Annotated in this window: 111 protein-coding genes, 5 tRNA genes, 1 rRNA gene, 3 pseudogenes and 1 other annotated feature; of the genes and pseudogenes, 80 read left to right on the forward strand and 40 right to left on the reverse strand. The window is 44.4% G+C overall.

Going from position 1 to position 115343, the window contains the following annotated elements:
* The 3 genes from rrf to AC07VD_RS16380 form a co-directional block, all read left to right on the forward strand.
* A 5S ribosomal RNA gene (rrf, locus tag AC07VD_RS16370) occupies nt 1-75 on the forward strand; the annotation flags it as partial.
* A 769-nt stretch (nt 76-844) separates the two neighbouring features.
* A complete protein-coding gene (locus tag AC07VD_RS16375) occupies nt 845-2281 on the forward strand; it encodes a SulP family inorganic anion transporter (RefSeq protein WP_494721845.1) in 1437 nt (478 codons plus the stop codon).
* Between the two features lie 145 nt (nt 2282-2426).
* Complete coding sequence (locus AC07VD_RS16380; RefSeq protein WP_072557088.1) at nt 2427-3347, forward strand: bile acid:sodium symporter family protein; 921 nt, start codon at nt 2427-2429, stop codon at nt 3345-3347.
* Between the two features lie 9 nt (nt 3348-3356).
* Here AC07VD_RS16380 and AC07VD_RS16385 read toward each other — a convergent pair whose 3' ends face one another.
* The 13 genes from AC07VD_RS16385 to AC07VD_RS16445 form a co-directional block, all read right to left on the reverse strand.
* Nucleotides 3357-4109: an alpha/beta hydrolase gene (locus AC07VD_RS16385; RefSeq protein WP_349612274.1), complete on the reverse strand. Its 753-nt coding sequence runs from the start codon at nt 4107-4109 to the stop codon at nt 3357-3359.
* Entirely contained in the window at nt 4106-5116 is a 1011-nt protein-coding gene (gene feuC / locus AC07VD_RS16390; protein WP_003234980.1) for an iron ABC transporter permease FeuC, read from the reverse strand. Before feuC ends, AC07VD_RS16385 begins: the two co-directional genes overlap by 4 nt.
* Complete coding sequence (locus AC07VD_RS16395; protein WP_217018728.1) at nt 5109-6113, reverse strand: FecCD family ABC transporter permease; 1005 nt, start codon at nt 6111-6113, stop codon at nt 5109-5111. Before AC07VD_RS16395 ends, feuC begins: the two co-directional genes overlap by 8 nt.
* Before the next feature lie 18 nt (nt 6114-6131).
* Nucleotides 6132-7085 (reverse strand): iron ABC transporter substrate-binding protein FeuA, encoded by a 954-nt coding sequence (gene feuA / locus AC07VD_RS16400; RefSeq protein WP_015252974.1) that lies wholly within the window; start codon nt 7083-7085, stop codon nt 6132-6134.
* A gap of 90 nt (nt 7086-7175) precedes the next feature.
* On the reverse strand, nt 7176-8765 hold the full coding sequence (btr, locus tag AC07VD_RS16405; protein WP_494721846.1) for a bacillibactin transport transcriptional regulator Btr: 1590 nt from the start codon (nt 8763-8765) through the stop codon (nt 7176-7178).
* 189 nt (nt 8766-8954) lie between these two features.
* On the reverse strand, nt 8955-10199 hold the full coding sequence (locus tag AC07VD_RS16410; protein ID WP_494721847.1) for an exo-beta-N-acetylmuramidase NamZ family protein: 1245 nt from the start codon (nt 10197-10199) through the stop codon (nt 8955-8957).
* A 13-nt stretch (nt 10200-10212) separates the two neighbouring features.
* Entirely contained in the window at nt 10213-12141 is a 1929-nt protein-coding gene (gene nagZ / locus AC07VD_RS16415; protein ID WP_085187800.1) for a beta-N-acetylhexosaminidase, read from the reverse strand.
* A 27-nt stretch (nt 12142-12168) separates the two neighbouring features.
* Nucleotides 12169-13494, reverse strand: coding sequence for an N-acetylmuramoyl-L-alanine amidase (gene amiE / locus AC07VD_RS16420; RefSeq protein ID WP_494721848.1), 1326 nt, complete (start codon nt 13492-13494; stop codon nt 12169-12171).
* A gap of 56 nt (nt 13495-13550) precedes the next feature.
* Nucleotides 13551-14918 carry a PTS transporter subunit EIIC gene (locus AC07VD_RS16425; protein ID WP_134156043.1) on the reverse strand — a complete coding sequence of 456 codons (1368 nt, stop codon included), beginning with the start codon at nt 14916-14918 and terminating at the stop codon, nt 13551-13553.
* A 25-nt stretch (nt 14919-14943) separates the two neighbouring features.
* A complete protein-coding gene (locus AC07VD_RS16430) occupies nt 14944-15795 on the reverse strand; it encodes a MurR/RpiR family transcriptional regulator (protein ID WP_041335151.1) in 852 nt (283 codons plus the stop codon).
* 16 nt (nt 15796-15811) lie between these two features.
* Nucleotides 15812-16726, reverse strand: a complete 915-nt coding sequence (murQ, locus tag AC07VD_RS16435; protein WP_021481934.1) for an N-acetylmuramic acid 6-phosphate etherase — start codon at nt 16724-16726, stop codon at nt 15812-15814.
* 109 nt (nt 16727-16835) lie between these two features.
* Complete coding sequence (locus AC07VD_RS16440; protein WP_014475628.1) at nt 16836-17318, reverse strand: GNAT family N-acetyltransferase; 483 nt, start codon at nt 17316-17318, stop codon at nt 16836-16838.
* A gap of 13 nt (nt 17319-17331) precedes the next feature.
* Nucleotides 17332-17787 (reverse strand): 2-thiouracil desulfurase family protein, encoded by a 456-nt coding sequence (locus tag AC07VD_RS16445; RefSeq protein WP_003234960.1) that lies wholly within the window; start codon nt 17785-17787, stop codon nt 17332-17334.
* 179 nt (nt 17788-17966) lie between these two features.
* Between AC07VD_RS16445 and AC07VD_RS16450 the strand changes: the two genes are divergently transcribed.
* The 12 genes from AC07VD_RS16450 to AC07VD_RS16505 all read left to right on the forward strand — a co-directional run bounded on the left by AC07VD_RS16450 (nt 17967) and on the right by AC07VD_RS16505 (nt 26031).
* Nucleotides 17967-18041, forward strand: a tRNA-Glu gene (locus tag AC07VD_RS16450).
* Between the two features lie 3 nt (nt 18042-18044).
* Nucleotides 18045-18120, forward strand: a tRNA-Val gene (locus tag AC07VD_RS16455).
* Between the two features lie 4 nt (nt 18121-18124).
* Nucleotides 18125-18197 (forward strand) — tRNA-Thr (locus tag AC07VD_RS16460).
* 22 nt (nt 18198-18219) lie between these two features.
* A tRNA-Tyr gene (locus tag AC07VD_RS16465) sits at nt 18220-18304 on the forward strand.
* 4 nt (nt 18305-18308) lie between these two features.
* Nucleotides 18309-18380: transfer RNA gene (locus tag AC07VD_RS16470), tRNA-Gln, on the forward strand.
* Between the two features lie 230 nt (nt 18381-18610).
* Nucleotides 18611-19174 (forward strand): RNA polymerase sigma factor SigW, encoded by a 564-nt coding sequence (gene sigW / locus AC07VD_RS16475; protein WP_014478649.1) that lies wholly within the window; start codon nt 18611-18613, stop codon nt 19172-19174.
* Between the two features lie 13 nt (nt 19175-19187).
* Entirely contained in the window at nt 19188-19814 is a 627-nt protein-coding gene (gene rsiW / locus AC07VD_RS16480) for an anti-sigma-W factor RsiW (protein WP_003234951.1), read from the forward strand.
* A gap of 160 nt (nt 19815-19974) precedes the next feature.
* Nucleotides 19975-20796, forward strand: coding sequence for a diadenylate cyclase CdaA (gene cdaA / locus AC07VD_RS16485; protein WP_003223651.1), 822 nt, complete (start codon nt 19975-19977; stop codon nt 20794-20796).
* The gene (cdaR, locus tag AC07VD_RS16490) at nt 20789-22243 is read left to right on the forward strand and encodes a CdaA regulatory protein CdaR (RefSeq protein ID WP_024571951.1); all 1455 of its coding nucleotides are present in this window, start codon (nt 20789-20791) and stop codon (nt 22241-22243) included. The genes cdaA and cdaR overlap by 8 nt, the downstream gene beginning before the upstream one ends.
* A gap of 18 nt (nt 22244-22261) precedes the next feature.
* Complete coding sequence (gene glmM, locus AC07VD_RS16495; protein WP_494721849.1) at nt 22262-23608, forward strand: phosphoglucosamine mutase; 1347 nt, start codon at nt 22262-22264, stop codon at nt 23606-23608.
* Nucleotides 23609-24041: 433 nt separating this feature from the next.
* The gene (gene glmS, locus AC07VD_RS16500) at nt 24042-25844 is read left to right on the forward strand and encodes a glutamine--fructose-6-phosphate transaminase (isomerizing) (protein ID WP_015252962.1); all 1803 of its coding nucleotides are present in this window, start codon (nt 24042-24044) and stop codon (nt 25842-25844) included.
* 46 nt (nt 25845-25890) lie between these two features.
* Entirely contained in the window at nt 25891-26031 is a 141-nt protein-coding gene (locus AC07VD_RS16505) for a hypothetical protein (RefSeq protein WP_124060157.1), read from the forward strand.
* Between the two features lie 242 nt (nt 26032-26273).
* On the opposite strand, the gene alkA is transcribed toward AC07VD_RS16505, so the two are convergent.
* Nucleotides 26274-27185 carry a DNA-3-methyladenine glycosidase II gene (gene alkA / locus AC07VD_RS16510; protein WP_124060156.1) on the reverse strand — a complete coding sequence of 304 codons (912 nt, stop codon included), beginning with the start codon at nt 27183-27185 and terminating at the stop codon, nt 26274-26276.
* A 272-nt stretch (nt 27186-27457) separates the two neighbouring features.
* Between alkA and adaA the strand changes: the two genes are divergently transcribed.
* The 10 genes from adaA to AC07VD_RS16560 all read left to right on the forward strand — a co-directional run bounded on the left by adaA (nt 27458) and on the right by AC07VD_RS16560 (nt 37318).
* On the forward strand, nt 27458-28093 hold the full coding sequence (gene adaA / locus AC07VD_RS16515; protein ID WP_124060155.1) for a bifunctional transcriptional activator/DNA repair enzyme AdaA: 636 nt from the start codon (nt 27458-27460) through the stop codon (nt 28091-28093).
* Entirely contained in the window at nt 28080-28619 is a 540-nt protein-coding gene (adaB, locus tag AC07VD_RS16520) for a methylated-DNA--[protein]-cysteine S-methyltransferase (RefSeq protein ID WP_124060154.1), read from the forward strand. The genes adaA and adaB overlap by 14 nt, the downstream gene beginning before the upstream one ends.
* Nucleotides 28620-29137: 518 nt before the next feature.
* The gene (locus tag AC07VD_RS16525; RefSeq protein ID WP_217018708.1) at nt 29138-30655 is read left to right on the forward strand and encodes an NADH dehydrogenase subunit 5; all 1518 of its coding nucleotides are present in this window, start codon (nt 29138-29140) and stop codon (nt 30653-30655) included.
* Between the two features lie 14 nt (nt 30656-30669).
* Nucleotides 30670-33285 carry a DUF2309 domain-containing protein gene (locus AC07VD_RS16530; RefSeq protein ID WP_494721850.1) on the forward strand — a complete coding sequence of 872 codons (2616 nt, stop codon included), beginning with the start codon at nt 30670-30672 and terminating at the stop codon, nt 33283-33285.
* 76 nt (nt 33286-33361) lie between these two features.
* Nucleotides 33362-33889 carry a carbonic anhydrase gene (locus AC07VD_RS16535; protein ID WP_042977370.1) on the forward strand — a complete coding sequence of 176 codons (528 nt, stop codon included), beginning with the start codon at nt 33362-33364 and terminating at the stop codon, nt 33887-33889.
* A 60-nt stretch (nt 33890-33949) separates the two neighbouring features.
* Nucleotides 33950-34240 (forward strand): DUF6407 family protein, encoded by a 291-nt coding sequence (locus AC07VD_RS16540; protein WP_015252954.1) that lies wholly within the window; start codon nt 33950-33952, stop codon nt 34238-34240.
* 57 nt (nt 34241-34297) lie between these two features.
* Complete coding sequence (locus AC07VD_RS16545; RefSeq protein WP_003246482.1) at nt 34298-34672, forward strand: Na-translocating system protein MpsC family protein; 375 nt, start codon at nt 34298-34300, stop codon at nt 34670-34672.
* Between the two features lie 483 nt (nt 34673-35155).
* On the forward strand, nt 35156-35458 hold the full coding sequence (locus AC07VD_RS16550; protein ID WP_003234907.1) for an ArsR/SmtB family transcription factor: 303 nt from the start codon (nt 35156-35158) through the stop codon (nt 35456-35458).
* Nucleotides 35459-35584: 126 nt separating this feature from the next.
* Nucleotides 35585-36757: an MFS transporter gene (locus AC07VD_RS16555; protein WP_015252953.1), complete on the forward strand. Its 1173-nt coding sequence runs from the start codon at nt 35585-35587 to the stop codon at nt 36755-36757.
* A 207-nt stretch (nt 36758-36964) separates the two neighbouring features.
* Nucleotides 36965-37318, forward strand: a complete 354-nt coding sequence (locus AC07VD_RS16560; protein ID WP_095010790.1) for a hypothetical protein — start codon at nt 36965-36967, stop codon at nt 37316-37318.
* Nucleotides 37319-37460: 142 nt separating this feature from the next.
* Here the strand turns inward: AC07VD_RS16560 and AC07VD_RS16565 are convergent.
* Nucleotides 37461-37583: pseudogene (locus AC07VD_RS16565) on the reverse strand (MerR family DNA-binding transcriptional regulator); the annotation flags it as partial.
* A 121-nt stretch (nt 37584-37704) separates the two neighbouring features.
* Between AC07VD_RS16565 and AC07VD_RS16570 the strand changes: the two are divergent.
* The 4 genes and pseudogenes from AC07VD_RS16570 (at nt 37705) to AC07VD_RS16585 (ending at nt 40659) form a co-directional block, all read left to right on the forward strand.
* The gene (locus AC07VD_RS16570; protein ID WP_124060149.1) at nt 37705-38682 is read left to right on the forward strand and encodes an alpha/beta hydrolase; all 978 of its coding nucleotides are present in this window, start codon (nt 37705-37707) and stop codon (nt 38680-38682) included.
* Between the two features lies 1 nt (nt 38683).
* Nucleotides 38684-39355 (forward strand): two-component system response regulator YbdJ, encoded by a 672-nt coding sequence (gene ybdJ, locus AC07VD_RS16575; protein ID WP_124060148.1) that lies wholly within the window; start codon nt 38684-38686, stop codon nt 39353-39355.
* Nucleotides 39352-40338, forward strand: coding sequence for a two-component system sensor histidine kinase YbdK (gene ybdK / locus AC07VD_RS16580; RefSeq protein ID WP_167553953.1), 987 nt, complete (start codon nt 39352-39354; stop codon nt 40336-40338). The genes ybdJ and ybdK overlap by 4 nt, the downstream gene beginning before the upstream one ends.
* 58 nt (nt 40339-40396) lie before the next feature.
* Nucleotides 40397-40659 (forward strand): annotated as a pseudogene (locus AC07VD_RS16585) (hypothetical protein).
* Here AC07VD_RS16585 and AC07VD_RS16590 read toward each other — a convergent pair.
* Both AC07VD_RS16590 and AC07VD_RS16595 read right to left on the reverse strand, forming a co-directional pair.
* Entirely contained in the window at nt 40644-41414 is a 771-nt protein-coding gene (locus tag AC07VD_RS16590; protein WP_124060146.1) for a serine/threonine protein kinase, read from the reverse strand. The pseudogene AC07VD_RS16585 and the gene AC07VD_RS16590 sit on opposite strands and share 16 nt — an antisense overlap.
* Before the next feature lie 85 nt (nt 41415-41499).
* Nucleotides 41500-42357, reverse strand: a complete 858-nt coding sequence (locus tag AC07VD_RS16595) for a hypothetical protein (protein WP_024571601.1) — start codon at nt 42355-42357, stop codon at nt 41500-41502.
* Between the two features lie 131 nt (nt 42358-42488).
* On the opposite strand from AC07VD_RS16595, the gene AC07VD_RS16600 reads away from it, so the two are divergent.
* From AC07VD_RS16600 to AC07VD_RS16615, 4 genes are all read left to right on the forward strand, one after another.
* Complete coding sequence (locus AC07VD_RS16600; RefSeq protein WP_494721851.1) at nt 42489-43673, forward strand: DUF4885 domain-containing protein; 1185 nt, start codon at nt 42489-42491, stop codon at nt 43671-43673.
* 317 nt (nt 43674-43990) lie between these two features.
* A complete protein-coding gene (locus AC07VD_RS16605; protein WP_015252942.1) occupies nt 43991-45379 on the forward strand; it encodes an amino acid permease in 1389 nt (462 codons plus the stop codon).
* A 111-nt stretch (nt 45380-45490) separates the two neighbouring features.
* Entirely contained in the window at nt 45491-45739 is a 249-nt protein-coding gene (gene csgA, locus AC07VD_RS16610) for a sigma-G-dependent sporulation-specific acid-soluble spore protein CsgA (protein WP_024571599.1), read from the forward strand.
* Between the two features lie 16 nt (nt 45740-45755).
* Nucleotides 45756-45947, forward strand: coding sequence for a DUF5370 family protein (locus tag AC07VD_RS16615; protein ID WP_003234886.1), 192 nt, complete (start codon nt 45756-45758; stop codon nt 45945-45947).
* A gap of 26 nt (nt 45948-45973) precedes the next feature.
* Here the strand turns inward: AC07VD_RS16615 and blaOXA are convergent, their stop codons facing one another.
* Nucleotides 45974-46777 carry a class D beta-lactamase gene (blaOXA, locus tag AC07VD_RS16620; RefSeq protein ID WP_494721852.1) on the reverse strand — a complete coding sequence of 268 codons (804 nt, stop codon included), beginning with the start codon at nt 46775-46777 and terminating at the stop codon, nt 45974-45976.
* Nucleotides 46778-46949: 172 nt separating this feature from the next.
* On the opposite strand from blaOXA, the gene cypC reads away from it, so the two are divergent.
* Complete coding sequence (gene cypC, locus AC07VD_RS16625) at nt 46950-48203, forward strand: CYP152 family fatty-acid peroxygenase CypC (protein WP_494721853.1); 1254 nt, start codon at nt 46950-46952, stop codon at nt 48201-48203.
* Between the two features lie 40 nt (nt 48204-48243).
* Here cypC and AC07VD_RS16630 read toward each other — a convergent pair whose 3' ends face one another.
* Complete coding sequence (locus AC07VD_RS16630) at nt 48244-48504, reverse strand: YbyB family protein (RefSeq protein WP_003234883.1); 261 nt, start codon at nt 48502-48504, stop codon at nt 48244-48246.
* Nucleotides 48505-48771: 267 nt separating this feature from the next.
* Between AC07VD_RS16630 and aimA the strand changes: the two genes are divergently transcribed.
* Nucleotides 48772-50391: a glutamate/serine transporter AimA gene (gene aimA, locus AC07VD_RS16635; RefSeq protein WP_003246447.1), complete on the forward strand. Its 1620-nt coding sequence runs from the start codon at nt 48772-48774 to the stop codon at nt 50389-50391.
* A 46-nt stretch (nt 50392-50437) separates the two neighbouring features.
* Here the strand turns inward: aimA and AC07VD_RS16640 are convergent, their stop codons facing one another.
* Nucleotides 50438-51319, reverse strand: coding sequence for a glycerophosphodiester phosphodiesterase (locus tag AC07VD_RS16640; protein WP_024571596.1), 882 nt, complete (start codon nt 51317-51319; stop codon nt 50438-50440).
* Nucleotides 51320-51417: 98 nt separating this feature from the next.
* Nucleotides 51418-52752: a glycerol-3-phosphate transporter gene (glpT, locus tag AC07VD_RS16645; RefSeq protein WP_129092207.1), complete on the reverse strand. Its 1335-nt coding sequence runs from the start codon at nt 52750-52752 to the stop codon at nt 51418-51420.
* A gap of 296 nt (nt 52753-53048) precedes the next feature.
* Here glpT and AC07VD_RS16650 point away from each other — a divergent pair, with 296 nt between their 5' ends.
* The 3 genes from AC07VD_RS16650 to AC07VD_RS16660 all read left to right on the forward strand — a co-directional run bounded on the left by AC07VD_RS16650 (nt 53049) and on the right by AC07VD_RS16660 (nt 55553).
* On the forward strand, nt 53049-53297 hold the full coding sequence (locus tag AC07VD_RS16650; protein WP_015715167.1) for a YbeF family protein: 249 nt from the start codon (nt 53049-53051) through the stop codon (nt 53295-53297).
* A 91-nt stretch (nt 53298-53388) separates the two neighbouring features.
* A complete protein-coding gene (locus tag AC07VD_RS16655) occupies nt 53389-54306 on the forward strand; it encodes a bifunctional helix-turn-helix transcriptional regulator/GNAT family N-acetyltransferase (protein ID WP_024572723.1) in 918 nt (305 codons plus the stop codon).
* Nucleotides 54303-55553 (forward strand): MFS transporter, encoded by a 1251-nt coding sequence (locus AC07VD_RS16660; RefSeq protein ID WP_494721912.1) that lies wholly within the window; start codon nt 54303-54305, stop codon nt 55551-55553. Before AC07VD_RS16655 ends, AC07VD_RS16660 begins: the two co-directional genes overlap by 4 nt.
* A 258-nt stretch (nt 55554-55811) precedes the next feature.
* On the opposite strand, the gene AC07VD_RS16665 is transcribed toward AC07VD_RS16660, so the two are convergent.
* Both AC07VD_RS16665 and AC07VD_RS16670 read right to left on the reverse strand, forming a co-directional pair.
* Nucleotides 55812-56732: a DMT family transporter gene (locus AC07VD_RS16665; RefSeq protein ID WP_348711729.1), complete on the reverse strand. Its 921-nt coding sequence runs from the start codon at nt 56730-56732 to the stop codon at nt 55812-55814.
* Entirely contained in the window at nt 56729-57556 is an 828-nt protein-coding gene (locus AC07VD_RS16670) for an AraC family ligand binding domain-containing protein (protein ID WP_042977349.1), read from the reverse strand. The genes AC07VD_RS16665 and AC07VD_RS16670 overlap by 4 nt, the downstream gene beginning before the upstream one ends.
* A gap of 226 nt (nt 57557-57782) precedes the next feature.
* On the opposite strand from AC07VD_RS16670, the gene purT reads away from it, so the two are divergent.
* The 10 genes from purT to trhO all read left to right on the forward strand — a co-directional run bounded on the left by purT (nt 57783) and on the right by trhO (nt 66432).
* Nucleotides 57783-58937, forward strand: a complete 1155-nt coding sequence (gene purT, locus AC07VD_RS16675; protein ID WP_494721854.1) for a phosphoribosylglycinamide formyltransferase 2 — start codon at nt 57783-57785, stop codon at nt 58935-58937.
* A gap of 143 nt (nt 58938-59080) precedes the next feature.
* Nucleotides 59081-60022, forward strand: a complete 942-nt coding sequence (gene mpr, locus AC07VD_RS16680; protein ID WP_015252930.1) for an extracellular metalloprotease Mpr — start codon at nt 59081-59083, stop codon at nt 60020-60022.
* Complete coding sequence (locus AC07VD_RS16685; protein ID WP_185184499.1) at nt 59985-60383, forward strand: YbfJ family protein; 399 nt, start codon at nt 59985-59987, stop codon at nt 60381-60383. The genes mpr and AC07VD_RS16685 overlap by 38 nt, the downstream gene beginning before the upstream one ends.
* A 170-nt stretch (nt 60384-60553) precedes the next feature.
* Complete coding sequence (cesB, locus tag AC07VD_RS16690; RefSeq protein WP_029945973.1) at nt 60554-61444, forward strand: enantioselective carboxylesterase CesB; 891 nt, start codon at nt 60554-60556, stop codon at nt 61442-61444.
* Nucleotides 61445-61638: 194 nt separating this feature from the next.
* Complete coding sequence (gene pssA / locus AC07VD_RS16695) at nt 61639-62172, forward strand: CDP-diacylglycerol--serine O-phosphatidyltransferase (protein ID WP_014475661.1); 534 nt, start codon at nt 61639-61641, stop codon at nt 62170-62172.
* Nucleotides 62163-62651, forward strand: a complete 489-nt coding sequence (locus AC07VD_RS16700) for a DedA family protein (RefSeq protein WP_003234861.1) — start codon at nt 62163-62165, stop codon at nt 62649-62651. Before pssA ends, AC07VD_RS16700 begins: the two co-directional genes overlap by 10 nt.
* On the forward strand, nt 62644-63435 hold the full coding sequence (locus tag AC07VD_RS16705; protein WP_003234858.1) for a phosphatidylserine decarboxylase: 792 nt from the start codon (nt 62644-62646) through the stop codon (nt 63433-63435). The genes AC07VD_RS16700 and AC07VD_RS16705 overlap by 8 nt, the downstream gene beginning before the upstream one ends.
* Nucleotides 63436-63490: 55 nt before the next feature.
* The gene (locus AC07VD_RS16710; protein ID WP_021481898.1) at nt 63491-63769 is read left to right on the forward strand and encodes a hypothetical protein; all 279 of its coding nucleotides are present in this window, start codon (nt 63491-63493) and stop codon (nt 63767-63769) included.
* A 106-nt stretch (nt 63770-63875) separates the two neighbouring features.
* Nucleotides 63876-65216, forward strand: coding sequence for an erythromycin esterase family protein (locus AC07VD_RS16715; protein WP_086343392.1), 1341 nt, complete (start codon nt 63876-63878; stop codon nt 65214-65216).
* 247 nt (nt 65217-65463) lie between these two features.
* Complete coding sequence (gene trhO / locus AC07VD_RS16720; protein WP_003246287.1) at nt 65464-66432, forward strand: oxygen-dependent tRNA uridine(34) hydroxylase TrhO; 969 nt, start codon at nt 65464-65466, stop codon at nt 66430-66432.
* A 35-nt stretch (nt 66433-66467) separates the two neighbouring features.
* On the opposite strand, the gene gltP is transcribed toward trhO, so the two are convergent.
* From gltP to nagB, 3 genes are all read right to left on the reverse strand, one after another.
* Nucleotides 66468-67712: a glutamate-aspartate/proton symporter GltP gene (gltP, locus tag AC07VD_RS16725; protein WP_003234847.1), complete on the reverse strand. Its 1245-nt coding sequence runs from the start codon at nt 67710-67712 to the stop codon at nt 66468-66470.
* 144 nt (nt 67713-67856) lie between these two features.
* Nucleotides 67857-69752 (reverse strand): glucose-specific PTS transporter subunit IIBC, encoded by a 1896-nt coding sequence (gene ptsG / locus AC07VD_RS16730; RefSeq protein WP_167559183.1) that lies wholly within the window; start codon nt 69750-69752, stop codon nt 67857-67859.
* Between the two features lie 20 nt (nt 69753-69772).
* Nucleotides 69773-70522 carry a glucosamine-6-phosphate deaminase gene (gene nagB, locus AC07VD_RS16735; RefSeq protein WP_217018696.1) on the reverse strand — a complete coding sequence of 250 codons (750 nt, stop codon included), beginning with the start codon at nt 70520-70522 and terminating at the stop codon, nt 69773-69775.
* Nucleotides 70523-70740: 218 nt separating this feature from the next.
* On the opposite strand from nagB, the gene gamR reads away from it, so the two are divergent.
* The 3 genes from gamR (at nt 70741) to AC07VD_RS16750 (ending at nt 73037) form a co-directional block, all read left to right on the forward strand.
* On the forward strand, nt 70741-71448 hold the full coding sequence (gene gamR / locus AC07VD_RS16740; RefSeq protein ID WP_003234841.1) for a transcriptional regulator GamR: 708 nt from the start codon (nt 70741-70743) through the stop codon (nt 71446-71448).
* Between the two features lie 33 nt (nt 71449-71481).
* On the forward strand, nt 71482-71757 hold the full coding sequence (locus AC07VD_RS16745; RefSeq protein WP_129092213.1) for a DUF1648 domain-containing protein: 276 nt from the start codon (nt 71482-71484) through the stop codon (nt 71755-71757).
* Nucleotides 71758-71966: 209 nt separating this feature from the next.
* A complete protein-coding gene (locus AC07VD_RS16750) occupies nt 71967-73037 on the forward strand; it encodes a branched-chain amino acid aminotransferase (protein ID WP_129092214.1) in 1071 nt (356 codons plus the stop codon).
* Nucleotides 73038-73073: 36 nt separating this feature from the next.
* On the opposite strand, the gene mmuP is transcribed toward AC07VD_RS16750, so the two are convergent.
* The 4 genes from mmuP to AC07VD_RS16770 form a co-directional block, all read right to left on the reverse strand.
* On the reverse strand, nt 73074-74486 hold the full coding sequence (gene mmuP, locus AC07VD_RS16755; protein WP_494721855.1) for an S-methylmethionine permease: 1413 nt from the start codon (nt 74484-74486) through the stop codon (nt 73074-73076).
* A 120-nt stretch (nt 74487-74606) separates the two neighbouring features.
* On the reverse strand, nt 74607-75554 hold the full coding sequence (mmuM, locus tag AC07VD_RS16760; RefSeq protein ID WP_494721856.1) for a homocysteine S-methyltransferase: 948 nt from the start codon (nt 75552-75554) through the stop codon (nt 74607-74609).
* Nucleotides 75555-75682: 128 nt separating this feature from the next.
* Complete coding sequence (locus AC07VD_RS16765; RefSeq protein WP_046160011.1) at nt 75683-77119, reverse strand: alanine/glycine:cation symporter family protein; 1437 nt, start codon at nt 77117-77119, stop codon at nt 75683-75685.
* 22 nt (nt 77120-77141) lie between these two features.
* Nucleotides 77142-78125 carry a glutaminase gene (locus AC07VD_RS16770; protein ID WP_014475676.1) on the reverse strand — a complete coding sequence of 328 codons (984 nt, stop codon included), beginning with the start codon at nt 78123-78125 and terminating at the stop codon, nt 77142-77144.
* A gap of 301 nt (nt 78126-78426) precedes the next feature.
* Between AC07VD_RS16770 and glnK the strand changes: the two genes are divergently transcribed.
* The 15 genes from glnK to AC07VD_RS16845 all read left to right on the forward strand — a co-directional run bounded on the left by glnK (nt 78427) and on the right by AC07VD_RS16845 (nt 94667).
* On the forward strand, nt 78427-79659 hold the full coding sequence (gene glnK / locus AC07VD_RS16775; RefSeq protein WP_494721913.1) for a two-component system sensor histidine kinase GlnK: 1233 nt from the start codon (nt 78427-78429) through the stop codon (nt 79657-79659).
* 10 nt (nt 79660-79669) lie between these two features.
* Nucleotides 79670-80614: a glutamine utilization two-component system response regulator GlnL gene (glnL, locus tag AC07VD_RS16780; RefSeq protein ID WP_494721857.1), complete on the forward strand. Its 945-nt coding sequence runs from the start codon at nt 79670-79672 to the stop codon at nt 80612-80614.
* A gap of 227 nt (nt 80615-80841) precedes the next feature.
* A complete protein-coding gene (gene kdgD, locus AC07VD_RS16785; RefSeq protein WP_003246372.1) occupies nt 80842-81768 on the forward strand; it encodes a 5-dehydro-4-deoxyglucarate dehydratase in 927 nt (308 codons plus the stop codon).
* Nucleotides 81769-81797: 29 nt separating this feature from the next.
* Nucleotides 81798-83264, forward strand: coding sequence for an alpha-ketoglutaric semialdehyde dehydrogenase GucD (gene gucD, locus AC07VD_RS16790; protein WP_070548456.1), 1467 nt, complete (start codon nt 81798-81800; stop codon nt 83262-83264).
* Nucleotides 83265-83348: 84 nt separating this feature from the next.
* Nucleotides 83349-84716, forward strand: a complete 1368-nt coding sequence (gene gudP, locus AC07VD_RS16795) for a glucarate transporter GudP (protein WP_014475680.1) — start codon at nt 83349-83351, stop codon at nt 84714-84716.
* A gap of 36 nt (nt 84717-84752) precedes the next feature.
* Nucleotides 84753-86120, forward strand: coding sequence for a glucarate dehydratase (gene gudD, locus AC07VD_RS16800; protein WP_101169873.1), 1368 nt, complete (start codon nt 84753-84755; stop codon nt 86118-86120).
* A 69-nt stretch (nt 86121-86189) separates the two neighbouring features.
* The gene (locus AC07VD_RS16805; protein WP_003234813.1) at nt 86190-86891 is read left to right on the forward strand and encodes a FadR/GntR family transcriptional regulator; all 702 of its coding nucleotides are present in this window, start codon (nt 86190-86192) and stop codon (nt 86889-86891) included.
* A gap of 91 nt (nt 86892-86982) precedes the next feature.
* On the forward strand, nt 86983-88515 hold the full coding sequence (garD, locus tag AC07VD_RS16810) for a galactarate dehydratase (protein WP_327826117.1): 1533 nt from the start codon (nt 86983-86985) through the stop codon (nt 88513-88515).
* 276 nt (nt 88516-88791) lie between these two features.
* Nucleotides 88792-89712 (forward strand): macrolide 2'-phosphotransferase MphK, encoded by a 921-nt coding sequence (gene mphK / locus AC07VD_RS16815; RefSeq protein WP_153255622.1) that lies wholly within the window; start codon nt 88792-88794, stop codon nt 89710-89712.
* A 56-nt stretch (nt 89713-89768) separates the two neighbouring features.
* Nucleotides 89769-90016: a binding site (T-box leader), on the forward strand.
* A 96-nt stretch (nt 90017-90112) separates the two neighbouring features.
* Nucleotides 90113-90274 (forward strand): anti-TRAP regulator, encoded by a 162-nt coding sequence (rtpA, locus tag AC07VD_RS16820; protein WP_003234807.1) that lies wholly within the window; start codon nt 90113-90115, stop codon nt 90272-90274.
* Nucleotides 90275-90294: 20 nt separating this feature from the next.
* The gene (locus tag AC07VD_RS16825) at nt 90295-91233 is read left to right on the forward strand and encodes a DMT family transporter (RefSeq protein WP_086343403.1); all 939 of its coding nucleotides are present in this window, start codon (nt 90295-90297) and stop codon (nt 91231-91233) included.
* A gap of 96 nt (nt 91234-91329) precedes the next feature.
* Entirely contained in the window at nt 91330-92010 is a 681-nt protein-coding gene (gene ycbL, locus AC07VD_RS16830) for a two-component system response regulator YcbL (RefSeq protein WP_080262630.1), read from the forward strand.
* A 1-nt stretch (nt 92011) separates the two neighbouring features.
* Nucleotides 92012-92947, forward strand: coding sequence for a two-component system sensor histidine kinase YcbM (gene ycbM / locus AC07VD_RS16835; protein WP_494721858.1), 936 nt, complete (start codon nt 92012-92014; stop codon nt 92945-92947).
* 91 nt (nt 92948-93038) lie between these two features.
* The gene (locus tag AC07VD_RS16840) at nt 93039-93962 is read left to right on the forward strand and encodes an ABC transporter ATP-binding protein (protein ID WP_485926197.1); all 924 of its coding nucleotides are present in this window, start codon (nt 93039-93041) and stop codon (nt 93960-93962) included.
* 18 nt (nt 93963-93980) lie between these two features.
* Nucleotides 93981-94667, forward strand: coding sequence for an ABC transporter permease (locus tag AC07VD_RS16845; RefSeq protein ID WP_336805625.1), 687 nt, complete (start codon nt 93981-93983; stop codon nt 94665-94667).
* Here the strand turns inward: AC07VD_RS16845 and AC07VD_RS16850 are convergent.
* Nucleotides 94628-94762 carry a hypothetical protein gene (locus AC07VD_RS16850; protein ID WP_121591398.1) on the reverse strand — a complete coding sequence of 45 codons (135 nt, stop codon included), beginning with the start codon at nt 94760-94762 and terminating at the stop codon, nt 94628-94630. The genes AC07VD_RS16845 and AC07VD_RS16850 overlap by 40 nt on opposite strands.
* Entirely contained in the window at nt 94722-95108 is a 387-nt protein-coding gene (locus tag AC07VD_RS16855) for a YndM family protein (protein WP_014478718.1), read from the reverse strand. Before AC07VD_RS16855 ends, AC07VD_RS16850 begins: the two co-directional genes overlap by 41 nt.
* Nucleotides 95109-95421: 313 nt before the next feature.
* On the opposite strand from AC07VD_RS16855, the gene cwlJ reads away from it, so the two are divergent.
* The 6 genes and pseudogenes from cwlJ to tatC all read left to right on the forward strand — a co-directional run bounded on the left by cwlJ (nt 95422) and on the right by tatC (nt 99725).
* On the forward strand, nt 95422-95850 hold the full coding sequence (gene cwlJ, locus AC07VD_RS16860; RefSeq protein ID WP_015715185.1) for a cell wall hydrolase CwlJ: 429 nt from the start codon (nt 95422-95424) through the stop codon (nt 95848-95850).
* A gap of 113 nt (nt 95851-95963) precedes the next feature.
* Nucleotides 95964-96685, forward strand: a pseudogene (locus tag AC07VD_RS16865) (vWA domain-containing protein).
* Nucleotides 96686-96764: 79 nt separating this feature from the next.
* Nucleotides 96765-96941 carry a hypothetical protein gene (locus AC07VD_RS16870; protein ID WP_212082680.1) on the forward strand — a complete coding sequence of 59 codons (177 nt, stop codon included), beginning with the start codon at nt 96765-96767 and terminating at the stop codon, nt 96939-96941.
* Between the two features lie 18 nt (nt 96942-96959).
* The gene (gene phoD / locus AC07VD_RS16875; protein WP_014475691.1) at nt 96960-98711 is read left to right on the forward strand and encodes an alkaline phosphatase PhoD; all 1752 of its coding nucleotides are present in this window, start codon (nt 96960-96962) and stop codon (nt 98709-98711) included.
* Nucleotides 98712-98723: 12 nt separating this feature from the next.
* Nucleotides 98724-98936, forward strand: a complete 213-nt coding sequence (gene tatAD / locus AC07VD_RS16880) for a sec-independent protein translocase protein TatAD (protein ID WP_003223835.1) — start codon at nt 98724-98726, stop codon at nt 98934-98936.
* Between the two features lie 60 nt (nt 98937-98996).
* Nucleotides 98997-99725, forward strand: a complete 729-nt coding sequence (tatC, locus tag AC07VD_RS16885; protein WP_014475692.1) for a twin-arginine translocase subunit TatC — start codon at nt 98997-98999, stop codon at nt 99723-99725.
* Here the strand turns inward: tatC and pcp are convergent.
* Nucleotides 99722-100369: a pyroglutamyl-peptidase I gene (gene pcp / locus AC07VD_RS16890; protein WP_064672046.1), complete on the reverse strand. Its 648-nt coding sequence runs from the start codon at nt 100367-100369 to the stop codon at nt 99722-99724. The two genes, tatC and pcp, sit on opposite strands and share 4 nt — an antisense overlap.
* Nucleotides 100370-100447: 78 nt before the next feature.
* Here pcp and AC07VD_RS16895 point away from each other — a divergent pair, with 78 nt between their 5' ends.
* The gene (locus AC07VD_RS16895; RefSeq protein WP_494721859.1) at nt 100448-101560 is read left to right on the forward strand and encodes an aminotransferase class V-fold PLP-dependent enzyme; all 1113 of its coding nucleotides are present in this window, start codon (nt 100448-100450) and stop codon (nt 101558-101560) included.
* Nucleotides 101561-101602: 42 nt separating this feature from the next.
* Here the strand turns inward: AC07VD_RS16895 and lmr(B) are convergent, their stop codons facing one another.
* Entirely contained in the window at nt 101603-103042 is a 1440-nt protein-coding gene (gene lmr(B) / locus AC07VD_RS16900) for a lincomycin efflux MFS transporter Lmr(B) (protein WP_494721860.1), read from the reverse strand.
* Between the two features lie 38 nt (nt 103043-103080).
* Nucleotides 103081-103647 (reverse strand): transcriptional regulator LmrA, encoded by a 567-nt coding sequence (gene lmrA / locus AC07VD_RS16905; RefSeq protein WP_003234771.1) that lies wholly within the window; start codon nt 103645-103647, stop codon nt 103081-103083.
* 216 nt (nt 103648-103863) lie between these two features.
* Between lmrA and ansZ the strand changes: the two genes are divergently transcribed.
* Entirely contained in the window at nt 103864-104991 is a 1128-nt protein-coding gene (gene ansZ / locus AC07VD_RS16910) for an asparaginase AnsZ (protein WP_494721861.1), read from the forward strand.
* Nucleotides 104992-105152: 161 nt separating this feature from the next.
* Nucleotides 105153-105791, forward strand: a complete 639-nt coding sequence (estA, locus tag AC07VD_RS16915; RefSeq protein ID WP_086343408.1) for a lipase EstA — start codon at nt 105153-105155, stop codon at nt 105789-105791.
* A 37-nt stretch (nt 105792-105828) separates the two neighbouring features.
* Here the strand turns inward: estA and AC07VD_RS16920 are convergent, their stop codons facing one another.
* Nucleotides 105829-106212 (reverse strand): RDD family protein, encoded by a 384-nt coding sequence (locus AC07VD_RS16920; protein ID WP_009966469.1) that lies wholly within the window; start codon nt 106210-106212, stop codon nt 105829-105831.
* 234 nt (nt 106213-106446) lie between these two features.
* On the opposite strand from AC07VD_RS16920, the gene AC07VD_RS16925 reads away from it, so the two are divergent.
* Nucleotides 106447-107523 (forward strand): helix-turn-helix domain-containing protein, encoded by a 1077-nt coding sequence (locus AC07VD_RS16925; RefSeq protein ID WP_494721862.1) that lies wholly within the window; start codon nt 106447-106449, stop codon nt 107521-107523.
* A gap of 39 nt (nt 107524-107562) precedes the next feature.
* Here the strand turns inward: AC07VD_RS16925 and natK are convergent, their stop codons facing one another.
* Together natK and natR are read right to left on the reverse strand one after the other, a co-directional pair.
* Nucleotides 107563-108519, reverse strand: coding sequence for a two-component system sensor histidine kinase NatK (natK, locus tag AC07VD_RS16930; RefSeq protein WP_101169864.1), 957 nt, complete (start codon nt 108517-108519; stop codon nt 107563-107565).
* Between the two features lie 12 nt (nt 108520-108531).
* Nucleotides 108532-109233 (reverse strand): two-component system response regulator NatR, encoded by a 702-nt coding sequence (natR, locus tag AC07VD_RS16935; protein ID WP_003234759.1) that lies wholly within the window; start codon nt 109231-109233, stop codon nt 108532-108534.
* Nucleotides 109234-109376: 143 nt separating this feature from the next.
* On the opposite strand from natR, the gene natA reads away from it, so the two are divergent.
* From natA to AC07VD_RS16950, 3 genes are all read left to right on the forward strand, one after another.
* Nucleotides 109377-110117, forward strand: coding sequence for a sodium ABC transporter ATP-binding protein NatA (natA, locus tag AC07VD_RS16940; RefSeq protein ID WP_042977288.1), 741 nt, complete (start codon nt 109377-109379; stop codon nt 110115-110117).
* Nucleotides 110118-111278: a sodium ABC transporter permease NatB gene (gene natB, locus AC07VD_RS16945; protein WP_426722992.1), complete on the forward strand. Its 1161-nt coding sequence runs from the start codon at nt 110118-110120 to the stop codon at nt 111276-111278. It begins immediately after the preceding gene.
* A 135-nt stretch (nt 111279-111413) separates the two neighbouring features.
* Nucleotides 111414-112346, forward strand: coding sequence for an aldo/keto reductase (locus AC07VD_RS16950; protein ID WP_426722993.1), 933 nt, complete (start codon nt 111414-111416; stop codon nt 112344-112346).
* Between the two features lie 38 nt (nt 112347-112384).
* Here AC07VD_RS16950 and AC07VD_RS16955 read toward each other — a convergent pair whose 3' ends face one another.
* Nucleotides 112385-113449, reverse strand: a complete 1065-nt coding sequence (locus AC07VD_RS16955; protein WP_003234750.1) for a DUF4352 domain-containing protein — start codon at nt 113447-113449, stop codon at nt 112385-112387.
* Between the two features lie 22 nt (nt 113450-113471).
* Nucleotides 113472-113603, reverse strand: a complete 132-nt coding sequence (locus tag AC07VD_RS16960) for a hypothetical protein (RefSeq protein ID WP_003246334.1) — start codon at nt 113601-113603, stop codon at nt 113472-113474.
* Between the two features lie 173 nt (nt 113604-113776).
* Here AC07VD_RS16960 and AC07VD_RS16965 point away from each other — a divergent pair, with 173 nt between their 5' ends.
* Nucleotides 113777-115198: a YcdB/YcdC domain-containing protein gene (locus AC07VD_RS16965; protein WP_494721863.1), complete on the forward strand. Its 1422-nt coding sequence runs from the start codon at nt 113777-113779 to the stop codon at nt 115196-115198.
* Nucleotides 115199-115343: the final 145 nt, after the last annotated feature.

Genomic DNA, 115343 nt, shown 5'->3' on the forward strand with positions numbered 1-115343 from the left:
GAACACGGAAGTTAAGCTCTTCAGCGCCGATGGTAGTCGGGGGTTTCCCCCTGTGAGAGTAGGACGCCGCCAAGCAAGCTTAAACCCAGCTCATTGAGCTGGGTTTTTTATTTTATATCTGTGCTGAGTTGCTTTCGGCAGTATTCATTTTATCAAGCTTCTGCTTTTTAAAGTTTTCTAATACTTTTGAATTCCAATACAATCCCCAGCATGATCAACATGAGAGTCATAAATAATCAAAATGCAGTTTGAACGGGAGACTCATCCAGAATCCATCCGACTGCAATTGGCAGGGTAGTGCCGCCAATCCATTGGCAGCGAGCAGCATGTTTGTCGTTTGTTCTGTTTTTCCATGATAAAATTGATTGGTGACAATAAAATAATGGCGAACATGCCGGCCATAAATAAGTCCTAAGAAAAAACTAAGAATAATCCCTGCAAAAGCTGTTTTATTGATTGCCAAAATACAGAGTTAAATGAGGCCGCTCATATTTATCAGCCTGAGATAATGATGATAGGTTATTTTTTCGGAAACCGGCTCGGGTTGCCAAATGAGAGAAAAGATATTACTGTCATTAAAACGATTCTTGGTTTCATCCGGATATGATAAAATGTCTCAGACTATATTTGAGCCATTTTTTTCTTCAGCAATCATCTTGCGTAATTGATAAAAATTTATTATGATACTCTTTGTATGACAACTCCTTGCCTCAATACAATATACTCAACGTTTCCCCGTTTTCCCCGGTCGTTTTTCTTTTCATTTTCTCCCGTAAAATAAAAAAGCTCTCAATACAATAGATATGGTGCGGATTTATTTTTTACTAAAAAGGAGTCGTTATATTTGAATAATAGTTTTACATTAAAACAGCAATGGTTCGGGAATATCCGAAAAGACATTCTTGCTGGCATTTTAGTTGCGTTAGCGTTAATACCTGAAGCGATTGGCTTTTCTATTATAGCCGGTGTGGATCCGATGGTCGGTCTTTATGCGTCATTTTGTATAGCCATTATTATTTCTATTTTTGGCGGCAGACCTGGCATGATTTCAGCTGCGACAGGCTCAATGGCAGTCGTTATGGTGTCGCTGGTTGCTGATCATGGGCTTCAGTATTTATTTGCGGCTACGATTTTGACAGGCATTATTCAGGTGATTTTAGGTATCAGTAAAATTGCAAGATTAATGAAATTCATCCCGCGTTCTGTGATGATCGGGTTTGTGAATGCGCTGGCGATTCTTATCTTCTCTGCGCAGCTTCCCCAGTTTGAAGGTGCTTCTTGGAGCATGTATGCGATGCTTGCCGGGTCGTTGGTTATTATTTATGTGCTGCCAAGGTTTACGACTGCTGTTCCGTCTCCGCTTGTGGCGATTATTGTGATGACAATTATTGCGGTCACTTTCCATGTGGATGTGCGGACGGTTGGTGATATGGGCAATATTTCTAGTTCGTTGCCTCATTTCTTAATCCCTGATGTTCCGTTTACCTTTGAAACACTGCAAATTATTTTTCCTTATTCAATTGCTTTAGCGTTTGTCGGGTTGCTTGAATCTTTGCTGACAGCACAGATTATTGATGAAATGACGGATACGGACAGTGATAAAAATAAAGAGAGCCGCGGACAGGGAATTGCGAATATCGTGACTGGATTCTTTGGCGGAATGGCAGGCTGCGCTATGATCGGACAATCTGTCATTAATACAAAAGCGGGCGGTCGCGGACGTTTGTCAGCATTTGTTGCCGGTGCTTTTCTGATGTTTTTAATTGCGGTGTTAAGTCATGTCGTGGTGAAAATCCCAATGGCGGCGTTAGTAGCTGTAATGGTTATGGTGTCTGTCGGCACTTTTGATTGGTCTTCTTTAAAAGGTCTCAAAAAAGCGCCGCTCACGGACTCGATTGTCATGGTTGTGACTGTGGTTACGGTTGTTGTGACGGATGACTTATCTAAGGGTGTATTTGTCGGTGTTCTTTTAAGTGCCGTGTTCTTTGTAGCAAAAATCTCGAAGCTGAAAATCGTTTCTCATGCAGAGGATCAAAAGCTTAGAACGTATCAAGTGAAGGGGCAAATCTTTTTTGCGTCAGTGACTGATCTTACGAATGCGTTTATATATCAAGAGGATATTGAGCGGATTGTGATTGACTTAACTGAAGCTCACGTATGGGACGATTCTGGTGCGGCCGCACTTGATAAGATTGTTGCGAAGTTTAAGGAACAAGGCATTGAAGCTGAGTTAAAAGGTTTGAATAAAGCGAGTAAATCTCTAATGAAACAGATGGCATAAAATAGAGAAGCCCAGATGAATGAGATCTGGGCTTTTTTATATAACATACACTTAAGCAGCATTGATATAATAGAGAGAAGAGAAATTTTAAATAGGGGACTTGCATATGATGCTTCAGAAGCTGAACCGTGTATTGGGGAGAGTGATGCCGCTGTTAACGCCGACTAGTGTGGTGTTGGGCGTGCTGCTGTCTCAGTTTTTAAATGGGTATGAATGGGCTGTGCCTTGGATCTTTGCTTTTATTACGTTTGCAGGCAGTTTGAGCGCGAACTTTCAATCTTTGAGACATGCATTGTCTCATCCTCTCCCTATGATTCTTGCACTATTCGTTCTTCATATTTTCATGCCGCTTTTTGCTTGGGGCAGCGGCCATCTTATATTTAAAGGTGATCCTTTGACGATTACCGGTTTAACATTGGCTGTTGTGATTCCTACGGGGATTACAAGCTTGATTTGGGCAGCGATGTACAAAGGGAATGTCGGTTTGACACTTTCGATTATTTTAGTTGATACTGTGCTGTCACCGCTAATCGTACCGCTGAGTCTTTCATTGCTGGCCGGCGCTCAGGTTCACATGGATGTGTGGGGAATGATGAAAGGTCTGATTGTAATGGTCGTGATTCCTTCTTTTTTGGGCATGCTGTTTAATCAGATGTCATCTCCAGAAAGAACTGCGTCTGTGAGCAGTGCGCTGTCGCCTTTTTCAAAGCTTTGCTTGATGGCAGTGATTGCGATTAACAGTTCAGCGATTGCTCCTTATTTCAAATCCATTGATTTGAGATTTGCAGGAATAGCTGTAACGGTATTCTTTATCGCGTTAACAGGCTATGCCGCTGCTTGGCTGATCGGAAAAATGATGAAAAGGCGGCAAGAGGAAATAGTCTCTCTTATATTTACGGGAGGCATGAGGAATATTAGTGCCGGCGCAGTTCTTGCCGTTACGTTCTTCCCGTCTCAGGTTGCCGTTCCTGTTGTGATCGGCATGCTGTTTCAGCAGATATTGGCTGCTTTGTTTGGCTATATGCTGAATCGTTTTGAATTAAAACCAATGTTGCAGAAAGCATAAAAAAACCGCTCATAGGGTTGAGCGGTTTTTTCCGTATAGCCATTCGAGCGCGTTGATGAACTGTTTGCAGAAATACTTGCGGTGGTGCACCGCTCCTTTTTCAATTGAAAGACACAACTGGTCTTCAGTGAAGCCTTTTTCTTTTAGACTTTGATGAACTTGCTTTGTTTTTTTCAGCATATGTCGCTGAATGGATTGTTTTTCACGGCCTTCTTCACTCCCGATAGACATGAAAACACGTGCAGTGCCGGGCTTTAAAGAAGATATATGAATGGTTTCCGCTGCGTTCTCGTACCAGTATGAACCTGATATAGAGCCTATTTTCCCGAACATTGACGGATATTTTAATATGGCGAACATTGAGATGAGGCCGCCTAATGAGGCACCGATCATTCCTCTTGACTGCGGTTCCCTGGTGACGTTCCAGTTTTCTTCGATTAGCGGAATGAACTGGTTCGTTATATCAGACAGATAGTGATATCCCATTCCGCCGAAGTCCGTGAACCGATCACTGAGTGATGCAGCCGGCCATGGGGTGTATTCATCAAGCCGGTTTTCGGGTTCGATACCGATCAGCACGAGTTCAGGGAGCCTGTGCTGTTGAAATGCGCTTTCTAATAATTCGATTTGGTTTTGGAACAAAGAACTGCCATCCTGCACGTAAACAGCAGGAAATCCCCCGCTGTCTGTGCTGTAGGAAGGAGGGAGGTACAGCGTGAACCTCCTGTTGCCGGCTTTGTGTTCTGAAAGAGATCCTTTCAAGCATTCTCCCCCTTTTTTTGCTTGAAAAGCAGATATAAGAAATAAGGAACTCCGAGGATCGCCAAAATGATGCCTGCGGGCACTTCTGCGGGCTGAAAAAACAGTTTTCCGGCAAAGTCTGCGCTTATCACAAGAAGCATCCCGATTAAACCGCTCAGTGGCAGGATATAGCGATGTTCGACGCCAGCCAGTCTCCGTGAGATATGGGGAGCAATTAAGCCGACAAACGCCATACTTCCCGCTACGGAGACACAGGCGCTGATGATTGCTACACAGGCAACGAGCAGGATGGTTTTTTCTTTATTTGATGAAATGCCGAGGCTTCTGACTGTGTCTTCATCAAAACGAATGGTGTCGAGCAGGCGGGATTTGCCGATAAGAATCGGTATAAACAGCAGCATCCATGGGAGAACGGCTGTGATATACGTCCAGTTGGCAGACCAGATGCTTCCGTTTTTCCACACCATGGCCATTTGATAGTCTTGCGGGTCCATTTTTAAAGATAAAAACAAAGACAGGGCGCTGAATCCTGAATTGATCGCAATCCCTACCAGAATAATTCTTCCTGAATCTAAATTGCCTCTGTGCCATGCAAATATGTAAATCAGGATCGCCGCGATGAGCCCGCCTATCAATCCAAAGAGCGGCATTCCCATCGCTGCAGCTATGGATGTCACTTCCTTCTGGCCTTGGAATAAGAGCATAAACGCTACAATGCCAGCTCCTGCCCCTGCGTTGATTCCGAGAATTCCAGGGTCAGCAAGCCCGTTTCTCGTGATGGCCTGGATAACAGCGCCTGCAATGCCAAGACCGAGTCCAATAATAGCAGCCATGACAACCCGCGGCAGTCTTAAATCGAACAACAAAATTTCATACTGCGGATTCGGGTCGATTTGAAAAAGAGTGGAGAGCAGCTCAGCAGGACGAACAGAAAATGATCCGCTCGTTAAGCTGAAATAGCTGACAACAAGAATCAAAGCGATGAACAATGCATATTTTTTAGCCATTTTGCTCCCCTCCTTTTCGTTTAATTAAATAAAGGAAGAAAGGTACGCCGATAATGGATGTTACGACCTCAATCGGTGTTTCAAACGGATAGTTGATAAATCTGCTTGCGAGATCACACAAGGTTAAAAAGATTCCGCCCAAAATACAGGAACACGGAATCAGCCTGCTGTAATCAGAGCCGACGAGAAATCTCGTGATATGCGGAACAACCAACCCGACAAACGCAATTTTTCCGGCCAGCGCTACGGCACTGCCGGTTAAAATGATGACGGAAAGCATCGCCATGATTTTAATGGTTTTTTTCTTTTGCCCCAGGCTTTTAGAAATGTCGTCCCCTAATGATACAGCGGTTACCTTTTTGCTGAGAGAAATGGCCATTATAATGCCAATCAGGAAAAACGGAGCGGCAAGCTTCAGGAAATCTGGACTCATTTGATGAAGTCTGGCACTGTACCAGAAACTGAGATCCTGAGAAATTTGAAAATAAATCGACATGGCCGCTGATAAGCTGCTGAGCAACATGCTTGTGACTGTGCCGATGATGGCGAGCTGCACGGGGGTAAATCCGTTTGGCATCATGGCGGCAAGGCCGAATACTAACACCGCTCCTAACGCTGAGCCGATAAAAGAGTATATCATCATTTCAATCGAAGATGATTGCGGGAGCAGAACCATGCAAAGCGTAATGATAAACGCTGAACCATCTAAAACACCCATAATGGATGGCGAAGCTAAATAATTGCGCGTAATGCCCTGCATAAGCGCTCCAGAAACAGCAAGGGCTGCCCCTATGAGCAGAGCGCCGGCAGCCCTTGGAATCCGGGAATGCCATATAATTTGATGGTCTGTGTTTCCCGGATCGAAATGAATAAGAGATGTAAAAACAATATCTGTGCTAAGATGCTTTGCCCCATAAAGGATTGAAAGTAAAAGTGACAGCGCTATAGCAAATGGAGAAGTAATCAATATGATACGTGTCCACTGTTTTGAATACATACAAAAACCTACTCTGAATTAGTTTTGTGTCAATTTTTCAGCAGCCGCTTTCAGGAAACGGACTTTGCTCCAAGCTGTGCCGCCTTGTGCGAGAGGGTCCACTGAGTTGACATACACATGGTCTTCTTTGACTGCTTTAAGGCTTTTCCAGATTGGATTTTTCTCTAAATCTTTTAAGGCATCAGGTTTGTCTGCATTTTCATCATCAGAAAATTGGACGAAAATATGGTCCGGGTTCATTTCACTTAATTTTTCTAATGAAATCAGCTCTTGCGCTTTTGCAGCTTTTACTTCGTTCGGCGCCTTAAGGCCTAAATCACCGTATAGTGTGGAGTTGAAATACACCTGTTCAGGGTAAATGTAAATGTTGCCTTGTCTGATTCTGATGACAAGCGCTTTTGAATCTTTCGCTTTATCGTTGATTTTTGTTTTTGTTTCTTTTAGATCCTGTTCATAGTCTGCAATAATTTTCTTTGCTTTTTTCTCTTTTCCAGTCAGCTGGGCAAGAAGCATCATGTTTTCCTTCCAGTTTGAAGAGATATGAGAAACTGGGATCGTCGTGCCTGCTGTGCTGATTTTTTGCAGCGTTTTTTCCGGAAACTTTGTTGAAGCAAGGATAACATCTGGCTTCATTTCAAGAATCTTTTCAATATTTGGCTCCATTTTTTCTCCGGTTGGTTCGGCTTTATCAGTGATGTCTTTGAACATATCAGGGAATTTGCCGGAGAATGAAATTGCGCCTTGCGGATGAACGTCAAGCAATTTCGCGTCTTCCATTGATTCAACGCTTCCCGTAATGGCAATTTTGTTTGTCGGTACAGTTACTTCATATGTTTTATCAAGGTATTCAATTTTCTTCTTCTCAGATGCTGTGCCGCTTGCCTTGCTGGCAGTTGATTCATTTTTGCTGCCGCAAGCTGCCGCTGTCAGCGCGAGAAGCAAGATTAATAAGGTAAGAGATATCTTTTTCATCTATAGAGCCTCCTGTTCAATTGATAACTATTATCAATTGGAATTATAGAGAATGAACAGATATAACACCATGGACAAATTCCTGATTTATCATGGACAATCTCCGGATAGTAAAGAAACAGTTTGCTGAACGATGCGTTCGTGCCCGCAAGCTGAGTATTCATTCCATGGATCAAGGGATAGAAGATAAACACGGTTATTCCGTACCGCGCTTAGGTTTTGCCATGCTTCTGTCTGCTGTAATTGCTGGTAGTAAGCTATGGTCTCCGGCTCTTTAAAAAGAAAAAGCATCATACAGTCAGCTTGGTAATTTGCGATATTTTCTAACGAAATCGCTTGTTCTGAAGGTGTGTCAGCCGTTGCTGCCGAGCTGAATCCTAAATCCCCAAAGAAAACTTCGCGGACACTTCGGTTATGTGCCAGATAGAAGTTTTGCTTATGCAGCCTCAAAAAGAGAAAACGCAGCCCTTGAACGTGCTGAAGTGTTTTTTTGGCGGCTGTTGTCTGCTGGTCATAATCCGCTAGCCACTTCTCTGCTTCGGACTCCTCCTTTAAAAATGAGGCAGTTTGCAGAAAGTGGGTTCTCCAGCTTTCTTCTGAAGGAAGGTACATGACTTCTGCGATGCGATTCAGGCGATCTTGTTCTTCTGGAGAAATAGAATCCATGCTGACAATCACATCTGGTTCTGCCTGTGATAACGTGTACAGGTTTTCTTCCCACTTTTCATTAAACCGGTATGCACTGAGCTGGACGGGTATATCTGTCGAATAATGCTGATAGTAGTAAGACGTCCATTTCGGATGCAGAGCGGCCGCAAAAGGTATGTGGTGAAGAGGGATGAGATGGCCCATTGTGCCCCTTCCGTATGCGGCGATTTTCTTTCGGCGTTTTTTCATATAGCTTGTAGGTGAACAGCCTGTATATTTTTTGAAGATTCTGCTGAAATAAAATTCATCTTGATAACCGGTTTGGTGTGCGATTTCTTTCAATTTGCAGTTTGATTTTGCCATGAGCCGTTTTGCCTTTGTGATTCGTGTTTTCGTAATAAATTCTGTTACGCTCTGTCCTGTCCATTTTTTAAAGCTTTCACTGTAGTGTTTGGCACTGATTCCTGCCATTTGCGACAGCTGGGCAAGCGTGATTTTTGTATCGGCATGGGTTTCGATATAGTGTTTTGTTTTTTCGATTGCTGAATGTGTATCCGTTTGATCAGATAAACTTGCAGTAAAGAGGTCATAAATCAGGCTTTGTACTTCAATCACACATTTTAGCTGAGAAAGCTGAGACGATTCATTCCATAGTGCGGCAAGCTCTTGAAGCCGGACTGCAATATTTTCGATATGTGAAACATTCATAAGCTTCAGGTTGGCTAATTCTGATTCTGTGCACGGTGTGTAAATATCTTGGCCGGCTTCCTTGATATAGCTTTGAAGCCTGATCAGACAGGCATCTATATGTCCATCGGCTGCTGGCATAAAGCCAAAGGTCTCGTTAGGCGGACAAACATAAAGTGTCTTTTTTTGCAAAGGATTGGTGTTTGTTCCGATCGAAATATAGCCGTTTCCTTTTAAATGAAAAATCAGCACGAATGAATCGGCTAATTGCTGTTCTGAGAAGAGATCACTTGTCTTTTTTAGATATTCAATTTGTACCGGTTGATAAATCACTGCATTTTGCACGAGTAGACCACCTTTTCAGAAGCTTTCAATTGATAATCATTTTCAATAAAAATTGTACCAAATAAATGAAAGTTTTCCTATATAAAGCGGGTGGGTTTTTAGCATGAAAAAAACCTTACTTATGTGTAAAAGTAAGGGTCTTTCGTTCAGTAAGAATATGTTACACGTGTAACATACGATGCTTACGTTCTAATAAATGAGATATTTTTTTCTTGTTTTGCTGAATTGTTGGAGTGTTTTTTCATAGCTGTTTATGATGTCCTCAACCGAAGTTCCATTTTCAATTTTTGTCCTGATCCAGCCGTTGCCTGCCAGTTTATCGAATGAACCTGTTGACAGGAACTCAAAATCCTCAGGATAGAGATCGTGTATGGTTTTAATGACTGAAAGACCCGTTTTAACGGCTTCAAACTTATCTCTGTCTGTCACATAGAGCTGCACACCGTGGCAAAGCGTTCCTTGATGTTTAGAAAACGTCGGTGTGAAGGATGCTGCCCTAAATGTTACGCCCGGCAAATGGAGGCTGTTTAATGTTTCTTCAAGTTCTGTGCTTTTGATAAAGGGAGCTCCGATCAATTCGAATGGCTTTGTTGTCCCTCGCCCTTCGGATATATTTGTTCCTTCAATCAGCCCGGTTGCAGGATAAACAAATGTGCTTTCCACCGTCGGCATGTTAGGCGAAGGGAGGACGAAAGGCAATCGGGTATCGTCAAAATCCATTTTTCGTTTCCAGTGTTTCATTTTTACCACTATAAGATCGGCATCAATACTAAATTCTTTGTTGAACAGTAAAGCCAATTCGCCTATCGTCATCCCATGCTTCAATGGAATGGGATACAATCCGACAAATGAGGCGTATTCAGGTTCTAAAATTGATCCTTCAATATGATTCCCGCCTTGAGGATTCGGACGGTCCAGCACCATAAATGGAATGCCGTTTTCTTTAGCGGCTTCCATTGCGTATGCCATTGTATAAATGTACGTGTAGAAACGGGTCCCGACATCCTGAATGTCAAACATTAGAATATCGACATTTTTCAGCATTTCTGGAGTCGGTTTTTTCGTTTTTCCGTAGAGGCTGTATACGGGAACCCCAGTTTTTTCGTCAATGTAAGAGCCTACTTCGTCTCCAGCCTGGGCGTCACCTCGGACGCCGTGTTCAGGGCCGAATAAAGCTGTCAGTTTGATATCCGGGTTCTCGTAAAGGATATCGACACTGCTTTTCAGAGATGCGTTTACTCCGGTTGGATTGGTGATCAGTCCGATACGTTTTCCCTTGAGCTGTTTTTTATAGTCTGGCAAGAGCGTGTCTATACCAGTTTGGACTTTAGATTTTTTAGCCGTTTGATTCTTTGAATCGGGTGAAGCAGAGGCAGCGGTTATCGTTCCGAACATCATGAGCCCTGTCAGAAAAGCGAATATTGTTTTTCTCATGTGTCCCTCCTTATTAAAGCGGTTTTCCCGTTTTGATATTTAATCCGTAGCCATATGGATAAAGGGTGTCCCCCGGGTTCGTGACTGATGGGATGTCAACTGGAAGTGTGCCTTTAGGTTTTGCCTGCCCGAAAATCGCCATCACTCCGGCCGGAATATTAGGTTGAAGATAACGGCCATTTGCGTATCCTTTAAAGCCATAGACTGCAATCAGTGCCTTTGCTTCTTCGAAATTGGCTGCATCATAGGGGTTGCGCAGGCTCATTAAGACAAATGGTTTGTTGTGCTGCAGTGCGGCTTTCATGACAGCTCTCGGAAACACGGTGGCCCATTTGCTTGAATCTGATATTGTGTCGTCGATGACACCGTCGTTGACGACAGGGTCATTTTTGACGACATAGGAGCCGGTTATGATATAATCAGCCTTTTTTACTTGTTTTGCATGCTCGGCATTAAATACTTGGTTGGCAAAATTCATTTTGTCGACAGATACGGGTTTGATTTTCTTTCGCTTGATGAGATCGTGAATGGTTTGTTCGATTGAAGCAGTTTGTTCTTCGTAAGGTGCAACAATTAAGATGTGGCTGCCTTTTTTAGGCTTGAACGGCAAAGTGTGCTGTTCATTTTTTAATACGGTCACTGCTTTTTCAGCTATTTTTTTCTCTGCTTTGAGGTGACGCTTGCTTCCTACGATTTTTTGGGCTTTGGCTATTTTTTCGTTTGTACTGTCGTCATTTCGCGCTGGATACATGCCGCGTTTTATTTTCAGGGAAATGATTCTTTCAACTGATTTGTTGATTTGTTGTTCAGGGATATCCCCGTTTTTTACGGCTTCTTTTAAAGCTTGAATGACACGTGCGAATTTCTGTTCTTCTTTCATTGAAGTGACTGAGGCTGGCATTAATGCAATATCGACACCAGCTTTTACGGCCATGACCACAGCCTCTTCCTGTCCGAAATGATCTGCGATTGCCTTCATATTGAGCGCATCGGTAACGATCACACCATTAAAGCCCATTTCCTGACGAAGAAGACCTGTCATCACTTTTTTTGAAAGTGTAGCTGGAACCAGAATGTCCGATCCATCGAGTTTGCTTTTGTAAGTGGTGTCATCAAAGGCGGGAAACTGAACATGGGCTGTCATCACCATATCAGCACCAGCATCAATTGCTTTTTGAAAAGGATAAAGCTCGACCTCACGAAGCCGTTCTTGGCCATGGGAAACGAGCGGCAGTCCATAATGGCTGTCAACGTCCGTGTCTCCATGTCCCGGGAAATGTTTGAGGGCAGACGCGATATCCTGCCGCTGCAACCCTTTCATCGTATATAGACCGAGGCGTGATGTCAGTTCTCGATTGGAGCTGAATGACCGTACGCCGATTACAGGATTATCAGGATTATTGTTAATGTCCACGACAGGGCTGAAATCTGTATTGATGCCTAAGGCAGAGAGCTCTTTCCCGATGATGCTGCCGGTCTGATACGCATTGATTCTGCTTCTGGCTGCGCCCAGTGCCATATTCCCTGGGAAATTAGTGCCCTCCCCTAACCGCGTTACAATGCCGCCTTCCTGATCAATACTCAGCATGAGCGGGATTTTTGGACTTGCCTTTTGGTAATCGTCTGTCAGTTGGACAGTTTGTTTTGTTGTTTTTACATTTTCAGCAAAAAGGATGATGCCTCCGAATTGATATTTCTTGACGAGGCTGGCGACTTCATCATTCATTTCTGTAAGGGCTTGCGGAGAGGACTCGCCTTCCTTTTGCCAATTTCTAAAATCAGGCATCAGCATCTGGCCGAGTTTTTCATCTAACGACATACGATTGACAATCTGATTGGCATCGATTGAACGTTTGGATGCAGAGGCTTCTGTCTGTCTGGCCCCGAAAAAGCATGAAAGAAAGAGAACGGCTGAAAGGATAAGCGGAAAGACAGGTCTCATAGAAACTTCCTCCTATCGTCTAATCATTCACTCCATCGCTTCATAAATCGCGGTTATGACACTTCCATAACTGCCTGTTGCAAATTGATCACCCTCAAAGACGTTTGGATTTTCTTCTGGATCAATAACTGGTGTATGCTTTTTATTTGTTAACAATGCGATGCCTAAATTGTATGCTGGATCAATAATTGTAACTGTCCCTGTCCAGCCGGTATGCCCGTAAGCATTTTCACTGGCATGAGGGCCAAACATCCATTCCATGCTTTTACTTCCGTTCCGCCTCCAGCCAAGAGCGAATGTCGGGTCTGTTGCTGAAGGTGCTGTAAACAGGTCGGCTGTTTTCTGATCAAATAAAGAAATGTTTCGGTATGAACCTTTGTTTAACATGACTTGCAGCAGTATGGCCATATCATCTGCATTTGAGAACAATCCGGCATGCCCAGACACGCCATCCATTGAGTAAAACGCTTTTTCGTCATGCACCTCTCCTTGCAGCGTGTTTGTGCGGATGTTAGGGAATTGAATAACGCCGTCACGTGTATTGCCCATTCGTTCAGTAGCTGCGAAATGTTTCGGTTTAAAGCCCTTTTGCAGCGGATTGTACAAGGTATGCTTCAGCCTGAGCGGTTTGTAGAGCTCTTGCTCCGTGTAGACATCAAGCGGTTTGCCAGTGAGTTTTTCGACAATACACCCAAGTAGCATATATCCAATGTCACTGTATACGTGTTTTGTCCCGGTTTGATAATCGAGCGGAATTTTCGTCAAATATTCAATCGTTTTGTCCCGTTCTTGGGAATAGTACTTGCCGGCTTTTTCCGGCGTGTAAAAGTAAAAGCTTGATGGGAGCCCTGATTGGTGCTGGAGGACATCAATGACACGTATCTTGTCTTTTCCTTTTATGAGGTCACCCGGCTGATCCTTGAAACCCGGCAAATATGCAGAAACTTTTTCATAGACGTCAAGTTTTCCTTGGCTGACTAAGCGCTGCAATGCAAAATTTGTTGCGTACATTTTTGTATTTGAGGCTAAGTCAAACATCGTGCGGGTTTTCATTTTGGCCGGACGGCGCAGCAGTTCTGACCCTTCGTACTTTTTACTGTAGCCGTATGCTGCTTTTTTTATGATGCGTCCATCCTTCACCACCACAAGAACGGCGCCTGGAAATCCTGCTGCAATATCCCGTTCTATCATCTGATCTACCTTCTTTAGCTTCTTCGTCGAGAATTGTGCAGTTTCTGCATTTATGGTTTTCGGCTCAACCAAGTTGTCTGCTGTTTGTGCGAAGGTTTCATTTGGCGCGAATATCGATAGGGTTAAAATGGCACTGAATATGAACAGTGTCTTTGTTTTCACAGGCTAGCCCCTTTCTGTGCTTCTATCCCGTTTACTATCCCTAAAACAGAAACAATTTAATCGAACTGAGAAGCCATTTCATCTTTATATCCGAATGCATAGGTCAATAAAAAACCGGCCGCATAGGAAATAAAGAGCCCAACGATATACAGGATGATTTGCGAAGGCAGGACTAGAAAGGAAAGCGGCAGTCCGGAGACACCAATCGCAATGGTGGCTACTTGAAAATACGCTTGAAAGGCGCCGCCGATTCCAGCTCCTAAACATGCTGTTAAAAACGGACGGCCAAGCGGCAGCGTGACTCCGAAAATAAGCGGTTCACCAATGCCGAGCAGTCCCGATGGAAGCCCGCCGGCGATTGCTTTCCTCAGTGTTGTTTTTTTCGTCTTCACGAAAACGGCAAAGGCCGCGCCTACCTGTCCTGCACCTCCCATAGCCAAAATAGGGAGCAGAGGATCATTGCCAATTGAATTGATCAGTTCCATGTGCACAGGCGTCAAGCCTTGATGCAGTCCGGTTACGACGAGAGGAAGGAAGGTTGCGCCCAGAATAAAGCCTGCAGCGATGCCGCCGATGTCCAGGATGGACAGAAGGCCGGATGTAATGGCATCAGAAATGAATCCGCCTAAAGGCATAAATACGACATACGTTACGATTCCGGTGATTAACAGTGAAACGGTGGGTGTGACAATGATATCGAGTGATTGAGGAATAAAACGGCGAATAAATTGTTCGGTGTAAGCAATGAATATGGCTGCGAAAAGGACGCCGATCAGACCTCCCCTGCCCGGGAGAAGCTCTTCTCCAAATAAACTGATTTTTACGATCTCCGGATTGATAATCAAGATCCCGGCCAAAGCCCCAAGTGCGGGTGTCCCGCCAAATTCTTTCGAAGCGTTAATACCGACGAGAATGCCGAGATAAGTGAACAGCCCTGATCCGATGACTGTCAGGATAACCGCAATTTGTGAGTCTGCAGAGAGCCAGCCTGCTTGAATAATTGCTTTGGTAATCCCAGTAATTAAACCGGAAGCGACTAGAGCGGGAATAAGAGGGATAAAAATGCTGGCAATTTTACGTAAGAAAAGTTTGAAAGGAGTGGCGTTTTTTCGATTGATATCGGCTTTCTTTTTGGCCGCTGCTTCTTTGACATCGGCACCTTCTTCTGCTGACACGAGCTTTGAGAAAGCAGCTGTAACATGATTGACAACTCCTGTGCCGAGGATAATTTGTAAGGTTTCAGCTTCAACGACCCCCAATACGCCGTCAAGCTTTCTTAAAGCCTGAGCATCCGCTTTGCTTTCATCGTAAGGCGTAATGCGCAGGCGTGTCATGCAATGCGTATATGAAGAAATATTGGATTTTCCTCCGCATAACTCAAGGATTTTCTGTGCGAGATGATGGTAGTTATTTTCTTTGCTCATTAAAACCCCTCCCCTTCAAGATGCCTTATTTTTTTCTCATAGATTGGATGGCTGCTCTCGTTTTATCTATATAACCGGTTGTCGTTTCATACTGCTCAGCCGCCATGCCTAAAAACAAAACATCAATTATAAAAAGCTGGGCGAGGCGGGAGGAAGTGGCTGCACTTCGAATCAAGGCTTCATTGGAATGGGCTGTATACAAAGGGACATCAGCCAGTGCGGAGACGGATGTCTGACTGAATTGTGTGAGGCTGATCGTTGTGATGCCTTTTTCCTTGGCCATGGCAAACAGTTCAATGATTTCCTGTGTCTCTCCTGAAAACGAAATGGCGAATACGATGTCGTCTTTATCTGCATTTGCGATTAAAGATGCCACAAGATGAGTGTCTGTAAACGCGGTTGCTTGTTTATGAATGCGAAGCCACTTTTGCTGGGCGTCCTTGGCGACAATGCCGGAAGCCCCGAGGCCGATAAAATGCACGGTATGAGCTTTGAGAAGCAGAGAAACCGCTCGTTCAAGCTCTTTGTAGTCCATCAGGTCTGAAGTATCCTGAATGGCTTGAATGGCATTGCCGGCCGTTTTTTCGGAAATGGAGGGCAGCGGCTCGTGGGGAACAATATCCCGGTAGCCCTGAAACGTAGGCTTTGCCAGATCGCCCGCTACTCTCATTTTTAAATCTTGAAATCCTTTTAAACCGAGTGATTTGCAGAGCCTGATGACGGCAGCGTCACTTGAATTGGCTAAGGCGCTGATTTCGTTGACCGTGCTTTCGATTGCTTTGTGGGGATGGGCTAGGATATAATCTGCAAGTTTGCGCTCGGATGGAGGGAGCTTATGCTTCATTGATTGGATGATCGCTAAACCGCCTGTGGCCATTCTAGTTCTCTCCTTATCATGGATGGTAATGTTCGATTGCTTTGTCAATGAAACCGTTCGCTTCATCGAGTAATGTCTTTGCTTGTTTCTGATCTGTGCTTGTTTTGAGCATGACGATTGCTGTTTTGACGTGATGATCGGCTTGTTCCAGAGTGTATCTGGCTGTGTCGTATGAAGCGTTTGTAAGGCTTTGGATAATGCTGATGGCGCGTTCTTTTAGTTTTTTGTTGCTGACGTTGACGTCTACCATCAAGTTTTCGTAAACCTTGCCGATTTTGACCATTACAGCGGTAGATATCATGTTTAGAATCATTTTATGAGCGGTTGCGGCTTTCATACGTGTTGATCCTGTAATGGCCTCAGGTCCGACGACAACCTCAATGCTGTGATCCGCATCCTTGCTGATGGCGGAATTTTCATTGCAAGTAAGGGCGATGGTGTGTGCTCCGACTTTGCGGGCGTATCTTAGGGCGCCTGCGGCGTACGGTGTGCGGCCGCTTGCTGCGATGGCAATGACGGTGTCATTTGAAGTGAGCTGTATGTTTCTTAAATCTTCAGCTCCTGCTTCTTCACTGTCTTCAATGCCCTCTGCTGCCTGTAAAAAGGCTTTGGGGCCTCCAGCCATGATTCCGATGACCTGATCTGGGCTTACGCTGTAGGTGGGAGGACATTCAACAGCATCCATGACGCCGAGTCTGCCACTTGTGCCGGCGCCTGTATATATGAGCCGGCCTCCATTTTGAAACGATTCATATGCGCAGTCTACAGCTGTTTTGATGTCGGGGAGAACCTCCTGAACGGCTGCAGCGACTTTCATATCTTCGTTGTTGATCATTTTGAGGATGCCGAGAGTGTTTGCTTTGTGGATTTCAACTGTTTGGCTATTGCGTGATTCCGTTGTAAGACGGTGAAGGTTTAATGGTTCTGACATGAGGATGCCCCCTGTTTTAAAATGATATATCTCAATATTCAGTATATTCATCTCTGTTATGATATTTCAACTATGTTTTTAAATTTTTGAAATTTTATTTCACTCAAGACTATAAGAAATGATGAAGGATCAACTGTTCTCCAAGCGGGCCGATTCTTCGCCGTCCTTTATCAAGGAACCCGCTTTTCATATAAAGGTGTTTTGCGCGTATGTTCAGATGATTGACGGCCAAGATGATTTCGTCGCACCATGGAAAATATCCGCTCACAAAAGCGGGAAGCAAAAGCATGGCTTTTTTCGCATAGCCTTTTCCGTGATGCACAGCGTTTAAAGACAGGGAGCTGAGCAGTAAAGCAAATGGATTGTTAGAATAAGAAGCAAGCGTTTCTTTTGATGCATGTAAAATGAAAAAACCGACTGGAAGGTCGTCTTTTAAGATGACAACCGGGTATCGGTCCTGTATGCCCAGAGCCTGAGACAGCACCTCTTTCGGGAGGGAGGTAAAGCGTTTGTCATCGTTGGTGAGCGTGAATGATTGGAGCTCGGGCAAGTGTTCAGGCTTATAGAAGGATAAAGAAATGTCTTGAGTCATGGGGGTGGCCTCCTTACAATATGTCGTTAAGCTCGTTTTCCGAAATGACGCGGTAGCCCGCTTGTTTTAACAGTGCGGCGGTTACTCCGCTGCCGGTGATTTTTTTGCCAGAGAATGTGCCGTTATAGATAAAACCGCTTCCGCAAGATGGACTGTTTTCTTTTAATATGACGGCAGAAGCGTTGATTTCTTTTGCGTAAGCCAATGTTTTCGCGGCGCCTTCCATATATAGTTCTGTGACGTCTTCTCCTGAAGCTGTCACGATTTTCGCTGTTCCATTGAGGACATCCTCGCCGGTGCCTCCTATGATTTCTGCGGGTTCGCGTGGGGTAGAGAAGCCGCCGAGAAGTTCAGGGCAAGCCATGACTGCTTTCTTTTCATCGACGAGTTTTCTGATTTTCTCCGACGCTGCGTGAGAGCCGTTATATCTGCATTCAATGCCTCCAAGGCAAGAACTGACTAGAATCATATTGGTTTCTCCTCTCTTGCTTTGCTTGTCTCTATCATAAAATAAATGGCTTTAGTTGGGAGGCTTTTTCAGTTAAAAAAGGAGTTAAAAAGTTTGAAAATAAAAAATTTAATTTTCCTCTTTACAAACAGGGGGTGACCTGTATATAATAACTTTTGTCAGCTCGACGAGAACACAACGGCCCGTTGGTCAAGCGGTTAAGACACCGCCCTTTCACGGCGGTAACACGGGTTCGAATCCCGTACGGGTCACCATTTGGAGGATTAGCTCAGCTGGGAGAGCATCTGCCTTACAAGCAGAGGGTCGGCGGTTCGAGCCCGTCATCCTCCACCATCTTGCCGGTGTAGCTCAATTGGTAGAGCAACTGACTTGTAATCAGTAGGTTGGGGGTTCAAGTCCTCTTGCCGGCACTGTTTTTTCAAAATTTTATGTGGAGGGGTAGCGAAGTGGCTAAACGCGGCGGACTGTAAATCCGCTCCCTCAGGGTTCGGCAGTTCGAATCTGCCCCCCTCCACCATTATTGGGCTATAGCCAAGCGGTAAGGCAACGGACTTTGACTCCGTCATGCGTTGGTTCGAATCCAGCTAGCCCAGTCACAGACACCTTTGATCAAAAGGTGTCTTTTTTCTTTTCGGAAAAATCATTCCAACTTCTAACTGTTCAGTCTGTATAATAATTTTAAAAATATGTTAAGGTAGTTTATTCACGAATTACCATCTACACCCTGCCAAAAATTTGATAAACTTATTTTATAAAAAAATTGAAACCTTTTGAAACGAAGCTCGTATACATACAGACCGGTGAAGGCAGAGGTTAGATAAATATGGAAATGATGATTAAAAAAAGAATTAAACAAGTCAAAAAAGGCGACCAGAATGCATTTGCGGACATCGTAGATATTTACAAAGATAAAATTTATCAGCTTTGCTACCGTATGCTTGGCAATGTGCATGAGGCGGAGGATATTGCACAGGAAGCTTTCATCAGAGCGTACGTTAATATCGACAGTTTTGATATTAACCGGAAATTTTCAACTTGGCTTTATCGAATCGCGACCAATTTGACCATTGACCGCATTCGCAAAAAGAAGCCGGATTATTACCTCGATGCAGAGGTGGCTGGTACGGAAGGCTTGACCATGTATTCTCAAATCGCCGCAGATGGTGTTTTGCCTGAAGATGCAGTTGTGTCGCTGGAGCTCTCAAACACGATACAGCAGAAAATTTTAAAGCTTCCTGACAAATACAGAACAGTCATCGTATTAAAGTATATTGACGAACTCTCATTAATTGAAATCGGGGAGATTCTAAACATTCCTGTGGGGACTGTGAAAACGCGGATTCACAGAGGCAGAGAGGCTCTTAGAAAACAATTAAGGGATCTTTAAGTGGGGTGATGAAATGAGCTGTCCTGAACAAATTGTGCAGCTTATGCATATGCATCTTGATGGAGATATCCTTCCAAAAGATGAACACGTATTAAATGAACATCTGGAGACATGCGAGAAATGCAGAAAGCATTTTTACGAGATGGAGAAATCCATAGCGCTTGTACGGAGCACATCGCATGTCGAAGCCCCCGCGGATTTTACCGCTAATGTCATGGCAAAATTGCCTAAGGAGAAGAAAAGAGCTTCTGTAAAAAGATGGTTCAGAACCCATCCCGTTATCGCAGCTGCTGCGGTATTCATCATTTTGATGGGCGGGGGTTTTTTTAACAGCTGGCATAATGACCACAATTTCAGCGTGTCCAAGCAGCCGAATCTTGTGGTTCATAACCATACTGTGACCGTACCAGAAGGTGAGACGGTCAAAGGTGATGTCACTGTCAAAAACGGCAAGCTGATTATTAAAGGCAAAATAGACGGGGATGTAACCGTCGTAAACGGCGAAAAGTATATGGCCTCTGCTGGACAAGTCACCGGTCAGATTGAAGAAATCAATCAATTATTCGACTGGACATGGTACAAGATGAAGTCTGCGGGGAAAAGTGTACTCGATGCATTCAATCCGAACGGAGAAGAGTAAAGCGCGTTAGCCGCTTTGCTCTTTTTTTGCGGGCTGAGAGCGCTGGCACATTTCACTTGCTAAATCGAAATGTGGTATAATGGGCTCGCTATGTAAAGTACATATGCGTAACACGTAAAACACAAAATACGAAATGACTGAAATCTTGGAGGACGAGGAAATGGCTTTTGAGGATATCCCTTTTTTGCAGTACCTCGGCAATGCCGTTGATATTCTCCTTGTTTGGTATGTGATATATAAATTGATTATGGTGATACGCGGCACGAAAGCGGTTCAGCTGTTAAAAGGAATTGTAGTCATCGTGCTTGTTCGTATGGCCAGCCAATATTTGGGCCTCAGCACACTTCAATGGCTGATGGACCAAGCGATAACATGGGGATTTTTAGCGATTATTATTATTTTTCAGCCTGAGCTGAGAAGAGCGCTTGAACAGCTAGGCCGCGGCCGCTTTTTTTCGAGGAGCGGCACGCCTGTTGAAGAAGCGCAGCAGAAAACGATTGAGGCCATTACAAAAGCGATCAATTATATGGCGAAACGCCGTATAGGCGCCTTGCTGACCATTGAGCGGGATACTGGAATGGGGGATTATATTGAGACCGGCATACCACTGAATGCCAAAGTCAGCTCTGAGCTGCTGATCAATATTTTTATCCCAAACACCCCGCTTCATGACGGTGCGGTGATTATGAAAAATAATGAAATTGCCGCGGCCGCCTGTTATCTGCCGCTTTCTGAGAGCCCGTTTATTTCAAAAGAACTGGGCACGCGGCACAGAGCGGCTGTCGGTATCAGTGAAGTAACAGACAGTTTGACGATTATTGTGTCTGAAGAGACCGGCGGCGTCAGTGTGGCAAAGAACGGCGACCTTCACAGAGAGCTTACAGAAGAAGCGCTGAAAGAAATGCTTGAAGCCGAGTTTAAGAAAAACACCAGAGACACTTCTTCTAACCGCTGGTATTGGAGGGGCAAGAAAAATGGATAAATTCTTAAACAACCGCTGGGCTGTGAAAATCATTGCTCTGCTTTTCGCGCTCTTGCTTTATGTGGCGGTTAACAGCAACCAAGCACCGACTCCGAAAAAACCGGGTGAATCTTTCTTTCCGACATCAACAACTGATGAAGCAACTCTGACTGATATTCCGGTTAAAGCGTATTATGATGATGAAAATTACGTCGTAACGGGTGTTCCGCAAACGGTTAATGTCACGATAAAAGGCTCGACAAGCGCCGTGAAAAAGGCTCGGCAGACCAAAAACTTTGAAATATATGCTGATATGGAACATTTGAAAACCGGCACACATAAGGTTGAGCTTAAGGCCAAAAACGTGTCGGATGGGCTGACAATCTCAATTAATCCGTCTGTTACGACAGTGACCATTCAGGAACGGACGACCAAAAGTTTTCCCGTAGAAGTGGAGTACTACAACAAAAGCAAGATGAAAAAAGGCTATTCTCCGGAGCAGCCGATTGTCAGTCCGAAAAATGTGCAGATTACCGGATCGAAAAATGTCATCGATAATATTTCTCTTGTAAAAGCTTCAGTGAATTTGGAAAACGCAGATGAAACGATTGAAAAGGAAGCGAAAGTGACTGTCTATGATAAAGACGGAAACGCGCTTCCTGTCGACGTGGAGCCCTCGGTCATCAAGATTACCGTTCCGGTGACAAGCCCGAGTAAAAAAGTGCCCTTTAAAATTGAACGGACAGGAAGCCTTCCTGACGGTGTCAGCATAGCGAATATTGAATCCAGCCCCAGTGAGGTAACGGTTTACGGCTCACAGGATGTGTTGGATTCTCTTGAATTTATTGACGGCGTCAGCTTAGATTTAAGTAAAATTAACAAGGATTCCGATATCGAGGCAGATATTCCGCTTCCTGACGGTGTCAAAAAAATCTCACCGTCAAAGGTGACTTTGCATATAGAAGTCGACAGTGAAGCGGATCAGAAGTTCGAGAATGTCCCTATCAAGACTGTAGGGCTGAGCAGCTCACAAAACATTGAATTTCTTGATCCTGAATCACAAGCGATAGATGTAACGGCTAAAGGCTCTCCCACGAATATAAATAAACTGAAAAAATCAGATATTGAATTGTATGTGAATGTTTCAGATTTAGAGGACGGGGAGCATAGCGTGAAGCTTGAAGTGAACGGGCCACAGAATGTAACTTGGTCCTTGGGGCGGAAAAACGCCAAAATCAAGCTGACGTCTAAGAAAAGCAATACATCAACGAATGATAACAGCAGCAATACATCAGGGAACCAGGATGACACAGATAAACAAACAAATGATCAAAAGAACAATCAGCAAGAAGATACAAAGAACACTGATAAAAACAACAACGATCAAAACCAAGACGAAAATAAAGATCAAAACCAAGATCAGGATGAGGATGAATCCACTGCAAATTCACAATCCTCATCGGAATAAAAAAGGAGCGATTATAAAATGGGCAAGTATTTTGGAACAGACGGTGTAAGAGGTGTCGCCAATAGTGAGCTTACACCTGAGCTGGCCTTTAAAGTCGGACGTTTCGGCGGTTATGTGCTGACAAAAGACAAACAACGTCCAAAAGTGCTGATAGGCCGCGATACACGCATCTCCGGCCATATGCTGGAGGGAGCCCTTGTCGCCGGACTTTTATCCATTGGCGCAGAAGTCATGCGCCTGGGTGTCATTTCTACACCAGGTGTATCTTATTTGACAAAAGCGATGGATGCAGAGGCGGGCGTCATGATTTCCGCTTCTCATAACCCAGTGCAGGATAACGGCATCAAATTCTTTGGGGGAGATGGATTTAAGCTTTCTGATGAACAAGAGGCTGAAATTGAGCGCCTGATGGACGAACCTGAGGATAAGCTGCCAAGACCTGTCGGAGCAGACCTTGGACTTGTAAACGATTATTTTGAAGGCGGACAAAAATATCTGCAATTCTTAAAACAGACAGCTGATGAAGATTTCACAGGCATTCATGTGGCATTGGACTGTGCCCATGGCGCAACGTCAGCCTTGGCGACACACCTGTTTGCTGATTTAGATGCAGATGTTTCTACAATGGGGACTTCCCCGAACGGATTAAACATTAATGACGGCGTCGGTTCGACTCATCCCGAAGCGCTCAGCGCGTTTGTCAAAGAGAAAAACGCGGATCTCGGTCTTGCGTTCGACGGTGACGGCGACCGCCTGATTGCTGTCGATGAAAAAGGAAATATTGTAGACGGCGACCAAATCATGTACATATGCTCAAAACATCTGAAATCAGAGGGCCGTTTAAAGGATGATACTTTGGTTTCAACCGTGATGAGCAACCTCGGCTTCTATAAGGCGCTCGAAAAAGAAGGCATCAAAAGCGTGCAGACAGCTGTCGGCGACCGCTACGTAGTAGAAGCAATGAAAAAAGACGGCTACAACGTCGGCGGAGAGCAGTCAGGACATCTTATTTTCCTTGATTACAACACGACAGGGGACGGTTTATTGTCTGCTATTATGCTGATGAACACTTTGAAAGCAACAGGCAAGCCGCTGTCAGAGCTTGCAGCTGAAATGCAGAAGTTCCCGCAGCTGTTAGTCAATGTGAGAGTGACTGATAAATATAAAGTTGAAGAAAATGAAAAAGTAAAAGCAGTTATTTCTGAAGTTGAAAAAGAAATGAACGGCGACGGCCGGATTTTGGTGCGCCCTTCAGGAACTGAACCGCTCGTCCGTGTCATGGCTGAAGCGAAGACGAAAGAGCTGTGCGATGAGTATGTCAATCGCATTGTTGAAGTCGTCCGGTCAGAAATGGGATTAGAGTAACGAAGTCTATTATCAGAGAGTGAACAAGACAAGCGAGGATTACATAAGATAATTGTGAGACATACGGCAAAGTTGTTTAAAAAACAATTGACCGTTTATGCCACATGTTGTAAAATCAAGCTTGTCTTGTTCTTATTTTCTCAATAGGAAAAGAAGACGGGATTATTGCTTTACCTATAATTATAGCGCCCGAACTAAGCGCCCGGAAAAAGGCTTAGTTGACGAGGATGGAGGTTATCGAATTTTCGGCGGATGCCTCCCGGCTGAGTATGCAGATCACAGCCGTAAGGATTTCTTCAAACCAAGGGGGTGACTCCTTGAACAAAGAGAAATCACATGATCTTCCAAAAAACATGTAGGAGGGGACGATTGAAAGTCCCCTTGAAATTTGACTTTCTTCGTCTCCTTTTACAATCTTAGGAGGAAGAAAAATATGTGTGGAATCGTAGGTTATATCGGTCAGCTTGATGCGAAGGAAATTTTATTAAAAGGGTTAGAGAAGCTTGAGTATCGCGGTTATGACTCTGCTGGTATTGCTGTTGCCAACGAACAGGGAATCCATGTGTTCAAAGAAAAAGGACGCATTGCAGATCTTCGTGAAGTTGTGGATGCCAATGTAGAAGCGAAAGCCGGAATTGGGCATACTCGCTGGGCTACACACGGCGAACCAAGCTATCTGAACGCTCACCCGCATCAAAGCGCACTGGGACGCTTTACACTTGTTCATAACGGCGTGATCGAGAACTATGTTCAGCTGAAGCAAGAGTATTTGCAAGATGTAGAGCTCAAAAGTGACACCGATACAGAAGTAGTCGTTCAAGTAATCGAGCAATTCGTCAATGGAGGACTTGAGACAGAAGAAGCGTTCCGCAAAACACTTACACTGTTAAAAGGCTCTTATGCAATTGCTTTATTCGATAACGACAACAGAGAAACGATTTTTGTAGCGAAAAACAAAAGCCCTCTATTAGTAGGTCTTGGAGATACATTCAACGTCGTAGCATCTGATGCAATGGCGATGCTTCAAGTAACCAACGAATATGTTGAGCTGATGGATAAAGAAATGGTTATCGTCACTGATGACCAAGTTGTCATCAAAAACCTTGATGGTGACGTGATTACACGTGCGTCTTATATTGCTGAGCTTGATGCCAGTGATATCGAAAAAGGCACGTACCCTCACTACATGTTGAAAGAAACGGATGAGCAGCCTGTTGTTATGCGCAAAATCATCCAAACGTATCAAGATGAAAACGGCAAGCTGTCTGTGCCTGGTGATATCGCTGCCGCTGTAGCGGAAGCGGACCGCATCTATATCATTGGCTGCGGAACAAGCTACCATGCAGGACTTGTCGGTAAACAATATATTGAAATGTGGGCAAACGTGCCGGTTGAAGTGCATGTAGCGAGTGAATTCTCCTACAACATGCCGCTTCTGTCTAAGAAACCGCTCTTCATTTTCCTTTCTCAAAGCGGAGAAACAGCAGACAGCCGCGCGGTTCTCGTTCAAGTCAAAGCACTCGGACACAAAGCCCTAACAATCACAAACGTACCTGGATCAACGCTTTCTCGTGAAGCTGACTATACATTGCTGCTTCATGCAGGCCCTGAGATCGCTGTTGCGTCAACGAAAGCATACACTGCACAAATTGCAGTTCTTGCGGTTCTTGCTTCTGTGGCTGCTGACAAAAACGGCATCGATATCGGATTTGACCTCGTCAAAGAACTCGGTATCGCTGCAAACGCAATGGAAGCTCTATGCGACCAGAAAGACGAAATGGAAATGATCGCCCGTGAATACCTGACTGTATCCAGAAACGCTTTCTTCATCGGACGCGGCCTTGACTACTTCGTATGTGTCGAAGGCGCACTGAAGCTGAAAGAGATTTCTTACATCCAGGCAGAAGGTTTTGCCGGCGGGGAGCTAAAGCACGGAACGATTGCCTTGATCGAACAAGGAACACCAGTATTCGCACTGGCAACTCAAGAGCACGTAAACCTAAGCATCCGCGGAAACGTCAAAGAAGTTGCCGCTCGCGGAGCAAACACATGCATCATCTCACTAAAAGGCCTAGACGATGCGGATGACAGATTCGTACTGCCGGAAGTAAACCCAGCGCTTGCTCCGTTGGTATCTGTTGTTCCATTGCAGCTGATCGCTTACTATGCTGCACTGCATCGCGGCTGTGATGTTGATAAACCGCGTAACCTTGCGAAGAGTGTTACTGTGGAGTAATAAATGTTTAACCCCTTTGGATAAGATTGTCTAAAGGGGTGTTTTTATGTCCAAAAGAGAAAGAACGTCTACAGTGGAAAAATGGATTAAAGAAGGTAATGGTACAGGACCCGACTATCGATCGGCCATGGCTATAGATTTAAGATGTTTCCTCATAAGGCCAGTTAACGAGCTTAAAAGGCTTTAAAACTAGTGACTGCATGAATTTTTCAGTGGAGCGAAATTGCTTTTACTTTCACCTGAATTTTCTTATGTAATAGCAGACCGGAGAGCCTATTGTAATGACAACAGATTTTTTATGACATTTAATAAGGGGCGAGAAATTCATGACATTAAAATGAAAGATGAAAAGAGAATGTACTTGTGGGCCTTAGGTTTTAAAATTCATTCTTTTGTTATTGAGTACATTCCGGTTTAAGTTGAAATGATTCAGTAAAGAACACGCCATAAATAAAAGGTAGCGTATGATTGCCATTCTTTCCATGGAACCGATATTTCTAAGATTTCATCTTTCGTAGGCTTTCGGTTCATATTACGTAATATTTTTATCGAATGAATAAGACCCACATCATCGATTGGAAAAGCTGTCGGGAACCTAAGGCAGCGCATTAGAACATAATTGGCTGTCCAAGGACCGATTCCTCGTATTTTAATTAAGTTTTTTTCAGCATCTTTAAAGTTCATTTTCATTAATTTTTCCCTCGATAATTCTCCACTTGCCATTAATCTGGCTATTCCAATGATATATTCACTTTTTTTTACCGTCATTTTAATATCTGCCAGGTCGGTAGGGGTTAACCGTGCAATTCGTTCGTACGGTGGGAACACCCAATACTTTATACCATTCCATTCAATATAATCGCCAAATGCTTCTACAAATTGCTTCTTTAAGGAGTACGCGAAGGCTAAGTTAATTTGTTGTCCTAAAACTCCCCAACATAAAGCTTCAAATAAATCGGGAATGCCGATAACTCGCAACCCATAAAATTTTCGGGCAGGCATTTTAAGTAATGGATCTGCTTTTGCCATTTCATAAAATGGTGTTAAATCGTTATCAAGATCAAACCATTCATGAATATATTTTACAATCTCTTCCCGTTTCCACTGCTCAACAGGTCTAGAATCGTTTAGGAATTGAACAACCATTTGTTTATTATTGATTACGCTTACCTGCACTAAGGACCGAATTTCCCCAATGGCTATAACTTTTGTAATGATATTGTTCTCTATTTCATACATGCACTCATTTTTTTCTCTGGTTAGATAGCCTAGGTTCGCATTCATGTCGAAAATTTCAGGTAATGTAATGACAATAACATCATTGACTTCATGCCATGTCACTTTTTCATTCTCCTTATCTTAAATAATTATAAGAAAACTCACGCTGGTTGAAATTAGTTTATCACATAATCATCTTTACTCATTTTGTTATCTTGCTATTACATTCTAACCACCTTATTTTTTTCTATTTATGAGGTTATAGTGTAGTTATCAAGAATGCTAAACGGGAGTAGATAAAAATGGCCCAAGATATAAAAAACGCGTGTCGAAAATTTAAATTGGGATTCAATTCAAACTGAATTAGATGAGCATTGTAAGGAGAGGTGAGATAAATGCCGGATAGTATCAATAACGGACATAAAGAGAGCCATGAGCATAGAATTTCGAGTGATGTAGAAATGATAACAGATGAAAAGTGGCAAGCAATTATAAATAATGATGCAGCGTACAATAATCAATTTTTCTACGCTGTAAAATCGACAGGGATATTCTGTAAACCATCCTGTAAATCTCGCGTTCCGAAAAAAGAAAATGTATGCATTTTTCCAAACGCAGAACAAGCTCTCCGCGCAAATTTTCGACCTTGTAAACGTTGCAAGCCCACTAATGAAAAAATGCCTGATAGCGAGTGGGTTGATCTAATTACTGAATACATTGATAAAAATTTCACAGAAAAATTAACGCTAGAATCGTTAGCAGATATTTGTCATGGGAGTCCGTATCATATGCATCGAACATTTAAAAAGATTAAAGGCATTACGCTGGTTGAGTATATACAACAAGTTAGAGTACACGCGGCTAAAAAGTATTTGATTCAGACAAATAAATCGATTGGAGATATCGCTATATGTGTGGGTATAGCTAACGCGCCTTATTTTATTACTTTATTTAAAAAGAAAACTGGACAGACACCAGCACAATTTCGTCAAATGAGTAAAATGGAGGAAACGTACAATGGAAACAAATAAACCAACCCTTTATTGGTCTTTACTAATGTTCAAGGATTGGAATTTTTACATTGCTTCAACTTTAAAGGGGCTTGTGTTTGTAGGTTCACAGAACAAACCAATCGAGGAATTGTTCGAATGGGCTAGGAAACGCTTTCCGGGAAGTCTTCTTGTTGAAGATGATGATAAGCTTGAACCCTATGCCGTTGAAATCACTCAATATCTAGAAGGAAAGCGGAAAAACTTTACTGTTCCAGTTGAGTACGCCGGTACGCAATTTCAGCTAGCAGTCTGGAATGCACTTTGTGAAATTCCTTATGGACAGACGAAATCCTATTCCGACATTGCAAATGAAATAAATAAACCAGCAGCTGTTCGTGCTGTAGGTGCGGCTATTGGGGCTAATCCGGTATTAATTACTGTACCGTGCCATCGTGTAATAGGAAAGAATGGCTCATTAACTGGCTATCGGGGCAGATTCGAAATGAAGACACTGCTCCTCGATCTGGAAAAGCGAGCTTCATCTGAAATGGATGTTCCTCATTGAAAGTGAATCATCTATAATGGGTTGGATTCTTTTAGAGGAAAGTAAAGACCAGTTTACTGATAAACTTGACAACTTTTAAAATTTAGCATATCTTATACGTAACTTAATAATCGATGCAGATGTTTATTTTTCCTTTTAAAATATGTAGGCCTTTAGCATTCTTTTCATATTTAATTTTAAATATTGATAGGATGAAAAAGTATCCTAATAAAAAAGGAAGAGAACATGAGTCGATTTATTTGATAATCAGGACTATATTAAAGGAAATGAAAACATAGCATAAAGTAAAGACCAATAATAAGGTAGCACTTCAAAAAACTTCGCTGAAGTTAGTTGAAGTGAAGCCGACAATTTTCAGGATTCAATGATCTAACATAATCATTGAAATTTTGAAGTTGTCGGCTTTTTTGTTGGAAAAAAATAGAGATAAATAAAAATTGAAATAAATAATAGACAAATATGATCTGATTGAAAGGTCTTTTGAACAATAATGAGTTTTAAAAAAGGGAGAATTTAGAATGTTAGTTTCGCTGAGTTTGTCATCATTATTAACATTATTTTTTATTATGCTTATGGCTTCTGGGATAAGTGGACTATTGTTTTTACATCCGCGAGTACCCTTGAGTTTTGTTCGCATTCATATTGGGATCTTGGCTTTACCACTTTTGGTTTCCTTACTGATTCTTGCCAATAGTGGTGTGAGTGGAAATGTTGGCCCTTGGCACTTAGATTCCTTAGCTTGTTTAATGACTTTCTTTGTTCTTGCAATTGGATTCATCATTCAGCGTTTTTCTGTACGTTACTTAATGGGGGATCGATCTTATCGAAAATATTTTACGCTTTTTACTTTCACAACAGGTGCTGCTTCAATGACATGGTTAAGTGGCGATCTCCGCTTGATGGTTCTATTTTGGGGAGCAACTCTTGTTGGTTTAACCTTACTTATTAGGTTAAACAGTGCTTGGCAAGTGGCTAGTGAAGCAGCCAAGGTTTCTGGCCGCTTATTTTTGTTAAGTTGGTTTTCTCTGTTTTTCGCAATGATGTGGCTTTTTCATGCCACAGGTCAATGGCAGTTATCATTGGTTGTAACAAATGAAAGTTTAGCTGGGCTGGGAGAATGGGAGAGAACAGGGATTCAGCTATTGATTGTACTGGCGGTGATCATTCCTGCAGCTCAATGGCCATTCCAAAGATGGTTGGTTGAGTCTATTGTTGCTCCAACCCCTGTTTCTGCAATTATGCATGCAGGTTTAGTAAATGCTGGAGGAATAATACTAACTCGATTTTCACCTCTATTTCATGGTAGTATCGCTTCGATTATCTTACTTCTGCTTGCTGGCATTTCTGTATTGATTGGAACTGGAATTAGTTTAGTCCAGGTTGATTATAAACGCCAGTTAGTAGGCTCCACGATTGGACAAATGGGGTTTATGCTCATTCAGTGTGCATTAGGCGCCTATATAGCAGCCATTATTCATCTTATTTTACATGGTTTATTCAAGGCTACGTTGTTTCTACAAGCTGGTTCAGCAGTAGGGCGTCATGAAGTATCGGCTCGTACTAATGAAAGAACATCCTATTTATGGGTCATGGCTGGTCGGATTTTATCCTTAGTTATAGGTGTTGCTTTTTGGCTCACTGCTCCTGGAGAGGGATATCAATTCATTAGTGCGCTGATCTTAGGGTGGTCATTGTCCGTTTCTTGGACTCAGCTTGTCGCTTTTGGAGAGGGCCGAATTGGCCGAATTGCCGGCTTAACTGTTTTAGGAGGAGCAGCCCTCGTATATTTTATCATTCATAACCTTTTCTATAAGTGGCTGCATACAACCATTTTTCAAAGTGTTCAACCTCCAATGTCAGCTGTCATGATTGTCGTATGTCTCTTACTATTTGGCAGTGCTTTAGGTACGTGGGTTGCTCGTCATCGTTCTTCCGTTTTTTTCGCGGTACTCTATCTTTGGTTAGTCCGATTAGGTGAAGCAAAACCAAAGTCAGTAGAGAGTCACCCAGACTACCTTAAACAATATATTTCATAAGGAGCTAATCTGAGATGGGCATTACATCCGTATTAACGAAAGATAATGTAAAAAAGATAGATACAGATATTGATGTTCAAGAAAGGGATCTTAACGTTTTCATTACATCTGCCAGCCGAGTGATTGCGCCACTTTGGCCTATTTCTACATTTGCTGCACGTAATCCGTGGATGGGACTTGAAAACCAATCTTTTGATCAGGTTGCAAGTTGGTTGAAAAACACTCGCGATGTTGATATATACCCTAGTGCGTCTATGATCCGTTCAGCAAAGAATAAAGGTGAGATTGATGAAGATTTTGTGGAAATGGGGCTGCAGCGTTGGCTTGATTCACATTCCTATCACATCCCACGGGACGTAGCAGAGCGATTTTGTCATGCTGCATTAAAGTTAGATCCCCTGCCTTCCGACCTTTTATCATCACATGAGCTGGAGAAATTAGTAGGTGAATGTAGTGGATTGGATCATATCGAGAATGTGTTTATGCAGCCACTAAGTTCGTATATAGAGAATCAAGATGGTGAAAGGCTAGTCAATATACTAGATCATCATGTCATTAAGTGGAGTAAATTATATCTTGATGACTCTCAAGCAGGCTGGACAATGCCTAATCGTGAGGAAGGTTTCTATCGTGCTTGGCAGCATCTCATTCAATATGATCCAGCACTTAGCAAAAAGCAGCGAGAAAGGGTAAAGGATTGGCCGAAAGAGGCACATTTGGCTTTACAGGAAGCCTTATTCGCACTAGAAATCCCAGAGTCAGAAATCCAGACTTATCTTGAAGGTCATTTACTTTCATTACCTGGATGGGCAGGGATGATGCTTTGGCGCTCCCAGCAATCGAGCCACGAACATGCACTCCTAACAGAATATTTAGCGGTTCGAATATCCATGGAGTGGGCTCTTATAAAGCCATACTTACCTTTGACTAATGAACGATCTAAGAAAAAAATTTCAATTGCTCCCCTTATAGCAGCTTGGATTCATTGGGGTGGGCTTACATTAGAAGAATGGTCACAGATGACGGCCATTGAACAAAACGAATATTTATCATTTGCCTACAGCTTTGATGAGAAACTTCGCAAGAAACTTTGGTTAGAAGCTTGGGAGCAAACGTACACTGATCGATTAAGCCAGAAGATCATCTCGAAACAACGTGAAACCGGCGGTAAAAAATCTGCATTAGCTCAATTAGCATTCTGCATCGATGTACGATCAGAACCTTTTCGTCGTCAACTAGAAAAAGAAGGCCCGTTTGAAACGATTGGTATTGCTGGTTTCTTCGGGGTGCCGATTGCAACTTGTGAACTTGGCAGTAAACACAGTCATGCTTCCTTACCGATCATACAAAAACCGCAAAATAAAATAAAAGAGTTCGCAGATGAGGATGTATTCAAAAAATACAATCAACGGAAGCAAGCAATTCATTCTTTAAGCCATACCTTTAAAACGATGAAGCAGAATGCGCTTTCGAGCTTACTACTGCCTGAGCTAAGCGGACCTTGGCTTACTCTGCAAATGGCAGCCCGTAGCTTTGTGCCAAGAAAGGCGGGTCGTTTCATTCGTAATCTCCGTGAGGCTTGGTTGCGCAAACCTGATACAAAACTCTCGCTTCATCATGATACTACAGAGGCAGAAATACCTGTGGGTTTTACTGATGAAGAAAAAGTGAACTATGCTCGCCAAGCATTAAAAATGATGGGGTTAACAGAAAACATCGCACCCTTGGTCGTGATCTGCGGGCATGGCAGTCAAAGCACTAATAATCCTTATTCCGCAGCCCTTGATTGTGGTGCCTGCGGTGGAGCGGCCGGTGGATTCAATGCTAGAGTTTTAGCTGCTTTATGTAATCTATCAGAGGTACGAGAAGCTCTTTTAGCTGAAGGAATTCAAATTCCTGAGGATACGGTTTTTGCAGCAGCTGAACATAATACAACAGTAGATGAATTACATTGGCTTTATGTACCAGAGCTTTCCGAAGCTGCACAAGAAGCATTTGAACAAATTGAAGCCGTGATGCCGAAAGTGAGACATCATGTAAACGCAGAACGTCTAGCCCAATTACCGAATTTCCAATCGAAGCTAAAAAATCCGAAGGCTGAGGCAAACCGATTTGCGGAAGATTGGAGTGAGATACGTCCGGAATGGGGACTGGCTCGTAATGCCGCTTTTATTATCGGTAAACGTGAACTAACTCAGGATTGTGATTTGGAAGGCAGAGCCTTTCTCCATAATTATGATTGGAAGCAGGATGAAAGCGGTGAACTCCTAGCAAATATTATTGCAGGACCTGGTACTGTAGCCCAATGGATTAATTTACAATATTACGCATCAACGGTAGCGCCTCATTATTATGGCAGCGGAAATAAAGCAACTCAAACCGTTACTGCAGGTCTCGGCGTTATGCAGGGGAATGCAAGCGATTTGTTAGCCGGACTGCCTTGGCAATCCGTCATGGAATCAGATCACGAGGCCTATCATTCTCCTCTTCGTTTATTGATACTCATCCAAGCACCTAGAGAATATGTAGAACGGTTATTAAATCATGACTCAGCATTTCTGCAAAAAGTTCAAAATGGATGGGTCCGACTGGCTAGTCTTGATCCAGAAGGATGTTGGGAAAGCTGGTAATGATGAATCTAAGCATTTATCAAATGGATTTGTTACTCAATACAAAAATGATAAACATAAGGAAGAGGTGTGCTGTATGAATGTAAACCAAAATAAAAAAGTATTATTTTTGACGGATATTGAAAACGGTTTGGAGCCTATTTTACAAGAAGCGACTAACACTTCTGCAGAGAATATGTTGACTATACAAAGCTATGGTGCCAGTATTTCACATCCTTATGGAGAAATTATGAGGTCTGTTATTTTTGCGATTTATCAGGAAGATGTTGAGGAGATTTTTGTAGTAGGAACAAAAGATAAGAAGACTTCCGCAGGTAATGGACTAACTCAACTTGAAACAATGAAAGATAAAATACAAACATTGGATTATCTCTTTCAAAATTGCAAGCCTGAGTTTTTTGGTGGTACGGTCGATGAATGGCTTAATGAAAATAGCAGTGACACCATTGAAAAAAGTGTTGATATGATTCGACATCATCCACTAGTGCCGTCATATGTTAAAGTTAGAGGTTTATTCGTTAATCATAAGGATGGAAAACCCTCAATTATGGAGGGGCCTGATGCTAAAACAGGTCAAGCCATACCTGATCATTGCTTGTCATGATGAAATTCAGGTTCAACTTCTAAACACCATATATGGAGAAAGCAGTTCTAAGGAGATTGTATGAGCGCTAATTTAACTGATTTTGTCACGAAAACAATAGAGGACATGAACTCGTTTGATCGTGAAAATATGGAATGTATGAAAAAACTAATTAGAAAAGCAATTGATTTTTATCATCTTAAATCTTATGAAGAAGTTGAGGAAACCCATTCAGGAAATGTTCGATTTTTGCATGTCCACTCTATGATGGAAGAAAATATGTTATCCAAAATGATAGTGGTCACAAGAAACGGTAAAACTGATTTGGATATTGAAGGTGTATATGAAGGATATGTTGTAAGAGAATATTAATGAGACGAAATCACAAGTAGAATATGCCAATTTTTTTGCTCAGGAGATGTATTAGATATGAAAAAGTCGAAGGGTTCTATTGAATCAGAGATCAGTAAGTCCATTACTCAATGGGAGAAGGATTATCTTGGACGGGGGTCTGTATCTGTTAAGACTGATATACTGCGGGACATGATCATCGTCAATTTAAAAGGGATTTTAACACCAGCCGAATATGTAGTTTGTGGGTCAAAAGAGGGTATGTTATCTATCAAACAAACTCGTTCAGAGTTAGTCGAATCAGGTATAGAAGGCCTTAAGGATATTATCTTAAAAATAACCGGAGAAAAAGTGAAAAGTTTTCATACTGATTTAAGCTCCCGGACAGGTGAACGAGTGATGGTGTTTAAATTATGTAATGATCTAGAGAAAAATTTGGAAAAGATCTTATAATCTAAAGAAAATAAAATGTTTTGACGGTATGGAATCTGTTGTGAATTGAACATAATGAACTGCCGCTTCTTTTGTTTTACAAATATGGCATCATTGATAACTTTTATTCATATCCTAAGCGGACATAAAGAGAGGTCAATTCATAGTATACTGACTTGTTATTCCTGTCGAAAGATCTAACATCCGCTGTTGTTATGAGCGGATGTTTTTTACATCTAAATTTGCTGCTGGTGATTAGTCACTTGAACAATACCAAATTCATTTTAATTGAAAACATCCTTGTCACCTGCTGGGTTCCTCCAAGTGTTTAGTGACATGATTATGAGACCAATTTCGTAAAGCTTGATGATAAATTTAAGCGGTGAACAAAATTGATATGCTGTCTTCAGTTTCATTTCACGGAATTAGTCAGAGATAAACCTTTAATTAAATATATCCAAAAAACGGATTGACATATCGAAATATAACGATATAATAATCGATATGGAACCAATTGAAGTATTCAAAGCCTTATCAAATGAATCAAGGCTGCAAATTTTACAATGGCTGAAGGAGCCCGATCGTCATTTTGCACCCCATGAAGGGATTGATATGAACACAATCGGGGTATGTGTCAGTCAAATAACAGACAAATTGAAAATGACGCAATCGACAGCTTCTCAATATCTTACCATCCTTTTAAGAGCCGGCTTGATTAAGGCGGAGCGTATTGGAAAGTACACATATTACAAAAGAGATGAAGAAGCCATTGGGAAACTTGCTGACTTTCTTAAAACAGAGATATAAAAATAAACATCAAAAGATGTTTATTTTTACACCATACATATCGACATATTACGATGTGTTTATTTTTTATAATAACATATCGATAATTCGTGATATGTTTATTAATAATTAAGGAGTGAATGTTTTATGTCTAACACTTGGAAAATTTATATTTTAGCCATTGTCAGCTTTTTAGTTGGAACCTCAGAGTACATCATTTCCGGAATTTTGGATCAAATTGCTCATACTCTCGGGATCACTTTAGCTGCCGCGGGCCAGCTTATTACCATTTTCTCACTTGTATATGCTCTTTCTACACCCGTACTTATGGCGTTGACAGCAAGTATGGATAGACGCAAATTGATGATGTATGCCCTAGGTTTGTTTGTGTTCGGTAATGTCCTGGCTTTTGTACTGCCTGGTTATGGATGGTTTATTGCAGCGCGGATCATTATGGCGATGGGAGCAGGTGTGGTGGTTGTCACCGCATTAACGATTGCCGCTAAGATTGCATCGGAAGGGAAGCAGGGAAGTGCCATCGCTACGGTCGTGATGGGATTTACCGCTTCTTTAATCATTGGTGTTCCGCTTGGAAGAATGATAGCAGTAGCATTAGGCTGGAAGTCTGTATTTGGAGCAATTGCTTTGTTGGGATTGATCGCAATGGTCGTTATTTTCTTTACTCTTCCGCATACTGAAGGGGATAAGCCTGTGCCTTTGCTTCAACAGCTTGCTCTTTTCAAAAAACGGAAAGTGGCTATGGGATTATCAATCACTTTCTTCTGGCTCGGGGGATATTCTGTTGCTTACACTTATTTGTCACCGTATCTCTTGAACATCTCAGGTATAAACGGCAAGTTGCTTAGCGGTGTTTTGCTTATATTTGGAATTGCCAGTTTGGTTGGATCAAAGTTTGGGGGATATAGCACCGATAAATGGGGAGTGCCCTTTACACTCGTTGGTGGGATGACGTTGCATATCGTCACACTGATTCTGCTGTCACTTGTTACTCATTCCTATATCGGAGTGTTGGTGATTCTCATATTATGGTCGTTTGCCGCATGGTCTACAGGTCCGACACAGCAATTTCACCTGGCTACAATAGAACCGGAAATGTCAGGTGTTTTGCTTAGCATGAATCAGTCAATGATGCAATTTGCCATGGCGGTCGGCGCAGGTATAGGAGGGGTTTTTGTGGAAAACGTATCATTGGCCTCGATTACCTGGGTTGGTGCGTTAGGGGTTATGATTGCCATTATTGCATCATTGCTGATTTTCAATTCGCAACCGAAACAAGCGCTAAAAGATATCAATCAATAATTTCGAAAGATCTAACATCCGCTCGTTATACAAGCGGGTGTTTTTTTATACGCTCAACTAGAAGGCACACTGTAGCTGAAAGGGATTTTTGCCGACGGAAAGCTGAAGCACAGCAAGTTATAATATACTAGGAAGGGAAATAACGGTATGGCGGAAGGGTTCTAACGCTTCTCGCCTGTAAGATCATTACTTTGAGGATGTGTCATCGTGAATCAAAAGACGTACATTGAAATGAGCAGGACATCGCAGTACATCAACAAAATGAGAGAGTATTCAGTGCTAATTGATGGGGCTGAGATGGGAAATATCAAAGATGGAGGGAGGCTGCGAATTGATTTACCGCCTGGTGAGCATGTTATTCAAGTGAAGATTGCTTGGTGTACAAGCCCAACTTTGAGGTTTACTTTAGCGGAAGGAGAAGTGTTGAAGTTTAGATGCGGAAGTCCACTTCGAGGATGGAAGTTGCTTTTGGCGCTTTTTTCTGTTTTGGGCCGTCCTGAAAATTATCTGTTTATCGAGCAGGAAGAAGAGAAAAAGCTTTGTGGTGACTTTGTTGTGTGAATAAATAGGAATAAATAGATTAAATACCCTGAATTATGTTTTGTGAAAGATTGATATAAGCGGTAGCCTTCTCAATGTCGTTCTCCTTGGAGAAGGCTGCGTATAAGAAATTCTCGGACTTTGCGGATAGACCTTCCGATATCCATTTCAGGATTAATGTCTTCTGGGTGGAGAGTCCGATTTCATCATAGTATCGCAGTGTTTTTGTTGATACTTTGCATATCTTTGAAAATTCGCTGATCGATAGCCGAGTGATCACCTCCATGCTCCAAATGTACACCTTTCCGTAAGGGCAAAGTTAAATGTGAAAATAAAACTGTTCCAAAGTTAATCAGAAATTTATTTTCATATTGTATCCTTTCAGTATCAAGTGAAAGGAGCATCATATGAAAACATTATGGAAAGTCCTCAAAATTGTTTTTGTCAGCTTGGCTGCTTTGGTTTTGCTTGTATCCGTCTCGGTATTTATTTATCACCATTTCCAGCTAAATAAGGAGGCGGCACTGCTGAAAGGTAAAGGCACAGTAGTCGATGTTGACGGTAAAAAGATGAATGTGTATCAAGAGGGAAGCGGGAAGGATACGTTTGTGTTTATGTCCGGTTCGGGTATTGCTGCGCCTGCTTATGAAATGAAGGGGCTGTACAGCAAGTTTTCAAAAGAAAATAAGATTGCTGTTGTAGATCGGGCAGGTTATGGAAACAGTGAAGTGTCTCACGATGACAGAGATATTGATACGGTATTGGAACAGACGAGGAAAGCGCTTATGAAAAGCGGAAATAAGCCTCCTTATATTTTAATGCCTCATTCGATATCCGGGATTGAAGCGATGTATTGGGCACAGAAATATCCTAAGGAAATCAAGGCCATTATTGCGATGGATATTGGATTGCCCCAGCAGTACGTCACGTATAAATTGAGCGGAGTTGACCGATTGAAAGTGAGAGGGTTCCACTTGTTAACCTCGATTGGTTTTCATCGATTTATACCTTCCGCTGTATATAATCCCGAGGTGATTCGGCAGTCGTTTTTAACTGATGAAGAAAAAGAAATCTATAAAGCCATTAACTTTAAGCAATTTTTTAATGCAGATATGGAGCATGAGCTTTTGCAGTCTTACCAAAACGGCAGCAAATCTGTGAATCTGCCGGCGCCAAAGGAAACTCCCGTCTTGATTTTAGATGCGGTCTCTGACCAAAATAGACATTCAAAGTATGCTATACAAAACCGAAAAGACTATGAAGCGTTTGCGGCTCAATTCAATACTGCCGATATAAAGGAACTGAGGGGAACACACAGTATTTATTTATATCAGCCTGATCAAATATATAAACTGTCCATGGAGTTTATGAGAAAGGTTCGCTAGGATGAAGAGTTATCATATTTTAATCGTTGAAGACGATGTGATGATTGGTGATTTGCTGCAAAAGATTTTGCAGCGTGAGGGATATCGTGTGATATGGAAAACAGATGGGGCGGATGTGCTTTCGGTGATTCAGAAGGTGGATTTGGTCATTATGGATGTGATGCTGCCGGGTGAAGACGGGTATCAAATGTCTGCAAAAATCAAAGAGCTGGGGCTGGGCATTCCGGTTATTTTTCTCTCAGCCCGCAATGACATGGACAGCAAGCTTCAAGGTTTGCAGATCGGCGAGGATTATATGGTAAAGCCCTTTGATCCGAGAGAGCTGCTATTAAGAATGCGGAATATGCTTGAGCATCATTATGGCACCTTTACGCAAATCAAACATTTGTATATTGATGCAGTAACGAAAAAAGTGTTCAATGAAAGCCTGCATGATGAGGTATTGTTTACTGCGATTGAGCGGAAAATTTTCTTTTATTTATATGAAAATAGAGACAGTATCCTGACAAAGGAACATTTCTTTGAATATCTATGGCAGCTCGAAGATAGAAACCCGAATATTGTCAATGTGCATATTAAAAAAATCAGAGCTAAAATCAATGATCAAGCGGGTGAGATGATTGAAAATATATATGGAGAAGGGTATCGGCTGAATACCGTTGTGAAGAAATGAAGCTCAAGACAAAATATCAGTTGTTATTGTTTACGGCCGTCATTAGTGTTCCGATGCTATTGCTGGCGGTCAGTGTTTTGATGTCTGTGATTTATGACAGCATGTTTAAAACGATGAATCATGGTATGCCCTTTCACAGGTCGTTTGCGTACCCGGCAATGATCGTTGTATTTTTGATATCGCTCTTATTGTTAGCTTTTTTATTTTCAAAGTCGATTCATTCTCTGTTGCATAAAATCAATCTATTAAATCAAACCATTCGGCATTTGGCGAGTGATCAAAGGGTGCCCGATAAAATTGAAGTGAAGCGTGCGGATGAAATCGGGGAACTGATCAAGTCGGTCAATTTGTTAATTGAACGGACGACATATCGTGAACTGGAGCTGAGACAGCAAGAGGAAATCAAAAAGGAGCTTTTGCAAAAACTGCGGCATGACATTAATACACCTTTAACGGCTCTCAGACTGCAGTTATTTTATTTGGAAGACCAATGTCATGGTCAGGCTGTATTCGAATCATTGTATCAGCAAATCGAATATATCTCGGAATTAACCAATGAATTCAATCTATATTCCGCTGAGACGCTGGAAAGCTCTTATATTGTAAATGAAGAAGTGCGTCTAAACGAGCTATTAGAAACAGCGGTGAAAAAGTGGGATTATTTATACAGTATGAGTGGGATTGAGCTGCACTATAAGCCGGCAGATCAAGATGTGATATGGATGAGCAACGCGTTATGGATGCAAAGGCTGTTTGATAATATTTTTCAAAATACGTTAAAGCATTCAAAAGCTGAAAAGATGGAAGTCACGATTGAACATGGCGATGTTTTTATTCGTGATGACGGTATTGGATTTGATCGGAATGAGAGCAGTGAGGGACTTGGGTTAAAGATTATTGAGGATACATGCAGGCTGCTTGCGATTACTTATGAGCTGCATACAAATGATAACGGAACGGGGTTCTTGTTTTCAAAAGAGTGACCCCGCTGATGTTTTTCTTTCTCCTATAAAATTTATATAATAGGGAGAAAGAAATGGGGTGAACAGCATATGTTTAAAAAAATCATCAAAACGATTAAGTACCTCTCAAGCAGTTCTAGTGACCGATATCGCAGACACCGGCATTACAGCAGCAGTCGGCGCAGACATTATCGCAGCTACAGCAGCAGTTCGGGCAATAGAAGACACTACGACCGTTATGGCGGCAGTCATCGTTACAAACGCCGGAGCTACAGCAGCAGTTAATCCAAAAAAGTTCTTGTTCCGCTTTTGGGACAAGGGTTTTTTTATGTGACCGATTGAATGGCCCGGTTTAGATCCTCGCGAATGGAAGCGGTGTGCTGATACTCTTCCTCAATGCCCAATAATCTTTTCAGCAGCAAGGTTACTTCCTTTGTCAGTGTTAATTCCTCCAGCCAAGTGCCGTTTTTCTTCTTTTTTCCTTTATATTGAGAGTACAGCAGGAATAACAGCGTTTCTCCGAGATCGAAGAAGTCATCCTGTTTTCGTACCTTTATTTCCTCCATTTCTTCAGGAGTCAATTGTTTGGCAAGGCCGAAATCGATGAGGCAGAGCCTGCCGTCATTGATGATGATATTAGGCGTTCTGATGTCGCTGTGGAAGATAAGGCGATCATGCAGGTATTCTATAATCTCAAGCAGCTGCGAAATCAGTTGTAATGCCATAAGCTCTGTGAACGGCTGTTTTCGAAAAAATAATAATTCTTCTATATTCTCTCCCTCAATGAACTGCATGACATAATAAGCCTGTCCGTCTATGATGAACTCATCTATGAAGCCCGGAATTTGCGGGTGGTGAATGCTTTTGAGAAGTTTTATTTCCTGCTGGAACCGGACTTTTTCTTTTTCCTTTTTCGCTTTTGTCGGCCGAAGCTGTTTTAAGACATAAGGTGTTTGAGCTAGGATATCGGTGCACAAATAAACCAAACCGTAGCCTCCCATACCGAGGCACTCTTCGATTTTGTATTGATGATTTAAGATAACGCCGTTCTTTAGAGGGCGGTCAAATAGCAGTTTTTTTAGAAGTTTTAATGCCATGTCTGCACTTCCCTTGGTTGTACTGACTATAGTTTACCTTCTAGACTGAGAATAAAAAAGAGCCGGATAACCGGCTCGGTATAAGTTAAAACTGCTTTGTCACGTCGTATTCATAATCTATTTTTGCTTTTACGTTGCTCATCGTCGATCTGGCTGTCGCTAATGTATTATATTTAAAACTCCATACCTTTGCCACACTGAGTTGATCTGACAAAGAGATATCATAAGACCCTGAAGTCGAGCTGTTTACAAGAGCACGGCGCCATTCGTTGTTTTCGCTCGTCATGATCAGGTGGCGTGTATTTCCCTGGCTTGGTGTTTGAGTGGCGGTTGTCTGAACTCTGGTTACAATGGCATCACGCGGTATCCCAGATTGGTTTGTTAAATCAACCTTGATCACGCTGGAGTCAGAACCTGAGGGGCTAAGGCTTGTATTTCCTTTATTTTCAGCAACGCCGCTGAATTGGAACGTTCCGCTGCCTGATTTGATTCGGTCTTCAATTGAAAGTGTAAAATACATGTTTCCGGTATAGGTGCCTCGTGACACTTTCACATAAAAGGTATCTGTCGTGTTTTGGGCGTCTGCATTTGCATAAATAAAAGAAGAAAACGTATTAGGGTTAATGACTTCTGTCCCTTGAGAAACAGGTATTCTATTCTTATCATAAATTTCAATTTTCATCCCTGTATACGCGCTCTGGTATGTACTCCTCACGTATACTTTTTCTCCCTTATTAGCCGTAAAAGTGAAATAGGCTTCGTCTTGACCAGCTTCCAGTATTGTTGTATCGATATTTTTATATTTCCAATAACCGATCGGCATTGCGGTATCAAATGAATTGTTTCCTGTGATAGCAGTAACTCCGACAGCTGATGCCGAATACGTAAAGGTAGATAAGACAGACAGCATAACAGCGAATGGAATAAGCCATTTTTTCACCATGCAAACAACCTCCTTTTATTTCCATCATACATAATAACGATTTAGGTGTAAATAAATGTTTTTTGAGGTTAATATATACATTATCTTTGCCGATAAAAAAGAATAAGAGAGAATACTCGGGAGGGAATTCAATGCGTCTGAATCGGCAATTTATCCGCACTCAGCTGATGGCACAGAACATATTGAGCAAGAATGCGCCTGCCAAACGGGAGAATGCGACTGAAAATCCAGCGACAGTTCTGGAAAAGGCATACAGCAGGCTTAAGTCACAATCTTCAACTGGGGGAATCAATCAGTTCAATTATTCTAAAACCAGCGTGTCGGGAAACAGCGGGATGTTCAGCAAAGTGTATCAATCAGCGAATGATCGAACAGTGACAGACACAGGGGAAGAAACAGTGATACAATCCCAAAACCCCTATGAATCTGAGAGTGATATCAGAATCAAAATACTAGATGAAAAATACAGCAGGATGAATGCGATTAATAAAACAAAGTCTGATCCATTAGGCTATATTAAGGATAAGTACCAAAATTCAAAGTCTCCTTATTTCAGAAGTGATCTGTCAGCTGCAGAAAGACAGGCCGCTTACGATAATGAAACAGAATGGCTATTCAAAGGGAAGGCGCAAAACTATAACCTCCAGGATGCTGCGTTTCGGAATGTCACATTTCATGGGGAAGTGGAAGCTGAGAATGAAAAGGTGTATCAGCGGGGACAGGTTAACCAGCAGCTGCAAGTGCTGTTGAATCGAAACCATATTCATATTCCAGAGGGGACAGAGCTGACGTTTACAATCACACCGATTGACTATCAGGTGCGGGTGAGCGGGACAGACGATCAGGATCTGATCAAGCAAATTGAGCAAGTGCTGCAATCTGGAGACAACAGCAAAGAACTATTTTTACACATCATGAAAAGCCAAAGCAGTGATTCAACACAATTTTCCGAAGAGGCCTATCAAAAGTATCAGGCAGCTCGTGAGATGTACGAAGTCACAGGCTATCAATTGAAGGATTTAGAAGTCATTGATGGACGGTACGTCACGCCTGAGGGACGTGACTTAATAGATGTATATAAGGAAGAACTTGAAAAAGATCCAGTGCAGAAGCAAACGGCTTCTTATGCTATATCTTACTATCGTTCAGAGCTCAGTAAAATCGCGGAAGCCGGGTATAATGCCATTCCGGATTTCATCCTATCAATTGATTACAGCAATGGATCTCTGAGAGATGTGGGACAAAGCAAGAGCTATGGGACCGGAGATACCGGGTGGCTTGAAGCATTAAAGCGTCAAACGGGTGTGAATTATTAAGTAAGCTGTTCATGTAGAACAGCTTATTTTTTATGAGAATCTAAGGGGTGTATTAATTTCAATATTCAAACAATTTTATTATTTTTATATAAAAGATTTTAAAAGAAGTGAACGATTCAAAACTCTGAACAAAGGTGTTTACCTGAAAAAAACAATTGTATTTTCCAGAGAAATTTATTATGATGAAATAAGTAATTTAGGAGATTATATAACAATTTTAAGTTTGAATTTTCTGATTGTTATCACTGATTCATGTGAAGGCAAGCAGGTCTGCTATTTTCTCATTTATGAGTATTTTGATAGGAGGAGGAAGAGGAGTGGCAAATAAAGAATTAAAGAGGGGCCTGGGTGCGCGCCATATTCAGATGATCGCCTTGGGCGGTACGATCGGTGTTGGCTTGTTTATGGGTTCTGCCAGCACGATTTCATGGACTGGCCCATCTGTCCTTCTGGCTTATGCAATATGCGGAATTTTTATCTTTTTTATTATGCGTGCGATGGGTGAAATGCTGTATGTCGAGCCGAGCACAGGTTCTTTTGCGACGTTCGGCCATCAATATATTCATCCGATGGCAGGTTATATAACAGCATGGAGCAACTGGTTCCAGTGGATTATCGTCGGCATGTCAGAAATTATCGCTGTCGGTTCTTATATGAAGTATTGGTTCCCGGATTTGCCTGCTTGGATACCTGGTATCGTGGCAATGGTGATTCTTGGTGCGGCGAATTTAATTTCTGTTAAGTCGTTTGGGGAATTTGAGTTTTGGTTTGCGATGATTAAAATCGTGACGATTATCTTGATGATTATTGCGGGAATCGGAATTATTTTCTTCGGTTTTGGCAATGGCGGAGATGCGATCGGTTTGTCGAACCTGTGGTCTCACGGGGGCTTCTTTGCAGGAGGTTTCTCTGGTTTCTTCTTTGCACTGTCTCTTGTCATTGCGGCCTATCAAGGAGTTGAGCTGATCGGGATTACAGCGGGTGAAGCGAAGGACCCGCAAAACACGCTAAGAAATGCGATTCAAAGTATTATCTGGCGTATTTTGATTTTCTACATTGGTGCTATTTTTGTGATCGTGACGGTGTATCCTTGGGATGAGCTCAACTCACTCGGAAGTCCGTTTGTGTCTACGTTCTCGAAAATTGGAATTACGGCAGCGGCCGGCATTATTAACTTTGTCGTGATTACTGCTGCAATGTCCGGCTGTAACAGCGGTATTTTCAGCGCGGGCCGCATGCTGTATACACTGGGTGTCAATGGACAAGCACCGAAATTCTTTAAGAAGATTTCACGCAATGGTGTGCCGCTGTATGGCACAATTGCGGTGCTGATCGGTTTGGCTGTCGGTGTTGTGCTGAACTATATCGCTCCGCCGAAGATCTTTGTCTATGTATACAGCGCAAGCGTGCTCCCAGGGATGATTCCTTGGTTTATCATTTTGATCAGCCATATCGGATTCAGAAAAGCGAAGGGCGCTGCATTAGATAAACATCCATTCAAAATGCCGTTTGCTCCTTTTACAAACTATTTGACGATTGCTTTCTTGCTGATGGTTCTGGTTGGCATGTGGTTTAACGATGATACTCGTATCTCTCTGATTGTAGGCGTAATTTTCTTAGCGCTTGTGGTCATTAGTTATTATGTGTTTGGGATTGGCAAACGCACGCAGGCCAATTTGACAAAAAGCGAACAAGCAGCTGAATAACGATAAAAAAGAGACATTCGCGGATGTCTCTTTTTTTATTTTTCGCGTATGGATTTTCCCTATTTTAGCAAGCTATAGGGTAAAGATAGCAGAAGGAAAGGTGTTCATAAAATGGATGTTACACTCGGTTATTTGCGCGAATCACTTTCGAATCATCTAGAAAATGAAGTCTGCCAGCGTATTTGCAAGAAGATGCTGGCGAAGCGTTATGCAAATGAAGGGGAATTTGTAAAAGACTTAGATGATAATGAAATGTCTTTTTTGAACCATGTATTAGAAAAAGAAATTAAGTATGCCCAGAATGAACAGGATCAAAAACGGGCCAAGGAATTAAACGAGGTGTATGAATTACTGCTTTGAGAAAGGCGGGTAAGAAATGGGAGCAATTGAACGAAGCGGATATACATTTCAGCCGGAGTTTAGCGTTGTCCGTCAAAACGGAGCCATCCATGTGTACCATCAAGGAGAATTTGTGGAAGAAATCGAATTTGAATTTAACGGGGAATATCCCGATCATGATTTGATTGAAGAGCTTGTGAATCATTATTGTTTTGAGCATGAGATTTAGAGCCCTGCCGTGCAGGGCTCTTTTATTTAGGATGTGATCAGGCCATACTTTTTCAGGATATCCACGGTGATGTTTTTGGCTTTTGTGCCGGAATCATCGACATTGGTGACAAAGACATAAGAGCCATGCTCTGTTTTGATGAATCCGACAAACCATCCTAATCCCATATCAGTCAGGCGGGTTCCGGTTTTCCCGTAGAGCGTGTAATGATCGCCTTCCTCTTGAATCATCATGCGCTTGACGGTTTTCATTACCGGCTTGTCAAATGGAAGCTCCTCTTTAGCCAGTTTCTCCAAAAAAGTTTCTTGTTCCAGCGGAGATATTGTAAGCGAGCTTTGCAGCCAAAACTGGTCGATTCCCCCGCTGATATCCTCGTTGCCATATGATAGTGTATGAAGCCATGATTTCATCCTTTCCTCGCCGATATCCCGCGCTAATTCCTGATAATACCAGATTGCGGATTCGCGTATGGCCGAGCCAAGCGTATGGTCGCGGTTCCATGATTCGAATTCACGCTTGACCCCGTCCCATCGTTTAACATCGTATTCATCTCTTACAGCTTTGACCTGCAAACCGATTAAGGCGTTCACGACTTTAAAGGTGGATTGCGGAGTTTGTCTTTGATTTGCCCGTTTTCTGTTATAGACAAAAGTCTGATCCTTTTGTAAATCGTGAAGAATGAAGGTTCCATCCGTATCCTTGAATTCGACATCGACATGCATTCTGCTGACATTCAAGTGTTTTTCATGAGCAGATGATGCTGCGTGGACGGAGAAGCCGCCGATCCCTGCAATACTCAGCACAAGCACAATATATATCCATTTTTTCATTTTGTTCTCCCCTTTGTTTTGATTAACTACCTTTTCTCTCTTTCGTTTGTTCTTCCTTTAAAAAATAATCAAAAAGCGCTTAAATTTGGTTTTGTAAACAAATACTGTTACTGGGTTTATAGTCGGAAGATAACGTGAAAATAGAGGGTAAAAAGGAAGGCAGGGTAAGCGGATGAATGAGCAGATTCCACATGACAAAAGTCTCGATAACAGTCTGACACTGCTGAAGGAAGGGTATTTATTTATTAAAAACAGAACAGAGCGCTACAATTCAGATCTGTTTCAGGCCCGTTTGTTGGGAAAAAACTTTATTTGCATGACTGGCGCTGAGGCGGCGAAGGTGTTTTATGATATGGATCGATTCCAGCGGCAGAACGCTTTGCCTAAGCGGGTGCAGAAATCGCTGTTTGGTGTTAATGCGATTCAGGGAATGGATGGCAGCGCGCATATCCATCGGAAGATGCTTTTTCTATCATTAATGACACCGCCGCATCAAAAACGTTTGGCTGAGTTGATGACAGAGGAGTGGAAAGCAGCAGTCACAAGATGGGAGAAGGCAGATGAGGTTGTGTTATTTGAAGAAGCAAAAGAAATCCTGTGCCGGGTAGCGTGCTATTGGGCAGGTGTTCCGTTGAAGGAAACGGAAGTCAAAGAGAGAGCGGATGACTTCATTGACATGGTCGACGCGTTCGGTGCTGTGGGACCGCGGCATTGGAAGGGAAGAAGAGCAAGGCCGCGTGCGGAAGAGTGGATTGAAGTCATGATTGAAGATGCTCGTGCCGGCTTGCTGAAAACGACTCCCGGAACAGCGCTGCATGAAATGGCTTTTCACACACAAGAAGATGGAAGCCAGTTGGATTCCCGCATGGCAGCCATTGAGCTGATTAATGTATTGCGGCCTATTGTCGCCATTTCTTACTTTCTGGTGTTTTCAGCTTTGGCGCTTCATGAGCATCCGAAATATAAGGAATGGCTGCGGTCTGGAAACAGCCAGGAAAGAGAAATGTTTGTGCAGGAGGTCCGCAGATATTATCCGTTCGGTCCGTTTTTAGGGGCGCTTGTCAAAAAAGATTTTGTATGGAATAACTGTGAGTTTAAGAAGGGCACATCGGTGCTGCTTGATGTATATGGAACGAACCACGACCCTCGTCTATGGGATCATCCCGATGAATTCCGGCCTGAACGATTTGCGGAGCGGGAAGAAAATCCGTTTGATATGATTCCTCAAGGCGGGGGGCACGCCGAGAAAGGCCACCGCTGTCCAGGGGAAGGCATTACAATTGAAGTCATGAAAGCGAGCCTGGATTTCCTCGTCCATCAGATTGAATACGATGTTCCGGAACAATCACTGCATTACAGTCTCGCCAGAATGCCGTCATTGCCTGAAAGCGGCTTTGTAATGAGCGGAATTAGACGAAAAAGTTAAATTAAAAAGCTCTCTTCCTTTATCGAAGAGAGCTTTTTGATTACTTCTTTTTTTCATCGTAGTATTGGACGGGATACATGGAGCCTTCTGATACCATTTTGTTGTCCTCGATATCTTGCGGGTCAGGGTGGCCGGCTTTATCAACTGGGAACGTTTCCATGTCTGGCTGTTTTGTTATTTTCATCTTCATGCTGTGAATGAATTCTCTTGCCTTTTGGCGATTTGACGGGTCTTTTAATAGATAAGAAGTGATGCCGACAGTTGAAACAGCGAGACCTGAAAGTAACAGCTTTTGTTTCATGGTGATACTCCTTTCTATTTTAAGAATAGTGTTTCCTGTATCATTCCCGTTTTGGAAATAGCTAAACCTATTATGTTTTTATCATTGGAATTAACAGTAAATTCCATTTAAGAAGAAATTAGTGACTTCATTCCTGTATTGGAAGGTAATATACATTGACTTATTATAGTTTCAGTCAAAATTCGATAAATATTGACAAAGTAAAGTAATCAGAATAATAATATAATTAGCAAGAGAATGTCATCATACATGAAAGGTGTTTACGATATGAATCAATTGCATCGAAGAATGGGAACGTTTTCCCTCATGATGGTCGGGCTCGGGTCGATGATCGGTTCAGGCTGGCTGTTCGGGGCTTGGCGTGCGGCTCAAATAGCAGGACCAGCTGCTATTATTTCATGGGTTATTGGAATGGTCGTCATTTTATTTATTGCTCTTTCTTATAGTGAACTAGGTTCTATGTTTCCTGAAGCGGGGGGAATGGTAAAATATACGCAATATTCACATGGTTCGTTTATCGGTTTTATTGCGGGCTGGGCCAACTGGATTGCGATTGTGTCCGTCATTCCGGTTGAAGCGGTGGCCTCCGTTCAATATATGAGTTCTTGGCCTTGGGAATGGGCGAAATGGACAAGCGGTTTGGTGAAGAATGGAACGCTGACTGGGGAAGGACTAGCATTTGCCTCTGTATTGCTTCTCATTTATTTTCTGCTGAACTACTGGACAGTCAATCTATTTTCGAAAGCGAATTCATTAATTACGATTTTTAAAATTATTATTCCGGGTCTTACGATTGGAGCTTTGCTGTTTGTCGGATTCCACGGAGAAAACTTTACTGGCGGTCAAAGCATTGCGCCGAATGGCTGGGCAAGTGTGCTGACGGCGGTTGCCACTTCAGGTATCGTTTTTGCGTTTAATGGTTTCCAAAGCCCGATTAATATGGCGGGTGAAGCAAAAAATCCGGGGAAATCAATCCCGATTGCGGTTGTTGGCTCTCTTTTCGTTGCGACAGTGATTTATGTCCTGCTGCAGATCGCCTTCATTGGAGCTGTGAATCCTTCTGATATTGCTCACGGCTGGAGCCATCTGAATTTTAATTCTCCTTTTGCTGATCTGGCGATTGCGCTGAATATTAACTGGCTAGTTATTGTGTTATATGCAGATGCATTTGTATCACCGTCTGGAACGGGGATTACGTATACGGCGACAACGTCCCGAATGATTTACGGAATGGAAAAAAACAAATACATGCCGAGTATATTCGGGAAGCTTCATCCGATTTACGGCGTTCCGCGACAAGCAATGTTCTTTAACTTGATTGTGTCGTTCATCTTTTTGTTCCTGTTCAGAGGGTGGGGTGTATTAGCGGAAATTATTTCCGTTGCTACGTTAATTTCTTATATCACCGGCCCGATCACAGTGATGACATTGAGACGGACGGGGAAAGACCTGTACAGGCCTCTTCGTTTAAAAGGCTTAAACGTGATTGCGCCGCTTGGATTTATCTTCGCGTCACTGGTGCTGTATTGGGCGCGCTGGCCGTTAACAGGGCAGGTCCTGTTTATTATCCTGATCGGTCTTCCGATTTATTTCTATTATCAGGCGAAGGCAAAATGGAAAGGGTTTGGCCGGAACTTTAAAGCCGGCGTCTGGATGGTGTTTTATCTGCTGGCCATGATGGTCATTTCTTATTTGGGCAGTGATAAATTCGGCGGCCTGAATGTCATTCATTATGGCTGGGATATGGTTCTGATTGCGATGGTATCACTTGTATTCTATGTGTGGGCGCTGAAGAGCGGCTACCAGACAGAATACTTAAAGGATGCGAAAGAGATAAATTCTCAGCTGCTTAATGGACAGTCAGAAGCTGCTGCCGGAAAAGAATAAAATATAGAAGAAAACCTTGCTATAGTTGTCGCAAGGTTTTTTGCTTTTAATAACCCTTTTTTACTTTGTGGAAAAGATCAGGATAGTTGGTGAACACTCCTGTTACGCCCCAATCAAGCAGGCGATGCATATCAGCTTCATTATTGACTGTGTAAGGGTGAAGCAGGAGGCCGTGGCTGCGGATCATACGGACGTTTTCTTGATTTAAAGCTTTATAATCCGGGCCCGCACCGACAGCGTATGTTTTGATTTCTTCCAGGGCAGCATCTGTCATTGACGCCATTTGTTTGGCTTCCAGCAATTGAACGGTCGGCAGTTTTGGCTGTAATTGATGGACTTTTACCAGACTTTCTTTGCTGAACGATTGAATGATCACCTGGCCTGGCTTAGAATGCTTCCCCAGTAATTTATGTTTCTGCAAAGAAGCGATCAGTTTTTCTTCCATACCTGGGTAGGTGTCAGGCGATTTTGTTTCAATGTAGTAGTTCGCGTGCTTTCCGAAACGGTCTAATACCTCTTCTAATGTAGGAACTTTAAGGCCGACGTACTGCGGCTTTGCTTTTTCCGGATAGGCTTCATTAAACCAAGAACCGGCGTCAAGCTTCTTAATGTCTGCGAGCGTATGGTCTTTCACCCAGCCCGTTCCGTTTGTGGTACGGTCCAGTTTTTCGTCATGCATGACAATCAATTTTCCGTCTTTTGTCATTTGCAGATCCAATTCAATATAATCAGCTTTCATTTTCTGAGCGGTTTCGTAAGACAGAATCGTGTGCTCAGGCACATATCCAGAAGCCCCTCTGTGCGCGACGGTCAGGATACGGTCAGGTGACAGCAGGTTTCCTTTTGACGCTGCCGACACTGGCGTTACCATAAATGAGAGTAAGCCCAGCGACAGAACAAACAAGGCCAGTATTCTATTTTTTCTCATGATTTTTCCTCCTTATAGATAAGCACTACCTGTCTTTCATATTAAAAAACGGATGTAAACCGCGTGTTGGAAAACTATTAATCTTTTATGTGTCTTTCTTAAACATGCTCTGCCCGTTTTCCTGTATTCCATGTCAAAGCCAAGAAGACGATGGCAAGAACGCAAGAAGAGATCAGCATGATAAAGCCGCCGTTCCAGTTAAAACGGTCAACGACAAAGCCCATAATGGCGTTTGCGAAGGCGGATCCGCCGATGTATCCGAAAAATCCGGTCAAACCGGCTGCAGTTCCGGCTGCTTTTTTCGGTGCTAGATCAATTGCTTGCAGGCCGATCAGCATAACAGGTCCGTAGATTAAGAAACCAATGCTGATTAAGGCGATATTGTCTACGAGCGGATTGCCGGCCGGATTCAGCCAGTACACCAATACGGCAATGAAAACACCCGCCATAAACAAAACGCCTGCCGGTGCCCGGCGGCTTTTGAAGAATCGGTCACTGATCCAGCCGCACAAGATCGTTCCCGGTATGCCTGCGTATTCGTAAAGAAAATACGACCAGCGCGAGTCTTCAGGAGAAAAGCCTTTGGCTTCTGTTAAGTAAGTAGGCGCCCAGTCAACCACGCCGTATCGCACGAAATAAACAAATACATTGGCAAAAGCGATGTACCAAAGAAATTTGTTGTTCAGCACATATTGAAAAAGAATTTCTTTTGTTGTTAATTCTTTTTCCTGATTTTTAAAAGCGTGTTTTGGATAGTCATTCCGATACTCTTCAATTGGCGGGAGTCCGCAGGATTGAGGCGTATCACGAACCAATAAAACAATTAAAAATGAAATGATAATGGCGATGATGGCAGGGAAGAAAAACACGCTTTTCCAAGTGACGAACATCGCGATCCCAAGAGTGACAAGCGGAGCAAGAATACCGCCGCCTATGTTATGGGCGACATTCCAGATCGACATTTTTGTGCCGCGTTCACTTATAGAGAACCAATGGGCCATCGTCCTGCCGCATGGCGGCCAGCCCATTCCTTGAAACCATCCGTTGATAAACATAAAAATAAACATGATGGTGACGCTCGAAGTCACCCAAGGCATTGAAACGAATAGAATATTAACGATTGCTGATAAAAATAGGCCTGTCGCCAGAAAATATCTCGGATTACAGCGGTCAGACACCATTCCCATGATGAATTTGCTGAAGCCGTACGCAATGGACACAGCGGCCAGCACCAAACCCAGTTCTGTTTTCGAAAATCCCTGTTCCTGCAGATAAGGAATGGCGAAGGCAAAGTTTTTCCGCAGCAGGTAGTAGCCTGCGTAGCCAATGAAAATACCAATGAATACTTGCAGCCTGAGCCGTTTGTATGCCGCATCCATCTTTGAATCGTCCAGTCTCTCAATGTGAGGAGCCGGTTTAAATATATTAAGCATTAACAATTATCCCCCTTTGCTGTTTGTGCTGGATGTGTGGCGTGCCTCCTTTCCCGAAAAACAAAAAGAGCCAGAAAACACCCCTTGTCAAAAGGGGTTGGATTCCTGGCTCTCCTCATCTCCATCCAAGCTATTAACTTATCATGATAGCGCTTTCTTAAATTATCATAGTCCGGAGCGAATGTAAACGGGGAATTTTCAAATTGGGCCTTAGGGAAGTAAATATTATCCTTTTACTAAATGCAGTTATGTTTTTTTACTAGTAACATAAAAATCTGGAGGGAGGCTGTTTAAAGGTGGATGAATTAGATATCGCATTCTTTATTTTACCGTTAGGAATTATGCTGCTATCGATTGTCGGGACCTGTATTTGTAAAAACCCGTATCTGATGCCAATGCTTAGTTTGGTGATTTCTCTTGTGCTCACCTTTACCATTTTTAATGAATCATTTTTGGGATGGGCTGTTGTCTATAGCTTGGTTTCTCTGGCTTTATCCTATATCACATTGATTGTGGTAAGGAAAAGGAAGGAATCAGGAAATTAAAAAGACCTCACTTTCTAACATATCGTTGACTAAGGCAACTATATGTGATTATAATTGGCTTAGTCAACAATATTAGAAAGTGGGGATTGATTTGAAAACAAGAGAATCATCTGTCGGATTAAAATTCAGAAAGTTCAATCGATTTTATACAAACGTCCTTGGTTTCCTTAATGAGCACATTTACGACAGCCCGTTTTCCTTAACAGAAACACGGATTTTATTTGAGATTTATAATACGCCTAATTGTACGGCAAAAGCTCTTCAGGATAAGCTGGGGCTTGACCGGGGATATGTCAGCAGGATTGTGAAGCAGTTTGAAAAAGAAGATTTGATCTATAAACAGAGGAGCAAAGATGACGCCCGCCAACATTATATTTTTGTCACAGAAACAGGAAAAACGATTTATAAAAAGCTGGAGGAGAAAGCCAACGAACAAGTAGAACTGATGCTGAAGGAAATCAACCAAAAGGAGCAGCACAAGCTTGCCGAGGCAATGGCAGAGATTGAAGCGATCCTTTCACAATCGCTTTCTGCCAGAGCATCAGAGATATCGATTAGAGATTATTTTCTTTCGGAGGATCTTCAACTCCTTATTGAGAAACAAAGACAATTTTACGCGGAGGCTCACGGTTGGGATGACACGTTTTTAGCTTATCTTCAGGAGACATTTGACGCTGACATCGAAAAAATATGGATTGCGGAAAGCGGCGGGAAATTTGCCGGCTCTGTCGGGTTGGTCAAGCATGATGAAAAGACAGTCCAGCTCAGATGGTTTCTGGTTGATGCGGATTTTCGGGGCAGGGGGCTCGGCACGCAATTGCTGGAGCATCTGGTTGCATACTGCCAAGACATGAAGTTTGACCGCATTTTCCTTTGGACGGTGAGTACCATGGCTGAGGCTCGTCCGCTCTATGAAAAATTTGGATTCAAGATAAGTGAAGTGAAACAAGAAGCGCCATTATGGGGACAGCAGCTGACAGAAGAACGGTGGGATTTGGAGCTGTCATGAAAAGACTGCATTATGCTTGGGTCATCGTCTCCGTCACCTTCTTGATCTTATTGGCGGTTCAGGGGGTGCGGCTGTCGTTTGGTGCGTTTGTGGAGCCGTGGGAACGGCAGTTTTCAATGGATAGAAGCACCATCTCGCTGATTTCGACGATGAGTTTTATTGTTTATGGCATATCACAGCCTGTGATCGGTCGGCTTGTGGACAAATGGGGTGCCCGGGCTGTTTTGGCATGGAGTGCGTTACTGACAGGAGTCAGCATTTTCTTAACATACCTAGTGACTTCGCCTTGGGAGCTGTTTTTGCTTTATGGGCTGGGTGTCTCGCTTGGAGTGGGCGGAGCATCGAATGTGGCGGCAAGTGTATTGGTCGTCAATTGGTTCAGCAAAAAGCGGGGACTAGCCTTTGGGATCATGGAAGCAGGCTTTGGCGCGGGGCAAATGCTTCTCGTTCCCGGCTCACTCATGTTGATCCATTGGTTTAGCTGGAAGCTGACGGTTGTGGTGTTGGGACTGCTGTTAATCGTGATTGTCTTTCCGGCTGCGCTGCTGATGCTGCGGAACAATCCTTCAGAAAAGAATACAGAGCCGATAGGCGGACTGGCTGCATCAGAAAAAGAAACAGCACCCAAAACAACAGCTCTTTCAGTGGCCGGGATGTTTCGTATGAGGCAATTCTGGTTCTTGATTTTTCCGTTTTTGATCTGTGGTTTTACGACCGTGGGGCTGATGGATACCCATTTGATTCCATTTTCTCATGATCATGGCTTTTCAACGACAGTCACGAGTGCTGCTGTCAGTCTGCTGGCAGGCTTTAATATTGCTGGCATCTTGCTGTCCGGAATTGTAGCGGATCGGTGGAGCAGCCGGAAAATCCTGTGCTTTTTATATGCGGTGCGGGCGCTGTCGATCGTGATTCTTATTTACAGCCACGAGCCCTACTTGCTTTTAGCCTTTGCGATTTTGTTTGGATTAGTGGACTTTGCAACGGTAGCACCGACTCAAATACTCGCCACCCAGTACTTTCAAAACTACTCGATCGGCCTCATGATTGGCTGGCTGTCACTCGCCCATCAGATCGGATCGGCACTAGGTGCGTATGTGCCCGGCGTCATCTACACGGTAACGGGTGAGTATACACTGGCTTTTTATTTGTCGATTGGAATGCTCGTGCTTGCGAGCGTAATGAATGTGATGCTGAGGGAGCCAGCGGCGGTTACGCGTGACAGTGCGGCTGTGATAGAGAAGTGATGAGAGCAGAGGATAAGCATCTCTGATTTGGGATTATTCAGAGATGCTTTTTTTGTATTTTTATTCTAATACGAAGTCGATCATACCGACTATGCGGGCGTTTTCGGATTTTTGTTTGAAGCGTTCTGAACGATTATATTAGCGTAAAACCTCAAACATCTATTGGGAAGTTGAGATTATTTAACATATTTTCACAATAGTTGATTTGTAACGCAGCGTGAGATGTCTGTCGTCTACCCATAAACTGTAATTTAGACATTAAGCATCCATTTTACATTCGTTCTCCAACAGCTTCGCTTTCGGTTTCATCTCCGAGATGTAGAGGCCTAAAAGCGTAAGGGCGCCTCCTAGAAGAGCGATCCATGTCATGTTTTCATGCAGGATCAGGACGGAGGCGGCGATTGTGATAACCGGGACCATGTATATATAAGCACTGGATTTGACGGCTCCGAGCACGCCGACTGAATAATTCCAAGTGGCGAAGCACAGGGCCGAAGCGCCAATCCCTAAGAAAAGCATGTTGAGTATATTTGAAGCAGATGAAAATCGGCTAAGGTCAAAATGGAAGTCGAACAAAAATAAAGCGGGAACCATAAACAATAAACCATACAAAAATACTCTCTGTGTCAGCTCGATGATGTGGTGTTCGTAAGCGCTTAATTTTTTCATGAATATCGAGTATCCGCCAAACACGAGAGCAGCCCCGGCAGCCATGATGTCTCCGAGCGGATTTAGACGCAGTACGATATTGCCGTTGAACGTAATCAATAAAAGCCCGATCAGTGCCGAGCCAAATCCAATGAAAAAAGTCAGCCGCAGTTTTTCGCCTTCAAGCAGAAAATGGGCCAGCACCGCAGTGATCATCGGAATAATGGCCACGATCATGCCGACATTGGATGCGTATGTATAGGTGAGAGCTATATTTTCTAATAGAAAGTATAAGGTTACGCCAAATAAACCAGCCCCGGCAAATAACAGCTCCTGCCGCCAATTCCTGAACGGAATCATGTTGGGACGGACGAGGATAAGAGCGATAAAGCCCATCAAAAACCGATAAAATAATATTTCCATTGGAGAGAAGTCAGCCAGCAGAACTTTTGTCGAAATAAAGGTCGTCCCCCAAATCAGAATGGTCACAATGGCTGCGATATGCCCCGAAGTTTCTCTTTGTATGTTCATCTGTGAAGCTCCTTTTCAAAAATCTTCATGTATTGCTTCGGCGTCAGCCCCACCTGCCGTTTAAAAAACTTCGTCATATGGCTCTGATCGCTGAATCCTGTCTGAAATGCCGCATCAATCGGCCTTACCCCTTGTTCAAGGAGTTTTTTCGCTTGATTAATCCGGATTGTTTCCATGTAGCTATTAGGGGTAATGCCTTTTTGTTTTGTAAATGAACGCAATAAATGATACTTGCTCCAGCCTGTTAATTCACTCAAATCATTGAGTGTGACATTTTCGGCATAATGCTCTTCTAAAAATTCACAAACCATTTTGACTTCGTCTGATGGTTCTGGAACGCTGCTAAGGAACGTGACATCTGAATAACGGCGGATCAGCTCTTCTAATAGATGAAGAAACAGCTCCTCTTTACGCAAAGCTTGTTTTTCCTCGGATATCAAAATATGCAATTCCTGCAGGCTGGCTGTCAGCTCATGGCGGAATAACACATGCTGGGAGAAATAAGGGAGATGCCCGGAGCCAGTAATCTCTTTCACCGCCTTCTCCATGATATCCGGCATAACATTGATACACCGATAATCAAGCGTCCGGCCGTCAATCTGTTCACAGCTATGCGTGTCACGGGGGTTAAAGAGGAGAAGATCACCTGGATTGATGATATATTCTTGATCCTGACAGGCCAGATACCGTTGCCCTTTTTCAATAAATCCAATCACATAATAATCGTGAAAGTGGTTCGGGAACTTTTGCATAATTCCCTTGAAGCGGTAGGCTTCTATATGAAGGTGTGGGTCAAGCTGCAGTGTGCGGGTTTCGTTTTGCATGGGATGCCTCCTGTCGGTGTGGTCTTGGATTAAGTGTAGCATGATTTAGGGGGATTTCTTGTATGATGTTGCTGTTTAGGAATAGAGAAAGCAGACCGTTATTGGTCTGCTTTCGTTTAAGAATTTAAAAGATTTCATTCCTCAATAATAATTATCCCTTTTTTAATAAAAATTTATTTTTCAAATATTTCAGTTATAATGGTTTGGAACAGATAGGAGGGCAAAGATGTATCAATCAAAGAAGGTTTTATTGTTAGGTTCAGGTGAGTTAGGTAAAGAGGTAGTGATTGAAGCCCAGCGTCTTGGGGTACAGACGGTGGCAGTTGACAGTTACGAGCATGCTCCGGCGATGCAGGTCGCGCATAACAGTTATGTCGTTGATATGCTGGACCCAGAGCAGATCAGAACCATCATTGAGAAAGAAAATCCGGATTTGATTGTGCCTGAGGTGGAGGCGATCGCGACGGATGAATTGCTGAAGCTTGAAGAGGAAGGATTTCACATCATCCCGAATGCCCGTGCGGCCAAGCTGACGATGGATCGGGAAGGCATCAGACGGCTTGCGGCGGAAACGCTTGGACTTGCGACGGCTGGCTATGAATTTGCGAATACATATGATGAATTTATACAAGCGGCAGCACAGATTGGTTTTCCTTGTGTCGTTAAACCATTGATGAGTTCTTCTGGAAAAGGCCAAAGTATCTGCCGCTCTGAAGCGGATTTAGAGAGCTGCTGGGAGACGGCGATGGAAGGCGGACGGGTGAAAAACGGCCGCGTGATCGTTGAGGAGTTTATCCCATTCGAATCAGAAATCACACTCTTAACCGTACGTGCGGCTAACGGTACGACATTTTGCGAGCCGATCGGTCATGTGCAAAAGGACGGGGATTATATCGAATCGTGGCAGCCGCATGATATGACAGAGCAGCAAATAGAAGAAGCGAAGCATATTGCGAAAACGATCACGGATGAGCTTGGCGGATACGGCCTGTTTGGTGTTGAGCTGTTCCTTGCGAAAGATAGGGTATATTTCAGTGAGGTATCTCCTCGTCCGCATGATACGGGTCTTGTCACGCTGGTGACGCAAAATTTGTCAGAATTTGCACTGCATGTCCGGGCGATTCTGGGCTTTCCGATTACAGAAATCACACAGCTTTCTCCTGGCGCCAGCAGACCCCTCAAAGCGCCGGAAGAATTAGCGGATTACACTGTTGAAGGATTGGAAAACGCACTGGCAGTCCCAAAGACTCAAGTGCGCGTCTTTGGAAAGCCGATAACGAAAGCCGGACGTCGTATGGCAGTTGCGCTTTCTGCTGCTGATACAGTTGAAACGGCAAGAGAGAATGCAAAGAAAGCGTTGGATCAGCTAACGATAAAATAGAGTTTGAGCAGGCCTTGTCATGGTACAAGGCCTGTTTTTTTCTTTCTCCGTAAAAGTTTTATCATAAGAATCAGAAACCTGATTATAATGTAAAAGTCTTCCATCAATACGGGTGGTTGACACTAAAGGAGGGAGATGACAAAATGAAATTAGTTCCAAGATTCAGAAAACAATGGTTCGCTTACTTAACGGTTTTGTGTTTGGCTTTGGCAGCAGCGGTATCTTTTGGCGTACCGGCAAAAGCGGCAGAGAACCCGCAAACTTCTGTATCGAATACCGGTAAAGAAGCTGATGCTACGAAAAACCAAACGTCAAAAGCAGAACAGGTTTCCGCCCCTTATGAGGGAACCGGAAAAACAAGTAAATCGTTATACGGCGGCCAAACGGAACTGGAGAAAAATATTCAAACCTTACAGCCTTCGAGCATTATCGGAACTGATGAACGCACCAGAATCTCCAGCACGACATCTTTTCCATATAGAGCAACCGTTCAACTGTCAATCAAGTATCCCAACACTTCAAGCACTTATGGATGTACCGGATTTTTAGTCAATCCAAATACAGTCGTCACGGCTGGACATTGTGTGTACAGCCAGGATCATGGATGGGCTTCGACGATAACCGCCGCGCCGGGCCGCAATGGTTCGTCATATCCGTACGGCACTTATTCAGGCACGATGTTTTACTCCGTCAAAGGATGGACGGAAAGCAAAGACACCAACTATGATTACGGAGCTATTAAATTAAACGGTTCTCCTGGAAACACGGTTGGCTGGTACGGCTACCGGACTACAAACAGCAGCAGTCCCGTGGGTCTTTCCTCGTCAGTGACAGGATTCCCGTGTGACAAAACCTTTGGCACGATGTGGTCTGATACAAAGCCGATTCGCTCCGCTGAAACGTATAAGCTGACCTATACAACCGATACGTACGGCTGCCAAAGCGGCTCGCCTGTTTATCGAAACTACAGTGATACAGGGCAGACAGCGATTGCCATTCACACGAACGGAGGATCGTCATATAACTTGGGAACAAGGGTGACGAACGATGTATTCAACAATATTCAATATTGGGCAAATCAATAAATACAGCAAACTAGCCATATTCATGTCTATTTTGTTTTTATGCGGATGCAGTTCGCAGACGCATTCTTCTCAAAAAGAAACGACTATTCCTGTCACTCTTCATGTGGAGGATGCTAAGGGGCTGCCGGTCGCAGGGGTTCAAGTGACGATTGTCAAAGCGCCCTCTTCAGATGAGGAGCCGAGTACAGAGATTGGCGAGATACTCGGTAAAACAGACAAAAACGGTGATATCAAATGGGATACCGGCAGAAAAGGCGATTACTCAGTCGCGTTGACGAAGGGTGAAATATCAGTAACCCATCACATCTCGTTAACAGAGGATAAGAAAGATCATGCCATTCCATTAGTCTTCAAAGAATAGCAGTTTCCTTGATTTTAAGGAAACTGCCTTTTTTATTTATTGCAGGACACCAAACTATATACTGGAAATTTATTATGTGAGATAATAAGAAATAGGTATTTTTTCTTACGAGACAAAAGGGGCGTTATCCTTTATTTTATATCAATCAAACCCGGAGGAAAAAGAAGAAAATGATACAAGATTCAATGCAGTTTGCCGCGGTTGAAAGTGGTCTGCGCTTTTACCAGGCATATGATCAAAGCCTTTCTTTGTGGCCGATTGAGTCGGAAGCATTCTATGTTTCTACTCGTTTTGGAAAAACACATATCATTGCAAGTGGGCCAAAGGACGCACCTTCGCTCATTTTGCTTCACGGAGGCCTTTTCAGCTCTGCGATGTGGTATCCGAATATCGCGGCGTTGAGCCGTCAATTTCGTACATATGCGGTCGATATAATAGGAGACAAAAATAAAAGTATACCATCAGCAGCCATGGAAACGAGAGCTGATTTTGCAGAATGGATGAAAGATGTCTTTGATTCTCTTGGACTTGAGACGGCACACCTGGCCGGCCTTTCGCTTGGCGGCTCCCATATCGTGAATTTCTTACTCCGCGCGCCCGAAAGAGTAGAGCGGGCGGTTGTTATGAGTCCCGCTGAAGCGTTTATTTCATTTCATCCGGATGTCTATAAATACGCTGCAGAGCTTACAGGGGCAAGAGGAGCTGAATCATATATCAAGTGGATCACAGGCGACAGTTATGATCTGCATCCTTTACTGCAAAGACAAATTGTGGCGGGCGTGGAATGGCAGGATGAGCAAAGGAGCCTGAAGCCGACAGAAAACGGCTTTCCGTACGTGTTCACAGACCAGGAATTGAAATCAATACAAGTCCCGGTACTTCTGATGTTCGGTGAGCACGAGGTCATGTACCATCAGCAAATGGCCTTTGAGCGGGCTTCGGTATTGGTGCCGGGAATTCAGGCTGAAATCGTAAAGAACGCCGGACATCTGTTATCTCTGGAGCAGCCAGAGTACGTCAATCAACGCGTCTTGTCCTTTTTATGCGGGGGGATAAAATAGTAAGGAACATGAAAAGATTGGCATTCATTTTTCAAAAGGTAACAAATGTTGTATAATAATAGAATTTGAATGCTGCTTTTTTGGGAGCATTCTATGTTATCATGCTTATTGGAGAAAAATTTTTCCTGTAACGCTATTCGATCACTATCGTCAAATAATATAGATGGTTTTACAATTGGAGGTTTGGTTACACTGTGAATTACATCCCCTGTATGATTACGATAGGAAACTTCATTTGCGGATTGCTGGCGATTCATTCCTTGCTATATCACAACATTCATTCAGCAGTGCTTTTTATTTTTACAGGCATGTTCCTTGATTTCTTTGACGGGATGGCTGCTCGTAAGCTGAATGCCGTTTCTGATATGGGGAAAGAACTGGATTCGTTTGCCGATCTGGTTACCTTTGGGGTGGCTCCTTCTATGCTTGCTTACAGTGTCGCGTTGTATACCCTGCCATTTATCGGGATCTTATGCGCATTGACGTACAGCATTTGCGGAATGCTTCGCCTCTCTAAATTTAACATTGAACAAAGCAAGCTCCCGACATTTATCGGTATGCCGATTCCGTTTGCGGGCATGTGTCTCGTTATTTTAAGCTTTACCTATAACCCGATCCTTCTGGCAATCGGCACTTGCGGACTTTCATATTTGATGGTGAGTAAAATAAAATTCCCTCATTTTAAAAAACATGCGGCAGAAAACCTGGAGTCCGGGAGATGGAATTAGTTCAGCAGCTCATAGCGGATTACGGTTATCTCGCTATTTTTTTGATGCTCGTATTAGGGATTGTAGGATTGCCGATTCCAGATGAAGTAATGATGACCGTTGTTGGCTATTTCACGCATACCGATGTATTGAATTATGAGCTTTCGATATTGATTAGTTTTGTCGGGGCTTTGTTAGGTATGCTGATCAGCTACATGATTGGCAGAAAAGCCGGACGCCCGTTTATCGATAAGTACGGCAAGTGGGTCGGCTTAAAAGAAAAGAGAATGATGAAAGTGGAAAAATGGATGAAGAAATACGGTCCATATTCTCTTATTTTAGGTTATTTTATTCCCGGCGTCAGACATGTGACGTGCTACTTTTCGGGGATCGGCAAAATGGATCTGAAAACGTATGTTGCGTTTGCGGCAATCGGAGCCTTTTTGTGGTGCTTTGTTTTTATTACAATCGGAAGGGTTATAGGGATTATTCATGTTTAATACGGCTGTAAAGATTCTGTATCGATCATTGATAGAGCTGACGAATCATCGTTTGTCATCCTATCTGATTAAAGGATTTTGCGAGTCGAAAATCAGCAAACCGGTCATTCCGCTTTTCTCAAAACATTTTCGGCTGAATTGGGATGATGTGGACGGTACGGCTGCTGATTACGGATCGCTGTCCGAATTGTTCATTCGACAAATAAATCTGGAGCGGCGCCCTGTGTCAAAAGAGGCGCATGCGGTGGTCAGCCCTGTTGATGGTGTAGTTCAGACGGTAGGAATCATCAACCCGAATCAAACCTTTACGGTGAAGGGAAAAGATTACTCATTCGCTGAGCTGACCGGCTGTAAAAGCGCAGACCATCAATACAATGGCGGTTACTTCGTCGTGCTGTATCTAAGCCCGAGGCATTATCACCGTTTCCATTCTCCGATCAGCTGCAGGTATCAAAAGCTGGCCGAGCTCGGAAATCGCTCATACCCGGTAAATCAACTAGGCTTAAAATACGGGAAAGATGTGCTGTCGAAAAATTATCGGTTTGTGTACGAGCTGAATAGCGGCAGCCGAAATGTCCTGATGATTCCTGTCGGCGCGATGAATATTAATTCTATCGTGCAGACGAGCACCCGTGCTGAATTGGAGATCGGCGAAGAGCTGGGATACTTTTCATTTGGCTCAACCGTCATTTTGATTTTTGAAAAAGACGCGTTCCAGCCGTCCGCCCATTTAGCAGAAGGCCAAGAAGTTCAAGTCGGAGAACTGATAGGTTATGAAGAGTAAAAAGAGGAGCTTGCATAAACGCAGCGCCTCTTTTTTTTGAAGAAAGGTGAGATTCATGGAGAAACAAATCATCAGCTGGATTACAGATTATCAGAACACCGGAGATGAAGCCGTCCTGCGGCAAGTGCGAGAAGTGTGCTGGCCGATCGTTGAAGCGGTTTTGCAAGAGAAGGCAATAGATGATGAACAAGCGAACAATTTGCGCGAAAAAGGAATCGAGCGGTTTCCATTCATCATCAGCAAATACCAAGCGGATGTGCAGCTTCCGGTTGAGACATTTTTACGAAATACGTATCGGTTTTACTTTCATCAGGTGATGAGAGAATCCAGCTAAAGCTTCTTTCAACAGAGAAGCTTTTTTTTTGTTGGTGAAAAAAGGAATCTTTTTCTATATCTATCTCGTAATGACTAGAGAACCTAGCAGAAAAGGAGAGATAGAATTGAAACGAATGATAGTGAGAATGACTCTGCCGCTGCTGATTGTCTGTCTGGCGTTTTCTTCTTTTTCAGTCTCGGCACGTGCTGCTTCTGAAGAAAAATATTGGGATTCATGGATTGAACGACATGCACAGCCACTGGATGCTTCCAATGCTTCAAACAAAGACCTTCGATTTCTAAAGAAGGTGCTGAAAGGGAAACGAATCGTTCAGTTAGGGGAAACGACACACGGCGCTGGTGAAATCAACGCCACAAAGGTCAGAATGATCAAATATCTCCACGAAGAGCTGGGATACGATGTATTGGCATTTGAGTCTGGCTTTCCTGATACAAATGCATCCTACCTTAATATGGACCAATTAACCCCTAAAAGCACGATGAAAAACTCCATTTACGCTGTATGGCACACAGAAGATGTCGTTGAATTGTTTGATTACATGAAAGAGCAAAAAGAGAAAGGCGATCCGCTGATCCTTACCGGTTTTGATATTCAAAGCATGAAGAATTCATTCAATGATGCTGCGACTCATTGGGTAAAAGCGGTGGACCCTGAGAAAGCAGAGTTGCTCTCCCAATCAGAAAATGATTTTTCAACATTAGTGACAGACAGCAATACGTTTGATGAATTTTCGCAAAAGAAGGAAAAGCTTGTGAAAAACTATCAGAAGCTGATCAAGTTCACTAAAACACATGCTTCAGAGCTAAAAGAAAACCTTCCAAAAGAGCCGAAAGCTTATGAGATGTTTATGCATTCTCTTCAGCTGAGAATTGACGTAATGGAAACGTATATGCTGGAAGAAATGAAAGAAAAACTAGAGGAGTATCCGGAGAATATTGAGGATTTTTCATTCTTTATGAGAGACCGCATGATGGCTGAACAATTTCAGTGGGTAGCTGACACCCTTTATCCGAAAAAGAAAATCATTGTCTGGGGCCACAATTACCATCTACGCAAACAGAATACGAAGATGATAAAGGACTGGGTACAGCTAAACGGCCCTAACATGGGTGATTATTTGCCGGAGCAGCTGAAAAAACAAACATATACGATTGGCATTTATGCTTACTCAGGTGCGAGTCTTGATAGCTCCGATAATAAGACTGTTAAGCCGGTTACAAGCCCGCCGCCGTCTGAGAGCCTTGAAGCTTTGCTGAAAGCGGCGGACCGACCGGCTGTTTTTGTTGATTTTCTCCATACAAAAAACAAGAAAGGCACTTCGTGGATGTATACCCCCCGCACAGCACTCTATTGGGGATTCACAGAAGAGCAGATGATCCTTAAGGAACAATATGACGGTGTCATTTGGCTGGAGCATATCACGCCATCTGTCATTATCAAGTGAGCGGTGTCCCCTGTGGTATAACAGGTGGAGTTCACCTTTTGTTTGATAGTTTTCAGATAACTACATTGATTAGTAAATGAATGGAAAATACTTGTGTGCCGTGAGAAACCCTTGTGCTGCTTAGGTTTGTAAGAGCTTGGATATTTTTATCAGTCTGGGCGGATCTGTTCATCTTTGCGGCATTTTCCTGTATGATATAGTAAGAGTGTGCATAGCAACTAACTATAATTGAACAGGGTGTTTAAACATGGAAAAACAATACAGAGTATTACTTTACTATAAATATGTTCCGATTGAAGATCCAGAGGCGTTTAGAGAGCAGCATCTGGCTTTTTGTAAGGAGCTTGGTTTGTTAGGCCGTATCCTTGTTTCTTCTGAAGGAATTAACGGTACGGTATCAGGTACGGTTGAACAGACTGAAAAATATATGGAAACAATGAAAGCTGATCCTCGTTTTGCGGACATGGTATTTAAAATTGATGAAGCAGAAGGCCATGCCTTCAAAAAAATCTTCGTCCGCCATAAAAAAGAGCTTGTAACGCTTCGTCTTGAAGATGATGTCGATCCGAACGAAACAACAGGCCAGCATTTGAAGCCTGCAGAATTTTATGAGAAGATGCAGGATCCAAACACAATTGTCATCGACGCGCGTAACGATTACGAGTATGACCTTGGCCATTTCAGAGGTGCGGTCCGTCCTGACATCGAAGCCTTCCGCGAATTACCTGAATGGATCGAAGAGCACAAAGATATGCTTGAAGGCAAAAAGATTTTAACGTACTGTACAGGCGGCGTACGCTGTGAAAAGTTCTCAGGATGGCTGGTGAAGCAAGGCTTTGAAGATGTAGCACAGCTTGACGGCGGAATCGTGACATACGGAAAAGATCCAGAGGTGCAAGGCAAGCTTTGGGACGGCCAGTGCTACGTATTTGATGAAAGAATCAGCGTGCCTGTCAACCGTGTCGAGCATGTGATTGTCGGCAAGGACTACTTTACAGGAGAACCGTGTGAGCGTTATGTGAACTGCGCAAATCCATCTTGCAATAAAAAAATGATATGCACACCGGAAAATGAGTATAAATATATGCGCAGCTGCAGCCACGAATGCCGCACGAACCCAAGAAACCTGTATGTGAAAGAGCATAATATGACAGAAGAAGAAGTAAACGCAAGACTGGCAGCGATTGAAACAGAAGATCACGCTGCTGCTGAATAAAAAAAGAACACCTCGTATTGAGGTGTTCTTTTTTTCTATATGCTTTCAGTTTGGCTGTTTGCGGAAACCCATTCTTTTTGGCGGAAGGCCTTTTCCCATTTTGATACCACGATACAGGCGATCGCATGTCCCGGTACGTTCACGCCCGTTCTCGCCATGTCCATGACGCGGTCAACACCCGCGATAATGGCAACGCCTTCAGCCGGCAGTCCTACAGCATTGGCAGTCGCCAGAAGAACTACAAGCGATCCTGAGGGTACAGCTGCAATGCCTTTACTGGTCATCACAAGCACAAGCATCATGAGCAGCTGCTGGGACAATGTCATGTCTACTTGAAAGGCCTGTGCGAGAAAGATACAAGAAACCGATAAATATAAGCTGGAGCCGTCACAGTTCAATGACAAGCCGGAGGGAACGACAAATGATACCACTCGTTTGGGACAGCCGTATTTCTCCATTCTATCCATTAGCTGAGGGAGAATGGTTTCAGTGCTGGTGGTGGAAAATGCAATTAAAAACAGATCCCATATCATTTTCAATACTTCGAAATACTTAATCTGAAAGATGAGACCGACAAGCGGAAAGAGGACAAAGAGGATCAGGAACAGGCCAAGGAATACGGTGCCAACCAGCTTAAACATAGGGAGGAGGAGTTCAATGCCATATTGGCCCACAGAAGCTGCCATCAGGGCTAACACGCCGATAGGAGCAGTGACCATGACGATTTGCGTGAGCTTGAACATAATCTGAGCGGTAGATTCAAAGAACTTCATTACTGGTTCAGAAGCTTTGCCGATACCAGCGGCGGCGACACCAAATAAAATGGCGAAGAAAATAACAGCAAGCAAATCATTTCTGGCCATGACATCAATAATGTTTGTAGGGATAATATCCAGGATCATTTGCTTGAAATCAACAACTTTGTCTGTGTAGCCGGAAAGTTCATGAATATCTTTTTTTGCCAAATGGGAGAGGTCAAGCCCGACACCTGGTTTTAAGACATTCGCTAATAAAAGTCCAAGCCCTAATACCAACGTTGTAATCACTTCGAACCAAATGATCGTCTTGATACCGAGGCTGCCCATTTTTTTCATGCTTCCGCTTCCTGCGGCTCCAATGACAATGGTAGAAAACACAATCGGCACAACAATCATTTTAATCAGGCGGATAAATCCATCTCCGACAGGCCTCAGTGCCATCCCGAAATCAGGAAAAAAGTGGCCGATCACTGCGCCGACAGCCAAAGCGATTAAAATTTGAAACGCGATTAATTTTTTCAAATGAATCCCCCTTTAGAACGATAGAATTTAGGCATATTCATATCATTCGTGATTCAAATGCAAACACCTTTTTTCAAGTTATTTTATTTTGACAGCGCTTTCATTATGTTGGCGAAAAAGTCCCCCGCACCAGGGGGGACTTTTTTACTTCATTTGAATGTGCTTTAGATCTTCTTCAGAGGTATTTGTGAAAATAACCGGTGTTATGGCTGAAGCGGCATGCTGCTTGATGTAATTGAGATCAAAGGTGAGAAGCAGTTCGCCTTGTTTGACGGCTTGTCCGCTTGTGACATGTGCTTCAAAGCCTTCCCCATTCAGTTTGACGGTATCAACGCCGACATGAATCAGGATTTCAGTGCCGCCGGCGCTCATAAAGCCGATGGCGTGTTTTGTCGGAAAAATCGAGACGATCTCGCCGTCCGCAGGTGCAACGACTTTTCCTTCTGATGGTATAATCGCAAATCCCTCGCCCATCATTTTTTCTGAAAAGACTTGATCAGGCACATCCCCTAAAGAGACTGTTTCTCCTTTAATCGGATAGATAAAGGTCTCACCGGAATCGGGCTTCTGCTGTTTGTCAGTTACCGTGTCCAGCGCGGCGGCGGTGGCAGGGACGCCTCCGGCCATGATTGTTTTGATGTCGTCTTTTAAGGCATCGGACTTGGTTCCGAATATTGCCTGGAAGTTGTTGTTGACCTCCAGCACACCTACTGCACCAAGCCGTTTTAATTCATCCTTGCTGACTTGGCTTGGCTGATGAACGGTCACACGAAGCCTTGTGATACATGCATCCAGGTTAGCGATATTTTGCTGTCCGCCCAAGGCCTGCAGCACGTGAAAGGCAAGCTGGTCTTTTGCAACTGGAGCTTTCTCCTCATTCTGACCGTCTTCATCTGTCTCACGGCCGGGCGTTTTCAAATTCCATTTCAGAATCGCAAATCGGAACAAATAATAATAAATGAAAGCAAACACGATCCCGACAGGAATGACAACCCAGCCGTTTGTAGACAGTCCGTAGTTCAAGACGTAGTCAATTCCGCCGCCTGAGAACGTATAGCCGTGGCGGACATGGAATAAATCACAAACGACAAAGATGACGCCGGCAAGAATAGAGTTAATCAAATAGAGCACAGGCGCAACGAACAAGAAAGAAAACTCAACCGGCTCTGTAATTCCGGTCAGCATAGATGTGAGTGCCGCAGAAATCATCACGCCGGAGATCATTTTTTTCTTTTCCGGACGCGCGGTATGGATAATGGCAAGAGCAACTGCCGGCAGACAGAAAATCATGTAAGGGAAATCCCCCATCATAAAGCGCCCGGCTGTCGGGTCTCCCGCGAAAAACCTTGTCAGGTCGCCGGTTACGGTGTTGCCTGTTGATGGGTCTGTGTATTCTCCCATCATAAAATAGAAAGGCGTATAAAAAATATGATGCAGGCCAAAAGGAATCAGCAAACGATAGATCGTTGCATAAAAGAACAGGCCGACTGTTGAATCGGCAATTAAACTGCTGGCTGCGTTAATTCCGTTTTGGATCAGCGGCCAAACGAATGAGAAAAAGACGCCGATCACCAATGAACTGACGGAAGTAATAATCGGGACAAAGCGTTTTCCAGAGAAAAATCCAAGGACCGGATGCAGCTCGATTGATGAAAACCGCTTATATAAATAGGCGGCGAGAAGCCCGATAATGATTCCTCCGAAAACCCCCATATCAATCAGGTGCTCGGCTCCTTCATACGGAGGCTGAAGGCCGAGTAATTTTCCCATATTGTCGAGGGTGACGGTTAAAATTAAGTATCCGATGACAGCGGCAAGTCCGGCTACACCTTCTCCGCCGGCTAATCCGATCGCGACCCCCACGGCGAAAATCAGCGGGAGATTATCGAATACAACGCCGCCTGCATCCTTTATAATAGGGATGTTCAGTAAATCCTTGTCTCCGAAACGGAGCAAAAGACCTGCTGCCGGCAGGACGGCAACCGGAGTCATCAACGCGCGGCCAAGCTGCTGCAGAATTTGAAATGCCTTTTTAAACATGACAGTCTCCTTTTATTGTTTTATGAGCATGGAGCACTCTTTAATTTTTGAGCTGCTTTATAATCGGCGATAACGGTTACATGATTGTGTTTTTGAAGAATGGAGGCTGGTACTTCTGTCGTGACAGGACCTTCAGCCATCTTTTGAATAGCGTCTGCTTTTTCCTCGCCGCTTGCTAAAAGCACAATATGTTTGCTGAATTCCATGATGGTTTTAATGCCCATTGAAATCGCGAGTCTCGGCACCAGCACCGGATCACCGCCGAAGAATCTGGCATTTGCCTGTATCGTGCTTTCCGAGAGCTTCACAACACGTGTCCGGTCCTCAAAATCAGATCCCGGTTCATTGAAACCGATATGGCCATTGGCGCCGATGCCGAGAATTTGGACATCAATGCCTCCCGCCTGGCGGATGAGATCCTCGTATACTTTGCATGCCGCCTCAAGCTGCGGATTGTCTCCTTGCGGGATATGAATATGATCAGGCTGCATATTGATATGCTGAAAAAGATGCTCATGCATAAAATGGTTATAACTTTGCGGATGAGATGGAGAGAGACCAGCGTATTCATCCAAATTAAATGTAGTAACCTTTGAAAAATCAATTTCGCCTGCCTGATAGTCTGAAATCAACTGCTTATACAAGCCGACCGGTGTGCTTCCTGTTGCCAGGCCGAGAACGGCATCTTTCTTAGATTGTATTTGTTCTTTAATAATGGCAGCGCTTAACTTACAGAGTTCTTCGTAGTGCTCGGCGATCAGAATCTTCATGTGACACCCCCTCAAAGAGATAGACAAGCACCTTATTTGTTATGACCAATTTATGATACTTGTCATTACGAATTTAGCACCGCCCTTATCAAACTGTCAATATTAATTTCAGAAAATTTGTTATAAAAGAAGGATACAAATCTTTCATATTGGGATGGCAAATGGTATTATGGTCTCAATTAAAAAGAACGGAATGCATACAGAATGGGGAGAATGAAATGACAGCTTTATATTCTGTTATCAAGTTTAAAATCATTGAGTTAATTAAATCGGGCAAATATCAGGCGAATGATCAGCTGCCGACGGAGAGTGAGTTTTGCGAACAATATGATGTCAGCAGAACAACTGTGAGGCTGGCTCTGCAGCAGCTAGAGCTTGAGGGATATATTAAAAGAATTCAAGGAAAAGGGACATTTGTATCGGCGGCAAAAATACAAACGCCGATTCCGCATAAGATTACGAGCTTTGCGGAACAAATGAGAGGCCTTCGTTCTGAATCAAAAGTGCTTGAGCTTGTGGTGATTCCTGCCGATCACTCCATTGCCGAGCTTTTGAAAATGAAAGAGAATGAACCTGTCAACAAGCTTGTCAGAGTCAGATACGCCGAGGGGGAACCTTTGCAGTATCATACCTCATATATTCCCTGGAAGGCGGCACCGGGGCTGGCGCAGGAGGAATGCACCGGCTCGCTGTTTGAATTGTTAAGGACAAAATACAATATTGAAATCAGCAGGGGCACGGAATCGATCGAACCGATTTTAACGGATGAAACGATCAGCGGCCACTTATTAACCAATGTCGGTGCGCCTGCGTTTTTATCAGAATCCCTTACCTATGATAAAAATGAAGAAGTGGTGGAATATGCGCAAATTATTACCCGGGGAGACCGAACGAAATTCACCGTTGAACAGTCATATCATTCATAAAGCAATGTGTTTTAAGAAGGGAATGGTGGTTCTATGTTTTTATTGACGAATGGAAAAGTGCTGTGGGGAGCAGTGATTGCTGCATTCATCCTTTCAATTGTGCTTTACCCTTTTCTGCCGACGCAGATGCCGATTCATTATGATGTTGCGAACAGTCCGAATCTGACGGTTAACAAGCTGGCGGGGACTGTGATGCTGCCTGTTTTGATGGTGGTGTTTGCATGGGCGCGGAAGATCAATTGGCAATTAGTGTTCGCAGTGTATATTTTGCTGATTTGCCACATTGTCGTCCTTTGTTTAGCGGTCTAAATCAAACAGCCAGAATAAAACTGGCTGTTTTTCTTTAATTTCAGCTTCATCTGACAATGAATGTGGTGTATAATAGCTGATGATCCTAAAGAATATTCTGAAATTTATAGGTGTGAAGCGGCGTATTATTAAAGGAAAGGCTGTATACTTTTTGCAGCTTTAAAAAGACTGAATATTTAAACAATTATGTGAAAGGTGTGCTGATTAGATTGAATAAGCTTATTGAACGAGAAAAAACTGTATATTATAAGGAAAAGCCCGACCCGTCTTCCTTGGGGTTTGGACAATATTTTACAGATTATATGTTTGTGATGGACTACGAAGAGGGGATTGGATGGCATCATCCGAGAATTGCGCCGTACGCACCGCTTACGCTTGATCCGTCTTCATCTGTTTTTCATTACGGCCAGGCTGTTTTTGAAGGATTAAAAGCATACAGAACAGACGACGGCAGGGTGCTGCTGTTCCGTCCGGATCAAAATATCAAACGGCTGAACAGATCGTGTGAGCGCATGAGCATGCCTCCTTTAGACGAAGAGCTGGTGCTTGAGGCATTGACGCAATTAGTTGAGCTGGAGAAAGAGTGGGTTCCAAAGGAAAAAGGAACGTCACTGTATATTCGTCCTTTTGTCATTGCCACAGAACCGAGTCTCGGTGTGAAGGCATCCAGGAGCTATACATTTATGATCGTGCTTTCGCCTGTCGGCTCCTATTATGGCGACGATCAGCTGAAGCCGGTTAGAATCTATGTCGAAGATGAGTATGTGCGGGCGGTCAACGGAGGAGTCGGGTTTGCAAAAACGGCTGGAAACTATGCCGCCAGTCTTCAGGCACAGCGGAAAGCGAATGAACTGGGCTATGACCAGGTACTGTGGCTGGACGCCATCGAAAAGAAATATGTGGAAGAAGTAGGGAGCATGAACATCTTTTTCGTCATAAACGGGGAAGCTGTCACACCTGCTTTAAGCGGAAGCATTTTAAGCGGGGTTACACGTGCGTCTGCGATTGAATTGATTCGAAGCTGGGGCATTCCGGTTCGTGAAGAGAGAATATCGATTGATGAGGTGTATGCGGCCTCTGCACGCGGAGAATTGACAGAGGTCTTCGGCACAGGCACGGCAGCCGTCGTTACGCCTGTCGGTGAACTCAACATTCATGGAAAAACGGTGATTGTAGGAGACGGGCAAATCGGGGACCTCTCGAAAAAGCTGTATGAAACGATAACAGATATTCAGCTTGGCAAGGTGAAAGGCCCGTTTAACTGGACAGTGGAAGTGTGAAAATCGAAAAAGAACCTGCCCGAAGGCAGGTTCTTTTTATTTTGAATGAGTCATATCAGCAGCCGGCTGGCTTTTGCGGTTTTTCACATAATATATTGCATAGCAAATGGCCATAAACGGAACACCGCAATACAGTGCGATTCTTTGATTCGGATCAAAGGCAATGCCAATGACGGAAGCCAGGCATAACAGAAACGCTGCAATCGGCACGAACGGATACAAAGGGGTTCTGTATTTCAAATCAGTAACCTTGTTTCCCGCTTCGATATAACGTTTTCTGAACATGAATTGAGAAGCAGCGATACCCATCCACACGACAACGACGGCAAAACCGGAAATCGACACGAGCACAACGTATACAGTGTCTGGCGCAAATACGCTGGACAGCAACGACAGAATGCCGCCGATCATGCTGAACACCAGCGCGTTAAAAGGGGTTCCTTTTGACGTCAGCTTTGCAAATGTCGGATGAAGCGTTTTTTCTTTTGATAAAGACCACAGCATCCGGGAAGAAGCGTAGAGTCCGGAATTAGCCGCTGACAGGATCGCTGTCAGGATAACAAAGTTCATGATATCGGCTGCGTATGGTACACCGACTCTGTCAAAGACAGCGACAAACGGGCTTTTGATGACACCTGCATCTTGAATCGGAATCAGCCCTGACAGCACAAAAATAGTTCCGACAAAGAAGAGTGAGAGACGCCAGACCGTTGTTTTAATCGCTTTTGGTATCGTCTTGTCAGGATCAACGCTTTCACCGGCTGCGATTCCGATTAGTTCCGTTCCCGAAAAGGCAAAATTGACGGACAGCATCGTCATCAAAATCGGGCCAAATCCATTTGGAAAAAGTCCGCCTTCCGCCGTGAAGTTGGACAGCATCGGAGCGGCTTCTCCGCCTTTGATCGGGATGATGCCGAACATGGCAGAGCCGCCTAAAAGAATAAATAATACAATGGCTAATACTTTGATGCTGGAAAACCAAAATTCTGATTCAGCGAAAAACTTGACCGAAAATGCGTTAAGCAAGAAAATGAACAGCGCAAAGACGGCACTCCACATCCAAACCGATGTATGGGGGAACCAGCGCTGCATTAACAGGCCGGCTGCTGTGAATTCTGATCCCAATGCCACGGTCCATGTCAGCCAATACAGCCAAGCGACCGTAAATCCGGTGCCCGGCCCTATGTATTTGGCTGCATAGGTGTGAAAGGCGCCGGTCACAGGCATGGCGACTGACAGCTCACCGAGGCATAGCATGACAAGGTAGACGATGCCGGCCCCGACTAAGTAGGCAAGTATCGTTCCGGCCGGGCCTGCTTGCTGAATGGTATAACCAGAGCTTAAAAACAGCCCGGTTCCGATGACACCTCCCAAGGAAAGCATAAAGAGGTGCCGGCTTTTCATACTTCTCTGAAAGTTTGTCTCATTCTTGTTGTGGGCAGAGTTCATCTTTTTCCAACTTTCTATCGGCGATTTATTTCCTTCCTAATAAAAAATCTCATGTCAGGAAGTGACACGAGACTCCGGCGAACCGGCTTTAAGTTAGAATATACAAACTATTCCGATAAGTCAAGTTGTTTTTAAAGAGCGGGCCCAAGCCGCAATTTCTTGAATATCTTCGGGTTTTGTCCGGCAGCAGCCGCCAATCAGTCTCGCCCCTTTTTCATGCCAGGTGCGGGCGCTCGCCCCGTAAGATTCTGCGCATGCTGCGCCGTTCCACGTTTTTGTTTCCGGATCATATTGCTCACCTGAATTCGGGTAGACAATGATCGGTTTTGACGTGTTCTTTTTTAACTCCTCTATCAAGGAAGGGATATGCTGAAGCGGCGTGCAGTTGATGCCGAGTGCTGCAATTTGGCGGTGTTCATCAAGCCACGATGCGCAGTCAGCTGCAGGTGTTCCGTCACTGATATGCAGGCCGTCTTTAGCACTGAAGCTGATCCACGCATACGTTTCAGGAAATTCCTTCAACAGCTGAACAATCGCTTTGGCTTCAGTCAGACACGGAATCGTTTCACATGCCAAAACATCAGCTCCGGCTTCAATCAGCGCCTTCATCCGGGGACGATGAAATTCAATCAGTTCATCTTCTGGTATTGCGTAGTTGCCGCGATATTCAGACCCGTCTGCAAGATAAGCGCCATAAGGGCCTACGGAAGCCGCAATGATCGGTTTTGGCCGATTCAAACGGTTCTCTTCAAGCGACCAAAATTCATCGCGTGCTTCAGCTGCTATGCTGACGGACAACTCGATGAGCCGGCGTGCTTCCGCTTCGCTCAGCTCGCGTGCGGCAAAGCCTTCAAATGTAGACTGATAGCTGGCGGTGATTGCACAATCGGCGCCTGCCGCGAAATAATCAGTATGAACTTGTTTAATCAGCTCCGGCTCTTCCATCAGGATTTTTGCCGACCACAGACTGTCGTTCAAATCACAGCCCTTGCGTTCAAGCTCGGTCGCCATGGCGCCGTCTAGCACAATAAGCGGGTATGTATCTAATATGTGTTGGATAGGATTCATAGAATGTACCGATGCCTTCTTTCAGATTTTTTTGAAAAAGATATGAAAATCGTAATGGAGGCTTACGTGTTTGTCAATAAACGCAAAAAGGGAAAGGTGTTCAGCCCATATGTCTGAACACCCTTTTCTTATGATATTTGTTTGTTGTGCGTGTCAGTCTTTGTGTCTGAAACCGGCCAGCACTCAATGCCATTATGGTTTTTGAGCACATCTTTATAAAAGACCGGATCCTTGCCTGCTTTTTTCTGGCGTGTATAGTCTTTCAGCGCCGTAAAAACGACCTTTGATAGTAAGAAAATCGCGATTAAATTCACGATGACCATCAAACCCATGAACAAATCAGCAAGATCCCAGACGAGCTGGACTTTGGCAACACAGCCAAACACGATCATTGCCAGCACGCCGATACGGTAGACAAAAATCAGTTTTTTGCTTTTGTTCAAAAAGCCGATATTGGTTTCGCCATAATAATAGTTTCCAATTAGAGCACAGAATCCGAATAACAAAATCAGAATCGCGAGAAAGCCTGATGCCCATGATCCGACATGGGAGCTGAGGGAGGCTTGTGTCAAGGCGATTCCGCTCAGACCCGGAGTATGATAGGCATCCGAAAACAGGATGATAAAGGCGGTGCTTGTACAAATGACCAGTGTATCTGTCAGTACACCAAAAGCTTGGATCAGCCCCTGTTTGACGGGATGGCTTGTTGTGGCGGTGGCAGCGGCATTCGGTGCGCTTCCCATTCCCGCTTCGTTTGAAAAGATTCCCCGTCTGACGCCTTGCATGAGTGCCGCGCCCAAAGCCCCACCGGCGGCCTGATCAAAACCAAACGCATTTTTCACGATTAGCGCAAGCACACCTGGCAGCTGCGTAATGTTGGTGAAAATGACGAAAAACGCAACTCCGATATACAGGACAGCCAATACGACGACAATGGATTCAGCCAGCTTTGCAATGCGCTTGACTCCGCCAAAAATAATCGTGCCGAATACAGCAATTAAAATGAGTCCCAATGTCAGGCGGTTTGTGCCAAACGCGTTTTCAAAGGCAAGGCTGACTGTATTGGATTGAACCGAGTTGAAGACGATACCGAACGATAAGGTGATTAACACAGCGAACAGCGCGCCCATCCACCTTTTGTTCAGCCCTTTTTCCATGTAATACGCCGGCCCGCCGCGGAAGCCGTTTACATCTTTTACTTTATAAATCTGAGCCAGTGTGCTTTCCACAAAGCTGGATGCTGATCCGATAATGGCGATAATCCACATCCAGAAGATTGCACCGGGCCCGCCGAGTGCAATGGCGATGGCAATGCCCGTAATATTTCCCGTTCCGACACGGGCCGCCATGCTGATGCAAAAGGCTTGAAACGGAGAAATGGTGTTTTTCGACCGGGAAGCAGCACCTTCTCTTAATACCCTGACCATTTCTTTCAGCATGCGAACCTGTAAAAACTTAAGCCTGAACGTAAAATAGATTCCCAGAGAAAGGAGCAAAACAATTAATAACTTTGACCACAAAAGATCATTTGCGATACCCACGATATGTTCCAGGATTTGCTGCATAGAATCACCTCTTTTTTCATATTTAAAAAATGCTGAGCTCCCACTCCTGCGCCATATGCTTCAGCAGCATACCGCCAGTGAGGCTGTTACCGTATTCATCAATGGCAGGCCCGTAAATGCCGATGCCGCATCCGGATTGAAAAGGCTGTTCTCTTCTGGCGCTTGGAGGCACCAGCGCCATGATGCCGCCGGAGACGCCGCTTTTGGCCGGCACGCCGACAAACGCCGCATATTTGCCTGAAGCGTTGTACATGCCGCACGTCAGCATTAATGCCTTGGCCAATTTTGCCACATCTTTTGGAATCACCTGCTCGCGTCGAATCGGATGATACCCGTCATGAGCAAGGATCAGGCCGATCAACGCAATATCTTCTGTGGTGCTCTCCATAGCGCATTGCTTCAAGTACACCTCAAGTGTTTCTTCTACTTCAGCTTCTAAAAAGTTTGTTTCTTTTAAATAGTAGGCCAGCGCTCTGTTGCGGTGGGCGGTTTCCCATTCAGAACGGAATACTTCCTCATGAATTCTCGGCCGTTTTCCTATCAAAGTTTCCATCACCGAGTAAAGAAACTCTAGCTTTTCGTATGCCGATTCTCCGGGAAGAATCGAAGCGATGGTGAGGGCGCCCGCGTTGATCATGGGATTGAAGGGCTTTCCCGGCTTGTTGATTTCGAGCCGAATGATTGAATTAAAGGCGTCGCCTGTCGGCTCGACATCCACGCGGTCCAGCACATAGGGAATGCCGCGGCTCATGCAGGCGGCAATAAAGCTAATCACTTTTGAAATGCTTTGCAGGGTAAAAGAGACGTTCCAGTCGCCGGCGTGTATCATCGTTCCATCAGGCTCCAATACACAGATGCCGAGCTGTGAATCATTGACTTTTCCTAAAGCGGGGATATAGTTTGCACTTTGTCCATTGGCGGCAAAAGGGCGATAGTATTCAACCCAATCATGAAGCTGTAACGCCGGGTTTATGTCTTTCTGGTGCTCTTTTATCAATTCTTTCATCGAATTCCTCCTCACTGATTTTTTTCTTAAAGGACTGAGGTGTATCAAAACGAAGGCTAAAGGGGCGTTAAACGCTTTCATAATAGCGGAAGGTATAATTACTGTATAATGGAGACTACAGAATCATACAAAATACGACAAAAACATTTTGAAAATAAGCAGTAAGATTTATAAAAACCTCATGTTCTGGGTCAAAAGCAATTTGCAGGTTTTCTCCCGATTCCCCAAAATAAAAAGCGAGGATGTGATCAACATAAAACTGGAACGGTTTATTGAAAAAGACGGATATATACTGGCCCTCATGCTGATTACGGTGCCGCTGGCCGGTGAACTGAAATTTTATCCCCTCAATGAAGAATTCCGGGTCAGCTTTGGGGCACCGGTTTTTTTCTTCTTTTTATCGTTGTTGCGGCAAGTGCCCGCTGTGCTGCCGGGTTTTCTGACTGGAGCGGCTGTTTTCATCTTTCGCGTCTTTCTGGAATTATGGGGCGGAGGACACAATGGGCTGACTCCGATTCTGTATGATCAAGCGTCTGGCTTTTTCTTTTATATGACTTACGCCTGTCTGTTTTCCATATTAAAGGCCAATCGTTTCCGTGAACGGCCGATTATGCTCGGTTTCATTGGGTTTATGATTGAAGTTGTGTCAGATTGTGTCGAGCTAACTGTGCAATTTCTCATTTTTCATACGGTTGTTACGCCTGAGAAAATCACTGACATTGCGGTGATTGCGATTTCTCACACATTTATTGTGATGAGCTTTTATAGTGTGCTGAAGCTGTATGAAACACAATCGAGAGAAAAACAGACAAGGCAGCAGCACGAGCACATGCTGATGATCGTTTCCAATTTATATGAAGAAACGGTGCACCTAAAAAAGACATTGAAAACGACAGAGAAAGTGACAAACAATTCGTATCAGCTCTATCGGGAAATGAAGGGCAAGGATGTTCAGCTGAGCGGCAGAATCCTGAGACTGGCCGGAGAAATTCATGAAGTGAAAAAGGACAACCAGCGGATATTCGCAGGGCTTTCAAAACTGATTTCGAATGAAAGTTTGAGAGATTATATGAGGGCTTCTGATTTGCTGCAGCTCGTGATTCGAATGAATGAAAAGTACGCTGAAGCACTAGGGAAGCAGATTGATTTTTACTGCTCGATCGAGGGAGAGCATGACGAATATCACGTATTTATCGTGCTTTCGATCATTAATAATCTAACAGCAAATGCGGTAGAGGCTATGGATGAAGAGGGAATGGTCAGCCTGAGGCTCCGTAAGCCAAATGAGAGTATGGTAGAATTCCAGGTGGAAGACAATGGCCCCGGGATTTCCGAGAAAATCGGAGACATTGTGTTTGACCCGGGCTTTACTTCAAAATATGACGAATTTGGCACGCCTTCTACGGGTATCGGACTTTCCTACGTAAAGGAAATCGTGACAGAGCTAGAAGGGGATATCACGTTTGATAATCAGCAGCGGGGAGTGGTGTTTGCCATCAGGCTGCCTGTCCGGCATTTGATTCAGAAAGGGTGAACCAAAAGCTATGCGTTTTTTTATTGCAGATGATGACCGTGCGGTGCGGTCAATTTTAAGGCAGATCATTGAGGACGAAGATCTCGGGGAAGCTGCTGGTGAAGCAGACGACGGAAGCCAAGTGGAAGGGCATATGCTGCAATTTAAGGAGATTGATATTTTATTAATCGATCTGTTAATGCCCGGAAGAGATGGCATTGAGACGATTCGTCAGATCCAGAATACGTACTCCGGCAAAATCGTAATGATCTCTCAAGTGGAGGCGAAGGAAATGGTCGGGGAAGCGTACTCGCTCGGCATCGAATATTTTATCCATAAGCCGATTAACCGCATTGAAATTGTCACGGTTCTCCAAAAGGTGAAGGAGCGGATCGAGCTTGAACACTCGATTGGAGCCATTCAGCATTCTCTAAGCCGGCTTGTCAATCGGACTGAACGGAAAGCGCGTCCCCAGCAGAAGAGTGACAGCGGTTTAAAAGAGGCAGGAACATTCCTGTTGTCCGAGCTGGGCATGATGGGAGAAGGCGGCGCACATGATCTCATGGCGGTCCTGCAGTATTTAGCAGAACACGAGCAATCCGAGCCGCACGAAAAACAAAGCCCTTCGCTAAAACAAATATTCACCCAAGTAGCGGTACGGAAGCTGGGGACAGGGGCCTCACAGACGGAAGTCAATCGCGAAATGAAAGCCTCGGAGCAGCGTATCCGCAGAGCGATTATTCATTCGCTGCACCATTTTGCTTCACTGGGCACAACTGATTTTTCGAATCCAAAATTTGAAACCTATGCATCGAAATTCTTTGATTTTCCGGTTGTCAGCCAGAAAATGAAAGAACTCCAATCCAAGGATGCAAAACCCCTTGCACCTGCTAGAATAAATATGAAAAAATTCATCCACGTGTTTTTTTTGGAAGCAAAGCTTTTGCATGAGACGATGAAACAAAGAAGGATATAAACCAAACAGCCGGCTGACCTGGCTGTTTTTTTGCTGCGCAGAATCCCGGCCGGACAGTGATTTACCGCTTTTTTATAAAATATCAGAAAATAAAGATATTGACTTATTGTTTATTTGTCTTACAATTAAACAAAAGGATATATGGGGAAGGAGCGGATGTGAAAGGAAAATTAATAAAAGCGCTTACAGATAGAGGCTGTATACACAAATAACAGGAGGTTATGTTGATGAGCCGTATCAGAAAAGCACCCGCTGGAATTTTAGGTTTTCCGGTTGCTCCTTTTAACACACAAGGAAAACTGGAGGAAGAAGCTCTTTTTCAAAACATTGAGTTTTTGCTGAATGAGGGCTTGGAAGCGATTTTTATCGCTTGCGGGTCTGGTGAATTCCAATCTCTCAGCCAGAAGGAATATGAGCAAATGGTGGAAGTCGCAGTCTCGGCAGCCGGAGGAAAGGTGCCGGTCTACACGGGGGTGGGCGGCAACCTCAGCACAGCGCTTGATTGGGCGCAGCTGTCGGAGAAAAAAGGCGCCGACGGCTACTTGATCCTGCCTCCGTATTTGGTGCATGGCGAACAGGAGGGGCTGTACCAGTATGCGAAAACGATTATTGAAAGCACTGACTTGAACGCGATTCTTTATCAGCGCGATAACGCCGTTCTCTCTGTTGAACAGATCAAACGTCTGACCGAATGTGAACAGCTTGTCGGTGTCAAAGACGGGGTAGGAAATATGGATTTGAATATCAACCTCGTCTATACGATCGGCGACCGCTTAGGATGGCTCAACGGAATGCCGATGGCTGAAGTGACGATGCCGGCTTATCTGCCGATCGGGTTCCACTCTTACTCTTCAGCGATTTCAAATTATATCCCGCATATTTCGCGAATGTTCTATGATGCATTGAAAAATGGAAATGACGAGCTTGTGAAGGAACTCTATCGGCATGTGATTCTTCCGATCAACGACATTCGCAAACAACGAAAAGGCTACGCCGTATCCTTAATTAAAGCCGGTATGGAAATCATGGGTTTGAATGTAAGGAATACAGCCAGACCGCCTGTCGGCCCGGTTGAAAAAGATCATTATCAGCAATTGGAAGCAATTTTGAAGCAGGCGGCTGACCGTTTTCCGAAAAAAGCCGCGACGGTTTGACCAGAAAAAACACGAAAGGGGCAATGGGCATGTCTGTGATCACGGAACAAAACACGTACCTCAACTTTATTAACGGAGAGTGGGTTAAGTCTCAATCAGGCGATATGGTCAAGGTCGAAAACCCTGCCGATGTGAATGATATTGTCGGATATGTACAGAATTCAACAGCTGAAGATGTGGAACGTGCCGTCGCCGCCGCCAATGAAGCCAAAACGGCTTGGAGAAAGCTGACGGGTGCCGAACGCGGCCAATACTTATACAAAACAGCGGATATCATGGAGCAGCGCTTGGAGGAAATCGCCGCCTGTGCAACGCGTGAAATGGGTAAAACATTGCCGGAAGCGAAGGGAGAAACAGCCCGTGGGATTGCCATTCTGCGCTATTACGCCGGAGAGGGCATGCGAAAAACGGGTGACGTCATTCCGTCTACTGACAAAGCCGCGCTCATGTTTACCACCCGTGTTCCGCTCGGTGTGGTCGGCGTGATTTCTCCGTGGAACTTCCCAGTGGCGATTCCGATTTGGAAAATGGCGCCGGCATTGGTATACGGCAATACCGTTGTCATCAAACCGGCGACAGAAACAGCTGTGACATGCGCGAAGATCATTGCCTGCTTTGAGGAAGCGGGGCTCCCGGCAGGGGTCATCAATTTGGTGACAGGCCCGGGTTCTGTTGTCGGTCAGGGGCTTGCTGAGCATGACGGTGTAAACGCCGTTACGTTTACCGGTTCAAATCAAGTCGGAAAAATCATCGGGCAAGCCGCTTTAGCGAGGGGAGCCAAGTACCAGCTTGAGATGGGCGGCAAAAACCCTGTCATCGTAGCTGATGACGCTGACCTTGAAGCTGCGGCCGAAGCTGTCATAACGGGGGCCTTCCGTTCAACCGGCCAGAAATGCACCGCGACAAGCCGTGTCATTGTACAAAGCGGAATTTATGAGCGCTTTAAAGAAAAACTGCTCCAGCGCACAAAAGATATTACAATCGGAGACAGCTTAAAAGAGGATGTCTGGATGGGACCGATTGCCAGCAAGAATCAGCTTGATAACTGCCTGTCATACATTGAGAAAGGCAAACAGGAGGGGGCTTCCCTTTTAATAGGAGGAGAAAAGCTGGAGAACGGAAAGTATCAAAACGGCTATTATGTTCAGCCTGCCATCTTTGACAATGTGACATCTGAGATGACAATTGCCCAGGAGGAAATTTTCGGTCCGGTGATCGCCTTGATCAAGGTGGACTCGATGGAGGAGGCGCTGAACATCGCCAATGATGTGAAGTTCGGTTTAAGTGCATCCATCTTCACGGAAAACATCGGCCGAATGCTTTCTTTCATTGATGAAATCGATGCCGGGCTGGTTCGGATCAATGCAGAAAGCGCAGGTGTTGAGCTGCAGGCGCCTTTTGGCGGCATGAAGCAGTCGAGCTCCCACTCCCGAGAACAGGGTGAGGCAGCGAAGGACTTTTTCACAGCGATCAAAACCGTTTTTGTGAAGCCGTAATGGTGCTGGAAAGAGACGTGCGTCTCTTTCCCGGCTTTATCACAGCCAGCATATGATTCTCTACTTTGAAAAGGAGAAGATACTATGAAAAAAGACTTTGCGAATGTTACACCGGCGGGCAAAAAAACGTCCGTGCGCTGGTTCATCGTGTTTATGCTGTTTCTTGTGACCTCTATTAACTACGCGGATCGAGCGACGCTTTCTATCACCGGAGATTCCGTCCAGCACGATTTGGGATTGGACTCGGTCGCCATGGGATATGTCTTTTCTGCCTTTGGCTGGGCCTATGTCATCGGACAGCTTCCGGGCGGCTGGCTGCTGGACCGTTTTGGTTCAAAGACTATCATAGCGTTAAGCATCTTTTTCTGGTCGTTTTTTACGCTGCTGCAAGGGGCGATTGGCTTTTTCTCCGCCGGCACAGCGATTATCCTGCTGTTTGCACTGCGTTTTCTGGTTGGTTTATCAGAAGCGCCTTCATTTCCCGGAAACGGCAGAGTTGTTGCTTCATGGTTTCCAAGCTCCGAGCGCGGGACAGCTTCAGCCTTTTTTAATTCAGCACAATACTTCGCAATCGTCATTTTTTCTCCTTTAATGGGCTGGCTTACCCACTCTTTCGGCTGGCATTCCGTCTTCGTTGTCATGGGTATTGCGGGCATTCTTCTGGCTGTCATCTGGCTAAAAACGGTGTATGAACCGAAAAAACACCCAAAGGTTAATGAAGCTGAGCTTGCGTACATCGAACAGGGCGGCGGGCTGATTTCCATGGATGACAGTAAAAGCAAACAAGAAACAGAATCGAAATGGCCGTATATCAAACAGCTGTTAACGAACCGCATGCTGATTGGCGTGTACATCGCGCAATACTGTATTACGACTCTCACCTATTTCTTTCTCACATGGTTTCCGGTATATTTGGTTCAGGCCCGCGGCATGTCTATTCTTGAAGCTGGGTTTGTCGCTTCCCTGCCGGCGCTGTGCGGATTTGCCGGCGGCGTCCTTGGGGGCATTGTGTCAGACATCTTACTCAAAAAAGGCCGTTCACTGACCTTTGCAAGAAAAGTGCCAATCATTGCCGGCATGCTGCTGTCTTGCAGTATGATTGTCTGCAACTACACAGATTCAGCATGGCTCGTCGTTGTCATTATGTCGCTCGCGTTTTTCGGAAAAGGCTTCGGCGCATTGGGTTGGGCTGTCGTGTCGGACACGTCTCCGAAAGAATGTGCAGGATTAAGCGGCGGTTTGTTCAACACTTTCGGGAATATTGCCTCAATTACAACACCGATTATTATCGGATACATTGTCAATGCCACTGGATCTTTCAATGGCGCGCTTGTGTTTGTCGGCGCTAACGCGATTGCGGCGATCCTCAGCTATTTGCTGCTGGTCGGGCCGATCAAACGGGTCGTGTTAAAGAAACAAGAACAAGACCCCGATCAATCGTTGCCTGTCTAATATTTATGAAAGCGCTTTATAAAGGGAGGAAAATGCATGAGTTCACCGATACAAGAGCAGGTTCAAAAAGAAAAAAGATCGAATATTCCCTCAATTTCTGAAATGAAGGTGATTCCTGTTGCGGGACATGACAGCATGCTGCTGAATCTAAGCGGAGCACACAGCCCGTTTTTTACCCGGAATATCGTAATCTTAACAGACAGCAGCGGAAATCAGGGAGTCGGCGAGGTGCCTGGCGGAGAGCATATTCGCCGCACACTGGAGCTGTCAGAGCCGCTTGTTGTCGGAAAATCTATCGGTGCGTACCAGGCGATATTGCAAACGGTCAGAAAGCAGTTTGGCGATCAGGACAGGGGAGGGCGAGGAAACCAGACGTTTGATTTGCGCACCACTGTGCACGCCGTCACCGCACTGGAAGCGGCTTTGTTAGATTTGCTTGGAAAGTTTCTTCAGGAACCGGTCGCGGCTTTGCTGGGCGAAGGGAAGCAGCGTGATGAAGTAAAAATGCTCGGTTACCTCTTTTACATCGGCGACCGAAATCGGACGACCTTGCCGTATCAAAGCGATGAGCAGTCAGATTGTGCCTGGTTCCGTCTGCGCCATGAGGAAGCGCTGACGCCGGAGGCCATTGTGCGTCTTGCCGAATCCGCACAGGAGCGCTATGGCTTTCAGGATTTCAAATTGAAAGGCGGGGTGCTGCGGGGAGAAGAGGAAATCGAAGCTGTTACCGCATTATCGAAACGTTTTCCAGAGGCAAGGATCACTCTTGATCCGAACGGGGCATGGTCATTAGAGGAAGCTATTGCATTATGCAAAGGAAAGCAAGATGTGCTCGCGTATGCGGAAGATCCATGCGGGGATGAGAATGGCTACTCCGCTCGTGAAGTAATGGCTGAATTCCGCCGCGCGACAGGGCTTCCGACTGCGACAAATATGATTGCGACTGACTGGCGGGAAATGGGTCACGCGATTCAGCTCCACGCGGTCGATATACCGCTGGCTGATCCGCATTTTTGGACGATGCAAGGGTCGGTGCGGGTTGCGCAAATGTGCCATGATTGGGGTTTGACATGGGGCTCGCACTCCAACAACCACTTTGATATTTCCCTAGCGATGTTTACCCATGTAGCAGCAGCGGCTCCGGGGCGGATCACGGCGATTGATACCCATTGGATCTGGCAGGACGGGCAGCGATTAACGAAACAGCCTTTTGAGATTTCTTCTGGCTGTGTCAAGGTGCCGGATAAGCCTGGACTAGGCGTCGATATTGATATGGAACAAGTGGAAAAAGCGCATGAGATCTATCGGAAAATGAATTTAGGCGCACGGAATGACGCGATCCCAATGCAGTTTCTGATCCGCAACTGGGAATTTGACCGGAAGCGCCCGTGTCTTGTGCGATAAGTTTGATTGTAAATATTGTCATATCCGCTATTTTGTCTTACAATTGAACAACTGAAGGGAGAGTTGTTCGTGTACGAAGGTTTAGAGGATTTGAAAGTCGATACAGTCAATCGGAAAACATTAGCCAAGCAGGTCATCGAACGGATTGTCCATTTATTATCGAGCGGACAGTTGAGGGCCGGAGACAAATTGCCGACAGAAATGGAACTGATGGACATTTTGCATGTCAGCAGGCCGGTGCTTAGGGAGGCGCTCAGTTCACTTGAAACGCTGGGCGTCATTACGAGAAAAACACGAGGGGGCACATATTTCAACGATAAAATTGGCATGCAGCCGTTTTCAGTCATGCTTGCTTTGGCCACTGATAATCTTCCGGCTATCATTGAAGCGCGGATGGCGCTAGAACTCGGGCTCGTGACAATTGCCGCGGAAAAAATCAATGAGGAAGAGCTTCAGCGTTTGCAGAAGACGATCGACGATATTGCCAACAGCACTGACAATCTTTATGGTGAAGCGGATAAAGAGTTCCATCGAATTATTGCGTTAAGCGCTAATAACCCCGTCGTTGAAGGGATGATTCAGTCCCTGCTGATTACCCATGCGAAAATTGACAGCCAAATTCCGTACAGGGAGAGAGATGTAACGGTCGAATATCACAAAAAAATCTACGACGCCCTTGCCAAAAGAGATCCGTACAAAGCACATTACCACATGTATGAACATCTGAAATTTGTCCGTGACAAAATTCTAAAAGGAATGGATGAAAAATAATGGTGAGCAACCGCAGTTGAAACGTAAGAGCTGCGGTTTTTTTAAAACCAATTTAGAAAACGCTTACTAAGATATGAGGAGTGATTTTCATATGGCGATGAACCTCAGGAAGAACCAAACCCCCCTTTACATCAAAGTGCATGAAATAGATAACACTGCGATTATTGTAAATGATGGAGGACTGCCAAAGGGCACTGTTTTCTCATGCGGGCTCGTACTTGAAGAGGATGTTCCTCAAGGCCATAAGGTGGCCCTCACCGATCTCAATCAAGGGGACGAGATCGTGCGTTACGGAGAGGTGATCGGATTTGCTGATGAGACGATCAAACGCGGGAGCTGGATACGGGAAGCCCTCGTGAGAATGCCCGCTCCTCCGGCGTTAGACGATCTTCCTCTCGCAAACAGAGTGCCGCAGCCGCGGCCCCCTCTTGAAGGCTACACGTTTGAGGGATACCGAAATGCGGATGGCAGTGCGGGAACAAAAAATATCCTCGGCATCACGACAAGTGTTCAATGTGTTGTTGGCGTTTTGGATTATGCAGTCAAACGAATAAAAGAAGAGCTGCTGCCGAAATACCCAAATGTCGATGACGTTGTGCCGCTGCATCATCAATACGGATGCGGTGTGGCGATCAATGCGCCCGACGCTGTCATTCCGATCCGCACGATTCAAAATCTCGCGAAGCATCCGAACTTCGGCGGAGAAGTAATGGTCATCGGATTGGGCTGTGAAAAGCTCCTCCCGGAAAGAATTGCCTCCGAAAATGATGATGACATTCTATCGCTCCAGGATCACCGAGGTTTTGCGGCGATGATCCAATCCATTTTGGAAATGGCGGAGGAACGGTTAATCAGGCTGAACAGCAGAACCCGGGTGTCATGTCCTGTTTCGGATCTGGTTATCGGCCTGCAATGCGGCGGCAGTGATGCGTTTTCCGGCGTGACGGCGAACCCTGCCGTGGGGTATGCGGCTGATTTATTGGTTCGCGCAGGTGCAACGGTTTTGTTTTCTGAAGTGACAGAGGTGCGGGATGCCATTCATTTATTAACGCCGCGGGCTGTCAGTGAAGAGGTCGGACAATCACTGATCAAAGAGATGAAGTGGTATGACAGCTATCTTCGGCGGGGAGACGCAGACCGAAGCGCAAACCCGTCACCAGGCAATAAAAAAGGCGGATTATCCAATGTGGTGGAAAAAGCGTTAGGCTCGGTAGCGAAATCAGGCACAAGCCCCATCTCCGGCGTGCTCGGCCCTGGTGAAAGAGCAGAGCAAAAAGGCCTGCTGTTCGCGGCGACACCGGCAAGCGATTTTGTGTGCGGCACCCTGCAGCTGGCTGCGGGCATGAATCTGCAGGTGTTTACGACAGGGAGGGGAACACCATATGGCCTGGCTGCTGCACCGGTGCTGAAAGTATCGACTCGGCATTCCTTATCAGAGCATTGGGCTGATTTAATCGATATCAATGCCGGACGAATCGCGACAGGAGAGGCCAGTATCGAAGACGTAGGCTGGGAAATCTTCAGGACGATTTTGGATGTAGCAAGCGGCCATAAACAAACGTGGGCAGACCGTTGGGGCCTTCATAATGATTTGTGCTTGTTTAATCCTGCTCCAGTGACTTGATTCATGTTTTTATAGCAGGAAGATGGAATATGCTGTAAAATGAAAATCAGCGTATAGGAAATGGAGGGGTTATAGCATGGCATTCATTAGATTCCGAGTGACACGAATTCAATAGTGAACAACTCTCGCCTGAATGCGGGAGAATCGGGATGAATCCGCCTATGTATAAGCCCTTATATGGTTATCAAAAAAGAGGGTGGCGTGCCTGCCCTTTTTTGTGCCTTCAAGCATCCCTTCTCTCTACTGCAGGCCTGAGCATGAGAAAGGGGAAATGGGATGACAAACCTTAACGAAAAACAGCTTATCACTGAGATTGTCGGGCTTGCACGCAGCCAAGGTTTGACGGTTCATTCTGAGAACGCGCAATTGAATGAAACCGGAATGGACTTTCAAGTTGTATTTGCCAAGGACGACACAGGTATGCCATGGGTGCTGCGAAAACCGCGGCGAAGTGATGTTGTGGAAAGAGCATCTGCAGAAGGCATAACGCTTGCCTTTCTCCGCGCGAATCTGACTGCTGATGTGCCGGATTGGAGAATTCATACACCGGAATTGATCGCTTACCCAATGTTAAAAGGGACGCCGGCTGCTGGAATTGACTTGGAACAAAAGCAATATGTATGGAATATGGATCATCAGCCGCCGTCAGACGACTTTGTCCGCACACTTGCCGACATACTGGCTGAATTACATGGCACGGATCAAATATCTGCTGGGCAATCCGGAATAGAAGTGATAAGGCCAGAAGATTTCAGGCAAATGACAGCAGACTCTATGGTTGATGTGAAGAATAAGCTTGGTGTATCTAGTCAGCTTTGGGAAAGATGGCAAAAGTGGATAAATGATGATGCATACTGGCCTGGTTTTTCTGCACTGATACACGGCGATCTCCACCCGCCGCATATTCTTATCGACCAAAATGAACGTGTCACAGGACTTCTGGATTGGACAGAAGCGAAGGTTGCCGATCCAGCCAAGGATTTTGTTCTTTATCAAACCATTTTCGGGGAAAAAGAAACTGCCCGTTTACTTGAATACTATAATCAAGCAGGCGGCCGGAAATGGGCAAAAATGCAGGAACACATTTCAGAGATGCAGGCGGCGTATCCGGTGGAAATCGCCAAGCTCGCTCTGCAAACACAGCAGGAGGAGCACGTTCATATGGCGCTGGAAGCACTCGGTGTAATATCGGATTAAGAATTGACTTCATTTCATGAACCAAGTATTATAAACTTTACAAATAATAGAACGGATCAACAATCGTGAGGAAGAGCAAGTACGCATCAGAATGGAGGTTCAGAGAGTCGGTGGCAGGTGTGAACCGATCCTCCCCTGATGCCGAATGGGCTTCTGAATTGCTTTGCTGAACGGATAGTAGGCGATGCCGGGTTTCTCTCCCCGTTACCAAGAGAGGAGTATCGAAACATAGGTTTTCTGTACTTAGAGTGAACGGCTGTATAGCTGTTAATAAAGGTGGTACCGCGAGACCCTCGTCCTTTGCATAGGACGGGGGTTTTTGTGTTTCTTAAAGGAGGTGACGGCCAATGGACGATGGCTGGTGGTGGCATAGCAGATGAGTTAGAAAGGAGGATATCAAATGGTCATTGCAACTGATGATCTTGAGGTCGCATGTCCTAAATGTGAAAGAGCGGGAGAAATCGAAGGAACACCTTGCCCGGCCTGCAGCGGAAAAGGTGTTATTCTGACTGCTCAAGGATATACGCTTCTGGATTTTATCCAAAAGCATTTGAATAAGTAAAGGAGAAAAGCTGAGATGAGATGAGAGCAGAAGAGCAGAGTAAGATTCGTGAGGCCGCAGCAGGTACGATTTTTTTGCTGATCGGAACAGTTTGTTTTGCGTCTAAATCGATTTGGATAAAATGGGCATACCAAATGGGTGCTGAGCCAGATGCCGTGCTGCTATACAGGCAGCTGCTGGCTGTTCCGCTGTTTTGGCTGATTTTTTTAATATACCGTCCTCCAATGCCAGACGGTAAGAAAAAAGGAGACCTATGGAAGGCTTGTGGCGCGGGAGTGTTTTGTTTTTTTCTGTCTCCCTTGCTTGATTTTATCGGGCTGAACCATGTATCCGCAATGGTTGAACGTATATTGCTGATGAGCTATCCGTTGTTTGTGTTTGGATTCACCGCGTGTCGTGACCGGAAAAGGTCCTCAATTCAGGACCTCTTCGCAGTTCTGGCGGTCATGTTTGGGCTTTTCTTGGCGCTGGGCGGCTGGAATGCTGAGCTTTTCCAGGCGAATATGATTGGAGCTGTATTCATTTTGTTATCTTCGGCCGTCTATGCTGGTTATCTTGTCCTTTCCGGGCATCTCGTCCATCAAATCGGGGGGATCCGTCTCAATGCATACGGGATGACAGCTGCTGGAGCTGCCATGATGCTTTACACAGGGATAAAATCGGCGGCTGGCATGAATACGCCAATGGCAGCATATCCGCTTTCTATGTATGGTTTGTTCGCGGTAATTGCAGTCGTTACCACAGTGATTCCATTTGTGCTAATGCTTGAGGGCATAAAACGAATCGGGGCACAGCGAGCCGCCGCCATTTCAATGGCAGGGCCTATCCTGACGATTTTCTATGGAGCTTTATTTCTCGGTGAACGGCTCGGGCTTATTCAAGTCATTGGATGCGCTGCCGTATTCTTTGTCATTACGGGCATGGAATACAGGAAGCTGAAAACAGGAAAAAAAGAATAATTTATATAAAACACACACGTTTTTCAATTACAATAAGTGTAATTACGTGTGTGTTTTTTGATTTTGTAAAGGTTAGGTGAGAAGATGCAGCGCATATTGCTTGTAGAAGACGACCACTCAATCAGTGAAATGGTGGATCATTATTTAACAAAAGAAGGCTTTGGAATTGTGCATGCCTTCGACGGAGAAGAGGGCATCCGGCTGTTTCAGCAGGGTTCATACGATTTGGTCCTCCTTGATATCATGCTCCCGAAGCTGAACGGCATGGATTTTCTGAAAATCATCCGGGAAAAAAGCAATATACCGGTCTTAATGATTTCGGCAAAAGACGGAGAGGTGGACAAGGCATTGGGACTGGGCTTTGGGGCGGATGATTATATCGCCAAACCGTTTTCGATGATTGAGCTGACAGCCAGAGTAAAAGCCGCGATACGGCGGGCGACGCAATATTCGGCAGAGGAGCCGGCTGTGAATAAGGTGATCCGGATTCACCAGCTGGCGATAGATGTAGACAATGTTTCCGTCTTGAAAAACGGACAACCGCTCCAGCTGACGTCAACAGAATGGCAGCTGCTGTGCTTATTTGCATCAAATCCTAAAAAAGTGTTTACGAAAGAACAAATCTACCGTTCCGTTTGGAATGAAGAGTACTTTGATGATCAGAACATCATTAACGTACATATGCGGCGGCTCAGAGAGAAAATTGAGGATGACCCCTCCTCCCCTCAATATATTAAAACGTTATGGGGCATCGGTTATAAATTAGGAGAGTTTTAGAATGACAGTGCTATGGGTGGCCGCTGTCATCGCTCTGGCGTGTCTGAATGTGATTCAATTCATAATGAAAAAGAAGCGGGACGGGAATCTAGCTTACACGGCTGACCAGCTTAGCTACATGCTCAGCCGGGATTCGGCAGGACAAATTTTGCTTCCTACAGACGATCATGCGCTCAAAAGCTTGCTTGTTAACATTAATCTTTTCGTTGAGAATCGTCAGCAGATCAGCGCCCAATTTGCCAAAACAGAGCAATCCATGAAGCGGATGCTGACCAATATGTCTCACGACCTGAAAACGCCGTTAACGGTCATTCTCGGTTATATCGAAGCCATTCAAAGTGACCCGAACATGCCGGACGAAGAGCGGGAAAGATTGCTGGAGAAGCTCCGCCAGAAAACAAATGAACTCATTCAGATGATCAACTCCTTTTTTGATTTAGCGAAATTAGAATCTGAAGATAAAGAGATCCCGATTACCAAAGTACATATGAACGACATATGCAAACGAAATATCCTGCACTATTATGACGCTGTTCAGTCAAAAGGCTTTCAAGCAGCCATCGATATCCCGGATACGCCGGTGTATGCGCAGGCGAATGAAGAGGCTCTGGACAGAATCCTGCAAAACCTATTGTCCAATGCGATTCAATATGGCGCGGCCGGCAAGTTAATCGGGCTGATGCTGTCTTATGATGAGAGGAACATCGCCATCACCGTATGGGATCGCGGAAAAGGGATTAGTGAAACCGATCAGCAGCGGGTGTTTGAGAGGCTGTACACACTTGAAGAATCCAGAAATAAAGCATTTCAAGGAAGCGGCCTGGGTTTAACCATCACAAAACGGCTTACAGAAAAAATGGGAGGCACCATATCCGTCCAAAGCAAGCCGTACGAACGGACTGCATTTACGATCACATTGAAACGCATGACATATTAATCGTAAGAATTTCTTAAGGTTTGAGAAATAAAAATGACAGGGCTCGCCGCTACAATAGAAAACAGGAAAAGAGAGGGAAGGAGAAACAAAGTTGACTTATATCGTACAAACAAACGGGCTGACCAAAACATATCAGGGCAAAGAGGTCGTATCCAATGTCAGCATGCATATTAAAAAAGGTGAAATCTATGGCTTTCTCGGCCCGAACGGCGCGGGGAAAACAACCATTATGAAAATGCTGACGAGCCTTGTCAAACCGACAAGCGGTGAAATCATCATTCTTGGGAACAAGTTCACCCACACGTCATATGAGGTGCTGGGGAACATCGGCAGCATGATTGAATATCCGATTTTTTATGAAAACCTGACAGCTGAAGAAAATTTAGATCTGCATTGTGAATATATGGGATATCACAATAAAAAAGCCATACAAGAAGTGCTGGATATGGTGAATTTAAAACAAATCGACAAAAAACCCGTCAAAACCTTTTCCCTCGGGATGAAGCAGCGCCTTGGAATTGCGCGTGCCATCCTCACGAAGCCGGACCTGCTCATTTTGGATGAGCCGGTGAATGGTCTTGACCCTATCGGCATTAAAAAGATCAGGCAATTGTTTCAAGTGCTGTGCAAAGAGTACGGGATGACACTGCTGATCTCAAGCCACCTGCTGGGTGAAATCGAACAAATCGCGGACACAATCGGCGTCATTCGGGACGGCAGGCTGCTTGAAGAGGTATCAATGGAGGATGTCAGGGGCCAGAACACTGAATACATCGAGCTTGTTACATCGAATCAGACAAAGGCCTGCTTTGTGCTGGAGAAAGAGCTGCAATTAACCAACTTTAAAATTTTAAATGAGAAAACAATCCGAATTTACGAAGCCGAAGCCTCACAGCCTGCTATATCCAAAGCGCTGATTTTAAATGATGTAGACATTGAATCAATGAACAAAAAGTATACGTCGCTGGAGGATTATTTTATCAAATTGATCAACGGCAATAGCATCAGTGCGTAAAGGAGGAGAGACACGTTGATGAATTTGATCAGAATCGAATTAAGAAAAATGAAAATGGGCTGGTATATCAGAGGTGCCCTCATTGCCAACGTGATCATTATGGGTTTTATGTGGCTGATCAGTTATTCCGAAAAAGCCGATGGCGGGGTTTCGTTCCAAAGTACGGATGAAGCATTCCTCATCATCGGCACCTTCGTCAGAGCGGTATTTATCGTATTTGGCGCTGTGCTGATCGTAAAATTGGTGATTTCGGAATATAAAAACAAAACCATTCTTGTGATGTTCACGTACCCGATCAGCCGTAAAAAGCTGCTCACCGCTAAGCTCATGATCGCGGGCGGACTGACGTTTATCACGATTTTACTTTCAAATATACTCATAGCCGCCGGTTTCTTTTGGCTGAACTCGATCTACCATTTCATACCAGGAGAGCTTACTTTCGAGATCATTTCTCAACAGGCGGTCAAAATGGCGGTTTTCGCTTTTGGCGCCGCTGGAACCAGTTTAGTTCCCATCTTTTTTGGGATGCGTAAACACTCGGTTCCGGCAACCATCATTTCGTCTGTAGTGATTGTTATGCTCATCAGTTCAACAAGTCCGGGCTTCTCGATTTCATCTGTTGTGTATATCCCGTTATCGTTAGCGGCATTCGGATTGTTCTTTTCCTACATGGCGATCAGGAATGCGGACAAGCAGGATGCGTAAACAAAGGCGCCCAATATGTATAAAAGGCCGATGCTGTCAGCACCGGCCTTTCTATTATGAGTCTGTTCTTGTTTCAAGATAATGCTTCTTGCCAATCTCTTTGCTCATCATATAGAAATGGAAGCAATATTCACCGATTGCCATGACGATTGCGCCGAATAAAGCCGCCAACGCAACTTCACCGCCAGTCATCCCCAGGGAAAGCGGCATGCCCATCAGCCAGATCACAAGAAAGGCCAAGCCAAAATCAGCCAAAGTTGCAATCATATTATTCCATCTCGGCAATACATAAAGATCGCCCAGCAAATAAGAAATAACCCCTAACACAATCGTCATTAGCAGCGTATCACCAAACGTGAAACCAAAGCCCAGACCAAGCACCAGATACAACACAATAATCGTCATAATACCTTTAATAGCGAGCGCTTTCACATGTGTCATTACAATTCCTCCTTTTGTCATTTGATTTGTTATGTATAATTCCTCAAATGTAAAAAGTTAAACCTTATTTCTTTTCGGAGGCGGGTGCAAATCTGCTGGGGAGGGGTCAATGATGTGAATCCAGGAATTGAGGCTGCGGCGCTTCGACAGCGGAAACGTGAAGCTTGTACTGCACCGGACGCTGCTTTGATGCCCAACAGCCCATTATGTTTGCTGTTTTTAGATGAATAAATTTAAAAACTTCTCCTGTCCCTCCGTCATCACTTCTGAAGTAATGAAATATGATGAAAAGAGATCAAGGGGAGGTGACGTGATGGCGGTCGTAAGAGCAACGAGTGCGGATGTCGATTTGATGGCAAGGCTGCTCAGAGCGGAAGCGGAAGGCGAAGGCAAGCAGGGGATGCTGCTTGTCGGCAACGTTGGAATTAATCGGCTGCGGGCGAATTGCTCAGATTTTAAAGGCCTCCGCACCATCAGGCAGATGATTTATCAGCCACACGCGTTTGAGGCTGTGACTCATGGATATTTTTATCAAAGGGCGCGAGATAGCGAGCGTGCTCTTGCACGGCGGTCGATTAACGGTGAAAGACGCTGGCCGGCAAAATTTAGTTTGTGGTACTTCAGGCCGGAGGGAGACTGTCCAGCCCAGTGGTATAACCAGCCGTTTGTGGCCAGATTTAAGTCACACTGCTTTTATCAGCCGACGGCGGAGACGTGTGAAAATGTATATAACACATTTTAGAGACAGGACACCGTTCAAATTGAACGGTGTTTTTATTTGAAAAGATGCAATGGAAAATATTCCTGTGAGATAATCGAAGAAAAAAGAGCTGACGGAGATGACAGAATGGCAACATTGACCTGCAAAAGAAAAGTGTAAAGATCGTACTGGAGAAAAAGCAGTTAACGAAGGTGACGGCTCGTGTCGGACTGGTTCTTGATATTACGGGATCGATGAGACCGCTCTATAAAAACGGGGCGGTTCAAAATGTGGTGGAGCGGATTTTGGCAGTGGCTGATCAGTTTGATGATAACGGTTTGCTGGATGTATGGGTGTATGATAATGAATTTTCCCGATTAAAGCCAGTTTCAGAAAAGGAGTTTTCGGGCTATGTCGATCGTGAAATTTTAAATAATGACCGCTTGCATAAATTCGGCAGAAATGATGAGCCGCCAGTCATGAAGGACGTGCTGCGCAAATATGTAGCGGAGGAACCGAGCTCGTATCCTGCTTTCATTGTTTTTATCAATGACGGGGGCTGTAAAAAGTCAATCAAACCGATAATTGAAGCTTCTTCTGATAAACCGGTATTCTGGCAGTTTGTCGCATCGGAAACGGAAACTTTGATTTTCTCAATAAACTGGATACGTTAGAAGGGCGTGTCGTTGATAACACGAACTTCCTGCATATCGAAGAGATTGACCGCATTTCTGATGATGAGCTTTATGATGCTCTGCTTGCTGAATTTCCATTTTGGCTAAAAGAAGCGACGGAAAAAGGGATTGTAAGAGAACAAGAGCCTCCTGCTGAAAAGCCGAAAAAGAAGGGCTTTTTCAGCAGATTGTTTTCGAAATAACTGATAAGGCACTGAGTCATTCTGCGAAATGGCTCGGTGTTTTTGTTTTTTTAAGATCATGTGAAGAAAAATAGGCCGAATGGGCGGCTTGCAAACGACAGGATATGCAGAAAACGCGTCATTCAGCCAGCTTTCGGCATGTTTCAGCGGCAGGCTTATGAGGGAAGACCTGTTTTTGATGTTCAGCGCTTACAATCGGTTCACACTTCTTCACAGTCGTTTAACAATGATTTCCTATAATGGAGACGATCAATGAGGAGAGAGGGGATCTTGAATGGCATACGACAGTCGTTTTGATGAATGGGTACAGAAACTGAAAGAGGAAAGCTTTCAAAACAATACGTTTGACCGCCGTAAATTTATTCAAGGAGCGGGGAAGATTGCAGGACTTTCTCTTGGATTAACGATTGCCCAGTCGGTTGGGGCCTTTGAAGTAAATGCTGCGCCTAAATTCTCAAGCTATCCGTTTACATTAGGGGTAGCGTCAGGTGATCCGCTTTCTGACAGTGTCGTGCTTTGGACACGCCTGGCACCAGATCCGCTGAATGGCGGGGGAATGCCGAAGCAAGCAGTGCCTGTCAAATGGGAGGTCGCAAAGGATGAGCATTTCCGCAAAATCGTAAGAAAAGGCACTGAAATGGCGAAACCGAGTCTTGCCCATTCCGTTCATGTGGAAGCGGATGGGCTTGAGCCGAACAAAGTGTACTATTACCGTTTCAAAACCGGCCATGAACTAAGCCCTGTCGGAAAAACAAAAACACTGCCTGCCCCTGGCGCCAATGTGCCGCAAATGACCTTTGCATTTGCTTCCTGCCAGCAATATGAGCACGGATATTATACGGCCTACAAGCATATGGCAAAGGAAAAGCTTGATCTTGTCTTCCATCTCGGTGATTACATATATGAATACGGTCCAAATGAATATGTATCAAAAACAGGCAATGTCCGCACGCACAACAGCGCGGAAATCATTACGCTGCAAGACTATCGGAACCGTCATGCTCAATACCGTTCTGACGCCAATCTTAAAGCTGCACATGCGGCGTTCCCTTGGGTTGTAACCTGGGATGACCATGAAGTTGAAAACAACTATGCCAATAAAATACCTGAAAAAGGACAGTCGGTTGAAGCATTCGTGCTCCGTCGCGCGGCAGCATACCAGGCATACTATGAACATATGCCGCTCCGCATTTCCTCTTTGCCGAATGGCCCAGATATGCAGCTGTACCGGCACTTTACGTACGGAAACCTGGCGTCCTTCAATGTGCTTGATACCCGCCAGTACAGGGACGACCAAGCCAATAACGACGGCAATAAGCCGCCTTCTGATGAATCGCGCAATCCGAATCGGACTCTGCTTGGAAAAGAACAGGAGCAGTGGCTCTTCAACAATTTGGGCAGCTCGACAGCCCACTGGAATGTGCTGGCGCAGCAGATTTTCTTTGCCAAGTGGAATTTCGGGACAAGCGCAAGCCCGATCTACAGCATGGATTCGTGGGACGGCTACCCGGCTCAGCGCGAACGGGTTATCAATTTCATTAAAAGCAAAAATCTGAATAATGTTGTCGTACTGACAGGTGATGTACACGCAAGCTGGGCATCGAATTTGCATGTCGATTTCGAGAAAACAAGTTCAAAAATATTCGGAGCCGAATTTGTCGGAACCTCGATCACTTCCGGAGGAAACGGCGCCGATAAGCGGGCGGATACGGACCAAATTTTAAAAGAAAATCCGCACATCAAGTTCTTTAACGACTATCGCGGATATGTCCGCTGTACAGTGACGCCTCACCAGTGGAAAGCCGATTATCGGGTCATGCCGTTTGTGACCGAGCCGGGCGCAGCCATTTCCACGCGGGCTTCATTCGTTTACCAGAAAGACCAAACTGGGTTGAGAAAGGTATCATCCACAACAATCCAAGGCGGGGTGAAGCAATCCGATGAGGTCGAAGAGGATCGTTTCTTTGCGCACAACAAAGCCCACGAAAAACAAATGATTAAGAAGCGGGCAAAAATCACGAATTAAGGAGTGGAAATTATGTTTTCAAACATTGGAATACCGGGTTTGATTCTGATCTTCGTCATCGCCCTCATTATTTTTGGCCCTTCCAAGCTGCCGGAAATCGGGCGTGCCGCCGGACGGACACTGCTGGAATTTAAAAGCGCCACAAAATCACTTGTGTCTGGTGATGAAAAAGAAGAGAAATCAGCTGAGCTGACAGCGGTGAAGCAGGACAAAAACGCGGGCTGAGTGCTGATGAGGCAGACACCGGGTCTGCCTCTTTTTTTATGAAAGGGAGGGCTTTTTTGAATGGATAAAAAAGAAACCCATCTGATCGGGCATTTAGAAGAGCTTCGCCGCCGGATTATCGTCACCCTTGCGGCATTTTTTCTATTTCTCATCACGGCTTTTTTGTTCGTACAGGACATTTATGACTGGCTGATCAGGGATTTGGATGGAAAGCTGGCTGTGCTTGGGCCGAGTGAAATCCTCTGGGTGTATATGATGCTTTCCGGCATTTGTGCCATTGCGGCTTCTATCCCTGTTGCCGCGTACCAGCTGTGGCGTTTCGTTGCACCCGCGCTGACGAAAACGGAGCGCAAGGTGACGCTCATGTACATACCAGGTTTATTTGCGTTGTTTTTGGCGGGCATCTCCTTCGGATACTTTGTCTTGTTTCCGATCGTGCTCAGCTTTTTGACTCATTTATCCTCTGGCCACTTTGAAACGATGTTTACGGCTGACCGCTACTTTAGGTTTATGGTGAATTTGAGCCTGCCGTTCGGCTTCTTGTTTGAGATGCCCTTGGTGGTGATGTTTTTAACAAGGCTGGGCATCTTAAATCCTTACAGACTGGCCAAAGCGAGAAAGCTTTCCTATTTTCTGCTGATTGTCGTGTCCATATTGATTACACCGCCTGATTTTATTTCTGATTTTCTCGTGATGATCCCGCTTCTTGTCCTGTTTGAAGTGAGTGTCACCCTATCGGCGTTTGTCTACAAAAAGAGGCTGAGGGAAGAAACAGCGGCGGCCGCTTAGTGCAGCGTACCGCCCGGTGACTTCACATCCTCATCATATTGTGCGGCCGTAACAGCGGCGATTCTCAATGCCCGGACAATCGTGTCCAGGCTGAGGCTCGGCGCTGTTTTGTCGATTGTTTGCTGCGGAATGTAAGGAATATGAATAAAACCGCCGCGAATGTGCGGGGATGTCCGGCTAATGTGATCCATTAACCCGTAGAACAAATAGTTGCATACAAAGGTCCCCGCTGTGTATGAAACCGCAGCTGGAATGCCGTGTTCCTTCATCTTAGCAGTCATTCGTTTCACGGGAAGCCCTGTCCAGTAAGCGGCGGGCCCATCTGGAGAAATCTCTTCATCAATCGGCTGATGCCCTTCGTTATCGGGGATTCGCGCATCTGCAAGGTTGATCGCCACCCGTTCCGGTGTAATCTGCATCCGTCCTCCTGCTTGGCCGACACAAATCACGATATCCGGCTGATGTTTTTGAATGGCTTGGCGCAGAGTGTCCAGAGCGGATCTAAAGACAGTAGGAATTTGTTCCGCTGTAATGATTGCCTCATCCGTCTCGAAGCCATTAAGCCGTTTCGCCGCTTCCCATGATGGATTGACGGTTTCTTTGTCAAAAGGGTCAAAGCCTGTGATCAGCACTTTTTTTCTCATTCTCCCATCTCCTTTTTCTTTTATTCTATTGTTTATTTATGGGTTTTTCATCAAAATAATGTAAAGGAGTGAATCATAATGGAGCATTTGCCGCAGCAGTATCGTCATTTATTCCCAATCTTGCAGACGCATACGATGCTTGCCAGCTGTTCTCAGAGCGCATTGGCAGAGCCTGTATCAAGGGCGATCCAGGATTATCATGACAGCCTGCTGTATATGGGGACGAACTGGAAAGAAGCGATCGAAAAAACAGAGTTTGCGAGAAACGAGTTTGCAAAGCTGATCGGGGCTGAACCGGATGAAGTGGCGATTGTGCCGTCAGTTTCTGATGCGCTGGTTTCTGTAGCATCGTCCTTAACTGCATTTGGAAAGAAGCACGTTGTATATACAGATATGGATTTTCCGGCGGTGCCTCATGTTTGGCAGGTACACTCCGATTATACCGTATCCGTCATTCCATCAATAGACGGTGTGATGCCGCTCGAACAGTATGAAACGCATATTTCGGATGAAACAGTACTGACGTGTGTTCCTCACGTTCATTATCGTGACGGCTATGTTCAGGATATAAAAGCGATTGCCGAGATTTCTCAGAGAAAGGGCTCTTTATTGTTTGTAGATGCTTATCAATCAGCCGGGCATATTCCCATTGATGTGAAGGAATGGGGCGCAGATATGCTGGCGGCAGGCACCCGGAAGTATTTGCTCGGCATACCGGGTGTGGCGTTTCTTTATGTGAGAAAGGAGCTGGCTGACGCACTGAAGCCGAAAGCATCAGCTTGGTTCGGCAGAGAGAACGGATTTGATGGGGCTTATGCAAAAGGCGCGCGCCGTTTTCAAACGGGCACCCCAGCTTTTATCAGCGTATACGCAGCTGTAGCGGCTTTATCGCTGCTGAATCATATTGGGGTTTCTCATATCCGGGATCATGTGAAAACGATCTGTGCCGATGCAATTCAATATGCCGCTGAAAAAGGCCTGAAGCTGGCGGCGGGACAAGAGGGGATTCAGCCGGGCATGGTTGCGATCCGGGATGAGCGGGCATCGGAAACGGCGGCGTTGCTGAAGAAGAAAAAAGTGATTTGCGCGCCGCGGGACAATGTCATCCGTCTCGCTCCCCATTTTTATAATACGAAGGAGGACATGCGGCACGCGATTGATGAAATCGTGGCGAAAACGATCCACAAGTAAACATAAAAAAAGCCCCTGAACACTAGTCAGGGGCTTTTCATATTAATGATCTACCTTCACGCGCTTCATAAAGAAAGCGCCAATTAAACCGATAATGGCAACAATCATTGCAAACACAAATGCGTGCTGTACGCCTGCTGTCAAAGCTTGCGGGATGACTGCCGGATCGGCAGGATTTTTGACTGTACTCATATAATCATGCTGGCCTGCAGCCATAATGCTGACCGCAACCGCTGTTCCGATAGCGCCGGCCATTTGCTGCAGCGTGTTCATAATGGCGGTGCCGTCTGGATAAAATTCGCGCGGCAGTTGGTTTAAACCGTTTGTCTGCGCAGGCATCATGATCATAGAAATCCCGATCATCAAGCAGGTGTGCAGGATGATAATCAGCACAGCCGTTGAAGTGGTCGTTACATTTGAGAAGAACCATAGTACAACGGTGACAATCACAAATCCCGGAATGACAAGCCATTTCGGCCCGTATTTATCGAACAAGCGGCCTGTAACAGGGGACATAAATCCATTTAAAATACCGCCCGGCAAGAGAACAAGACCAGATGCAAATGCAGTCAGGACTAAGCCGCCTTGCAGATACATCGGCAGAAGCAGCATAGATGACAGAATGACCATCATACAAATGAACACCATGATCACACCCAAAATAAACATCGGGTATTTGAACGCACGGAGGTTCATCATCGGCTGCTTCATTGTCAGCTGGCGGATTGAAAATAGGATAAGGCCGACAACGCCGACAATCAGCGACACGATAACAGTCGGGCTGGACCATCCCCCGGAGCCTTCACCCGCGTTGCTGAATCCGAACACAATGCCGCCGAAGCCAATCGTCGACAGGATGATAGACAATACATCGATTTTCGGCTTTGTCGTCTCAGATACATTCTGCATATATGCGATACCGAAAACAAGCGCCAGCACAAGGAACGGAAGAGAGATCCAGAAAATCCAGTGCCAGTTGAGATGCTCCAGAACCAATCCTGAGAAAGTTGGGCCGATGGCGGGCGCGAACATAATGACAAGACCGATCGTTCCCATTGCGGCGCCCCGTTTATGAGGCGGGAAAATCACCAAGATTGTGTTAAACATTAGGGGCAGTAAAAGACCGGTTCCAAGTGCCTGAACGATCCTTGCCGCTAATAAAAACGAGAAGCTCGGCGCAAGCGCCGCAATGAATGTACCTAAAATTGAAAAGATAAGTGACACGGTAAATAGCTGTCTTGTTGTGAACCACTGCAACAGCAGTCCTGAAACAGGAACAAGGATACCGAGTACAAGCAGGTAGCCCGTCGTTAACCATTGGACGGTTGCCGCTGTAATGTTCAATTCCTTCATAAGGTCGGTTAACGCAATATTCAGCGCTGTTTCACTGAACATGCCGATAAAACCGGCCAACAGCAAGGAAATCATAATCGGCATCACTTTGTATCGCTGAGATGCTTTAGCTGTTGTTTCCAAAATCATTTCCCCTCTCTATCAACTGCATGTAGTATGTCGTTTTTTTATCTTTTCAGCAGGTCAGGAATGCAGCTGGAGATATGAAGGAGCGGCGTACTGTTTTTTGCCGTCAAAGATAAAAGGATGCCACCTTCAATCATCGCGTTAACCACAGTGCTGGCTTCTTTTGCACGGCTCTCGCTGCAGCCAGTCTGCCGCAGTTTTTCCTCATACACAGAGGCCCATTCTTTGTAGGCTTCATGACAGGCTTCGCGCAACGGTTCGCTTTTCAATGACGTCTCAGCCGCTAGCAAGCCCACAGGCAAGCCTTCAATGTCTTCCGTACATGAAAACTGGCAGGAGAGCTCCTTCAAAAAGGCTTGAATGCCTTCCGCTGGATCGGTGTAGGCTTCCATGCAGTCCGCGATTTTCTGACGGATATACTCCTTCATCTCATTCACGGCTTCGATCGCAAGCTGTTCTTTACCGCCGGGAAAGTGGTAGTAAAGAGAGCCTTTAGGCGCGCCGCTTTCCTTTATAATCTGGTTCAGCCCCGTGCCGTAATACCCCTGCAGCTGAAAAAGCCGGGTAGCTGCCGAAAGGATTTTCTCACGGGAATCTCCATAACTCATAACATTCCCACCTTACTGAATTGCAATCAAAAATATAGTGACTGGTCTATTATCTTGATTCAATCATCAATTGTCAAGAAAAATTCATTGTATGAAAAGACAAAAAAAGAAGGATATGACAACAAAAAATACTGAGAGAAAAGCTGACTGATCTTTTGACTGAATAGATAAAATACTCAATGATTAATCATCATATGGATGTAAGGAGAGAAATAGATGAAAAAACAACGAATGCTCGTACTTTTTACCGCACTATTGTTTGTTTTTACCGGATGTTCACATTCTCCTGAAACAAAAGAATCCCCGAAAGAAAAAACGCAGACACAAAAAGTCTCTTCGGCTTCTGCCTCTGAAAAAAAGGATCTGCCAAACATTAGAATTTTAGCGACAGGAGGCACGATAGCTGGTGCCGATCAATCGAAAACCTCAACGACTGAATATAAAGCAGGTGTTGTCGGCGTTGAATCACTGATCGAGGCAGTTCCAGAAATGAAGGACATTGCAAACGTCGGCGGCGAGCAGATTGTTAACGTCGGCAGCACAAATATTGATAATAAAATATTGCTGAAGCTGGCGAAACGCATCAACCACTTGCTCGCTTCAGATGATGTAGACGGAATCGTCGTGACTCATGGAACAGATACATTGGAGGAAACCGCTTATTTTTTGAATCTTACCGTGAAAAGGGATAAACCGGTTGTTATTGTCGGTTCGATGAGACCTTCCACAGCCATCAGCGCTGATGGGCCTTCTAACCTGTACAATGCAGTTAAAGTGGCAGGTGCACCTGAGGCAAAAGGGAAAGGGACGCTTGTTGTTCTTAACGACCGGATTGCCTCAGCCCGATATGTCACCAAAACAAACACAACCACAACAGATACATTTAAATCAGAAGAAATGGGCTTCGTCGGAACAATTGCAGATGATATCTATTTTAATAATGAGATTACCCGTAAGCATACGAAGGACACGGATTTCTCGGTTTCTAATCTTGATGAGCTGCCGCAGGTTGACATTATCTATGGATACCAAAATGACGGAAGCTACCTGTTTGACGCTGCTGTAAAAGCCGGAGCAAAGGGGATTGTATTTGCCGGTTCTGGGAACGGGTCTTTATCTGACGCAGCCGAAAAAGGGGCGGACAGCGCAGTCAAAAAAGGCGTCACAGTGGTGCGCTCTACCCGCACGGGAAATGGTGTCGTCACACCAAACCAAGACTATGCGGAAAAGGACTTGCTGGCATCGAACTCTTTAAACCCCCAAAAAGCACGGATGTTGCTGATGCTTGCGCTCACCAAAACAAATGATCCTCAAAAAATCCAAGCTTATTTCAATGAGTATTGAAGAAAAGAAGGCGAATAAGCCTTCTTTTTTTGGCTTTTTAGGACCAATAATGACCTATGAATCTTAAAATTTCTTTAAAAATAAGCCAAAATTACCCTTTACTTAATTAATTTGGTAACGTAATATATTTGGAGAATTTGTTACAAAAAAAGGAGGATATTATGAAATTTGTAAAAAGAAGGATCATTGCACTTGTAACAATTTTGATGCTGTCTGTTACATCGCTGTTTGCGTTGCAGCCGTCAGCAAAAGCCGCTGAACACAATCCAGTCGTTATGGTTCACGGTATTGGAGGGGCATCATTCAATTTTGCGGGAATTAAGAGCTATCTCGTATCTCAGGGCTGGTCGCGGGACAAGCTGTATGCAGTTGATTTTTGGGACAAGACAGGCACAAATTATAACAATGGCCCGGTATTATCACGATTTGTGCAAAAGGTTTTAGATGAAACGGGTGCGAAAAAAGTGGATATTGTCGCTCACAGCATGGGGGGCGCGAACACACTTTACTACATAAAAAATCTGGACGGCGGAAATAAAATTGCAAACGTCGTAACGCTTGGCGGCGCCAACCGTTTGACGACAGGCAAGGCGCTTCCGGGAACAGATCCAAATCAAAAGATTTTATACACATCCATTTACAGCAGTGCCGATATGATTGTCATGAATTACTTATCAAGATTAGATGGTGCGAGAAACGTTCAAATCCATGGCGTTGGACACATCGGTTTATTGATGAGCAGCCAAGTCAACAGCCTGATCAAAGAAGGGCTGAACGGCGGGGGCCAGAATACGAATTAATGAAAAACAAAACCTTGAAGAATGCTATTCTTCAAGGTTATTCTGCTTTCAGCACAATGGTTTTCGCAGCCATATCATGAACGGTTTGTTTTTTCTTCGTAAATGCGGCAGTCAAATAGATCAGGCGGGAGAACACATGCACCCACGCTATCAGGTAACGGACAATGGCTTGCGGGAAGGATATTTTTTTATATGTTTCGTCCCTCACGATTTGCAGCCCAATGATTTTTTTGCCCAGCGTGCCCTTCCAATTTGTCAGCGGCATCAGCAAAGGGTACACAATCAGCATCAATATGGCGACAATAATGACACCGGCGGACCCATCGCCAAACGTAAATCCGGCTGCCAAAATCACTGCTGCGGCAATGATTACATCAAGTAAAAGAGCGCAGGCGCGCAGCATGAAACCAGCTAGTTCCAATAGAAACACTCCTTAAAATGTTAAATAAATACCTAATGATTGTAAAAAAGAAGGGCCTAAAGTGGGAATAGGTGATAAGCCTTAAATCACAAAAGTTGGTGAAAATGTCATAGGTAAATTGGCATAATCAGCCAGCTTATTACATTACCAAATTCTTTTTTAGCCCGAAACCAAGCCCTCAGAAGTTATTTTTGTTAAAATAGAAAAGTTACAACAGAATTCGGAGGGTTTATTGTGGGAAAAGTGAAACGAAATGCCCCTTGCCCATGCGGCAGCGGCAAGAAATATAAAAAATGCTGCGGAAGTAAAGTTGTCGACTTCCCGGCGGAACTAGCGGCAAAAGAAGCGAAACAAATTCAGGAAGACTTAGTGGAGTATGCCTTCACAGTACATAGAGAAAGCATTTCAGGCTTTATCAACCAGCATGATTTTCTTTCTGCTATGGACAGACAGACGAAAGACATCAGCGTATTTAACTTAGGAATCTGGGGAATCTTCTTCCACCCGCTTGCTGGTGAGAAGACAATCTTCGAAGAGTACCTTCAGAAAAAAGGCGATTCGATCACTCGTCCGAAAACGCGTGAGATCGTAGAATCATGGCAGAGCATGACGCCTGCTTTATTGCTGCTGAAAGACCTGAAGGAAGGCATCATTCACTTTGAAGATGTCATTACGGCAAAACAATTCGAAGTGGAAATGGACGCCAGCAATCAAGACCTTCCTCCAGTGGGAAGCCTGATTCTTGGATACCCAATCCACGAAGCGGAAAAAGCAGAATTCTTCATGCAGTTCACGATCTTCCCGGTGAAGAGAACAGAAGCGCTGATCAGCAAGGTGAAGAAATATGCGGATGCCGCTGTGAAGGACGGCAAAACGCCGGAGGACTTCATGAAGCAGGAATTCAACAACGTTCTGTTCGCGTTGTTAGCTGAGAAAGATGAAGAGCCACAAGCAGAGAAAGCGGAAGTAAGCACTGTTGAGTGGGCAAATGACTTGGAGAAAGAAACCGCTGCGGCTATTGAAGAAGGCATGAGCGGGGAAGAGTATCCGACTGAATTGATCCCAGCTGTTATTGCCATCTGGAAAACATTCTGCGAGAAAAAATCACCTGTCATCAGAAAGCCGGAAGCTTTTGCTGCGGCAGTTGAATATTATGTAAACGCGATTTCTCTTAACGGCGCGTCCGTTTCTCAAGCTAAACTGGCGAAAAAATACGGCGTCAGTGCATCAACGATTTCCAGCCGTTACAAAGAAATTGAAAGCACGCTGCAAGATGAAGCAGATCGTTTTGCACAAGCGTTATCCTCATAATGAAAAAAACCTTGAAAAGCTTGGCTTTTCAAGGTTTTTTTATTTCTGAAACGGAATTTTGATTTCTAACCGGAAGACGGGGTGGCGGTAGGTAAAATCCAGCCTGCCAAAAGCGCTCTTCACCAGTTTTTGAATGATATATGTGCCCATGCCTTCATGAGCGCCGTTTTTCGTTGAGCGGCCAAACGATTGATAAATTGTATCGAGCACTTTTGGGTCCATCCCGGGAGTGCTGTTTTCACAAGTCAGTACATAAAGCCCGCTGCGCAGTGAAGTCTCCAGTTTAATCTCTGCTTTTTCTCGGGTCTCCGCCGCGCTGTCGAGCGCATTTTCTAATATGTTGCCGACCAAGCTGACCTGATCAGCAGGCGAAAACGGAAGGGAAGAAAGCGGTGTATGCATATGCAGCGAAACACTCACATTCGAGGCGCGGGCTTTTTCTAAAAAATCATAAAGCACCCCTGCAACGTACGCGTTCTCTCCTTTCAAAAAACGGTCATATTGACTGAATTGATCCGCCCAGTTTTGAATATATGCTTGTGTATCTGCCTTGGGCTGAGCTGATTTGATTGCAGTGATATGTTTCATTGTGTCATGATTCCGGCTTCTGACATCAATCAGCATTTGATTGGCGTGCTGTTCAGCTTGAGTCAGCTTATCAATTTGATCAGAAAGCCTTGCCTGCAAAGCAGACTGTCCGATACGGAGCCCTTCACACCCTGCAAATATCGCGATTACACATAATGCCGGCATGATGTCTGTGCCGATCAGCACTACTCCCGCCGACATCACTTGAATCACGGCAATCCATGCACAAAGCCCTGAGGAACAGTGTTTCCACACCCGCTTCGTATTCCAAATGTACAATCCTGCAGCAGCTGCGCCTAAAACAGCGGTGAGCCAAGAGGCGGCTGTACTGTGTGAAAAAGCAGCAGCTCCCTGATAACATATGAAACTAAATAAAATCAGATAAAGACATTGAAAAAGGGTAATCACGTACTAAACTCCTCAAAAATAGTAGTTTTGAAAATAATCAAGCTGCTGCTTAGTGATCATCGCTTTTTTAGACGTTCCCTCAAAGGAAACTGTGAATGAATGCTTGGTATAAGCGGAAAAATGCTTTATGTAATGAATGTTGATAATAAAGGAACGATGCGAACGGAGAAAATCTTTTTCGGGCAGGTCGCCTTTAATATCATTTAATGTTTGATACGTTTGCACCTCTTCGGCGGTTGTCACAATCGTCGTCGAACGTCCCGTCCGTTCTGCGAAAATAATATCCTTCTTTTGCAGGACGTGCATTTCAGACTTTTGCTTTATCAATATACGCCCATTCAAACTCGTTTCCGTTTTCTTTTTCAAGTACCGGTCGAAGGAAGCGGCCAGACGATCGGCATAGTACGGCTTCATAATATAATCATGGACGTTCAGGTCAAAGGCGTGAACCGCATAACCGCCGTGGCCGGTAACAAAAATCACATCCACATCAAGTGAATGGGATTTGATCAAATCAGCAAGCTCGTAGCCAGACATATGGGGCATCTCGATATCGGCAAGCAGCAGATCAATGTCTCCGTTCTTTACCCGCCTGTAGGCTTCCTTCGCTGAATCGGTGGAAAAGACAATTTCGACGTCCTGCATTCTGGACACGATCGCTTCCAGCTTCTCTAAATCTACTCGATAATCATCTACAAGTCCGACTTTTACCATTATCATTCCCCTAGTTACATAGAATCATCTTTATTCTATCCCATTTCGCGACATAAAAAGAACTCTTTGCGACAACTTTATCCAACTAATCCAGCTTTTCGTATATAGTCATTACTAGAAATAAAGATAAGGGAGATTGTGACATGATTACACTGACCGATTGCAGCCGCAGGTTTCAGGATAAGAAAAAAGTAGTCAAAGCGGTGCGAGATGTAAGTTTAACAATTGAAAAAGGAGAAGTCGTCGGCATTCTCGGAGAAAACGGTGCCGGCAAAACGACGATGCTGAGAATGATTGCTTCCTTGCTTGAACCATCACAGGGTGTAATCACAGTAGACGGCTTTGACACGGTCAAGCAGCGTGCTGAAGTCAAAAAAAGAATCGGTGTCTTATTCGGAGGAGAAACCGGGCTTTACGACAGGATGACCGCTAAAGAAAATCTCCAATACTTCGGCAGGCTGTATGGGCTGAACCGCCACGAGATCAAAGCAAGAATAGAAGATTTATCGAAACGGTTCGGCATGCGCGATTATATGAACCGGAGAGTGGGCGGGTTTTCGAAAGGCATGAGGCAGAAAGTCGCCATTGCCAGAGCGCTGATTCACGATCCGGACATCATTTTATTTGATGAGCCGACAACTGGGCTTGATATTACGTCAAGCAACATCTTCCGCGAATTTATACAGCAGCTGAAAAGAGAACAAAAAACGATTCTTTTCTCCAGCCACATTATGGAGGAAGTGCAGGCGCTCTGTGACAGTGTCATCATGATTCACAGCGGAGAGGTGATTTACCGAGGGGCGCTTGAATCACTATACGAGAGCGAGCGCAGTGAGGATTTGAATTACATCTTTATGTCTAAGCTTGTCAGGGGGATTTCTTAAATGCTGAGCCATATTTATAAAAAAGAAATGATCGACGCTTTGCGCGACAGAAAAACGATTTTACTCACAATCTTAGTGCCGATGATTATGATGCTTGGACTTGTCTTTTTTTATGAAAGCATGCTGTCCGACAAAGGGGAGCAGTACACGCTGGCTGTCGGCCATTCGCTTCCGCCCGCACTGGAAAGCAAGCTTAATGAGATTGACGAAATCAGCGTAAAAACATTTGCAAAGCCTGAAGAGGCAGTTGATGAAGGAAAAGCAGATGCCTATCTGAACGTCCCGAAAGAGTTCGACTCATATGTCAACAGCATGACACCTTTTAAGGTTGATGTTTACGGCAATTCAATCGATCAAGGGTCTTCAAATGCCATGCAGCTTGTGCAGTCTGCCTTAGATCAGTACAAAAATGAAATTGTGCAGCAACGTTTAACAAATAAGCGCATTGATCAATCGGTCATCCAGCCATTTACGATTCAGCAAAAGGAAGCGGATGAGGAGAAAGGGACTTCCGCTATTATGCTTTCCGCCATTCTGCCCATGCTGATTCTGACTTCCATTGTTTCCGGCGCAATGCCGATCGCTCTTGATATCATGGCCGGTGAAAAGGATCGGAAGTCAATCGAGGCGCTGCTATTAACGCCAGTCAGCAGAAACAAAATGCTGGTCGGCAAGTGGCTTGCGGTTTCCACTTTTGGCGTGGCTTCAGGTGTATTGGCTTTGGTGTTTTTGATTTTGTCCACCGTGTTATTTACCGAAAATTTAAAAACGGCCTTCCAGCTGGGAGATCATATGTGGAGTGTAATCGGCGCTTCAGCCTTAATCATTGTGCTCTCTGCATTGCTGATATCTGCGATGGAGCTTTTCATCAGCATCATGTCCAGCTCGGTAAAAGAAGCGCAAAGTTATATGTCTCTCGTCGTCTTTTTGCCTGTATTCCCGATGTTTTTCATCTTCAGCAAGGCACCGAACCAATTTGACTTATCATACTTTCTCATCCCGTTTCTGAACCTGCATGCGTTATTTAAACAGCTCTTATTCGGGATGGTTGATCCGGCTGCCATTTTATATACGTCGGGAATAATCGCCGTGCTGATCGCCATCTTCTTTTTACTAGCCAGAGCCTGCTTCCTGAAAGACAAATGGGTTCTCCCAAAATAAACTTGCGAAAGGAGAAATACACTTTCTCCTTTTTGTATATCCTGAAAAAAGAAGGAAAATAGAAAAAGGATATCTAATACAAAAAGTGACCCTGCACTATTTTTCATCAAAATTGGTTTCAAAGGAGAAGGAACAATGGATCAAACACGTACACTCGGCAAAACGAAGCTGAAGGTGAAGCGGATCGGATTCGGCGCGAATGCGGTCGGCGGGCATAATCTATTTCCAAATCTAAATGATGAAACAGGGAAGGATTTAGTGCGCACGGCATTGGATGGCGGCGTCAATTTTATCGATACCGCCTTTATATATGGATTGGGGCGATCTGAAGAATTAATCGGCGAAGTCGTACAGGAACGCGGCGTGCGGAATGAGCTCATCATCGCCACCAAAGGAGCTCATAAAGAAGTGGACGGCAGCATTGAATTAGACAATAGCCGGGAGTTTCTTCGCAGCGAGGTCGAGAAGAGCCTGAAGCGGCTGAAAACAGATTACATTGATTTGTATTATGTTCACTTTCCGGATGGAAAAACACCTCTCGCTGAAGTGGCGGGCACTTTGAAAGAGCTGAAGGATGAGGGGAAAATCAAAGCAATCGGCGCTTCGAACCTCGATTATCAGCAATTGCAGGATTTTAATGCTGATGGCTATTTGGAGGTCTTCCAGGCCGAATATTCTCTCATACAGCGTGATGCCGAGAAAGAGCTTCTTCCATACTGTGAACAACAAGGCATTTCCTTTATTCCTTACTTTCCGCTTGCGTCCGGACTGCTGACAGGAAAATTCACGCGAGACACAGTCTTTGATGATTTCAGAAAGGATAAACCTCAATTTCAGGGTGAAACGTTTATCCACAATCTCAAAAAAGTAGATAAGCTGAAAGCAGTAGCGGAGGAAAAACAAGTGGATACGGCACATGTCGCCTTGGCGTGGCTGTTAACGAGACCGGCGATTGATGCCATTATTCCAGGAGCTAAACGACCTGAGCAATTACAGGATAACCTGAAAACCTTGAACATTGAACTCACCGAAGATGAAGTGAATTTCATCAGCGACATTTTTAAATAAAAAGGAAATAGCCGTCAAGGCTATTTCCTTTTGGTGTTTTATTCTTTGATGAATGCTTCGACTAATTCTGCTGCTCTGTAATCATCCATATCAAGCTGCCATTGGTCGATGTCATTTTTCTTCATTTTCACTTCAACTGTTTTTTCAGATGAAGCAGGTCCAAGCTTTTTGAATTCCTCAGGGTAGACTTGAAGCGCGTATTTCACTGCCTCTTCATAGCTGGCACTAGAGTTTTTACTGTAGTAGTCTTTCACTTTGTCTTCGATGCGGTCTGAAAGAGAAGATGCATCTACAGGTTTAACTGTGGCTTCAACAATTGCTTCGTCTTTAGAGATTGAAGTCGTTTTTGCTTGAATGGAAGAGTTTTTGCTTAATCCCTCTTTAATGCCGTTCACGATATTATCAAGCGCTTTGCTGTCCGCATATGTGCTGGAAAGGCCGGAAGCTGAGAGATAACCGTCTTTGGCTGATTCATTAAAATCATTTACAATTTCATTTTTGTTAGCGCCGGTGATTTTTTCGAAATCGGCGTTATCTTTGCCGAAAAGAAGGACATCAACATAAGCTGATAACGCTTTTGCAGAATCTTGGAGCTTATCTGCCGTCGCCAGGATTTTTTTGTCTTTTCCGTCAATTTTAAAAGTAACTGATTTTGGCTTTTTATCACCGTAAGATTCCGGCGTATAGTTAAGCTCGTATTGCTTGCCTTTATCTACAACGAAGAAAAGATTTCCTTCAACGGATTTGTCAGCGTTAATCGTGCTGCCTTGAAGCTTTTCGCTATAGTCTTCAGGGTCTGTGTCAGACATTTTGGTATCACCTTGATACAATGTGAAATCCATACTGTCTACATTCAGCGGGTCTTTTCCTGTGTTTTTCACCGCGACATTGACTTTTAACACAAGCTGGTCATCTGAAGTGGACTTATCATATTTAGACGGAAGTGTGTAAGAGACATCCTTGATTTTGACTTGAGCTATATCTGAGCTTTTTTCTGTTTCTGATTCTTTCTTCTCCGCGCTTGTTTTGCTGCCGGAACAAGCAGCTGTAAACATCATCAGCAGAAGAATTAGGAAAACAGCGTACGTTTTTTTCTGAAACATTCATTTTTCCTCCTCAAATGGTTTAGGAAAGGGGAGTCTTTTGTCTTTGAGAAATGGATCTTTTTGAATGGATTAGCATCATATAACCAAAAAAATCAGTTCTTTTCTCACGGTTTTCACCGGATTTTCTGGAAACTCCGCCCTCCTTTGTCATGAATGGACCTATAAAAAGTTACAACGGAATTAATTTTAAGATTATTAGCTTTTATATTGAATAGGTTCATCATCCTATTTTTGGTGAAAAATGTTCTGGTAAAACTGGTAAACTCAGAAAACTGTGTATTTTAGACTATTACTTTTTGATTAGTTGGAGGGAACTTAAGAAGGATGAAAGGGGCTGCCTTTGTGAAGAAAGAGGGACTGAAACAAAAAGCACTGGAAATCGGCCGGGTGCCGACACAATTAAAACTGGAAATTGAAGATTATGGCGGTGATGACAAAAGAGTCTGTTTTTGTTGGACAGATCCTCAGGATGAGAATATAGGCATTATCGTGGAACTTGGACCGGATGGGGAGCTGGAATCCCTTTCCCGTGATATTGAGCCTGAAAGCGGAGAAAGGCTGTCTGAGGAGAAACTAGAGGATATCATGCGCCAATTTGTCGAGACTCATCATCCGGGGGCACTCTCTGCCTTTGTTCGTGAAGAAAATGACCGTGCATACGGCGATAAAGTGAGATTTTCATATGTTCAAATGGAGGCTGGGCTTCCTCTCCCCATGAGCGGATTTATGGCTGATGTTTCCTTATCAGGTGAGATCGTTTACTTCCGCTATTACGGCGAATCGGGCAGCATCATCAAGCCAAAGAGGGTTGCGGATGTTGAAGAGGCACTTGCCTTTATCAAGAAGGACGTGGAGTTCGACCTTTTGTTTGAGGTTCTCCATCGTTCTGTTTACAAAAACGGAGATGATCAGCCGCATTTGGTGTATGAGCCTGAATGTAGGGCGATTACCGTACCTGCGGATTTGGTTCAAGAAGAACAAGGTGGAGTTGATGATGACGATGATTACAGGGAGCCGGAGAGCTTTCCTCTCCCTTTATTCGAGGGCATCCGCGAAAAGGCCGATCCTGACAGCATGATTGGTATTGAAAATGGGTTTGTCAAAGAGCGGGAAGCGGATTTGGGAGATGGGAGAATCGGAATCGTTTGGCGGAATCCGGATGACCCTGTGTATCAGCCGGCGGATAAAAGCATGGACAGCTGGTTTAAGGGACGGACTCATCAAGTGCTGAAAACCATCTATCACAAAGAAACCGGAAAACTCGAAGGCGTCATGTCATTTATGGAGAAAAAAGGGCCGCTGACAGTAACCTTGGCAGAGTGTGAAAAAATCGCGCTTCGCTTTCTGTTTGCTTTATTTCCGAATGCCGATCAATATTTTAGGATCAGATACGACGAAAAGGATGAAGAAGAAAACGCAGTCGCTGGTTTTACGTTTGAAGCGCATTGTCACGGAGTTCCGATCCGATTTGGGCAGATCAGAATTTGTGTCAGCCGCCAGACAGGGGATATCACCGTTTATATGGGACCGGATATTGACCCAAATAAGCTGGCAGCCATTGATCCCATTCCGGCCATTTCAGTTGAACAAGCCAAGGCTATCTTTTGGCAGCATTTTAAAGTTGAGCTTGGCTGGGAGAGAGAATATCACGATAATGAAGAACACAGCTACCGGCTCGTCTATAAGCCGGTGTATCCGCATTTTATCGATGCACATACAGGAGAGGCTGTCTTCAGCATATGGTGAAACAGCCAAAAGTCACACAATTTCCTCGGATATGGAAGAGAGTATGTGATGAAAGTAACAGAAAGAATCTCGAAAAACAATGACAATAATAGAAAAGGACCTTTCTTCACTTTAAATGAAGAAAGGTCTTTTTATATAATAAACA

The organism is Bacillus sp. GW821-FHT01G09 (assembly GCF_059422205.1).

Excerpts from the sequence above, each read along its gene's own strand:
- AC07VD_RS16425 (WP_134156043.1), bottom strand. The coding sequence starts at position 14,918 with ATGAGCAAAGAAAATAACTACCATCATCTCGCACAGAAAATCCTTGAG.
- aimA (WP_003246447.1), top strand. The coding sequence starts at position 48,772 with ATGAATCAATTGCATCGAAGAATGGGAACGTTTTCCCTCATGATGGTC.
- phoD (WP_014475691.1), top strand. The coding sequence starts at position 96,960 with ATGGCATACGACAGTCGTTTTGATGAATGGGTACAGAAACTGAAAGAG.
- natA (WP_042977288.1), top strand. The coding sequence starts at position 109,377 with ATGATTACACTGACCGATTGCAGCCGCAGGTTTCAGGATAAGAAAAAA.
- AC07VD_RS16550 (WP_003234907.1), top strand. The coding sequence starts at position 35,156 with ATGGAACCAATTGAAGTATTCAAAGCCTTATCAAATGAATCAAGGCTG.
- feuA (WP_015252974.1), bottom strand. The coding sequence starts at position 7,085 with ATGAAAAAGATATCTCTTACCTTATTAATCTTGCTTCTCGCGCTGACA.
- AC07VD_RS16600 (WP_494721851.1), top strand. The coding sequence starts at position 42,489 with ATGCGTCTGAATCGGCAATTTATCCGCACTCAGCTGATGGCACAGAAC.
- AC07VD_RS16845 (WP_336805625.1), top strand. The coding sequence starts at position 93,981 with ATGAATTTGATCAGAATCGAATTAAGAAAAATGAAAATGGGCTGGTAT.
- AC07VD_RS16765 (WP_046160011.1), bottom strand. The coding sequence starts at position 77,119 with ATGCAGCAAATCCTGGAACATATCGTGGGTATCGCAAATGATCTTTTG.
- nagB (WP_217018696.1), bottom strand. The coding sequence starts at position 70,522 with ATGAAGATTCTGATCGCCGAGCACTACGAAGAACTCTGTAAGTTAAGC.
- AC07VD_RS16955 (WP_003234750.1), bottom strand. The coding sequence starts at position 113,449 with ATGTTTCAGAAAAAAACGTACGCTGTTTTCCTAATTCTTCTGCTGATG.
- AC07VD_RS16570 (WP_124060149.1), top strand. The coding sequence starts at position 37,705 with ATGAAAACATTATGGAAAGTCCTCAAAATTGTTTTTGTCAGCTTGGCT.
- glmM (WP_494721849.1), top strand. The coding sequence starts at position 22,262 with ATGGGCAAGTATTTTGGAACAGACGGTGTAAGAGGTGTCGCCAATAGT.
- AC07VD_RS16595 (WP_024571601.1), bottom strand. The coding sequence starts at position 42,357 with ATGGTGAAAAAATGGCTTATTCCATTCGCTGTTATGCTGTCTGTCTTA.
- adaA (WP_124060155.1), top strand. The coding sequence starts at position 27,458 with ATGCCGGATAGTATCAATAACGGACATAAAGAGAGCCATGAGCATAGA.
- AC07VD_RS16745 (WP_129092213.1), top strand. The coding sequence starts at position 71,482 with ATGTTTTTATTGACGAATGGAAAAGTGCTGTGGGGAGCAGTGATTGCT.
- AC07VD_RS16965 (WP_494721863.1), top strand. The coding sequence starts at position 113,777 with ATGAAAGGGGCTGCCTTTGTGAAGAAAGAGGGACTGAAACAAAAAGCA.
- ycbM (WP_494721858.1), top strand. The coding sequence starts at position 92,012 with ATGACAGTGCTATGGGTGGCCGCTGTCATCGCTCTGGCGTGTCTGAAT.
- AC07VD_RS16660 (WP_494721912.1), top strand. The coding sequence starts at position 54,303 with ATGAAAAGACTGCATTATGCTTGGGTCATCGTCTCCGTCACCTTCTTG.
- AC07VD_RS16950 (WP_426722993.1), top strand. The coding sequence starts at position 111,414 with ATGGATCAAACACGTACACTCGGCAAAACGAAGCTGAAGGTGAAGCGG.
- natB (WP_426722992.1), top strand. The coding sequence starts at position 110,118 with ATGCTGAGCCATATTTATAAAAAAGAAATGATCGACGCTTTGCGCGAC.
- AC07VD_RS16870 (WP_212082680.1), top strand. The coding sequence starts at position 96,765 with ATGGGCGGCTTGCAAACGACAGGATATGCAGAAAACGCGTCATTCAGC.
- cdaA (WP_003223651.1), top strand. The coding sequence starts at position 19,975 with ATGGCTTTTGAGGATATCCCTTTTTTGCAGTACCTCGGCAATGCCGTT.
- gudD (WP_101169873.1), top strand. The coding sequence starts at position 84,753 with ATGAGTTCACCGATACAAGAGCAGGTTCAAAAAGAAAAAAGATCGAAT.
- AC07VD_RS16855 (WP_014478718.1), bottom strand. The coding sequence starts at position 95,108 with ATGACACATGTGAAAGCGCTCGCTATTAAAGGTATTATGACGATTATT.
- AC07VD_RS16895 (WP_494721859.1), top strand. The coding sequence starts at position 100,448 with ATGGAGCATTTGCCGCAGCAGTATCGTCATTTATTCCCAATCTTGCAG.
- AC07VD_RS16670 (WP_042977349.1), bottom strand. The coding sequence starts at position 57,556 with ATGCAAAACGAAACCCGCACACTGCAGCTTGACCCACACCTTCATATA.
- AC07VD_RS16540 (WP_015252954.1), top strand. The coding sequence starts at position 33,950 with ATGAGCGCTAATTTAACTGATTTTGTCACGAAAACAATAGAGGACATG.
- AC07VD_RS16440 (WP_014475628.1), bottom strand. The coding sequence starts at position 17,318 with ATGACTCAAGACATTTCTTTATCCTTCTATAAGCCTGAACACTTGCCC.
- glnL (WP_494721857.1), top strand. The coding sequence starts at position 79,670 with ATGCGTTTTTTTATTGCAGATGATGACCGTGCGGTGCGGTCAATTTTA.
- kdgD (WP_003246372.1), top strand. The coding sequence starts at position 80,842 with ATGAGCCGTATCAGAAAAGCACCCGCTGGAATTTTAGGTTTTCCGGTT.
- AC07VD_RS16960 (WP_003246334.1), bottom strand. The coding sequence starts at position 113,603 with ATGACAAAGGAGGGCGGAGTTTCCAGAAAATCCGGTGAAAACCGTGAG.
- mmuM (WP_494721856.1), bottom strand. The coding sequence starts at position 75,554 with ATGAATCCTATCCAACACATATTAGATACATACCCGCTTATTGTGCTA.
- AC07VD_RS16535 (WP_042977370.1), top strand. The coding sequence starts at position 33,362 with ATGAATGTAAACCAAAATAAAAAAGTATTATTTTTGACGGATATTGAA.
- mphK (WP_153255622.1), top strand. The coding sequence starts at position 88,792 with ATGACAAACCTTAACGAAAAACAGCTTATCACTGAGATTGTCGGGCTT.
- gucD (WP_070548456.1), top strand. The coding sequence starts at position 81,798 with ATGTCTGTGATCACGGAACAAAACACGTACCTCAACTTTATTAACGGA.
- csgA (WP_024571599.1), top strand. The coding sequence starts at position 45,491 with ATGGATGTTACACTCGGTTATTTGCGCGAATCACTTTCGAATCATCTA.
- AC07VD_RS16665 (WP_348711729.1), bottom strand. The coding sequence starts at position 56,732 with ATGAACATACAAAGAGAAACTTCGGGGCATATCGCAGCCATTGTGACC.
- AC07VD_RS16525 (WP_217018708.1), top strand. The coding sequence starts at position 29,138 with ATGTTAGTTTCGCTGAGTTTGTCATCATTATTAACATTATTTTTTATT.
- gudP (WP_014475680.1), top strand. The coding sequence starts at position 83,349 with ATGAAAAAAGACTTTGCGAATGTTACACCGGCGGGCAAAAAAACGTCC.
- AC07VD_RS16700 (WP_003234861.1), top strand. The coding sequence starts at position 62,163 with ATGGAATTAGTTCAGCAGCTCATAGCGGATTACGGTTATCTCGCTATT.
- mpr (WP_015252930.1), top strand. The coding sequence starts at position 59,081 with ATGAAATTAGTTCCAAGATTCAGAAAACAATGGTTCGCTTACTTAACG.
- feuC (WP_003234980.1), bottom strand. The coding sequence starts at position 5,116 with ATGGCTAAAAAATATGCATTGTTCATCGCTTTGATTCTTGTTGTCAGC.
- trhO (WP_003246287.1), top strand. The coding sequence starts at position 65,464 with ATGGAAAAACAATACAGAGTATTACTTTACTATAAATATGTTCCGATT.
- blaOXA (WP_494721852.1), bottom strand. The coding sequence starts at position 46,777 with ATGAAAAAATGGATATATATTGTGCTTGTGCTGAGTATTGCAGGGATC.
- mmuP (WP_494721855.1), bottom strand. The coding sequence starts at position 74,486 with ATGAACTCTGCCCACAACAAGAATGAGACAAACTTTCAGAGAAGTATG.
- AC07VD_RS16395 (WP_217018728.1), bottom strand. The coding sequence starts at position 6,113 with ATGTATTCAAAACAGTGGACACGTATCATATTGATTACTTCTCCATTT.
- ybdJ (WP_124060148.1), top strand. The coding sequence starts at position 38,684 with ATGAAGAGTTATCATATTTTAATCGTTGAAGACGATGTGATGATTGGT.
- murQ (WP_021481934.1), bottom strand. The coding sequence starts at position 16,726 with ATGTCAGAACCATTAAACCTTCACCGTCTTACAACGGAATCACGCAAT.
- cesB (WP_029945973.1), top strand. The coding sequence starts at position 60,554 with ATGATACAAGATTCAATGCAGTTTGCCGCGGTTGAAAGTGGTCTGCGC.
- garD (WP_327826117.1), top strand. The coding sequence starts at position 86,983 with ATGGCGATGAACCTCAGGAAGAACCAAACCCCCCTTTACATCAAAGTG.
- glpT (WP_129092207.1), bottom strand. The coding sequence starts at position 52,752 with ATGCTTAATATATTTAAACCGGCTCCTCACATTGAGAGACTGGACGAT.
- lmrA (WP_003234771.1), bottom strand. The coding sequence starts at position 103,647 with ATGAGTTATGGAGATTCCCGTGAGAAAATCCTTTCGGCAGCTACCCGG.
- AC07VD_RS16555 (WP_015252953.1), top strand. The coding sequence starts at position 35,585 with ATGTCTAACACTTGGAAAATTTATATTTTAGCCATTGTCAGCTTTTTA.
- rsiW (WP_003234951.1), top strand. The coding sequence starts at position 19,188 with ATGAGCTGTCCTGAACAAATTGTGCAGCTTATGCATATGCATCTTGAT.
- AC07VD_RS16685 (WP_185184499.1), top strand. The coding sequence starts at position 59,985 with ATGTATTCAACAATATTCAATATTGGGCAAATCAATAAATACAGCAAA.
- AC07VD_RS16445 (WP_003234960.1), bottom strand. The coding sequence starts at position 17,787 with ATGATTCTAGTCAGTTCTTGCCTTGGAGGCATTGAATGCAGATATAAC.
- nagZ (WP_085187800.1), bottom strand. The coding sequence starts at position 12,141 with ATGAGACCTGTCTTTCCGCTTATCCTTTCAGCCGTTCTCTTTCTTTCA.
- rtpA (WP_003234807.1), top strand. The coding sequence starts at position 90,113 with ATGGTCATTGCAACTGATGATCTTGAGGTCGCATGTCCTAAATGTGAA.
- AC07VD_RS16640 (WP_024571596.1), bottom strand. The coding sequence starts at position 51,319 with ATGAGAAAAAATAGAATACTGGCCTTGTTTGTTCTGTCGCTGGGCTTA.
- cypC (WP_494721853.1), top strand. The coding sequence starts at position 46,950 with ATGAATGAGCAGATTCCACATGACAAAAGTCTCGATAACAGTCTGACA.
- tatC (WP_014475692.1), top strand. The coding sequence starts at position 98,997 with ATGGATAAAAAAGAAACCCATCTGATCGGGCATTTAGAAGAGCTTCGC.
- gamR (WP_003234841.1), top strand. The coding sequence starts at position 70,741 with ATGACAGCTTTATATTCTGTTATCAAGTTTAAAATCATTGAGTTAATT.
- AC07VD_RS16380 (WP_072557088.1), top strand. The coding sequence starts at position 2,427 with ATGCCGCTGTTAACGCCGACTAGTGTGGTGTTGGGCGTGCTGCTGTCT.
- AC07VD_RS16545 (WP_003246482.1), top strand. The coding sequence starts at position 34,298 with ATGAAAAAGTCGAAGGGTTCTATTGAATCAGAGATCAGTAAGTCCATT.
- cwlJ (WP_015715185.1), top strand. The coding sequence starts at position 95,422 with ATGGCGGTCGTAAGAGCAACGAGTGCGGATGTCGATTTGATGGCAAGG.
- estA (WP_086343408.1), top strand. The coding sequence starts at position 105,153 with ATGAAATTTGTAAAAAGAAGGATCATTGCACTTGTAACAATTTTGATG.
- ybdK (WP_167553953.1), top strand. The coding sequence starts at position 39,352 with ATGAAGCTCAAGACAAAATATCAGTTGTTATTGTTTACGGCCGTCATT.
- adaB (WP_124060154.1), top strand. The coding sequence starts at position 28,080 with ATGGAAACAAATAAACCAACCCTTTATTGGTCTTTACTAATGTTCAAG.
- sigW (WP_014478649.1), top strand. The coding sequence starts at position 18,611 with ATGGAAATGATGATTAAAAAAAGAATTAAACAAGTCAAAAAAGGCGAC.
- AC07VD_RS16505 (WP_124060157.1), top strand. The coding sequence starts at position 25,891 with ATGTCCAAAAGAGAAAGAACGTCTACAGTGGAAAAATGGATTAAAGAA.
- purT (WP_494721854.1), top strand. The coding sequence starts at position 57,783 with ATGTATCAATCAAAGAAGGTTTTATTGTTAGGTTCAGGTGAGTTAGGT.
- glnK (WP_494721913.1), top strand. The coding sequence starts at position 78,427 with ATGCTGATTACGGTGCCGCTGGCCGGTGAACTGAAATTTTATCCCCTC.
- AC07VD_RS16705 (WP_003234858.1), top strand. The coding sequence starts at position 62,644 with ATGTTTAATACGGCTGTAAAGATTCTGTATCGATCATTGATAGAGCTG.
- tatAD (WP_003223835.1), top strand. The coding sequence starts at position 98,724 with ATGTTTTCAAACATTGGAATACCGGGTTTGATTCTGATCTTCGTCATC.
- AC07VD_RS16770 (WP_014475676.1), bottom strand. The coding sequence starts at position 78,125 with ATGAAAGAATTGATAAAAGAGCACCAGAAAGACATAAACCCGGCGTTA.
- AC07VD_RS16590 (WP_124060146.1), bottom strand. The coding sequence starts at position 41,414 with ATGGCATTAAAACTTCTAAAAAAACTGCTATTTGACCGCCCTCTAAAG.
- pcp (WP_064672046.1), bottom strand. The coding sequence starts at position 100,369 with ATGAGAAAAAAAGTGCTGATCACAGGCTTTGACCCTTTTGACAAAGAA.
- glmS (WP_015252962.1), top strand. The coding sequence starts at position 24,042 with ATGTGTGGAATCGTAGGTTATATCGGTCAGCTTGATGCGAAGGAAATT.
- ptsG (WP_167559183.1), bottom strand. The coding sequence starts at position 69,752 with ATGTTTAAAAAGGCATTTCAAATTCTGCAGCAGCTTGGCCGCGCGTTG.
- cdaR (WP_024571951.1), top strand. The coding sequence starts at position 20,789 with ATGGATAAATTCTTAAACAACCGCTGGGCTGTGAAAATCATTGCTCTG.
- AC07VD_RS16410 (WP_494721847.1), bottom strand. The coding sequence starts at position 10,199 with ATGAGAAAAACAATATTCGCTTTTCTGACAGGGCTCATGATGTTCGGA.
- AC07VD_RS16430 (WP_041335151.1), bottom strand. The coding sequence starts at position 15,795 with ATGGCCACAGGCGGTTTAGCGATCATCCAATCAATGAAGCATAAGCTC.
- AC07VD_RS16710 (WP_021481898.1), top strand. The coding sequence starts at position 63,491 with ATGGAGAAACAAATCATCAGCTGGATTACAGATTATCAGAACACCGGA.
- natR (WP_003234759.1), bottom strand. The coding sequence starts at position 109,233 with ATGGTAAAAGTCGGACTTGTAGATGATTATCGAGTAGATTTAGAGAAG.
- AC07VD_RS16615 (WP_003234886.1), top strand. The coding sequence starts at position 45,756 with ATGGGAGCAATTGAACGAAGCGGATATACATTTCAGCCGGAGTTTAGC.
- ansZ (WP_494721861.1), top strand. The coding sequence starts at position 103,864 with ATGAAAAAACAACGAATGCTCGTACTTTTTACCGCACTATTGTTTGTT.
- AC07VD_RS16630 (WP_003234883.1), bottom strand. The coding sequence starts at position 48,504 with ATGAAACAAAAGCTGTTACTTTCAGGTCTCGCTGTTTCAACTGTCGGC.
- AC07VD_RS16530 (WP_494721850.1), top strand. The coding sequence starts at position 30,670 with ATGGGCATTACATCCGTATTAACGAAAGATAATGTAAAAAAGATAGAT.
- AC07VD_RS16825 (WP_086343403.1), top strand. The coding sequence starts at position 90,295 with ATGAGAGCAGAAGAGCAGAGTAAGATTCGTGAGGCCGCAGCAGGTACG.